Origin of the sequence: Mycobacterium sp. 852002-53434_SCH5985345 (assembly GCF_001667155.1) — a bacterium.
In the GTDB taxonomy this organism is placed as follows: Bacteria; Actinomycetota; Actinomycetes; order Mycobacteriales; family Mycobacteriaceae; genus Mycobacterium.
This window is the reverse complement of the sequence record NZ_LZIE01000066.1, coordinates 167,288-253,135: the sequence shown is the minus strand read 5'-3', so window position 1 is coordinate 253,135 and position 85,848 is coordinate 167,288. Positions and strand designations below refer to the sequence as shown.

The window sequence follows — 85,848 nt, the reverse complement described above, 5'->3', positions numbered from 1 at the left end:
CGTCGGTGCCCAAATGCGTTGGGCTGCCGTCGTAGAGCAGCGTGGTGGCGCGCAGGGGTGCCCAGATGTCGTCCATCAGCCGGCTGCCAGCGCCCGCAGCGGCGACGTCGCGAGGTCGACGGGCAGGATCCGGCCGTCGGCGTCGACCATGCCCAGGCCGGCCAACCATGCTTCGAATTCGGGTGCGGGCCGCAGCCCCAACGCTTTTCGCACGTACAGCACATCGTGGAAGGACAGGCTTTGGTAGCCGAGCATGATGTCGTCGGCGCCGGGAACCGTGATGACGAACGCGGTGCCCGCCGCGCCGAGCAGGGTCAGCAGCGTGTCCATGTCGTCCTGGTCGGCCTCGGCGTGGTTGGTGTAGCAGACGTCGACGCCCATCGGCAGGCCGAGCAGTTTGCCGCAGAAGTTGTCTTCGAGTCCGGCGCGGATGATCTGCTTGCCGTCGTAGAGGTACTCGGGTCCGATGAATCCGACGACGGTGTCGATCAACAGCGGCTGCAGCGCCCGGGCCACCGCGTAGGCCCGCGCCTCCAGCGTCTGCTGATCGACCGGCTGGTTCCCCACGCCCAGGTGGGCACCGGCCGACAGGGCCGCGCCCTGCCCGGTCTCCAGATACATGACGTTGTCGCCGACGGTGCCGCGGCGCAGCGACCGGGCGGCCTCGTTGGCCTCCATCAGCATGCCGATGGAGGTCCCGAACGAGGAGTTGGCGCCCTCGGTGCCCGCGATCGACTGGAAAACCAGGTCGACGGGCGCGCCCCGGTCGATCAGCTCCATCGTGGTCGTGACGTGGCACAGCACGCAGGATTGGACGGGGATCGCGAACCGCTGGCGAATGTCGTCGAGCAGGTGCAGCAGCTCAGACGCCGCGTGCGGCGAGTCGGTCGCCGGGTTGATGCCGATCACCGCGTCACCGCAGCCCATCAGCAGGCCGTCGAGCAGCGCCGCCGCGATGCCGCGGGGGTCGTCGGTGGGGTGGTTGGGCTGCAACCGGGTCGCGAGCGTGCCCGGCAAACCGATCGTGGTCCGGAAGGCCGCGGTGGCCGTCGTCGCGGCGGCCACCAGGATCAGGTCCTGGTTGCGCATGATCTTCGACACCGCGGCAACCATTTCCGGTGTCAGCCCGGGGGAGATCGCGGCGATCCGCGCCGCGCCGTCGTCGCGGGACGCCGCATCCAGCAGCCAGTCGCGGAAGCCGCCCACGGTCAAGTCCGCGATCGGTCCGAACGCCTCGGGGTCGTGGCCGTCGATGATGAGCCGGGTGACCTCGTCGGTCTCGTACGGCACGACCACATCGGTGAGGAACGTCGCCAGCGGTATGTCGGCCAGCACCCACGCGGCCGCCGCCCGTTCGGCGTCGGAGCCGGCGGCGCAGCCCGCGAGCTGGTCCCCGGAGCGCAACGGTGTCGCCTTAGCCATCACGTCGACCAGGCCGGAGAAGGTGTGCGTGGTCCCCGAAATGGTTTGCCGGTAGCGCATATTTCAGTATGAGGCAGGATCGGCGGTATGGATCAGCTATGGGCCAACCGGGCAGCCAGCTCCGAAGCCGCTGTCGCGCAACGACACCTGAAACGGCTGTGGGGGCTGCCCGGGACCCAGCTGGGCGTGGTGGCCTGGCCGCCGACCCGGCGCGACCGGATGTTCGGCACCTGGCACTACTGGTGGCAGGCGCACCTGCTGGATTGCCTGGTCGACGCGCAGCTGCGCGACCCGCAACCCGCACGGCACGCCAAGATCAACCGGCAGGTCCGCTCGCACCGGCTGCGCAACAACTTTCGCTGGACCAACAGCTACTACGACGACATGGCCTGGCTGGCGCTGGCGCTGGAACGCGCCGCCCGGATAGCCGGCGTCGAGCGCCACCGCGCCCTGCCCAAGCTGGCCGAGCAATTCCTCGACGCGTGGGTACCCGAGGACGGCGGCGGCATCCCATGGCGCAAGCAGGACCAGTTCTTCAACGCCCCGGCCAACGGCCCGGCGGGGATCTTTTTGGCCCGCTACTCCGACCGGCGGCGGCGCGCCCAGCAGATGGCCGACTGGATCGACGAGACCCTGATCGACCCGGAGACGCACCTGGTGTTCGACGGCATCAAGGCCGGCTCGCTGGTCCGCGCCCAGTACACCTATTGCCAGGGCGTGGTGCTCGGCCTGGAAACGGAACTCGCGGCCCGCACCCATGACGATCGGCACGCGCCCAGGGTGCACCGGCTGGTCGCGGCCGTCGCCGAACACATGGCGCCGACGGGTGTGCTGGCCGGCGCCGGCGGCGGGGACGGCGGCCTGTTCTCCGGCGTCACCGCGCGCTACCTCGCGCTGGTCGCCACCACCCTGCCGGGTGAGTCGGCCGACGACGCCGCGGCCCGCGACACCGCCCGGCGGATCGTGCTGGCCAGCGCGAAGTCGGCGTGGGACTACCGCCAAACGGTGGACGGGCTGCCGCTGTTCGGCCCGTTCTGGGACCGCGACGCGCAGCTGCCCAGCCAGGCCGCCGGGGAGGCGCAGTTCGTCGACGGCGCGGTGAGCAGTTCCGACGTGGCCGAACGGGACCTGTCGGTGCAGCTGTCGGGGTGGATGCTGATGGAGGCCGCCTGTAACGTCACCGCCGTGACCGCAGGGAGTGCGACGTGACCGAGCCCGGCAGCTGGATTCCCGACGAGGCCACGCTGGCCCAGGCAAACCTCACCCACTTCATGGCGTGGCTCGCCGAGACGGGCCGCGGCCACTACGGCGACTACCACGCGCTGCAGCGCAAGTCCGTCGAGGACATCGAGTGGTTCTGGGACGCCGTCTGGCATTACTTCGACATTCAGGCGGACAGCCCGCCCCGCGCGGTGCTGGGCAACCGTGCCATGCCCGGCGCCGAGTGGTTCCCCGGCGCCACGCTCAACTACGCCACCGAGATCTTCCGGCACGCCACCGACGAGCAGCCCGCCATGATCGTCGTCGGCGAGGACGGCGCGTGCGAGTGGTCGTGGGCGCGGCTGCGGCGTGAGACCGGCGCGTTTGCCGCCTACCTGCGCGGCCTCGGGGTGCGCCCCGGGGACGCCGTCGTCGGCTACCTGCCCAACGTCGCCGAGGCCGCCGTCGCCGCGCTGGCCGCCGCGGCCGTGGGCGCGAGCTGGGCGGTGTGCAACCAGGACGTGGCCGTCGACGGCGTGATAGCGCGCCTGGGCCAGGTCGAGCCGGCCGTGCTGGTGGCCACCGACGGATCGGTGTACGACGGCAAGCGCATCGACCGGCGCGCGGAGCTGGACACGATCCGGGCGGCGATGCCCAGCCTGCGGGCCACCGTGGTGGTGCCGCGGCTCGGGCTCGCGGCCGACGGCGACAGCGTCGCGTGGGCGACGGCGGTGGAATCGGATGCAGAGCTGCACATCACCCCCGTGCCGTTCGCGCACCCGCTGTGGGTGATGTTCTCGTCCGGCACCACCGGCAAGCCGAAGGGGATCGTGCACGGTCACGGCGGGGTGGTGCTTGAGCACCTGAAATACCTGAGCCTGCAACTGGAGCTGCACGCCGGCGAGCGCTTCCTGTGGTACTCCTCGACCAGCTGGATGATGTGGAACCTGCAGCTGTCCGGGCTGCTGGCCGACACCACCATCGTGCTCTACGACGGCAGCCCAACGCATTTGGGCACCGACGGGCTCTGGCGGGTCGCCGCCGAGGCGCAAGTCAACGTGCTCGGCGCCGGGGCGGGCTACCTGCTGGCCTGCGCCAAGAAGGACCTCAAGCCGGGAGCAACGTACCCGCTGGACGGGTTGCGCGCGGTGGGTTCCACCGGTTCACCGCTGCCCGCGTCCGGATTCCGTTGGGTCCAAGAGGGACTCGGCCGGTCGGTGCCGGTGATCTCGATGAGCGGCGGCACCGACGTCTGCACCGCCTTCATCGGCGGCTGCGCGATCCTGCCGGTGGTGGCCGGCGAGCTGTCGTGCATCTGCCTGGGCGCGGCCATCGAATCCTGGGTCGGGCCAAACCATCCGGTCATCGGTGAAGAGGGCGAGCTGGTGATCACCGAGCCGATGCCCTCGATGCCGGTGCTCTTCTGGAAGGACGATGACGGCAGCCGGTACCGGGCCGCCTACTTCGAGAAGTATCCGGGGGTGTGGTGTCACGGCGACTGGATCACCATCACCGATCGGGGATCCGTTGTGGTGCACGGTCGTTCGGACGCGACCCTGAACCGGCTGGGCGTGCGGATGGGTAGCGCGGAGATCTACACGGCGGTGGAGGGCATGCCCGAGGTGGGTGACTGCCTGGTGGTCGGGGTCGAGCAGGACGACGGCGGGTACTGGATGCCGCTGTTCGTGACCCTGGCCGACGGCGCCGAACTCGACGACGGGCTGCGGTCGCGGATCGTGGCGGCCATTCGTCAGCACGCCTCCCCGCGCCACGTGCCCGACGACATCCTGGCGGTTCCCGGCATACCGCGGACGCTGACCGGCAAACGGCTGGAGATCCCGATCAAGCGGATCCTGCTGGGCGCCGCGCCGGGCGAGGCCGTGCAGCAGAGTTCGATCGACCGACCGGAACTGCTAGACGCTTTCGTTGCGTACCGCAGGAGTCGGGTGTCCTGAGTCGGGCTCCCCGCCGGCCGCCCCCCGCCGGCGGGCCCGGTAGCTTCGCACGGCCGCAATGAACGCCGGCATCAGCGAGATCACCAGGATCGCCAGCAGGATCTTCTGCAGGTTGTGGTGCACGAACGGCACGTTGCCCAGGAAGTAGCCCGCCAGCGTCACGCCGCCGCCCCACAGGATGCCGCCGACGATGTCGAAGCCCAGGAACACCGGGTAGCGCATGTAGGACACGCCGGCGACCGGCGGGACGAACGTCCGAACGAACGGCGCGAACCGCGCGAGGATGATCGCCCACGGCCCGTATTTCTCGAAGAAGGCGTGCGACTCCGTCACGTAGTGCTTCTTGAAGAACCGGGAGTCTTCCTTCTTGAACAGCGCCGGGCCGATGCGGCGGCCGATGAAATAGCCGGTCTGATCGCCCAGGATCGCGACCAGGGCGACGGCCGGGGCCAGCACCCAGATGCTGGCCGGCGGGTTCGGGTGGGCGGCCAACAGCCCACCGGTGAACAACAGCGATTCGCCGGGCAGCAGCGGAAACAGCAGGCCGGTCTCGATGAAGACGATGACCAGGATGCCGGGCAGCACCGCGGATCCGAAGACTCCGTCGGCGCCCAGCCAGTACATCGGGTCGAAGATGTGCGGCAGGGCCGTCACGGTGGTGCTCACGATGCTTCAACATACCGGTGTTGCGATACTGGATGGGCCCAGTCGCCAGGAGGAGCCCATGCCCATCGCCACCCCCGAGGTCTACGCCGAGATGCTGGGACGTGCCAAGGAGAACTCGTACGCCTTCCCGGCCATCAACTGCACCTCCTCCGAGACGGTCAACGCCGCGATCAAGGGCTTCGCCGACGCCGGCAGTGACGGCATCATCCAGTTCTCCACCGGCGGTGCGGAATTCGCCTCCGGCCTGGGGGTCAAGGACATGGTGACCGGTGCGGTGGCGCTGGCCGAGTTCACCCGCGTCGTCGCGGCCAAGTACCCGATCAACGTGGCGCTGCACACCGACCACTGCCCCAAGGACAAGCTGGACAGCTACGTGCGGCCGCTGCTGGCGATCTCGGCCCGGCGGGTGGCCGCGGGTCAGGACCCGCTGTTTGGATCGCACATGTGGGACGGCTCGGCCGTGCCGATCGACGAGAACCTGGTCATCGCGCAGGAACTGCTCAAGCAGGCCGCGGCCGCCAAGATCATCCTGGAGATCGAGATCGGCGTGGTGGGCGGCGAGGAAGACGGCGTCGCCCACGAGATCAACGACAAGCTGTACACCACGCCGGAGGACTTCGAGAAGACCATCGACGCCCTGGGCCACGGCGAGCACGGCAAGTACCTGCTGGCCGCGACGTTCGGCAACGTGCACGGCGTCTACAAGCCGGGCAACGTCAAGCTGCGCCCCGATATTTTGGCCCAGGGGCAGCAGGTGGCCGCGGCCAAGCTCGGGTTGCCCGACCCTCCTGGTGGGCTGGCCAAGCCGTTCGACTTCGTCTTCCACGGCGGGTCGGGCTCGCTCAAGTCGGAGATCGAGGAGTCCCTGCGCTACGGCGTGGTGAAGATGAACGTCGACACCGACACCCAGTACGCGTTCACCCGCCCGATCGCCGGCCACATGTTCAGCAACTACGACGGCGTGCTGAAGGTCGACGGCGAGGTGGGCGCCAAGAAGGTCTACGACCCGCGCAGCTACCTGAAGAAGGGCGAGGCCGCGATGACCGAGCGCGTGGTGGAGGCCTGCGACGACCTGCACTGCGCCGGAAAGTCGGTGGACGGGTAGCGGCTTGCGGCTTCGCCGAGCGTGCACTCATGGCGAAATTCCGGCCCGAAATTCGCCGTGGTTAGACGTTCGGCGCTGACGGGTGACCTAGCCGCTGGGGGACTGGCAGATCTTCCACTGCTCGTCGCGGTACTGCAGGTCCAGGCTGCGGGTCGACCGCAGCGAGGGGTCGTACGCCATGAACGTGGTGACGTTGGCCTCGGCGTGCTGGCCGTTGACCACCACCTGGTCGATGCTGGCGATGACCGGATACTGCTTGGCCGCCGAGACCCGGCGGTAGGTCTCGTCCCACGAATGCTCGTTGTAGTCCGCGTACCCGTCGCGGGTGGTGCCGCAGGTGATGGTGCGCAGCGTGGTCAGGTCGCCCTTTTGAACCGCGGTGTCGAAGCTCTGGATCGTGGTCCGAACCCGGTCTTCCTGCGACACCTTCGTGTGTTTGCCGCGGGTGAGCAGCACCGTGCCCAGGATCGCGATCGCGGCCAGCGCCAGCACGATCAGGACCAGCGCCAGCACCCAGCCCCAGTTGAACTGCCGGGACGTGCGCAGCTTTCCCCCTAGCCGGGGTGGGATCGATTGCGGCACAGCCGGTTTGGCGGGCTGACCGAACTGTGCTGTCTGGCCTTCCGGAGGTGTCGAGAACACTTCGGTGGCGGGCTCCGGGGTGGTGGCGATCACCGCGGTCTCTCGCGCGTCGAATCCCGGCGCGGTGAAACGGCGTTCGCGCTGCTGGCCGTCCGCGTCCTGCTCGGGATCCTTCGGATCGCCGACGGAATCGGGTTTGATCACCACGGTCTCGGTCTCGGAGTCGCTCGGTAGCAGCGGGACGCTCTCGGTCGCGTCCTCGCCTGATTGCGCGGCCCATTCGTGCCCAGGCGGATTCGGCGCGCCGCCGCGGTCGGGCTCGGGTGGCTGGGGCATGAGTACGGCTGTCCTCCGCTATCGGGTGGGGTAGTTGGAGAGCTTAGCGACCCGCCCCCCTCGATGGGGCGATGGTCGAGGTCCGCCACCCCGGCGAAACGGGGCAGCTGCAGAATAGGAGCCATGACGCCGCCGCGAGACCTTCTGGGACCTGACCCGACCCTGCTGCCGGGCGATCCCGACGTCGAGGCGGAACTGCTCGCCGGCGAGAAACCCGGGATCGTCGCCGCCGCGCACCCGTCGGCGTCGGTGGCCTGGGCGGAACTGGCCGAGCAGGCGCTGGCCGACGACCAGGCCATCACCGCCTACGCGTACGCCCGGACCGGCTATCACCGCGGCCTGGACCAGCTGCGGCGCAACGGCTGGAAGGGTTTCGGCCCGGTGCCGTATGCGCACGAGCCGAACCGCGGGTTCCTGCGGTGCGTGGCCGCGCTGGCGCGGGCCGCCGACACGATCGGCGAGCCCGACGAGTACCTGCGCTGCCTGGATTTGCTCGACGATTGCGACCCCGAGGCGCGCCCGGCCCTGGGGCTCTAGAAGTTTTCCGAACAGCCCGCGTCGTTCGGGGTGTCGATCTGGACGGTGGCGTGCTGCAGCCCGCGGGCCGACAGCACCGCACGCGCGTCGTGGAGCACCCGGGTCGAGTCGCCGGTGCTCCGCAAATGCGCGGTGCACATGTCCTTGCCCGGCGACAGCGTCCAGACATGCAGGTCGTGCACCTCCGACACGCCGTCGACGGCGCCCAGCGCCGAGCGCAGCTCCTCCACGTCGATGTGGGTCGGCGACGATTCGGAGAGGATCCGCAACGCGTCGCGGGCCAGCGAGATCGCCCGCGGCAGCACCCACAGCGCGACTAGCACGGCGACCACCACGTCGGCATACGGCCAGCGCGTCGTCACGGTCACCACACCGGCGATCAACACGCCCAGGCTGCCGACGCTGTCGGCGACCACCTCCATGTAGGCGCCCTTGACCGCCAGGCTCTGTTCGGAGTGCGACCGCAGGAGCAACGCGACCACCAGGTTGGCGAGCAGCCCGGCCAATGCGACCACGATCATCGGTACCCCGGGCACCGACGGGGTTTCGCTGAGCCGCTGGATGGCTTCCCAGAGGATGAACAGCGCGACACCCATCAGCAGCCCCGCGTTGGCGACCGCCGTGAACACCTCGGCCCGGTGCCAGCCGTACGTCCGCGATGGTGACGCGCTGCCCCGCCGGGCCAGCGTCACGGCGGCCAGGCCCATGAAGACGGCGACGACGTCGGTCAGCATGTGGCCCGCGTCGGCCAGCAGCGCGATCGAGTTGATCAGCAACGAGGTGGTCAACTCGATGACGAAAAACGCCGCCAGAATTGCGGCGGCGGCGACCATGCGGGGAATCAGCCGGGACCCGTCGGTCGCGGCGGGACTGTGATTGTGACCGGCGCCCATGCCGTGCAATATATGCGGACCCACGCATATATGGCAAGTGTCAGAACCAGCGGCTCCAGAAGCGGGTCAGCGCGTTGCCCGCCGACACCAGCCACGTCGGCACGCCGGAGAACTCGAACAGCCAGAGCACCATCTGAAAGAACCAATGGCTGGCGGCCAGGAGCAGGAACAGCAGAATGAAAAAGCCGTACTGCTTGGCCGGCGCCACCGCGCGCTGCGTCTCCGGACTCAGGTGCGGCTCCAGGGCGTCGTAGCCGTCCAGGCCCGGGATGGGCAGCAGGTTGAGCACCACCGCGGTCAGCTGCAGAAAGCCCAGGAACGCCACCCCCGCCCACAGCACCTGGTGGAAGGGGTCGTAAAACAATCGCGTCAGCGCCAGCAGCAGCACCGCCAGCACCAGATTGGCGGCCGGCCCCGCGAGGCTGACCAGGCTGCGCCGGCTCGGCGGCATGAACCAGGTCCGCACGTACACCGCGGCGCCCGGCAGGCCGATCCCGCCCAGCGCGATGACCACCATCGGCAGCAGGAGCGACAGCGCGGGATGGCTGTAGCGCCGCGGATCCAGCGTCAGGTACCCGCGCACGGCGGCGTCGTGGTCGCCGAATCGCCAGGCGGTCACGGCGTGGCCGAATTCGTGCAGGCACAGCGACACCAACCAGCCGGCGATCACGAAGGTGAACACCCCGAAATACGCCAGCGGCCGCACAGTGCTGCCGGCCAGCCAGGCCAGCACGCCGCCGGCCGCCGTCAGGCCGACGAGGGCCAGGAAGATGGGGCTGGGTCGGACCGATTCGCGCCGGGCGGGCAGGCTCACCGGTCGAAACTAGCGGACCGCCAGCCGGCCGTTGCGTTCGGTGATCATCGCGCCCGCCCGGTTCGCGGCCAACAACGCGCCAGCCGCGGTCGCGACGCGAATCACGTTGAGCCGATACCACCTCCCGATGAGCGCGTCCCGTTCGGCCGGTGGAGGTTGCGTATCGGCGAACATCACCCGGAGATTCACCGTCCGGATCAGGTAGCCGCTGATGGCCATACCGGCAAGCGAGCAACTCGCCGTCAGCGCCAGCCAGCACCTGGCGCCTTCGATTTCCCAACCCGTGCTCACGGCCGCGGCAGTCGCTGCCAACGTGATGGGCGCGACGGGGGCGTAGTAACGCAGCGGGCTGCCGGGCGCGAGGACCGATGGTGAGCCCCGCCCGGAACCAGGGGCTGTGTCCCGCCGCTCGGCGGCGAGCCGCTCCGGGATCTTGACGACCGCTTCGTAGATGTTGCCGAACAGCCAGTGCGCGTTGCCGAGCTGGGCCAGATCCAGCAGCCGGGCAGTTCTTTTGAGCCGGCGGCTTGTTGTTGCCATCGGGTTCCCCTTCATTGACCAGAGATCTCACGATATTGACATCCCGCAGGCCCGAAACGTGACCGGGCGCCGAAAACTAGCGGACCGCCAGCCAGCCTTCGACGTTGCGGTAGAACGTCGACCGGCGCGCCGGGCGGGGCGCGAGCACGCCGTCGCGCACCACGGTGACGCCGGTGCTCCCCAGCTGGACGGCGCGGCCGGGGACCCAGCGGCGCCAGCCCGTCGCCACGCGGGCGCGCAGGCCCGGGACGGCCAGCGTCGGCTCGACGTCGACGGCGGGGGCGTCACCGTCGAACAACACGGTGTCGTCGACGACGGCCTCGCCGCGCAGGCGGCGACCCTCGGCCGGCAGCCAGCCGGCCCGCCCGACGATCACCGACCCGGTCTCGTCGCGGACCAGGGTCACGCGCCGCGCGGCCCCCCGCCGGGCGCGCCGCGCCGCGCGCCGCCCGACGGGCAGGCGGTAGATCCGGGTCGCGCGGGTGCGGCGGCGCGGCAGGTAGGCCACCTCGATGTCGAGCCGGCCGGCGCGCAGCAGCCCGGTCAGCACGGCGGCCAGGTCGGCGTCGGCGCCCACCACGACGACCCGCCGGTAGGGGCCGATCGCGGCATCGATGTCGGCCGAGTGAACCGGCACGCCGGTCAGCGGCCGCGGTACGCGCCGATCGCCGAACACCAACACCGCTACCGCAGGATCATCTCGCGTCACGGGCCGTCCAAGTGAGCAGTTCCAATATGCTTGTCGTTCAACGTCTCTCGTCCGATGGGCGCCCAGACCGTCTGTGCACGCAACGATCTCACCATAACGGCGCAGTCACAACATGGTTTCGGACTGCGAAAATCGTTGCGCCACCGCCTGGTAACAACCGGATACTTTACTCCTGCCACGGTGTCAGCCCACGGGTGGCTGGAGAACGGAGAGCTGCCATTCGCCGACTCATCGCCGTCTTCTCAACCGCGCGAACCGCGCTGCTCGTGTCGGTTACCGGCTCCGCGCGCCGACATTGCTGACGAATCAACTCCGCCGTGTCGGTGCCGTAGCGTTCTCGGCTGTCCTGCTGTGCGTCGGGCCGGCGACTGCCTCCGCCGACGAATCGATCGTGATCGACTTGGTGCGGCACGGCCAGTCGCAGGCCAATGCGGCGGGCGTGATCGACACGTCGGTGCCCGGAGCGGTACTCACTGCGCTCGGCCAGCAGCAGGCGCAGAACATCGCCACGGCGCTCGCCGCGAAGGGCTCGGTGGCCGGGATCTTCGCGTCGCAGTTGATCAGGACGCAGCAGACCGCGGCGCCGTTGGCGTCCATGCTGGGAATGAATGTTCAGACATTGCCCGGGCTCAACGAGATCGACGCCGGCGCTTTCAACGGCCTACCCCAGTTCAGCCTCGCGGGGCTGGTCTACCTGCTTGGCCCGGTGGCGTGGCTGCTGGGGCTGCGCATCGTGCCGATGCTGGCTCCGGGCTCCACCGACGCCAACGGGTTCGAATTCGACAAACGCTTCAACGGCGCGCTGCAAACGATGTACGGCAATGCGGTGACCGACGCGAGTCGCTTCAACGACTCCCTGCAATTGATGTACGGCAATGCCATGGCCAACCCGGTTCGATCCGTGGGCGGCAGGATCACCGAAGTGGCCGTCTCCAGCGAGTTTGCGATCGGCGTCGGGACGATGATGAGTGTCAAAAACCCCGATCCGCTGCTCTTGCTCTTCGATCCGCTGCCCAACGCCGGCGTGGTCGAGATCCAGGGCAATCCGCACGATGGCTGGACGCTGGTCAGTTGGAACGGAAAGCCGGTGTGGCCGGGTTGGGCGGCCAAGAGGCCCGGTCGTGACAGAAAGGGCTTGTGCCTGATGTTGGACGCACCGACCCAAGGCGGTGTATGTGCGGCCAAACCGCCCGAGGCGTCAAGTGCTCCGCCTGCCGCCGCACGGGGGGAGATGCCGCTCAGCGAGCGGCTGCCCGCGGCGCAGGGCGGATGAGCAGCGACCCTCCCCGACACGAGTCGGGATCAAATGGGACTTGGCACAAGTCCGTCGTTACCAGACGTTTAGGATCGCCACGTGAACGCGCCAAGCAACGACGCGTCCGGCTACGCGCACGGTCCCGTACGGGTTAACCGAGGCGCTGGTGCAGGTCGGCAGCTCGAGCGAACGGGCGATGCCGAAAACCGCGGCGGCGCTGCGAGATACGGCGCCTTGCCAGTAGAGCCACAGTAAGCAGGCGGGAGCAAGTCATGCCGGCAATCGTCCTCATCGGCGCCCAATGGGGTGACGAGGGCAAAGGTAAAGCCACTGACCTGCTCGGTGGACGCGTGCAGTGGGTGGTGCGCTATCAGGGGGGCAACAACGCCGGGCACACCGTCGTCTTGCCCAGCGGCGAGAACTTCGCGCTGCACCTGATCCCGTCGGGAGTGCTGACCCCCGGCGTCACCAACGTCATCGGCAACGGTGTGGTGGTCGACCCCGGCGTGCTGCTCGACGAGCTCAAAGGCCTCGAGGATCGCGGGGTGGACACCACCAAGCTGTTGATCTCGGCCGACGCGCACCTGCTGTTGCCCTACCACGTGGCCATCGACAAGGTCACCGAGCGCTACATGGGCAACAAGAAGATCGGCACCACGGGCCGCGGCATCGGGCCCTGCTACCAGGACAAGATCGCCCGCCAGGGGATCCGGGTCGCCGACGTGCTCGACCCCGACCAGCTGACCCACAAGATCGAGGCCGCGCTGGAACTGAAGAACCAGATCCTGGTCAAGATCTACAACCGCAAGGCCCTGGACCCGCACCAGGTCGTCGAGGCGCTGCTGGAACAGGCGGAGGGGTTCCGCCATCGCATCCGCGATACCCGCCGGCTGCTCAACGCCGCGCTCGAGACCGGCGAGACGGTCCTGCTGGAGGGCTCCCAGGGCACCCTGCTCGACGTCGACCACGGCACGTATCCCTATGTGACGTCGTCGAACCCGACCGCCGGCGGCGCCGCCGTCGGGTCCGGCATCGGGCCCACCCGCATCACCACCGTGCTGGGGATCCTCAAGGCCTACACCACCCGCGTGGGTTCCGGGCCGTTCCCCACCGAGCTGTTCGACGAGAACGGCGAATACCTGTCCAAGACCGGCGGCGAGTTCGGGGTGACCACCGGGCGGCGGCGGCGCTGCGGCTGGTTCGACGCCGTCATCGCCCGCTACGCCACGCGGGTCAACGGCATCACCGACTTCTTCCTGACCAAACTCGACGTGCTCTCCAGCCTGGAAACGGTGCCGATCTGCGTCGGGTATCGCATCAACGGCGAGCGCACCACCGACATGCCGATGACGCAGACCGACCTGGCCCGCGCCGAGCCGATCTACGAGGAGTTGCCGGGTTGGTGGGAGGACATCTCGGACGCCCGCGAATTCGACGACCTGCCCGCCAAGGCGCGTGACTACGTGCTGCGGCTGGAAGAGCTTGCCGGGGCCCATGTTTCGTGCATCGGCGTGGGTCCGGGCCGCGAACAGACGATCGTGCGCCGCGACGTCCTGGCGGCCCGCCCGTGACGGAGCCGGATCCCAAAGAACTCGATCCCGAATACGAACACCACGGCGGCTTTCCCGAATACGGCCCCGCCAGTCCCGGCCCGGGATTCGGCCGGTTCGTCGCGGCCATGCGCCAGCTGCAGGACCTGGCCGTGTCCGCCGATCCCGGCGATGCCCTGTGGGACGACGCGGCCGACCGCGCCGCGGCCCTGGTGCAGCTGCTGGGCCCGTTCCAGGCCGACGAGGGCAAGGCGCCGGCCGGGCGGACGCCAAACCTGCCCGGCATGGGCAGCCTGCTGCTGCCGCCCTGGACGTTGACGAAATACGCGCCGGACGGGGTCGAGATGACGGGCTACTTCAGCCGGTTTCACGTCGGCGGAAATCACGCCGTGCACGGCGGTGTGCTCCCGCTGCTGTTCGACCACATGTTCGGCATGGTGTCGCACGCCGCGGGGCGGCCGATCAGCCGGACGGCCTTCCTGCATGTCGACTACCGCAAGGTCACCCCAATCGACGCGCCGCTGGTCGTGCGCGGCCGCGTCACGAGCACCGAGGGCCGCAAGGCGTTCGTGGGCGCGGAACTGCTCGACGGCGACGGGGCGGTGCTGGCCGAGGCCAACGGGCTGATGGTGCGGTTGCTTCCCGGTCAGCCCTAGCCTGGCGACGATGCGGCGCGGCATGCGCCGTGGAGGAGCCGGGCAGTCAGCCCTAGCCCCCGCGCGACCGACCTATCCTTGAGCGGTGACTGACGGCCCCACCGAAGGACAAGACGACAGGACCACCGCGCTCGCCGTGCCCTCGCAAGCGCCGACCACGGAAGCCGACGCCAGGCCGCGCGTGGTGGTGCTGGGTTCGGGTGAGCTCAGCCGGGAATTGTCGATCGCGCTGGGGCGCCTCGGCGCGCGGGTGATCGTCGTCGGTGAGCGCGCGGACGGGGTGGCCGATGAGTCGCTGGTGGTCCCGATGGCCGACGCAGAGGAGCTGACGAAGGCGGTGCGGGGGCTGCACGCGGACGTCGTCGTGGCCGCCACCGACGCCGTTGCGCCCCTGGCGCTCGAGGGCCTCGAGGCCGGGGGCACCCAGCTGGTGCCCGGCGCGCGCGCGGTGCGGCTCGCCGCCGACCGGGAGGGCCTGCGCCGGCTGGCCGCCGACGAGCTGGGGCTGCCCACGGCGCCGTTCTGGTTCGTCGGCTCCGTCGGCGAACTCGAGGCGGTCGGGGCCCACGCCGGCTACCCGCTGCTGGTGAAGCCGGTGCTCGCGGCGGCCGGGCGGGGACAGTCGGTGGCGTCGGGTCCCGACGACCTCGCGGCGGCCTGGCAGCGCGCGACGGGAGGCGACGGGGACCAGCACCGCGTGCTGGCCGAGACCGTGGTGGAGGTCGAGTTTTACGTCACCTTGCTGGCCGTCCGCAGCGACGGGCCCGGGGGACCGGCGATCGAATTCTGCTCGCCCATCGGCCATCGCGGTGGCCACGCCGACGCGCTGGAATCGTGGCAACCGCAGCAGATGAGCGCGGCGGCGATGGATGCCGCCAAATCGGTCGCGGCGCGGATCGTCAAGGAGCTCGGCGGCCGCGGCGTCTTCGGGGTCGAGTTGATGATCAACGGCGACGAGGTGTACTTCGCCGACGTCACGCCCTTCCCCACCGCCAGCGCTTGGGCGACGGTGCCCAGCCAGCGGCTCTCGGCGTTCGAGCTGCAGGCCCGCACCGTCCTGGGCCTGCCGGTGGACACCATGATGATCTCGCCGGGCGCGGCCCACCGGGTCGAGCGCGCCGACGCGCCGGCCGCCGCGCTGGCCCGGGCGCTGAGCGTGCCGGAGAGCGACGTGCGCGTGGTCGGGCGCGGATACCAGGCGTTGGCGACGGCGCCGGAGGTGGCTGCGGCGCTCGACCGCGCCCGCGAGGTCGCCAGCCGACTGGCCGCGCGCGAGCCCGCGCACTGAGTTATCGGGCGGCAAGGTGACCTCGTTACGATTCGAGGTCATGAGCACAGAGCGCGCGGGCTACGCCGGAGACATCACCCCCCAGCAGGCATGGGAACTGCTCAGCGAGAATCCCGACGCTGTGCTGGTCGACGTGCGCACCGACGACGAATGGCGGTTCGTCGGGGTGCCCGACCTGTCCAGCCTGGGCCGCGAGGTGGTGTTCATCGAGTGGAACACCTCGGACGGCAGGTACAACGCCAACTTCGCCGACGAACTGCGCGACCGGGTGCCTGAAACCGACGCCGAACGTCCGGTCGTCTTCCTGTGTCGCTCGGGCAACCGCTCCATCGGTGCCGCCGAGGTCGCCACCCGGACCGGCATCACGCCGGCCTACAACGTGCTGGACGGCTTCGAGGGCCACCCGAACGCCCAGGGGCTGCGCGGCGAATCGGGCTGGCGCGCCATCGGATTGCCCTGGAAGCAGCTATGACCCACCCCCCGGGGGATTCCGTCCGCGCCCCCAAGGCGCTGCCCGACGGCGTCAGCCAGGCCACCATCGGCGTGCGGGGCGGGCTGCTGCGCTCGGGGTTCGACGAGACCGCCGAGGCGATGTTTTTGACGTCCGGCTATGTCTACTCCTCGGCGGCCGTCGCGGAGAAGTCATTCACCGGCGAGCTCGACCACTTCGTGTACTCGCGGTACGGGAACCCGACCGTGACGATGTTCGAGGAGCGGTTGCGCCTGATCGAGGGCGCCCCCGCGGCGTTCGCCACCGCGAGCGGAATGGCGGCGGTGTTCACCTCGCTGGGCGCGCTGCTGGGCGCCGGGGACCGGCTGGTCGCGGCGCGCAGCCTGTTCGGGTCGTGTTTCGTGGTGTGCAACGAGATCCTGCCGCGCTGGGGCGTCGAGACCGTCTTCGTGGACGGCGACGACCTCGCGCAGTGGGAGGAGGCGCTGTCCGTCCCCACCGCGGCGGTGTTCTTCGAGACGCCGTCAAACCCGATGCAGTCGTTGGTGGACATCGCCGCGGTCGTCGAGCTCGCCCACGCTGCGGGGGCAAAAGTGGTGTTGGACAATGTCTTTGCCACGCCGCTGCTGCAGCAGGGCATTCCCCTCGGGGTCGACGTGGTGGTGTACTCGGGCACCAAGCACATCGACGGTCAGGGGCGGGTGCTGGGTGGTGCCATCCTCGGCGACAAGGAGTACATCGACGGCCCCGTGCAGAAGCTGATGCGGCACACCGGTCCGGCGCTCAGCGCGTTCAATGCCTGGGTATTGGTGAAAGGCCTTGAGACGCTGGCGATCCGGGTCGAGCACAGCAACTCCTCGGCGCACCGGATCGCGGAATTCCTGGAGACCCATCCGGCGGTGAGCTGGGTTCGCTACCCGTATCTGCCGTCGCACCCGCAATACGACCTGGCCAAGCGCCAGATGTCGGGCGGCGGCACGGTGATCACCTTCGCGCTCGACTGCCCCGAAAGCGCCGCCAAGCAACGGGCCTTCGAGGTGCTGGACAAGCTGCGGCTGATCGACATCTCCAACAATCTGGGCGACGCCAAATCCCTTGTCACACATCCGGCCACCACCACCCACCGGGCGATGGGCCCGGAGGGCCGCGCCGCGATCGGCCTGGGCGACGGCGTGGTCCGGATCTCGGTCGGGCTGGAGGGCACCGACGACCTGATCGCCGACATTGACCAGGCTTTGAGCTAGTTGAAGAGCTAACCGGCTTGTTTCTCGGCGGCGTCGATGCGTTCGGCCGCCGCCAGCGTCCCCTCTTGCGCCTGCCGCTCCACCCAGTCCACCACCGGCCGGGCGTACATCATCTGGCTGGTGATGGCCATCTGGCCGCGGGTGCGGCCCAGGAAGGAGATCCCCCAGGAGAACATGGCGGCGATGCGGTTGCGGAAACCAACCAGGTACAAGAGGTGCAACAGCAGCCACGCCAGCCAGGCGATGAAGCCGCCGAACTCCAGCTTGCCCACCTTCGCGACGGCGCTGTACCGCGAGATCAGGGCCATGCTGCCCTTGTCGAAGTACTTGAACGGCTTGCGGTTGGCCGGATCGTCGTGGCCCTTCACCGCCTGCTTGATCAGATTGGTGACGTAGTGCGCGCCCTGGATCGCGCCCTGGGCCATCCCCGGTACGCCGGGGACGGACATCAGGTCGCCGACCACGAACACGTACGGATGCCCCTTGACGGTCAGGTCGGGCTCGACGATGACCCGTCCGGCGCGGTCGGTCTCGGTTCCGTCGGACTGCTCGGCGACCATTTTGCCCAGCGCGCTGGCCTGCACGCCCGCGGCCCACACCTTGCACGCGCATTCGATGCGGCGCTCGCTGCCGTCGGCGTCTTTGACGGTGATGCCCATGTAGTCCACCGCGGTCACCATCGCGTTGAGCTGGATCTCGACGTCCATCTTCTGCAGCCGGCGTTGCGCCTTGAGGCCCAGGTTCTCACCCATCGGCGGCAACACCGCGGGCGCCGCGTCGAGCAGGATGACCCGGCATTCGCTGGGCGTGATCGTCCGGAAAGCCCCGGCCAGGGTGCGCTCGGCGAGCTGGACGATCTCGCCGGCCAGCTCGACTCCGGTCGGCCCGGCGCCGACCACCACGAACGTCAGGCGGCGTTGCCGCTCGTCCGGGTCGGTGGCGACTTCCGCGGCCTCGAACGCGCCGAGGATGCGGGCCCGCAGCTCGAGGGCGTCGTCGATGCTCTTCATGCCGGGCGCGAAGGCGGCGTACTCGTCGTGGCCGAAATAGGACTGTTGCGCGCCGGCGGCCACGATGAGGCTGTCGAAGGGTGTCACCGTCTCCATGCCCATCAGGTGCGACGTCACGGTCTTCGCGGTCAGGTCGATGCCGCTGACCTCGCCCCACAGCACCCGGACGTTCTTCTGCCGACGCAGGATCAGCCGGGTGGTCGGCGCGATGTCGCCTTCGGACAGGATGCCGGTGGCCACCTGGTACAGCAGCGGCTGGAACAAATGGGTGGTCGTCCTCGAGATCAACGTGACATCCACATCCGCCCGTTTGAGGGCCTTGGCCGCGTTCAAACCGCCGAATCCGCTTCCGATGATGACGACGTGATGACGCGACATGCTCACCCCTTATTGGCCTCGTCGTTCTGGTCGCACGCTGCTTCCAGCGCATGTCCACCGTACGACTAGGACCCCTCGGACGTCACGGCAAGGCACAGATCGGCACGGGAGCCCGCAGATCCGGCTGTCGCACAGCACAATCCGGATGAACTCAGCGGTACGGCAAGGGATCGCCCGCCGCGGGGGTGGGCGATCCCTTGCCGAAGCCGCGGATAAGGCCTGCGGTTACTGGCAGGTCAGGCCCGGACCGCAGTCGATGGTTATCGGCGTCGTGCAAGCCGAAGCCGCGCAGACGGTGAATCCGAGCATCGCAGCGAGAATGATTTTGCCGGTCAATCGTGACATAACACCAACCCCGTTCATGGATGGACAATTCCTTTTGTTTGCCCGATTGCCCGATCACCCGATGGCGGAAGTCTACGGTGTCTTCGCCGTTGCGACAGTGGATTTCGAAAACCCGGCGCGCCGGCATTTTTGGTGGGAGTTCCCCGTTCGCGTGAAATGTATTGAATTCAAACGGCGGCAACTCATGGCGGGATTAATTGTGGCCGCGGGGATATTCGAAAATGGTAACCCTTGCCTTAGTCTGGGCTAGGGTCGGCTGGCCGAATTCCGAAACAGCCGTTCGCGCAACCTATTTCGTACCGCCGGCTAGAATGGCCACCCGTTGGAGTTGTCCTTGAATTTCCCGTTGACCGCGGTGCAGAAGTCGTCGGCGGTGCCGGCGAGCAGGATGTAGTAGGTCTCGCCGCGGCGGCTCTCGTAGGTGTTGGGGGTGCTCCAGCCGCTGTTGCAGAGCGAGCTCTGCGTGCCGGCCGTGGCCCTGCGCCAATTCGTCTTGGCGCAGCCCGCCAGGCCGTCCACGTTGGGCGTCGCGCTCTTGGCCGCGACCACCATCGCGCCTCCCCATTGCCCATCGCTGCGCCGGTAGGCGCGCGCCCCGAACCCGGCGTTGTTCGTCTGGCATGCCAGCGCCCGGCGCATCAGCGAGAAGGGGGCGGCCAGTTGAGGATTGGCGCTCCCGGCGGCGGCCGTGATGAATTGCGCCGCGTCCGAGCCGTCGACCTCCTGCACGTTGGGAGTGCCGAAGCTGAACAGCTGCTGCGCGATCCCGGCGTTGCTGCCGCCGCCGATGATCGGGCCGCCGCCGCTCGACGTCATCGGGGGCAGCGCGACGGTGGGGTCGGCGCCGGCCGTCGGCGCCACGACGACGGCGCCCAGCGCGAACGCGGCGGCCATCTTACGGAGCGCGGTGAGTCTCATGGCTTCATTCCAGCACGTGTGCGTAATCGGCGCGACGGTCGTCGCGCACCAATGCGTGGAGCAGGTGGCGGGTCTGCAGCCGGATGTACTCGTCGCGGGTGTAGGCGGGGCCGAAATGCCAGTGCTTTAGCGCCCAGCCGTGGGCGAGCAGCATGATGTCGAACACCGTGAGGTCGACGTCGACATCGCGGAAGACGCCCGCGGCGATACCGGTTTCGATGACCGCGCGCAGCGGTGCGGCGGTGGCGATTTCGAGTTCCTTGATCCTTGCCCGGTCGGCCGGCGCCAGTGTCCGGCTCTCCCGATAGGTCAACACCACGCCGTCGAGGTTCTCGTCCACGATCTGGATGTAGCGGCCGATGCCCGCGGCCAGCTGGTCCACGACGTCGTCGCCGGCGGCGGCCATCACGGGCGCCAGCTGGTCGCGGAACACGTCGAGGATCCGCACGATAGTGGCCAGCAGCAGGTCCTCCTTGCCGCCGAAATAGGTGTAGATGAGGCCGACGCTGACCTTGGCCTCGGCGGCCAGATCCTGCATGGACATCTGGTGGAAGCCGTGTGTTCCCATGACCTTGACCGCGGCGTCGAGCACCTGGCGGCGCCGCGCGCTGGCCCGGGCCGCACGGACGGCCTCCTCGACGGGCAGGGCGCCATAGTCGACCGCCATCAGATGCCCAGGTCCTTGGCGACGATCGTCTTCATGATCTCGTTGGTCCCGCCGTAGATCGTCTGGATGCGGGCGTCGACGAACGCGCGCGCCACGGCGTACTCGCGCATGTAGCCGTAGCCGCCGTGCAGCTGCAGGCAGCGGTCGGCCGTGCGCACCTGCAGGTCGGTGGTCCACCACTTCAGGCGGGCGGCCCGCGCGGCCGTCAGCTCGCCGTTGAGGTGCTGGGCCAGGCAGTCGTCGAGATAGGTTCGGGCGACGTCGATTTCGGTCGCCACCTCGGCGAGAACGAATTGGCTGTGCTGGAAGCCGGCGATCGGCGTGCCGAACGCCTTGCGTCCGCGCACGTACTCCAGCGTCTCGGCCAGGATGGCCTCGGCGGCGGCCACCGCCCCCACCCCCAGCGCAAGGCGCTCCTGCGGCAGGTTCTGCATCAGCTGGTAGAAGCCGGCGCCTTCTTCCCCGAGCAGATTGGCCGCCGGCACCCGCAGGTCGGTGAACGTCAGCTCGCTGGTGTCCTGGGCGTGCAGGCCGATCTTGTCCAGGTTGCGGCCCCGGGAGAAACCCGGGGTGTCGGCGTCGACCACCAGCAGCGACAGGCCTTTGTGCCGATCGGGGGACGTCCGCACGGCGACGACGAACAGGTCACCGCACTGGCCGTTGGAGATGAACGTCTTGGCGCCGTTGACGACGTAGTGGTCGCCGTCTCGGACCGCCGCGGTGCGGATCCCGGCCAGATCGCTGCCGGTGCCGGGTTCGGTCATGGCGATACCGAGCACCGTCTCGCCGGTCACCACGCCGGCCAGCCAGCGCCGTTGTTGCTCGGGCGTGGCCAGGTCGGTGAGATAGGGCAGCACCACGTCGTTCTGCAGCGTGAACGCGATGGCCTCTGCCGCCGCGCCGGCCCGCTGCAGTTCGTCGATGACGATCGCGTTGTAGCGAAAGTCGTTGACTCCCGGGCCGCCGAGCTGCTCGGGCACCGAAAAGCCGAGCAGCCCAAGCTTTCCCGCTTCGATGAACAGCGAACGGTCCCACTGTCCCCGCGTTTCGGCCCGCTCGTGTGCGGGGACCACCACCCGCTGCACGAACTCGCGGACGAGCGCTCGGAACTGCCGGTGCTCGTCGGTGTACTCCAGACGTGCGGCCATCTCTTCCCCTGTTACCGGAAGGCGTCGCTACCGGTGAACGCCTGGCCCAGGACGAGCTGATGCATCTCGGGGGTGCCTTCGTAGGTGAGCACCGACTCCAGGTTGACCATGTGTCGGATGACCGGGTACTCGAGCGATATGCCGTTGCCGCCCAGAATCGTTCGAGCGGTCCGGCAGATCTTGATGGCCTCCCGGGTGTTGTTCAGCTTGCCGAAGCTGACCTGCTCGGGACGCAGCCCGACGCTGTCCTTGAGGCGGCCCAGTTGCAGCGACAGCAGCTGACCCTTGTGCAACTCGACCGCCATGTCGACGAGCTTTGCCTGGGTCAACTGGAATCCTGCGATCGGCCGCCCGAATTGGGTGCGCTGGGTGGCGTAGTCGAGCGCGGCCTGCCAGGCCGACCGCGCCGCGCCCATGGCACCCCAGATGATTCCGTAGCGCGCCTCGGACAAACAGGACAGCGGACCCCGCAGGCCTTTCGCCTCGGGCAGCATCGCATCGGCGGGCACCCGCACGTCGTCGAGCACCAGCTCGCTGGTGATCGATGCTCGCAGCGACAGCTTGTGGTGGATGGTGTTGGCGGTGAATCCCGGTGTCCTGGCCGGCACCAGAAAGCCCCGGATTCCCTCGTCGGTGGCCGCCCACACGACCGCGACGTCGGCGAGCGAGCCGTTGGTGATCCACAGCTTTCGGCCATTGAGCACCCAATCCGAACCGTCGCGTCGCGCACGGGTTTTCATCGCGGCCGGATCGGATCCCACGTCGGGTTCGGTCAGCCCGAAACACCCCAGCAGTTCGCCGGTCGCCATACCGGGCAGCCACTCCTGCTTTTGTTCCTCGGACCCGAAGTTCCAGATCGCGAACATCGCCAGCGATCCCTGCACCGAGACCATCGACCGCAGGCCGGAGTCGGCGGCCTCCAGCTCCACGCACGCCAGGCCGTAGTGCACGGCGGAGGCGCCGCCGCAGCCGTACCCCTCCAGGTGCATGCCCAGCAAGCCGAGCTGTCCGAACCCTTTGGCGAGTTCGCGCACCGGCAGGTCGCCGATCTCGAACCACTCCGCGACGTAGGGAAGGACGTGCTCGGCGCAGAACTCTCTGACGGTGGCGCGCACCGCGAGCTCGTCGTCGGACAGCGAGGCATCCAGGCCCAGGGGGTCGTACCGGTCGAAGGCGGGAGGTTTGTGGGTGCTCATAGGTCTCAAGCCTGCCACTAACCGGCCTTTAACCAGCCATCGTCAGGCCGCCGCTGACGCTGATCACCTGTCCGGTGATGAACGACGCGGCGGGCGACGCGAAGAACAGCACGGCCGCGGCGACCTCCTCGGGTCGGGCCAGGCGGCGAAACGGGATGGCTTTGACCAGCGCTTCTTTCAGCTTCTCGGGCTGGGCGTGGAACAGCGGTGTGTCGGTCGGGCCCGGGCACACGCAGTTGACCGTGATCTGATGGCGGGCCATCTCCCGGGCCAGCGACTTGGTCAGCGCGATCACCCCGCCCTTGGCGCCTGCGTAGATGGATTCCCCGGCGCTGCCGACCCGGTCCGCGTCGCTGGCCACGTTGACGAGACGCCCGCCGGCGTGCGTCTCGATCATTCCCGGCAGGAACGCGGCGCAGACGTGCACCGGTCCCAGGTAGTTGATCGCCACCACCTTGGCCGCGAATTCCGGTGTGGCGTTGAGGAATTGATCGGTGCGATCCCATCCCGCGGCGTTGATGACGACGTCGGGCACGCCGGCTTCGCCGTGCGTCGCGTCCCGCAGGGCGTCGACGTGGGCCGGGTCGGCGACGTCCACCGGCAGCGCGGTGATCAGCCCGGGGTGCTCCTTGGCCGTGGCCGCGCCGGCGGCCTCGTCGAGGTCGGCGGCGATCACCCGGTCGCCCAGCGCGGCGAACGCCAGCGCGATCGCCTTGCCGATGCCCGAACCGGCGCCGGTCACCACGGCGAGACGCCCTTGTGAATGCGCATTCATTTCTGACGAATCTAGGTTCAGCATGGCGGCGGGGTCAAGGTCGGCGGCCTGCCCGGTACTCTCGCTGCATGCGACGGCTCCTGTGGCTGGCCATGGATGTCATCGGTGTGCTGGTGTTCTGCGCCGCCGGGCGTCGCAGCCACGACGAAGGACTCAACCTCGCCGGCGTCGCGACGACCGCCTGGCCGTTTCTCACCGGAACCGTCGTGGGCTGGCTGGCATCCCGCGCCTGGCGGCGCCCCACCGAGGTCGCGCCGACCGGGGTGGTCGTCTGGCTGTGCACCGTCGTCGTCGGCATGGTGTTGCGCAAGGCCAGTTCCGCCGGCGTTGCCGCGAGTTTCGTGGTGGTGGCGGCGTCGGTCACCGCGTTGTTGTTGCTCGGCTGGCGGGCGTTCGTCGGGCTGACCCTGCGGCGTCGGTCCGGCGTGTAGAGCCCATGACAGCGACGACGGGCGTGGCGGTGACCGCGGCATTCGGTGCCGCCGCGCGGGCCGTAGCCACCAACAAGGGGACGCTGGACGATCCGTTCGCCGAACCGCTGGTGCGGGCCGCCGGGGTCGATCACTTCGTGCGGGTGATCGAAGACGACCGGTTCGGCGCGGACGACGCCGACGGTCCGCGGTTCCTGGACGTCTGCGCGGCGCACACCCGGTTCGTCGACGAGTTCGTAGCCGATGCGGGGAGGGCGGGCCTTCGCCAGGTGGTGATCCTGGCGTCGGGTCTGGACACCCGGCCATACCGGCTGTGGTGGCCGCCGGGGACAACGGTTTACGAGATCGACCGGCCCGAGGCGCTCGACTTCAAATCCGAAGCGCTGCGCGCATTGGGCGCCGAACTGACGGCGAGCCGGCGCGCCGTGGGCGTCGCTCTGCGTCAGGATTGGCCGGCCGCCCTGCGGCGGGTCGGCTTCGACGCCACCGCGCCCGCGGTGTGGATCGCCGAGCAGCTGCTGATCGGGTATCTGACTCCCGCCGTGCAGGACCGCGTGCTGCAGGGCGTCACCGCGATGAGCGCAGCCGGCAGCCGGTTCGCCGCCGACCACATGCCCATTTGGACACCGCTACAGCTGGAGGCGGAGCGGTCGTTTGTCGATGGCTTGCGCCAGAACGGGGTGGACATCGACCTGGCCAGCCTCACCCACCCGGGGCAATACCATTACGTCCCGGAGTATTTGACCGCACACGGTTGGGAGACGATGCAGCGCAACGTCACCGAGCTGCTGGGGGCGGTGGGACGGCCGGTCAGGCGGCGCCACCGCCCCGGGGACACGGAGTTCGTCCCCGAATACCTCACCGCCACGCGGGCATAACCAGAGGTCGCCCGCTCTTTAAGTTCGTTAACGTTTAATTAACTTAAATTAGTCGGCCGAATTCTTGAACCCGATGCGCCCTAACGTCGTACCCGCTTTATGAGCCACGATGAAAGGGGCGTGAAACGTTGAGCTTGCGTGTTTCGAACCGTCCGCCTGGCGTACTTTCGCAACCGACGGGCCGCGCCCCGCAGCACGCCCCCTCGTTGTGGCCCGCGAGCGGCGCTCCGGGAGGCGAAGAGTGGCGCGCGGGCGTGCGCACCGCGGTGCTGGCCACCGTCGCGGAGTTTGTCTCGGCCCGCGCCACCGACCTCGCCGGCGCGGGCCTCGACGCGGTCGGCGACATGCTGGCGCAGTTCGTGTCTAACGGAAAATGTCTACGGTCCACCTTCATGTATCTCGGGTGGTTGTGTGGCGCCCCGCCGAGCGGAGCCGCGCTAACGGCTGCGGCGAGTCTGGAGTTACTGCACGCATTCGCGCTGATCCAGGACGATGTCATGGACCGTTCGGCGCAACGGCGGGGCCGTCCGGCGGCGCACGTGCAACTGGCCCTGTGGCACCGCGAGCGCGAACTAGCCTCGTGCGCCGAGAAATTCGGCGAGTCGGCGGCCGTTCTGCTAGGCGATCTTTGCCTCATTTGGGCGGAGCAGATGCTGCGCGAAAGCGGTATCCAAGCCCGCCGCCTGCAGCGGGTGTGGCCGCGCTACGACGCCATGCGGACCGAATTGGCGATAGGTCAATTCGCCGATCTCGCGGCCGATCTCCGCAGCTTCCCGCCGCTCGATGCGGTGCTCGACGTCGCGCGGCGTAAGTCGGGCAACTACACGGTGCGCCGTCCGCTGGAATTGGGCGCGGCCATGGCCGGCTGCGGCGACCGAACGCTGGCACGGCTTGGCCGCTACGGCGGCGTTGTCGGGGAGGCGTTTCAACTCCGCGACGACGTATTGGGGGTCTTCGGCTCGCCGGCGGCGACTGGAAAGCCAAGCGGGGGAGACCTGCTCGAGCGCAAAGCGACCAGCCTCGTCGTGGCCGCTTACCAGCTGGCCGACGCACCGACCCGCCGCCATCTCGTCGAGCTCATGGACCTCGACGAACTCGATGACGCCGCGCTGCAGCGTTGGAAGCGATTGATCGCCGCAACGGGGGCCGTGGAGATGATCGAACAGATGATCAGCCGACGGGTGGCATCCGCACTCAACGACGTGGATGGCATGGAGATCAACGAAGCCGTTTGCACCGCTTTGGCCGAGATGGCGGTCGCGTGCGTGCAGCGCTGCGAATAGCGGACCACGCCGGGGGCCAGAGGAGTTGACCCAGACCGATCGGGGGGATCGACAGCTAATCATCCCGGAGGACGCGTATGTTATCGCGACTGGCCCTGATCTCCATCGCTGCTCCGCGACGAGTGATCGCAAGCGCGATCTTCCTGGCGGCCCTCGCCGCCATCTTCGGTGTCCCGGCCGCAGCGACGCTGCCCGGCGGCGGATTTCTGGACCAGACGGCCGAATCCGCCCGTGCCACAGCGATTTTGGCCGATAAGTTTCATCAAGGCGACATGGAGATGACGCTGCTGGTGCACTCGCGGAGCGGCGTCACCCAAGGACCCGCTCGGATGGTGGGCGTGGACATCGTCCGGCAGCTGGCCCAGTCGCCGTTCGTCGCACAGGTGGCGTCGCCGTGGGATGCGCCCCAGCCGGGGTTGGTCAGCGGCGACGGCGAGTCCGCGCTGATCGTGGCCGCCCTCACCGGCGGGGAACGCAGCGCGCCCAAGCATGCCCGGGAGCTCGCGGACCGGCTGGTGCGCGATCGCGACGGCGTGACCGTGCAGGCCGCAGGCATGGCGATCATCTATGAAGAGCTCAACCGGCAGACCCAAAACGATTTGTTGCGAATGGAATCCGTCGCGATTCCGTTGAGTTTCGCCGCGCTGGTGTGGGTATTCGGCGGCTTGCTGGCCGCAGCACTGCCGATCCTCGTCGGCGGCTTCGCAATCCTGGGTTCCCTCGCGGTGTTGCGCGCGGTCGCGTTGGTCGCCGACGTGTCCATCTTCGCGGTGAACGTGGCCGTGGCATTGGCTCTGGCGCTGGGCATCGACTACACACTGCTGATCATCAGCCGTTATCGGGACGAACTGGCCGACGGGCTGCCCCCCGCCGAAGCCCTCCCGCGCACCATGGCCACGGCCGGACGCACCGTGCTGTTCTCCGCCCTGACGGTGGCCCTCGCACTGGCCGCGTTGGTGATCTTCCCGATGTACTTCCTGAGGTCATTCGCCTACGCCGGCGTCGCGGTGGTGGCTTTCGCGGCCCTGGCCGCGATGGTGGTCGCGCCCGCGGTGATCGTGCTACTGGGCGACCGGCTTGATGCGCTCAACGTTTGGGACTTGGGCCGCAAGGTCTTTCGGCGTTCCCAAGCCCCGCCGGCGACCATCGAGCACACCTTTTGGTACCGAACGGCCAAGCTGGCCATGCGGCAGGCGGTTCCGATCGGCTTGGCGATCATCGCGGTCCTGCTCGCTTTGGGCGCGCCGTTCCTCGGCATCAAATGGGGCTATCCCGACGATCGGGTGCTCCCGGCGTCATCGTCGGCGCGCGCCGTCAGCGACCGGATCCGGCTCGACTTCGGTGCCGATTCCGAGATAAGGGTCGTCATCCCCCGCACGGACGGCCTGACGACGCGAGACCTTGACGAGTACGCCGCACGGCTGTCGCGCGTACCCGACGTATCGGCGGTGTCGGCACCGACCGGAACCTTCATCGCCGGTGAGCGGAAAGGGCCACCGTCGGCACCCGCCGGAATGGCAGACGGCAGTGCCTATTTGACGGTGGCCAGCAGCGCACCGTTGTATTCGCCGGCGTCTGGCGCGCAGTTGGATCGCTTGCATGCGATCCCGTTGGCCGGTGCCCGCCACGTCGAGCTGGCCGGGATGGCCCAGATGAATCGCGACTCTGTCAACGCGATTACGTCGCGATTGCCCATGCTGTTCGGTTTCGTCGCTTGCGTCATGCTGGTGTTGCTCTTCCTGCTCACCGGCAGTGTGGTGCTGCCCGTCAAAGCGGTGCTGCTCAACATGCTGTCGTTGACGGCCGGATTCGGCGCTTTGGTGTGGATCTTCCAGGACGGGCATCTGGGTGCGTTGGGCACCACCCCGACCGGCACGCTGGTGGCCAACATCCCGGTGTTGATGTTCTGCATCGCATTTGGATTGTCCATGGACTACGAGGTTTTCCTGCTGTCCCGCATCCGCGAGTACTGGATGGCCTCGGACCGCACGCGTGTCGACAACGACGAGAGCATCGCGCTGGGCGTCGCGCGAACGGGCCGGATCATCACGGCGGCAGCCCTGTTGATGTCGATCTCGTTCGCAGCCCTCACCTCCGCGGAGGTTTCCTTCATGCGGATGTTCGGCGTCGGTCTGACTCTTGCCGTCTTGGTCGACGCAACCTTGGTGCGCATGCTGCTCGTCCCGGCCTTCATGCACGTGTTCGGCGGTCTGAACTGGTGGGCGCCCGCGCCGCTGGCGCGGCTCCGCCGGCGGGAGGATGCCCGAGTGGAATGTGTCGCGGTCAGAGGCGTTGGATGATCACGTGGTGCACGAATCAAGCCCGCCGGCCGGTCGTCACCAGTTGCGGTTCGTGTCGGCGACCCACGACGAACCGCTGGCGCGGCCCCTGCTGGCCGAGCTGGCCGACGAGTACGCGCAGCGTTACGGCGGCACGCCCAGCACGCACCTGTCCTGGTTGCCGGTGCCGAAGGCCGAGCTGGCCTCGCCGGACGGCGGATTGCTGATCGGGGTGCTCGACGGCGTGCCCGTCACCGGCGGGGCATTCCGGCGTTATGACGCCGAAACCGCCGAGCTGAAGCGGATCTGGACCGACCGCGCTCATCGGCGCCGCGGGTACGCGCGAGTGTTGTTGGCGGCGCTGGAGGCGGAGACCGCCGCGCGCGGGTACCGGCGGCTCTACCTGATCACCGGCAACCGCCAACCCGAGGCCGAGGCGCTGTACGAGGCGACCGGGTACACCCGGGTGCCCGCCGACCCGCTGCCGTCCTGGGGGCCGTTCGTCCCGATCGCATTCGAGAAGTGGCTGGTTCCCGACGGTCAGTGAGGCCGCAGAATATCTTTGCGTCTCGGCTGTTATTGGGCGCGCGCCTAATTGCAAGGACCGTATTCGGTCATTGGGTTCTCAGTCACATTTCCCCGCCCGATCGCGCGCCCGCGAATTTGCCGCTTGAGCGCCCCTGAACTGCGGGTATCGCTCAACTACATCGAATCCGGGCCGCCATAAAAGCGGGGCGTAGGTCCGTCCGATCAAGGCCCTTCGGCTCTACGCGACTTGCCTCGTCCCGGGCGACGCTTGGTGGGAAAGAAAAGGGAGGTCAAGCCGTGTGGGCTATTGGTGGCTTGCAAGAGCGGTTGCGCGCGCCGATGTTGATCACCGCCATACGGGACATGCAATGGCGGCAGCGACGCTTCATCATCGCGGCCGTCGGCACCGGAATGGTGTTCGCGATGACCCTCATCATCACGGGGCTGATGATCGGGACCCGGGTCGAGGCCCAGCGCCTGGCCGACTCGATAGGCATCGACCACTACCTCATCAAGGCGGGCGCGGTCGGACCTTTCATTGGTTCATCGAGGTTCCCGCAGGCCGAACTCGAGGACGTCGCCCAGCTTCCCGGCGTCGAATCGGCGATCCCGGTGGTCTACGGCAACACGATCCTGCAAGACCGGCGCCTACCGGAAAACCTGAACGTCTACGGCCTGCCCGAACAGGGGATGCCGCCGATCGTGGCGGGGCGGGCACCGTCGAATCCTGACGAGGTCGCCATGTCGACCACACTGAAGCGATCCATCGGGGACAAGGTCGAGGTGGGATCGCAGGTGCTGCGGATCGTCGGGCTGGTCAACAAGTCCACCACGCTCGCAGGTCAACCCAATGCGTTTGTGACCGTCGCGACGGCGCAGCGGTTGATGTTTTCCGCGCAGCACGTGATTTCGGCTATCGGCTTGCGCGGCGTACCCGCGCAAGTGCCCGCCGGCTATCGCGTCGTGGACCGCGCCGCCGCGGTCGATGACATGATTCGCCCGCTGCATATGGCTCGGCTGGCGATGTCGTACCTGGTGATCCTGCTGTGGGCGGTGGCCGCGTCGATCGTGGGATCGCTGATCTACCTGTCCGCATTGGAGCGCACCCGAGACTTCGCGGTGTTCAAAGCCCTCGGTGTCACCACCCAGTCGGTGCTCGCCGGGCTCATGCTGCAGGCGGTGCTCGTCGCGTTGGTTGCGGCGATGCTGGGCGGGCTGCTGGCCGTGCTCCTCGGCCCGCTGTTTCCGATGCTCGTGGTGGTGACCCCCTCGGCCTTCCTGTCGCTGGTGGGGACCGCGGTGGGGGTCGGCCTGTTGGCGAGTTTGGTGGGATTGCGGCGCGCGGTCGCGATCGACCCGGTAATGGCGTTTGGGGCCGGATAGTCATGGGTGATTTGCGCATCAAGGATCTCGTCGTCGAATACTCGAACGGCGGGGAGCCGAACCGCGTCATCGACGGTCTGAATCTGGAGGTTGCGTCGGGATCGCTGGTGATTCTGTTGGGCCCCAGCGGATGTGGGAAGACCACGCTGCTGTCGTGCATCGGCGGCATCCTCAGCCCGACCAGCGGACGCGTCCAGGTCGGTGACACCGACGTCACGACGCTGGACCGCCGCAGGCTGACCACGTACCGGCGCCGCACCGTGGGCATCGTCTTTCAGTCGTTCAACCTGGTGGCAAGCCTTTCCGCGGTGGAGAACGTCGCGGTGCCACTCTGGGCGGCGGGCTCGGTGCGGCGGGCGGCGCGCGAGCGCGCCAAGGAATTGCTGGCCCGCGCCGGGCTGCAGGACCGCATGACGCACCGGCCCGGTGACCTCAGCGGCGGCGAGCGCGAACGGGTGGCGGTGGCCCGCGCGATCGCGCTGGACCCACCGCTGATCCTGGCCGACGAACCCACGGCCCACCTGGACTATGCCCGCGCGGAAGGGGTCCTGCGGCTGCTGAGGGAGTTGGCGAGCGGCGAGCGCATTGTCGTGGTCGCCACCCATGACACCCGGATCCTGCCGTTCGCCGACCGCGTGGTCAGGCTGATGCCGGATGTGCAACTGACCGACTCCGAGCCCGAAACGCTGCATCTGGCAAGCGGTTCGGTGCTGTTCGAGCAGGGCAGCATGGGGGACCTGATCTACGTCGTCACCGACGGCGAACTGGAAGTCATGCGCGAATCGGGTGACGGGACCGGGGAACTGGTCAAGGTCGCCTCGCCCGGCGAGTACGTCGGCGAGCTCGGGCCGTTGTTCCGGATGGCCCGCTCGGCGACGGTACGCGCACGCACCGACGCGGTCGTCACCGGCTACACGGTGGAGCAATTCCGCGTACTACTCGAGACCTACACCGAGGGCACCCTTGCCCGATCGAAAATGGCTCCGGGCCAAGGAAATACCAACCACAACCACTCACTCCTTGATGGAGCGACGCAGATGTCACGGTTCGGCGAAGAAGTAGCAGCCCCGGGACCGACAGAGGGAACGAGATGAGCACCGCCGACAGGCAGCACGCCGAGCACGCAGACGACCACGCCGAATCAGCCTCGGAAACAGGGCATGACGCGTCGTCACTCATGGCGCCGACGCTGGTCGGACAGTTGCGGTACCGGGCCGAAAGCTATCGGGACAGGGTCGCGTTCACCTACTCTCGCGATGGCGAGGAGACCGAAGTCAGCCAGCTGACCTATGCCGAGCTGGATGCCAGGGCAAAGCGGATCGCAGCCAACCTGCAGCGCCACGGCGCCGCGGGCGAGCGCGTCCTGGTCCTGTGCCCCCCGGGTCTGGATTTCATCGCCGGCCTGTTCGGGTGCCTCTACGCGGGGGCGATCGCCGTACCGGTGCATCCGCCGGCGCGCGAGCACCTGGTTCCGCGCGTCGCCTCGATCGTCGCGGATGCCAAACCGCGCTTCGCTCTGTCGAACTCAGAGATGCAAGCGCGAATCAAGGCGACGGTGGACGGTCTGGTCAAGGGACGTCCGCTGCAGTGGTTCGTCACCGACACGGGGGGCGACGAGGCGCAGTGGGTTCCACCCGGGATCGACTCCAGCACAATCGCGATGATCCAGTACACCTCGGGCTCCACGGCCGCACCGAAAGGCGTTGTGCTGTCGCATGGCAACCTCGCCCACAATCTGGAGACCATCCGCCAGTCGTGGAAGTCGGGATTCGACCGGGAGGCAACCGGTGTGTTCTGGCTGCCGCCCTACCACGACATGGGCCTCATCGGCGGCGTCCTCGAGACCATTTATGTCGGCGGTACCTCCGTCCTCATGCCGCCGAACGCGTTCATCAAGCGCCCGATGCGGTGGTTGGAAGCGATATCCCGGCACCGCGCCAAGATCACCGCCGCCCCCAACTTCGCCTATGACCTGTGCATCGAACTCAGTACCCCTGAGGAGCGTGCCGCCCTCGACCTGTCCAACTGGTCGACGGCCATGTGCGGTGCCGAGCCGGTGCGTCCCTCGACCATGCAGGGCTTCGCGGAGGCGTTCGCCCCGGCGGGTTTTCGGCCCGAGGCGTTCGCGCCGGTCTATGGGCTGGCGGAGGCGACGCTGCTGGTGTCCGGCGGGTCGGACTCCCCGGTCCCGGTGGTTCTGCACATAGATCGCGCGGCGCTGGGTGAACGCCGGGTCGTCGAGATCGCGACGGAAGACCCGAGCGCGTTGACGTTGGTCGGTTGCGGCCGGCCGCCGGGCGGTCAGGAGGTCATCATCGTCGATCCCGAGACCCGGCGGCCCTGCGGGGCCGACGAGGTCGGCGAGATCTGGGTCGCCGGGCCGAGCGTGGCGCAGGGTTACTGGGGGAAGCCCGAAGTGACGGAAGAGGCGTTGCGCGCGCATCTTTCGGACAGCGGCCGGGGCCCGTTCCTTCGCACCGGGGACCTCGGGTTCTTCCGCTCCGGTGAGTTGTTCGTGACGGGTCGCGTCAAGGATCTCATCATCATTCGCGGCACCAACCACTATCCCGAGGACATCGAGCTCACCGTGCAGGCCTGTCACCCGGCACTGATGCGCGGCCGGGGCGCGGTCTTTTCGGTCGCGGCCGGACCGGACGCCCCCGAACGGGTTGTGGTCGTGCAGGAGGTGAGCGGCTATCATCTCGGCGACGCCGACCTCAACCAGATCGTCGACACCATCCGGACGGCGATCACCGAACACCATGAGATTCAGGCGGACGCCGTTGTTCTGGTGGACCCGTTGCGGATTCCCACCACGTCCAGCGGCAAGATCCAGCGGTCCGCATGCCGGCAGCAATTCCTCGACGGCCAGTTCGAGCCGGTCGCCGAATGGCGCGCACCGCTGCCCGACACCCACCCCGCGGCCGCCGCGCCGGAACACGCCGGGCGCACCGTCGCGGAGATCCAGGAATGGTTGATCGCCCAGCTCGCTCGTGAACTCGGCATTCCCGCGACGGATATCGACCCATCCCGGCCGTTCGCCTACTACGGCCTCGATTCGGTCCGTGCCATCAGGCTGACCGGCGCTCTGGAAACCTGGCTCGGATGCGAACTTTCGCCCACCATCGCCTACGAACACCCGACGATCGAGCTGCTCGCCCGCCATCTGGGCGGCAAGGGCACCGCGGTCGACCGCACCGCCGAAACCGTCGGTGAGACCAGCCCGCCCGCCGCGGACGAGCCGATCGCCATCATCGGCATCGGGTGCCGTTTTCCGGGCGCCGACGGGCCGGCGGCATTCTGGCGCGAGTTGTCGGAAGGCGTGGACGCGATCAGCGAGGTCCCGTCGGACCGCTGGGACGCCGATGCCTTCTACGACCCCGATCCGTCCGTGCCGGGCACCTCGGTCACTCGACGGGCCGGCTTCCTGCCCGAGGTCGACGAGTTCGACTTCGGATTCTTCGGCATCTCGCCTCGGGAATCGGCGCAGATGGATCCGCAGCAGCGGCTGATCCTCGAGGTGGCTTGGGAGGCATTGGAAGACGCCGGGCAGGTGCCGGAGCGGCTTGCCGGCAGTGACACCGGCGTGTTCGTCGGCATCGCGACCACCGACTACGCGAACCTCCGCGGCAACCAGATGCAGCTCGTCGACGCCTACACGGGCACCGGAAACGCGTTGAGCATCGCCGCCAACCGGCTCTCCTACTTCTACGACTTCCACGGGCCGAGCATGGCGATCGACACCGCCTGCTCGTCGTCGTTGGTCGCGGTCCACCTCGCGTGCCGCAGCCTGCGCGACGGCGAGTGCGGGGTGGCGCTGGCCGGAGGAGTGAACGTCATCCTGTCGCCGGCGCTGATGATCAACTTCAGCAAGGCCAAGGTGATGGCGCCCGACGGCCGCTGCAAGACCTTCGATGCCGGCGCGGACGGGTACGTACGGGGTGAAGGCGCCGGAATGGTCGTCCTGAAACCGCTCAGCCGGGCGCTGGCCGACAACGACCCGATCTATGCCGTGATCCGGGGCACCGCCATCAACCAGGACGGCCGGACCAACGGGCTGATCGCACCCAACCGGCGAGCGCAGGAAGCCGTGGTGGCCGCGGCCTACCGCCGCGCCGGCCTTTCTCCGGGCACCGCCCAGTACGTCGAGGCGCACGGCACCGGAACATTCCTGGGCGACGCGATGGAGGCGAACGCGCTGGGCACGGTACTGGCGGACGGCCGTCCGCCGGGCAGCCAGTGCCTGGTCGGCTCGGTCAAGACCAACATCGGGCACCTGGAGGCGGCGGCCGGAGTGGCCGGGCTGATCAAGGTGGCATTGGCCTTGCAGCACAAGGAGATTCCGCCGAGCCTGAACTTCGCCGAACCCAACCCGGAGATCCCCTTCGACAGCCTGCCGGTGCGGGTGGCGACAACGCTGACCCCGTGGCCGAAAAACGGTGGGCGGGCGGTCGCAAGTATCAGCTCGTTCGGCATGGGCGGCACCAACGCGCACGCCGTGCTGACCGAGGCCCCGCAGGCGCGGGCCGCCACGGCCGAGCGCGGCACGGCACCGGATCGAGCCGAGTTGCTGCCGATCTCCGCGCGGTCCCCCGAGGCCCTGGTCGCACTGGCCGAACGGTACGAGTCGGCGCTGGCGTCCGGGGTGGCGCTCGCCGACCTCTGCTATACGGCCGGCGTCCGTCGCGGCCACTACGAGCATCGGTTGTCCGTCGTCGCCGACTCGCCCGCCGCGATGTCGGAGGCGCTCGACGCCTACCGGCACGGGCAGTCACGGCAGGGGTTCGCCGTCGGACAGTGCCGTACCGGCCAGCGACCCAGGGTGGTCTTCGCCTTCCCCGGGCAGGGCTCACAGTGGCACGGCATGGGGCGGCGACTGCAGGCCGAGGAGCCCGTGTTCCGCGACGCCTTGGCGGCCTGCGACCGCGCGCTCATGCCCCACCTGGGACATTCCATCGTCGAGCTGCTGGCCAAGGACGAGGAAATCACCGACATCAGCCTGATCCAGCCCGCGATCTTCGCCATGCAGGTCGCGCTGGCCGCCCTATGGCGCTCCTGGGGGGTCGAGCCGACCGCGGTGGTCGGGCACAGCATGGGTGAGGTCGCGGCGGCGCACGTCGCCGGTGCGCTGAGCCTCGAAGACGCCGCACGGGTGATCCGCTTCCGCGCACTGATGCTCCGAACCGTGCGCGGCCGCGGGACCATGATGGCCGCGGAACTCAGCCCCGCCGAAGCGCAGGAGCTCATCGCCGGCCAGGAAAGCAAGGTCTCGATCGCCGCCAGCAACAGCTACCGATCGACGGTCTTGTCCGGGGATCAAAAGGTTTTGGCAAAGCTGATGGAGGTGCTGCAGCAGCGTGACCGGTTCTGCCGATGGGTCGACGTCGATGTGGCCGCCCACAGCCCGCAGATGGATCCGTTGGTTCCCGCTCTGCGCGGCGGGCTCGTCGGACTGCGGCCGACCGCGCCGGCGATACCCATCTACTCGACGGTGACCGGCGACCTGCTCACCGACCGCCTGGCCGACCCCGACTATTGGGCGGAGAACCTACGCTCGCCCGTGCATTTCTCCCCCGCACTGCGCCGGTTGCTGGAGGGCGGCCATGACGCGGTCGTCGAGATCAGCCCGCACCCGGTCCTGCTGAACTCCATCCGGGAGGACGCCCAGGACCTGGGGGTCAGTTGCGCCGCGTTGCCGTCGATGCGGCGTGACGACGGGGGACGGGCAACCGCGCTGACGTCGCTCGGCACCCTCTACACCCTCGGTCAGCCGGTCACCTGGGAGGCGATCTACCCCCCGGGCAGCCACTACGTGACGGCACCGACGTACCCGTGGCAGCGTGTGCATTCCTGGCTGGACGTCGGGGCGATCACCCCGAACGGCACCGGCCCGCTGCCGCAGGCCCCGGGCGCGACCGAGGCCGCGGGCTTGCGCGACCGGATGTATCGGCTGCGCTGGCAGCCCGCCTCCAGTCCGGCGGACCGGGACGGGTCGAGCCGGCCGGACGAGGCCGGCAGTTGGCTCATCCTGAGCGACGGCGCGAACACCGCGGACACCCTGCGGAAGCACCTCGAATCGCATGCTCAGCGGTGCGTGTTCGTCGAGCCGGCACCGAACGGCGACTTCGAGCGTCTCACCCCGGACAGTTACCGCCTTGACCCGACGCATCCCGATCACTTCAAACAGCTGCTGGAAGACGCCTTCACTGACGACCGGCCACCGTGCCGGGGGGTGGTGCACCTGTGGGACCTGCTCGCCGCACCGCCGGCCGAGACCTCACTCGAATCCCTGGATTCGGCAACAACTTTGGGCCCGGTGAGCGTCGTGCATCTGGTGCAGGCACTAGCGCGGGCCGGTTGGTCGCCGTCGCCACGGCTGTGGCTGGTGACGCGGGGAACGCAGGTGACCGATACCTCGGCGCCCGAAGCCGAGCCCGTGTCGATCGCGCAGGCTCCGGTGTGGGGGATGGCCCGCACGATCGACCACGAGCAACCGGAACTCCGTTGCACCTGTGTCGACCTGTCCGCCGGTGGCGGGGCGGAAGAGGCCCAACAAGAGGTCCAAGCCCTGTTCCGCGAGATGTGGGCCGACGACCGCGATGGCGACGTGGCACTGCGGGGCGACCGCCGCTATGTCGAACGACTGACCCGCTACGACGAGCCGGAACCCTCCGAGACCACGTCCTTCAAGCAAGACGCCACCTATCTCGTCACCGGCGGCCTCGGTGCGCTGGGACTCGTGGTGGCCAAGTGGATGGCCGAGCACGGCGCCCGGCACCTGGTCCTGATGGGACGTGGCGGCGCCTCGGAGGAGGCGCAGCAGACGCTGGACGCGCTGCGCGCGGCCGGCACCGAGGTGACCATCGCAAAGGGCGACGTCGCGAAAGCCGACGACGTCACGGCCATGCTGGAATCGATCGCCGAATCGATGCCGCCGCTGCGTGGGGTGGTGCATGCGGCCGGGATCGCCGACGACGCCATCCTGCTATGCCTCGACGAGGCGAAGCTGCGCAAGGTCATGGCGCCCAAGGTTCAGGGCGCCTGGAACCTGCACGCGCTGACCAAAGACGCCGACCTGGACCTCTTCGTGCTGTTCTCGTCGGCCTCGTCCCTGCTGGGTCCCCCCGGGGCGGCCAACTACGCGGCCGCGAACGCCTTCCTGGACGCGCTGGCGTGGCACCGACGTACCGAAGGCCGGCCGGCGTTGAGCGTGAACTGGGGGCCATGGGCCGGGCTCGGCTTCTTCACCCGGTCCGAGCTGCAAGACTACTTCGCCCAATACGGCGTGGCGGCCATGTCCGCGGCCGACAGCCTCCGGGCGCTGTCGTCGTTGCTGGAGCGGTCGGCCACGCAGGCCGTGGTTCTCGACATCGACTGGGCGGTTTGGCAACCCGACCTGCAGCCGCCGCTGCTCGCGGACCTTGGAATCGCGCCCTCGGCCGACAAGCCGGAGGCCGAGCCCGCAACCGGGCCGGGAGCCGGACTCTACGACGCACTGCAGGGCGCGACGCCGGAGGAGCGCCAACGGCTGCTGGAGACCTATCTGTCCGAGCTCGTCGCCGGCAAACTCGGTCTGGCACCGGCGAACCTGGACAAACAGACACCGCTGAACACCCTCGGCGTCGACTCGCTCATCACGCTGGAGCTGCGCATGCAGGTCGAACGCGACCTGGGCCTCGTGGTGCCGGTCACCCGACTGCTGGAGGGTCCCAGCGTGGCCAGCCTCGCCGAGTGGCTGCGCGAACATCTGCCGGAGCAAGCGGCCGGCGCACCCGCGACGCACGAGGTGGTGCCGCGGCTGGCCACTCCGGAGCCAACGGTCCACCGGCAAGCCGACGGCGCGCCGTCGGGCGGCATCGACCTGCTGACCCAGGTGCCGGAGCTTTCCGACGACGCCGTGGACGAACTGCTCCAAAAGGTCTTGGCCGAAAGAGGGGCCGAGCTTGCCGCGAAGGACGCCGGCGATGACTGACAAGCCCATCAACGTCGCCGGTCTGTCTCCGGAGAAAAAGCGGGCACTGCTCGCTCAGCTGCTGATGCAGAAGGCCGAGGAGTCGGCCTCGGTGCATCCGCAGTCGTACGGCCAGCGATCGATGTGGTTCATTCACAAACTCGCACCGGCCAGCGCCGCCTACAACGTGACGTACGCCGGCCGAATCAGGGGTGAGCTCGACGTCGCGGCGCTGGAACGCGCGGCCCAGGCGCTCGTAGACCGGCATCCGGCGCTACGGACCACGTACGCCGAGCGCGACGGACAACCGGTCCAGCTCGTGCATCCGCAATGGCCGGTGCGCATCGCCCGGCACCGCCTCGGCCCCGGTGAGCCCGACGTCGACGAGTGGATCCGGCGCGAGACCAACCGTCCTTTCGACCTGTACACCGGCCCGGTGCTGCGGCTGACGCTGCTCGAGCGCACACCCGACGAACATGTGTTGCTCTTGGGTTTGCACCACATCGCCGTCGACTTCTGGTCCATCGACATCATTCTCGACGAGCTGCGCTTGCTGTACGCCGCCGAGCACGGCGCGACCCCGCCTCCGCCACCCGCGGAAAGCTTCGTCGAATATGCCGACCAGCAGGCCCTGATGCTCGCGGGCGCCGAGGGCGAGGACCTCTGGGCCTACTGGCGTGACCAGTTGGCCGGCGAACTGCCGGTCCTGCAATTGCCCACCGACCGGCCGCGGCCCGCCGTCCAGACCTACCCGGGCACCGTGCGCCGGTTCACCGTCGACCCCGCGGTGACGGCCGGGATCATTCAACTGGGCCGCAAGGTGGGCGCGACGCCCTACATGACACTGCTGGCGGCCTACGCCGCGTTGCTGCACCGCTACAGCGGCCAGGGTCACCTGGTGATCGGCTCCCCGTTCGCCTGCCGTGACCGGGTCGCGCTTGAGGGCCTGGTCGGCTACCTCACTAACCCGGTCGCCCTGCGGGCCGACCTGCACGACGATCCGACGTTCATGACCCTGCTCGGCCGCGTCAAGGACACCGTGCAGGGTGCCCTCGAACACCAGGACTATCCCTTCGCGCTGCTCGTCGAGCGGCTTCGGCCGCCGCGCGACCCGAGCCGCACGCCGCTGTTCGGAGTCTCGTTCGCCTGGGAACAGACGCGCCGCTTCACCGACGACGCCGGCCCGGAACCCGGGGGGCTGCCGCTCGAGACCCTCCATGTCGGGCAGGGCGGCGCGCCGTTCGACCTGATGATGGAGGTCGGCGAACACGACGGAAAGCTTTCCGGCGTACTGCAATACAACACCGACCTCTTCGACGCCGCGACCATCGAGCGGCTGGCCGGGCACTTCGCCACCCTGCTCGGCGGCATCGTCGCCGACCCCGCCCGGCCGGTCTCGCAGCTGCCGCTGCTCACCGAGGCGGAGCGCCGCCAGCAGGCCGCCTGGAATCAGACCGAGGTCACCTACGACGGCCCGGCCTGCCTGCACGAGATGGTCGCCGCCACGGTCGTGCGCACCCCGGACGCCGTCGCGGTGACGTGTGAGGACCGCGACGTGACCTATGCGGAACTCGACCGCCGGGCCAACGGTCTCGCCCACCGGCTGCGCGAGCTCGGCGTGGGGCCCGAGACGGTCGTGCCCGTCCTGCTGGACCGCTCCGAGGATCTGGTGGTGGCCGTGCTGGGCGTCCTCAAGGCCGGCGGCGCCTTCATGCCGCTCGACTCCGCGCAGCCCGCACAGCGGATGGCCGCGATGCTGGACGACGTACCGGACGCGCCGGTCTGCGTCACCCACCGGAGCAAACTGGAGCACCTGCCGCCCGGCTTCACCGGTCACCGGCTCTGCCTGGACGATCCGTCGGCGCCGTCGGGCGAGGACGCCGCCCCGGTCTGCGAGACGACGTCGGCAAACCTCGCATACGTCATCCACACTTCCGGTTCCACGGGTAAGCCGAAGGGAACGCTCAACACCCACGCCGGGATTCGTAACCGGCTGCTGTGGATGCAGGACGCCTACCGGCTGACCGCCGACGACCGGGTGCTGCACAAGACGCCGGTGAGCTTCGACCCGTCCGTCTGGGAACTGTTCTGGCCCTTGATCGTCGGGGCCCGGGTGGTCATCGCCAAGCCCGAGGGGCATAAGGATGCCGCGTATCTGGTTCGGACCATCGTCGAACAGCGCGTCACCACAATGCATTTCGTGCCGTCGATGATGCGCCGCTTCCTCGCCGAGCCCGGGGTGGCCGCGTGCACCGCACTGCGCCGGGTGATCTGCAGTGGCGAGGCGCTGCCGTACGACCTGCGCGACCACTTCATGGCCACGCTGGACGCCGAGCTCTACAACCTCTATGGGCCCACCGAGGCGGCGATCGACGTCACCGCATTCCACTGCGAGCGAGGCGAATCCGGCACGCTGGTGCCGATCGGGCGACCGATCGCCAACATCCGCGCCTACATCCTGGACGCGCACCTGCAACCGGTGCCGATCGGTGTGCCCGGCGAACTGTACATCGGCGGGGTGGGGCTCGGCCGCGGCTACCTCAACCGGCCGGATCTGACGGGCGCCATCTTCGTGGCCGACCCGTTCGGCGGCGATACCGCACACCCCGGCCAGCGGCTCTACCGCACCGGCGACCTGACCAGGTATCTGCCGGACGGCAACATCGACTACCTGGGACGCATCGACTTTCAGGTGAAGATCCACGGCTTCCGGATCGAGCCCGGCGAGATAGAGGCCGCGCTGGCCCAACACCCCGCGGTGGCCGAGAACGCGGTGGTGATCAGAACCGACAGCCGCGGGAACCCCATCCTCGTCGCGCATGTCGTGCCGGCCGGCGGCGCGGCTCCGTCGACCGCGGAGTTGCGCCGGTTCCTGCTTGACCTGCTTCCCGCCGCCATGATGCCCGCGGTCTTCGAGGTGACAGACTCGCTGCCGCTCACGTCGAGCGGAAAGGTGGATCGCAAAGCCTTGATCGCGGCCGACAGGGCATCGGGGCCGCAGGAGCCGGCATTCGTCGCTCCGCGCACCCCCACCGAGAAGTTGCTGGCCGAAATCTGGTGCGCCGTACTGGATCTCGAGCGTGTCGGCGTCAACGACGACTTCTTCGCTCTCGGTGGTGCCTCGACCCAAAGCCTGGAGGTCGCGGTGCGGGCGAATGCGGCAGGCCTGCCGCTGCGGCCGGAGTCGATGTTCGTCTACGGCACCATCGCCGAGCTCGCCGCCGAATACGGTCCGCTCGCCGGCGATGCAACGGGTCACCCCGAAGCCCCCACCGAGGCCGTCGTCACGGCGCCGGCACCGGAGCAATCGGTGCAGGCCACACCCGAGGAGAAGCGAAACACGGTGATCGAAAGCATCGGCGTGTACCTTCCCGCGCGGACCGTGTCGACGAAGACGGTTATGGCCGAGTGCACCAACGAGATTCGCATACCGCTGGAACGTCTGACCGGCATCAAGAACCGGCGGGTGGTCGGCGAGGACGAGTTCTCGATCGACCTCGCCAGGAAGGCGGCCGAAGATTGCCTGTCGCGGTCCAGCTATCGGCGCGAGGAGATCGACCTAATCATCGCCTGCAACATCTCCCGGCGTGACGGACTCGGGCACCGGTTCAGCTTCGAGCCCAGCACCGCCACGCGGCTCCGCGACCAATGCGGCCTTGGCAATGCGCTGGCCTTCGACATCAGCAACGCGTGCGCCGGAATGTTCACCGGCATTACCGTCGCCGACGCATTCCTGCAGACCGGGCTGATTCGGAACGCCCTGGTGGTCAGCGGCGAATACATCAGTCACCTGTGCGAGACCGCCCAGAAGGAAATCGAGGGGCCGATGGATCCGCGGATCGCGTGCCTGACCCTCGGCGACGCCGGTGCGGCGGTGGTCCTCGAGCGCGGGCCGAACAACAAGGTCGGCTTCCACGACATCGATATGGCCACCCTGAGTCGCTACAGCAAGCTGTGCATCGCGAAGGTGACCGACGGCCCGCACGGCGGTGCCATCATGTTCACCGACTCCGTTACTCAGACCGCGATCGCGGTCAAGCACGCGGTGCCCTACGTCGCCGGGGTAATGCAGCGACACGGCTGGCGGCCGGAGACCACCGACCACCTGGTGATGCACCAGACGTCCGAGGCCTCGCTCAACGACGCGGTCGTCGCCATCAACCAGATGTTCGGGGACGGCGCGGCCAACCGGGGCAACACCATCTACAACATCGCCGAGCGCGGGAACACCGCCACCACGACCCACATCGTCGCCCTGAACGACTACATCCTGAGCAATCGGATCAATTCCGGTGACAATGTGGTCTTTTCGATCACCGGCTCCGGACAGACCGTCGGCGCAGCGCTGTACACCTTCGACGACCTGCCCGACCGGATGCGCCGGGGTGCCGGCGGCGGCCACGCCCCCGGCATGGCGACCGACGGCAACCACAAAGCCGCTCCGGCGATGCCCCGCGTGCGCATCGACGGCGTCGGCCTCGCTCCGGCCGAGCAACCGGCTTCCCCCAGCTCGATCCAGCTCGCGGTCCAGGCCGCAGAGGCGTGCCTCGAACGCAGCGGCCTGGATCGGAGCTCGCTGGGGCTGATCATCAATTCCGGCATCTACCGCGACGAGTTCCTCAGCGAGCCGGCAGTCGCCGCGCTCGTCGCCGGCGAACTGGACATCAACGGGGAGGTGGACTCCCCGGACGGGCCCAAGACCTTCGCCTTCGACGTCCTCAACGGCGCCGTCGGCTTCCTCAACGCCTGCCAGGTCGCCGCGGGGATGATCGGGGCGGGAAAGGTGGAGCACGCAATGGTGATGGCCTCGGAGATCGAAAACAACGGCCCCGACAGCGGCTATCCGCAACGCGGCATCAGCCAGACGGGCTCGGCGGTCCTGCTGCGCAGGAGCGACGGCCCGGAAGGCTTCGGCCGCTTCGTGTTCCAGCACCACCCGGAGTACAGCGGGGCCCTGGCCACCTACACCCAGCAGCGCGACGGGCGGGCCGGGTTACAGATCGAGCGTGACCCCAACCTCGCCGCGATCTACCTGAGTTGTATTCCCGCCGCTGCCAAGGAACTTCTGGCCCTCGGGGGACTCAACCCCACCGACATCGCGGCGGTGCTCCCGCCGTATCTGTCCCCGGAGGCGCTCGACGAACTGGCCGCCCAGATCGGCATCCGGAGATCGAGGTTCGTCGAGCTCGCCGCGGACAGCGACCCGTTCACGTCGTCCGTGCCGTACGGGCTGGAGCAAGCCCGGCGGCAGGGGCTGGCGCGACCGGGCGACGTCGCGTTGATACTCACCGTCGGCTCGGGCGTCGAGGTCGGCTGCACGACCTACCGTTTCTGATCCCATGCGCGCATTCGTCACCGGAGGGACCGGGTTCGTGGGGTCGAACCTGGTGGCCGCCTTGGTCAAACGAGGGATCGATGTCCGCGTGCTGCGGCGGTCGACGTCGTCGCTGGCTGCATTGGCCGGCCTGGACTGCGAGACGTGCGTCGGCGACGTGCTGGACGAGATGGACACCCTCACCGCCGCGATGGCCGGCTGCGACTGGGTGTTCCACACCGCCGCGATCTCCGACTACTGGCGCTACCGCGGGCAAAATCTCCTCTACCGCACCAACATTGGCGGTACCCGCAACATGTTGGGCGCCGCCCTGCGCTCGGGTGTAAAACGGTTCGTCCTCACCAGTTCCCTCGCCGCGCTCGGGGTGCCGGAGCCCGGACACCTGCTCACCGAGTCCGACCGCTTCAACCTGCGTCCGCGCCAGTTTCCATACGGCTACAGCAAGCACCTCGCCGAATCCGAGCTGCGCCTCGCCGTCGCCGCCGGCCTTGCGGCCGTGGCGGTCAATCCGTCGGTCGTCATCGGGCCGGGCGACCTCAACGGCACGGAGAGTGCGATGTTCGTCCAGGCCGCACGGGGACGGCTGCGGGTCGCCGCACCCGGGGGCACCAACTTTGTGGCGGTCGGCGACGTGGTGGCGGGCCACATCGCCGCCGCAGAGCGGGGACGCGCCGGTGAGCACTACATCCTGGCCGGCGAAAACCTCAGCTTCCGTGAGGCTTTCGCGACCGTCAACGACATAGCCGGCCGGCCCGGGCCGCGGGTCGTGCTCCCCGCGTGGACCATACCGGTGGCCGCGGCCGCCGTGGGCGCGGCCCGCTTCGTGGTCGGCCCACGACTGCCCGTCGGGGGCAAGCAGATGCGGCTGTCGTCCGTTGGCATCTACGCCGACGGCAGCAAGTCCCGCACCGAATTGGGCGTCCCCTATACGCCGTTTCGGACGGCCGCCCAGAGTGCCTACGACTGGTACCTGGAAAACCACTACCTGCCGGAACAACCCGCGGATTCCCGGGCACGCATACGGAGATGACACGCGCGATCGACGCGATACCGGGCTTCACCGGCCACATAGTCCACCCCGGCAGCGACGACTACGACTCGGCGCGGCAGGTTTTCAACGCCCTCGTCGACAAGCGGCCCGCCGTCGTGCTGCGCTGCCGCTCCCGCGCGGACATCGTCGCCGCCGTCCGCTACGCCGTCGGCTCCGGAGCCGAGATCGCGGTGCGGTGCAGCGGGCACAGCGTCGCCGGACACTCCTCGACCGACGGCGGCATCCTCATCGACCTCTCCCTCATGCGCGGCGTCGTCGTCGACGCCGAGCACCGGATCGCGGTCGTCCAGCCCGGCGCAACCTGGCGCGACATCGACCGGGTCACCGGCCGCCACGGTCTGGCCTGCCCCGGCGGGGTGGTGTCCACGACGGGTGTGGGCGGCTTCACGCTCGGCGGCGGGGTCGGCTGGTTGGCCCGCGCATACGGCCTGACCTGTGACAATCTGACCGCAGCGGAGCTCGTGCTGGCCAACGGGGAGGTGCTGTACGTCAGCGGGGCACAGAACGCGGAGGTCCTGTGGGGACTGCGGGGCGGCGGCGGCAACTTCGGGGTGGTCGCACACTTCGTGCTCGATCTGCACCCGGTCGATCAGGTCATCGGGGGCATGCGAGCCTACGACGACACCGACGCCGAGGCCGTGCTGAAACACTTTCGCGCCCAGATGAACAACGCCGACGACCACCTCGCGTCCCTCGTCGACTTCGGCACCGATGAGGGCTCGGGGCGCCGGCTGGTCACGATACTGAGCTGCTCGACGAGACCCGACGAGATCGGTCGGGCCGCCGTCGGCGCGCTCGCGCAGGTCGCCGGGGCGGCCACCGAACCGGTGATGGCGCTGCAACGCGAAGTCGCCTATCCCACTTGGCAACAGGCCCTCGACCACACGGCCCCGTTCGGGCGGCTGAACTATTGGAAGTCGACTTTTCTCACGGAGCTATCCGACGACGCGATCCGGCGGATCGCGATGCTCGGGCGGACGCGCCCCGCGCCGCAGACGCACGTGCACCTGATCCGGCTCGGCGGCGTTGCGAGCCGCGTTCCGCCGCAGGCGACCGCCTTTTCGACCCGCAACTATCCCTACATCGTGCACCTGATCACCACGTGGACGGACCCCGCCGACACCGAACGGTGCAAACTGTGGACGGATGAAGCGTACGAAACGCTGCGCCCCCTCGGTCCGACCGGCGTGTACCTCAATTTCGTGGGCGACGAAGGGCCGCTGCGCATCCGGGCGAGCTTCGGTGAAGCAACCTACCGCCGACTCGCCAAGCTGAAGGCTCGCCTCGATCCGGACAACCGCTTCGCGCTGAACCAGAACGTCGAGCCCGCAGCGGACAGCTAGTAGTTGCCGCAGGAGTTGGCCAACGGCACGACAATGCCGTGGAACGGGGCGGCGTCGGGGTTGTTTCCCATGTCCTGCAGCAACTGCCGGCGCTTGGGCCGCGGCGCAGCGACGAGATCGTGCAACCAGGCCTGGGCCTCCGGGGAAGCGTTGAATTGCGCCGCGGGACCCGGGAACTCCGCATTCAGCGCCGCCACCACCTGCTGGTAGTTGCACGGGCTGTTGACGGCCGGAGTGATGTCGGGGTCGGCGGATGCGACTCCGATTCCATTGGTGAACGGCAATGCCAGTCCACAAAGTACGACGGCCAATTTGGCCAACGACGGAGTGATCATTGTTTACCCCCCTTTACTGAGGCGTCGATGCCGGTCTCGGCGACATCTGAAGGAGCTCGCCTCTTTCGGTCAGTAGTTGATTCGTTACAACTACAGCCTCACCCCGCGCACGCCGTTCGACAACCCGCCAATCGGCCCAAATTCCGAGGCCCTTCGGCCCTTGGTCCAACCTGGCCCGGGCCGGCCAATGCGCCTGGTGCGGCCCGGGCCCGGGTGCTCAGTACTTGTTGCAGATTTTCGCGACGTTCTTCATCGTTTGGAGGTACGGCTGCGCGTCGGGCATGCCCTGGATCTGCGCAGCCAATTGCCGGCGCTGATCGGGCGGCGAATCGACGAACTGATGCAAGAAGCCCTGCGCAATCGGTGATCCGTTGAATTTCGCGGCATCGTCCGGATATTGCGTGTTGAGCGCCGCCGTCGCCTGATCGTACGTACAGGTCGAGTTGATGACCCGTTCCAGATCGGGATCGGGAGCGGGAGCGGGATCCGCGGACGCGATGCCGGCTCCAGTGGCGAGGGATAACGCCAGACCACCAGTCGCGACTGCCAATCTGGTCCACGAAGACGTGACCATGTGAATAACCTTTCAACGGGAAGCACCGCGATAAATGCGGCGATGATTATGTCAGCCTAGCGCCTGTTTCGGGGTACGGGTCCCTTCCGGGCTCTGGAGTATCTAAGAATTCATTAGCGGCGAAATAAGACGTCTTTCGTCATGCAATTCCACGCATTGTCCGCCGGTCAAATCGCATGCAGCGCAACATAAATAAGGCCCGCGCAGCCCACCGACGCACGATCTTTGGGGAGCCAACCCTAAGCCGGTGTGCGATACCGCGCAGCCGGTGGGCGGTGCTGTGCCCACGGGCGCACCGACTCCAGTTGCGCGGCAAGCGAAATGAGCGTCAACCCATCGTTGGGCCGCCCCACCAGATGGACCGCTTCGGGCAGCCCGTTCGGCGAGATTCCGACCGGGACCGACATGGCCGGTTGCCCGGTGTAGTTCTGCGTCGGGGTGAATGGCATGAACCCCAACACCCGCGCCATCGCGCGAGTCGGTCCCAGCCCCTCGAGGTGCCCGACGGGCACCGGCGGCTTACCCAATACCGGCGTCAAGAGCACGTCGAAATCGGCGACGGGCCGCAGCCCGCGCTCGCTCATTCGGTCGCGGGCGGCCAGCGCGCGGCGCGCCAGCCAGTCGGGGATCAGCCGGGCGGTACGTCCCTCGGCCTGAATCCGCCGCTCCAACAGCTCGGGTGTGGGCAGCCGCTCGATTTCATCGGCGAGGCCGTGCATCATCAGCGCGAACACCGAAAGGACGGCGGCCGGCGGATAGACCGGATCGCGCTCGACGACTTCGTGGCCGAGCGAGCGCAGCAGCTCGGCGGTCTCCAATACCGGTCGGCGCACTTCGTCGCTGACCGGCACCGGGATGACCGGTTTGAAGGACATGGCGATCCGCAGGCGCCGTGGCTCGCGCGACACCGCCTCGATGAGTGTCGGCGGCGGTGTCGCAGAGACGATTTCGTCGTTGGGCTCCAGGCCTGCCATCGCGTCGTGCAGCAGCGCCGCGTCGGCCACACTGCGGGCCAGTGCACCGATGTGATGCAGCCCGTGGAATCGGTAGGCCCGCTCCGGCGATTGCTTGGTGCTGATCCACCCGCGCTGACCCTTCAGGCCCACCACTCCGCAGCACGCGGCCGGGATGCGAACCGACCCGCCGCCGTCGGTGCCCAGCGCGCCGGGCACCATGCCGGCCGCCACTGCCGCCGCCGAACCGCCGCTGGAACCTCCGGTTGTCCGTTCCAGGTGCCAAGGATTGCGGGTAACACCCCAGGTGGGGGACTCGCACATCGGGACGGCGCCGAACTCGGGCAGATTCGTCTTGCCGATGATCACCGCCCCGGCTTCCCGAAGGCGCCGCACGGCGGCGCTGTCGCGGCTCACCGGGCCGGTGTCGATCGCGGTGCCGCACATCGACGACACTCCCGCCACATCGGTGTCGTCTTTGACCGCGATCGGCACGCCCGCCAGCGGCAGCACCTCGCCTGCGGCCAGCCGGCGTTCGACCTGCGCCGCTTCTGCCAGCGCCTGCTCGGCGAGCACGACCCGAAACGCATTTAAAATCGGATCGAGTTGAGCGATCCGCTCCAAGTGGAACTCCACCAGCTCTCGCGGCGAAACCTCGCGATCGCGCACCAGCTGCGCCAGCCGCGCCACCCCGGCAAAGCCCAGGCCCTGATCATCAACGGCGGTCATGCACGCCCTTTCGCGCCAACCCCCCGTCGGACTAAATACCCCGCCGAGTGTACGCACACCTTGACCGATGCCGCCGAGAACGAATTCATGCAGGCCAGCGAGGACTTGTCTCCTGCGGCAATAGGACTTTCGGCTCTCGTCCGCGATACCCGGAGGGTCAAAGAATGACTAGAAGCAGCGGTGGGAGGGGAGTCACTGCCTGCCAGGGAGGACATTTTCAATGGAAAAGTCCATGTCGTCCGCCGCGTTTGGCACGTGGCGCTTGATCGTCATGGCCAGTTGGGGGCCGGGGGCAAAGCGATGACCACCGACGTCGGCCTGGACCGCGACAGCCTCGAAATGATGCTGGCCTCACTCGATGATTTTCTCGCCGAGGCCCTGCCGGACGCTCGCCGGTTGGACCTCGACCACGACGACGTCTGCCCGGAGGAAACCGTTCGCGCGATGTGCGGTGAAGACCTCGGCGTGCAGCTGGTCTTCATCCCGGAGGAGTACGGCGGATTCGGCGGCGGGGCGTTCGACTCCTACCGTGTCTGCGAACGACTCGCCCGGTTCGACATCGGCGTAGCCACCGCCGTGCTGGCCACGTTCCTCGGCAGCGACCCGATCGTCGTCGGCGCGACCGCGCAGCAGCGCAAGGAGTGGCTGGGGCGCATCGCCGAACGGGGCATTCTATTCGCTTACGCCGCAACGGAACCCGAGGCGGGAAGCGACCTGGCCGCGATGAACACCACCGCCACACCGGTGGAAACCGACGGTCAGGTGACCGGCTACCGGCTCAACGGGCGCAAACAGTGGATCAGCAACGGCTCCATCGCGGATGCCTACTCCGTCCTGGCCCTGGCGCCGGGCGGACCGTCCTGGTTCGTCGTGGAGAAGGGCACCCCCGGCTTCTCGTCGGCGCCCCCGGAGGACAAGCACGGCATCCGGTTGTCCGACACCGCAGCGCTATTCCTCGATGACGTGCTGGTCCCGGCGGAGCACTTGGTGGGCCGGGAGGAGGGCCACGGACTTGCCCAGGCCCAACAGGTTTTCGGCTACACGCGGGTGATGGTCGCCGCATTCGGGCTCGGTGGCGGCTGGTCGGCCCTGGACCGGGCGATCACCTACTCCACCGAGCGGGTGCAGGGCGGCGCGCCGCTCTCGAACAAGCAAGGCTTTACCCACAAGCTGATCGTGCCGCATGCGGTGCGGCTGGAGGCGGCACGCGCGTTCATCGAGGAAACCGCGACCCGGATCGACAGCGGCGAGGGCGCCGGCGGCGCGCTCAACACCGAGGGCGCGATCGCCAAATACCTGGCCACCGAGGCCGGTAACGCGGCCGCCGAGGCCGCGATCCAGGCACACGGCGGATACGGCTACACCCGTCCGTACCTGGTGGAGAAGATCAAGCGCGACGTCCGGATCACCACGATCTACGAGGGCACCTCGGAGATCATGGAGATGACGATCGCGCGCGGCCGCTGGCAGCAGCACCTCAAGACGTCCGGCGCCTATTACCGCGACGCGGCTCGCGCACTTGACGATGTCCCCGGTGAATGTGGCGGGCCCACGGCGGCGCTGGCGCTGGAATGCCTTGCCGCCGTGCTGGAATCGTGCCGCGTCGGCCGGCTAACGCGCAGCCAGCACGTGTTGTTGCGGCTGGGCGAACTGATCAGCTACGCCGAGTGCGCGGGCGCACTGGCCCGCCGCGCCGCCGCGGCGGCAACCGGTGCGTTGCCGGAGAAATCGGACACCCGCTTCGACGCGGCCGCGCTGGCCGCCATCAGCCGGGTTTTCGCGCGCGACGCGGCGCTGAAGGTCGCCGAGGAGGGCTCACGGTGGGTGACCGGCGCCGGGACCGGGTCCGACCTCGCCGTCGCGCTGCCGCTCGACCGGGTGCGGGCCGCCCAGGCCGGCCTGCTGGATGACATGGACCGGGTGGGGGACGCGCTGTATCGAAGAGAGGCCGGATCATCATGACGACCACGCAACAGGAGCCGATCGCAGTGGTCGGCGTCAGCGCGATCATGCCCGACGCGCCCGACGCCGCCACCTTCTGGGCCAACATCAAGGCCGGCCGCTACAGCATCAGCGACGTGCCGCCCGAGCGCTGGGATCCGGAGCTTTACTACGACCCCGACCCCCACGCGCCCGACAAGACCTACTCCCGAATCGGTGGGTGGGTCCGCGACTTCACGTGGGAGCCGCTGGCGTGGCGGCTACCCATCCCACCGGCGGTCAGCGCGCAGATGGACGACGGTCAGAAGTGGGTGGTGGCGGCCGCCCGTTCCGCCCTGCTCGAAGCCGGGTGGCCCGACTGGACGGTGGACCCCGAACGAGTGGCGGTCATCATCGGCAGCGCCATCGGCGGCGACAAGCAGCACCGGACCAACCTGCGGATCCAGTTTCCGGCGATGATTCAAAAGTTATGCACCGCACCGTCATTCGCGGCGCTGCCGGAACCGGTGCGCGACGCCGTGCTCGCCGAGACCCGGGCCTCGTTCCTGGGTGGAATCTCCGAAATCACCGAGGACACCATGCCCGGCGAGCTCGCGAACGTGGCAGCGGGCCGGGTGGCGAACCTGTTCAACTTCCGCGGCCCCAACTTCACCACCGACGCGGCTTGCGCCTCGGGACTGGCCGCCATGTCGGCCGCCGTGCGGGGATTGCAGGCCGGCGACTTCGATGCCGCCGTGACCGGCGGCCTCGACCGCAACATGGACCCGGCGGGGTTCGTGAAGTTCTGCAAGATCGGTGCGCTGTCGGCGACCGGCACCCGCCCATTCGACGCGGGCGCCGACGGCTTCGTAATGGGTGAGGGCGCAGCGCTGTTCGTCCTCAAGCGGTTGTCCGACGCGGAACGCGACGGCGACCGGATCTACGCGGTGCTGCTCGGCATCGCCGGCTCCAGTGACGGTCGTGGCAAGGGCATCACCGCGCCCAATCCGGTGGGCCAGCGGCTCGCGGTGGAGCGCGCCTGGGCGGTGTCCGGCCTCGATCCGGCGGCGGCAACCTGCGTCGAGGCACACGGGACGTCCACCCGGGTGGGTGACGCCACCGAACTGGCCAGCCTCGCAGACGTTTTCGGTAAGGCCGGCGCGCAGCCCGGTTCGATCGCGCTGGGCTCGGTCAAGTCCAACATCGGCCACCTCAAGGGCGCGGCCGGTGCCGCCGGCCTGTTCAAGACGGTGCTCAGCCTGCACGACAAGGTGCTGGTGCCCAGCCTGCATTTCGAGCAGCCGAACCCCAACGTGGACTGGAATGACATCCCGTTCCGGGTCAACACCGAACTGAGCGAATGGCCGGCACCGGACAACGGGGTGCGGTGCGCCGGGGTCAGCTCTTTCGGGTTCGGCGGCACCAATTTCCATGCCGTGCTCGAGGAGTATGTGCCCGGTCGGCATCGCCCGCCGGGGGAGGCCCGCTCCTACCCGGGCGCGACCATCGAGCAGCGCTCCGCGCCGGCGACGGACGCACCCGTCGCGGCGAAGGCCCCGCTGCGGGGCGCGGCGGTGGTCGGCGGCGCGGATGACTCCGACGTCGCCGCACAGCTGGACCGGCTTGCCGCACGGGCGTCGGCCGGCCAGGCCCCCGCGGTGGCCCCACCGGACCCCACCCTGGCGAGCGCGCCCGTTCGGGTTGCCATCGACTATGCCGACGCGGCCGACCTCGCCACCAAGGCGACGAAGGCAGCCGGCGCGCTGCGGCACGGTGACCCGGCCGTGTGGCGGATGCTGCGGGTGCAGGGCGTCTTCGTCGGCCGCGGCGCACCGGGCAAGGTCGCGTTCCTCTATACCGGTCAGGGCTCGCAATACGTCAACATGCTTTCCGACCTGCGCGCCCGGGAGCCGATCGTCCAAGCGATGTTCGACGAAGCCGACCGCGTCACCAGACATCTGCTGGACAAGCCGCTCACCGACTACATCTTCACCGACAGCACCGATGAGGCTGTTGCGCAACGGCTCTCGCAGCAACTCATGCAAACCGAGATCACCCAGCCGGCCGTCCTGGCCACGGATCTCGCCCTGGCCCGGCTGCTCGATGCCTACGGCGTGCGGCCGGACATGGTGATCGGCCACAGCCTGGGCGAATACGGCGCCTTGATGGCCGCCGACGCGCTGTCGCTGGACGCCGCCCTGGAAGCCGCCAGCGTCCGCGGCCGGGCGATGGCCGACCTGCCCGGTCCCGACAACGGTGCGATGGCGGCCGTGACCGGTCCGCTGTCCGAGATCGAGCGGATCGTCGGGGCCACCGACGGCTACGTCGTCGTCGCCAACATCAACAGCACCAATCAGGCTGTCATCGGCGGCGCCACCGACGCCGTCGAGCGTGCCGTCGCCGCACTGCAGGCCGCCGGCATGAGCGCCTCCCGCCTCCCGGTCAGCCACGCGTTCCACACCGCGATCGTCGCGCCGGTCAGCGAACCACTGAAGACCGCCCTGCGCCGGCTCGGCATGAGCGCGCCCCGGCTGCCGGTGGTGTCCAACGTGACCGGTGACTTCTATCCGGCGGACGCCGACCTCGACACCGTGCTGGACCTGCTCTCCCGTCAGGTGGCCTCGCCGGTGCGGTTCGTCGACGGACTGCGCACGTTGTACGACGCGGGCGCCCGCGTCTTCGTCGAGGTTGGCCCGAAGAAGGCGCTGCACGGCTTCGTCGAAGACGTGCTCGGTGACGATGTGTTGGCGCTCTTCACCAATCACCCGAAAACCGGCGATGTCGCCTCGTTCAACCGGGCGCTGTGCGGGCTGTATGCCGCCGGGCTGGGATTCGGCTCGCCTGCCGCGGCGGGTACGGCCACCGCCGCCGTGGCGAGCGCCCCGCAAGCCGCAATGCCGGATGGGAGATCCGCGATGATCAGCGAAGCACCGGTGGTGATCACCGGTGCGGCGCTTGGGCTGCCCGGTGTCGAGCGCGTTTTCGACGACGAAAACGTCGCCCGGATCCTCGACGGTCAACAGTTCATCGACACCATCCCGCACCGGCTCCGCCGGTCGATGCTCGACCGGCACATCACCCGCCTGGTCAAGCGGGAATCGGGCGACCCCACGTTCGAGACGATCGACAACGAGGCCGACGTCATCAAACTGGCCGGGCGCAGCGCACCGCTGGACGTGGTCGCCGAGTTCGCGGTCGACACCGCCCGCGATGCCGCGCTGGACTCGACCACCAAGCTGGCGATCGGGGCGGGCTTCGACGCGCTGCGCGACGCCGGAATCCCGCTGGTCATGCACTACAAGACCACGACGCTGGGCACCCAGCTGCCCGACCGGTGGGGGCTGCCCGACTCGATGCGCGACGACACCGGCGTCATCTTCGCCTCCGCGTTCCCGGGTTACGACAACTTCGCCCGCGACCTCGAGCACTACTACGTCGACCGGAGCAACCGGGAGCATCTCCTCGCACTGGAGGCGGTGCGCGCCCGGATGAGCGGCGACGAACCGGCCGTGACGGAGGTCGACCGGCGCATCCACGAGCTGCGTCACGCGTGCGAGTCCAACCCGTACCGGTTCGACCGCCGGTTCATCTTCCGCTGCCTGGCGATGGGCCATTCACAATTCGCCGAGATCATCGGCGCGCGCGGGCCCAACACGCAGGTCAATGCCGCATGCGCGAGCACCACGCAGGCGACCTCGCTCGCCGAGGACTGGATCCGGGTCGGCCGCTGCCGCCGGGTGATCGTCGTCTCCGCCGACGACGCCAGCTCCGACGCCCTGCTGCCCTGGCTGGGGTCCGGCTTCCTGGCGTCCGGCGCCGCCGCCACCGACGACATCGTCGAGGAGGCCGCCACTCCGTTCGACCGGCGGCGGCACGGCATGATTCTCGGCATGGGCGCGGCCGCCTTCGTGGTGGAGTCCGCCGAGTCCGCCGCCGAACGCGGGCTGCAACCCATCTGCGAGGTCCTCGGCACCGTCACCGCCAACAGCGCCTTCCATGGCACCAGGCTCGACGTCGAGCACATCGGCGGCGTCATGGAACACCTGGTTGCCCAGGCCGAAGCTCGCGGCGTGGACCGCCACGCCATCGCGCCGAACACCGTGTTCGTCTCACACGAGACATACACGCCGGCCCGCGGGGGCAGCGCCGCGGCCGAAATCAATGCCCTGCGAAGGGTTTTCGGGTCTGACGCAGACGCCGTGGTCATCACCAACACCAAGGGCTTCACCGGGCACGCGATGGGCGCCGGCATCGAGGACATCGTGGCGATCAAGTCGCTGGAGACCGGGCTGGTTCCCCCCGTCCCGAACTTCAAGGAACCCGACCCGGAGCTGGGCCGGCTGAACCTGTCGGTGGGCGGAAGCTATCCGGTGCAATACGCGCTCCGGTTGGGCGCCGGGTTCGGTTCACAGATCGCGATGACGCTACTGCGCTGGACCCCGGTTCCCGACGGCCGTCACCGGCCCCCGGACGAACTCGGTTACGAGTACCGGATCATCGACCGCACCGCCTGGCGGCGCTGGCTCGCGCAGGTGTCGGGCAGGCCCGATGCCGACCTGGAGATCGTGCAGCACCGGCTGCGGATCGTGGACACCGGAGCGCCGGTGCCCGCTCCGCGGGCCCCGGTGGCCGCCGCGGTGCCCGCCCCGGCGCAGGAACCGGCGGTGCTGTCGGCGCCGGAACCGGCGGCAGTGGCGGCCGCGGACGAGGTCATCGATGTGGTGGTGGGCACGGTGGCCGAGTTGACCGGCTATCCGCGTGAATTGTTGGATCTGGACTTGGATTTGGAGGCCGATCTTGGGGTGGACACGGTCAAGCAGGCCGAGATTTTCGCTGCGATTCGGGAGCACTACGGGGTGGCTCGTGATGAGAACCTCAAGCTTCGTGATTTTCCGACGCTGAACCATGTGATCGCCTGGATCCGCGACAAGGCCGGTGTGGCGGGGCCTGCCGCCGAGGTGCCTGCGCCCGCGCCGGTCCCGGCGGCGGCCGCCCCGGCGGTGCCGGCTGGGGACGAGGTCATCGATGTGGTGGTGGGCACGGTGGCCGAGTTGACCGGCTATCCGCGTGAATTGTTGGATCTGGACTTGGATTTGGAGGCCGATCTTGGGGTGGACACGGTCAAGCAGGCCGAGATTTTCGCTGCGATTCGGGAGCACTACGGGGTGGCTCGTGATGAGAACCTCAAGCTTCGTGATTTTCCGACGCTGAACCATGTGATCGCCTGGATCCGCGACAAGGCGGAGGCGCAGGCCCACCCAAAAGCGCCCACTGAGGCAGCGCAGGCGGCGCAAAGCGCCGTCGCGGTGCCGCCGACCATCGAGGGCGACATTGCCGCCACCGACCGGATCACCCGACGGGTGCCCGTACCCGCGCTGCGACCAGAGCTCGCGGCCTGCGTGCCCACCGGAGTCACGCTCGGCAAGGGCACGCGCGTCGCCGTCATGGGCGACGAAGGCGGCGTCGCGGATGCGTTGACGGCGCGGCTGACCCGGCTCGGCGTCGACGTGGTCGCGCTGCGGCCCGACGACGACGTCAGCGCCGTCCTGAGCGACGAGGTCGACGGCGTCTACTGGCTGGCGGCCCTCGACGACGAGGGCCCGCTGGAGCGCTTGGACCTCGCCGGCTGGCGAGAAGCGTTGCGGCGCCGGGTGCGCAACCTCTACACCACCATGCGGCACCTGTACGAGCGCAGCCCGTTCCTGGTCGTGGCCACCCGGCTGGGCGGATACCACGGCTACGACGCGACCGGGGCGACCTGCCCCCTGGGTGGCGCGGTCACCGGGTTCGCCAAGGCGTACCGGCGCGAGCGCCCCGAGGCGCTGGTGAAGGCCGTCGACTTCCCGGTCAACCGCAAGACCGCGGCGCTGGCCGACGCGCTGATCGATGAGACCCTGCGCGACCCCGGTTGCGTCGAGGTCGGTCACGCCGATGGCCGCCGCTGGGGCGTCGGGCTCGCGGAGCGACCGTTCTCCGCCGAGGCGAGCGAGCCTCTCGGCCCCGACCCGGTGTTCCTCGTCACCGGGGCCGCCGGCAGCATCGTGTCGGCGATCACCGCCGATCTCGCCGCGGCCTGGCGGGGCACCTTCCACCTGCTGGACCTCACTCCGGAACCCGACCCGGCCGACCCCGACCTGCGCCGGTACACCGAAGACCGCGACGGGTTAAAGGTCGAACTGGCGGATCGGATGCGCGCGCGGGGCGAGCGCCCGACACCGGTCCTGATCGAGCGGGAACTGGCCCGCCTGGAGCGCCTGCAGGCCGCGCTGGCCGCAATTCGTGCCGTCGAGGCCGCCGGTGGTTCGGCGCGCTACCACAGCGTCGACCTCACCGACGCGGCCGCGGTGGACGAAGTGATGGCGCAGGTGCGGGAGGCCAGCGGCCGCGTCGACGTCCTGCTGCACGCCGCCGGGGTCGAGGTCAGCCACGGGCTCCCCGACAAGGAGCCCGCCGAGTTCGACCTGGTGCTCGGGGTCAAGGGTGACGGGTTGTTCAACGTGCTGCATGCCGACCTTCCGCTGGGCGCCGTCGTGGCGTTCAGCTCGGTCGCCGGCCGGTTCGGCAACATGGGCCAGACCGACTACAGCGCCGCCAACGACCTGCAGTGCAAGATCCTGAGCAATTTGCGCCGCACCCGTCCGGAGGTAAGGACGCTGGCGATCGACTGGACCGCCTGGGGCGGCATCGGCATGGCCACCCGCGGACCGATCCCGAAGATCATGGCGGCCGCCGGGGTCGAGATGCTGCCGCCCGAGGCGGGGGTGGCGTGGATCAGGCGCGAACTGGGCGCCGGCCTGACCGACGGCGAGGTCGTCGTCGCCGGGGCGCTCGGTGGGCTCACCGCCGAACCGCACGACACCGGCGGCGTCAACCCGGCCTCGCTGACGCCGGACGGTCCGATGATCGGCGAGGTCGTCCGCGCCAGTGTGCACGACGGGCTGGTGCTGCACACCACCCTCGACCCGGCCACCCGGCCGTTCCTGGATCACCACCGCATCGAGGGCACACCGGTGCTGCCCGGCGTGATGGGCATGGAGACCTTCGCCGAAGCCGCGCGGCTGCTGGCGCCCGACCTGCACGTCGCCGCCATCGAGAACGTCGACTTCCGGGCCCCGCTCAAGTTCTATCGGGACGAGCCGCGCACCCTGACGGTGACGGCCCTGGTACGCCCCGACGGGGACGACCTCGTCGCCGAATGCCGGCTGTCGGCCGAACGCACACTGCCCGGCAGCGACCAGCCGCAGCGCACCGTGCACTTCACCGGCTCGGTGCGGCTGACGGCCGAGCCGGCGACCCTCGCCGACGGCGGCGCTGCTGGCGGCGGCGAAGTGCCCGCCCTGAGCCCGGAGCAGGTCTACCGGCTCTACTTCCACGGCCCGGCCTATCGGGTGGTCGGTTCGGCGTGGAGGTGCGACGACGGCGCGGCCGCCCGATTCGTCGCCGAGCTGCCACCGCAAACCGGCGAGCCGGTGCTGATCGGGCCGCGACTCGTCGAGCTGTGCTTCCAGACCGTGGGGCTGTTCGAGGCCGGCACCGAGGGTGTCCTGGCCCTGCCGCTGCATGTCGATGCGCTGCACCTGAACGGGACCCCGACCGAAGGGGCCGGGCTCGTAGCGACCGCGCGGCCGGACGGGCGCGGCGGTTTCGTCTGCACCGTCCGCGACGACGAAGGCAGGCCGGTGCTGCGGCTCGACGGATACCGCACCGTGCCGTTGCCGCAGCCACCGCCCGCGGACGTCGTCGCCCCGATCCGCGCTGTCATGCGCGGCTGAGGGAAGTTCGCTATGGACAACGAGATTCGCCGGCTGGCGATCGTCAACCGCGGTGAACCCGCGGTTCGCGCGCTGACCGCGGTGGCCGAACTCAATCAGGCCGGGGACCAACCGCCCATCCGGACCATCGTGTTCTATACGGACGCCGACGCCGACGCCTGGTATGTGCGCCAGGCCGACGAGGCCGTGCTGCTGGGAACCGCGACCTTCGCCGACCCGGCCGACGGCACCCGCCGGTCGCGCTACCTCGACCAGCCGGCGGTGATGGCGGCGCTGCGCGAGAGTGCGGCCGACGCCGTGTGGGTCGGGTGGGGATTCCTCGCCGAGCACGCGTCTTTCGCGCAGGCGTGCGAGGAGGCCGGCATCGTCTTCGTCGGGCCGGGCAGCGCCACCATCCGGCGGCTCGGGGACAAGGTGGCCGCCAAACGGCTCGCCGAGCAGGTGGACGTCCCGGTGGTGTGCTGGAGCGGCGGGCCGGTCGACGACGTGGCCCACGCCAGCGCACTCGCGACCACGCTCGGCTATCCGCTTCTGGTCAAGGCGGCCGCCGGCGGAGGCGGCCGCGGGATCCGAACGGTTTACAGCCCCGCCGAACTCTCCGCGGCACTGCCCTCGGCGCGGGCCGAGGCGCAGCTGGCGTTCGGTGACCCGACGGTGTTTTTGGAGAAGCTCGTGCCGGCCGCCCGTCACGTCGAAGTACAGGTGATCGCCGACCACTACGGCACCGTGTGGGCGGCAGGGGTCCGCGACTGCACCTTGCAGCGCCGCAGGCAGAAGGTGCTGGAGGAGTCGGCGTCAACGGTGCTCGACGCCGCCGGGGAACGGGCAATCCGCGAAGCGGCGGTGCGCCTGGCCGCCGCGGCGGGCTACCGCAACGCCGGCACGGTCGAGTTCCTGGTCGACCCGGGCACCGGGGACTTCCTGTTCATGGAGGTCAACACCCGGCTGCAGGTCGAGCACCCGGTGACCGAGGTGACCACCGGGCTGGACCTGGTGAAGCTGCAGCTCCACGTGGCTCGGGGCGGGCGGCTGGTCGGCTCGCCGCCGCAGGTGTCGGGGCATGCGATCGAGGCCCGGGTATGCGCCGAGGATCCCGAGGAGGCGTTCACCCCCGCGCCGGGCCGGTTGACCTGCCTGCGCCTGCCGACCGGCAACGGCATCCGCGTCGACGCGGGCGTGCGCGAAGGTGACCGGATCCCGCCCGATTTCGACTCGATGATCGCCAAGGTCGTCGCCTGGGGAAGTGACCGCACCGAGGCCCTCGCCCGGCTGCGTCGCGCACTGCTGGACACCACGATCGTGGTGGAAGGCGGCACCACCAACCGCTCGTTCCTGCTGAGCCTGCTGAATCGACCGGAGGTGCGCGACGGGCGTTTCGACAATCACTGGCTGGACCGGCTGACCGCGGAGGCGGCGCACCTGCCCGCCCCGGACCCGGTCGCCCTGCTGGTCGCCGCCGTCGAGTCGTACGACCATGACGAGGTCACCGAGCGGGCCGCGTTCCACGCCCGCGCCGCCCGCGGCGGTGCCGAAACCTCGGCAGAGGTGGGACACCGATGCCGCCTGCGTTACCGGGGCCAGCGATACATCGTGGACGTTTACCGCACCGGTGCCCGTACCTACCGCGTCACCGGCGCCGGCACCGCGGACGTCACGGTCTCCGACCGCGACGGCTACGAGCGGCGGGTGGTGGTCGGCGGCGTGGCGCACCGGGTGCTGTCGGTGGTGGAAGGTGCCACCCTGCGCGTCGAGATCGACGGCGTCGCGCACACCGTGTCGCGCGACGACGGGGGCCTGGTGCGCAGCCCCGGGCCCGCGTTCGTGGTCTCGGTCCTCGTCGAGCCCGGTGACCAGGTCGTCGAGGGCGACCGGCTCGCCGTGCTGGAGAGCATGAAGATGGAAACCACTCTCACAGCGCCGTTCGCCGGCACCGTCGCCTCGGTCGAAGCCGGCGCGAACGTGCAGGTGGAAGCGGGAGCGCCGGTGGTCCGCATCGCGACGTCCGACGCCCGTCAGCGCGTCGGCGCGGCCGCTGTCGACTTCACCGGCCTGCGCGTCGCGGAGCCACCCGGAACGCCGGCGTGCGAGCGCGTGTACGGCGCGCTGCGCTCCTACCTGCTCGGCTACGACCTGGATCCCACCTCGGTTCAGGCCATGCTGAGCCGGCAGCGCCGGCTGGGCGAGATCGCGACGCCCACCGACACCGACCTGTTGCGTTGCGAGGACAGCTTGCTGGACCTGTTCATCGACGTCGGGTCGCTGTACCGGCCGCGCGGCGAGGTCGAGCCCGAGGAGGCGCTCGTCGACGGCAGTACTCGGGAGTACCTGCTGTCGTTCCTGCAGTGGCTGGACGCGGACCGGGCCGGGCTGCCGGACTCGTATCGGCGCCGGCTGGAGCACGCGCTATCGCGGTACGGGGTGCGTGGGCTGGAACGCACGCCCGAGCTCGAGGAAGCCGTTGTCTGGATGTTCCGCTCATTTCGCCGGGTCGGCGAGCTGGCCGGGGCGGTGACCGCCATCCTCGAGCGCCGACTCCGCCACCGTGCCGAGCTGGCGAAGGTGGCCGACCCCGAGATGCGATCCCGGCTTGACCGGCTGGCGGCCATGCAGGGTCGCCAGCGCAACGTCGCGGACCTGGCTCGCGATGTGCGGTTCCACTACTTCGACGAGCCGCTGCTGGCGGCGACCGTCACCCACGAGTACTCCCGTGTGCAGCGCGATCTCGATGCGCTGCGGGACGAACCCGACGGCGCCGGCCGGTCCCGCCGGATCGACCGCCTCGTCGCATGCCCGCAGCCGCTGCGTGCCGAGCTGCTGCGGCGATGGCGTTCCAGCCGCGACCCGGGGCTGCACCGGGTATTGGCGGAGGTGTACATCCGCCGGTTCTACCGGATCCGGCGACTGCGCAACGTGGCCGTCGGTGAACATGACGGATGGATGTTGGGCAGTGCGGACTACAACTTCGAGAGCAAGCACGTTCACCTGGTCACGGCGTACGCGCCCTGGGCAGAACTGCCCGAGCTATCCGCGGCGATCGCCGGGCAGTTGCGGACCGCCGACCCCGATCGGCAGGTCGTGGTGGATTTGGAGCTGTGGCGGCACGGCGAGGCGGCGGATATCGACACCGTCATCGCGGAAGCCGAAAAGCTGCTCGCCGGATGCCATTTCGGGCGCCTGTTGTGGCGCCTGGATCTGACCGTGACAACCCTCGACGGGGCCGCGCCGGAGCGCTTCCGCACCCACCACGTGACCTACCGGCAGCGGGACGGTCAATTCGTCGAGGACGCGCTTTATCGCAATCTGCATCCGATGTTGGCCAAGCGGCTCGAGTTGTGGCGGCTGGCGAACTTCGAACTGCGGCGGCTGCGCTCGGCCGAAGACGTGTACGTGTTCCACGCGGTGGCCCACGACAATCCCACCGATCACCGGCTTTTCGCGCTCGCAGAAGTGCGTGACCTGACGCCGGTGCGGGCCGCGGGCGGCGCGGTGCGATACCCGCGCCTGGAGCTGATGGGTCTGCTGGCTCTATCGGCGATGCAGGAAGCGCTGACCACGTTCGAGGCGCGCAACCGGCCGGCCACCAACCGGATGGTGCTCTACGTGCGGCCCCCGTGGGAGGTTTCCCGCGCGGCGTGGGACGAACTGGCCGGATCGTTGGCACCGCTGGCGGTCGGCGCCGGGCTGGAGAAGGTGGTGCTGCGTGTGCGCTACCCCGACGGTCGCGATGCCGTGCTCGACCTGGAGGGCTTAGACGGGGGCATGACGATACGCGAACGCCCGCCGGACAAGCAGCCCGTCCGCCCGTTGACGGCGTATCAGCAGAAGCTATTGCGCGCCAATCGCTTTGGTGCCCCCTATCCGTACGAGATCGTGCGGATGCTCACGCCTCCGCCCGGGGCCGTATCCCGGTTTCCCGCCGGGCGGTTCGTCGAGCACGACCTGGACGAGCAGGGCAGCCTGGCACCGGTGTCGCGGCCGTACGGGAACAACAGCGCCAACATCGTCGTCGGCCTGCTCGGCAACGACACCGAGAAAATCCCGGAGGGCATGACCCGGGTGGCGCTGTTCGGCGATCCGACCCGCGGACTGGGCAACCTGGCCGAGCCGGAATGCCGGCGCATCATCGCTGCGCTGGATCTGGCCGAGCGGATGCGGGTGCCGGTCGAGTGGTTCGCGCTGTCTTCCGGGGCGAAGATCGCGATGGACAGCGGCACGGAGAACATGGACTGGATCGCCGCCGTCCTGCGCCGTCTCATCGAGTTCACCCAGTCCGGCGGGGAGGTGAACATCGTTGTCACCGGGGTGAACGTGGGCGCGCAGCCGTACTGGAACGGCGAGTCGACGATGCTGATGCACACGCGGGGCATCCTGGTGATGACGCCGGCCAGCGCGATGGTGCTGACCGGTAAACAGGCACTGGACTTTTCCGGCGGGGTGTCCGCCGAAGACAACTTCGGTATCGGCGGTTTCGACCGCATCATGGGACCCAACGGACAGGGCCAGTATTGGGCTCCCACGCTGGCCGACGCCTGCGACATCCTGCTGCGCCATTACGAGTACACCTACGTGCCGCCCGGCGAGCGGTGGCCGCGCCGGCGCACCACCACCGACCCGGTGGACCGTGACGTGCGATCCGCGCCGCACTCCGGGTGCGACATGGCAACGGTTGGCGAAATCTTCTCCGCCGAACACAATCCCGAGCGGAAGAAACCGTTCGACATGCGCTCGGTGATGCGGGCCGCGGCCGACGCCGACTCCGCGCCGCTGGAACGCTGGAGTCATTGGCGCGGCGCGGAGACCGCGATCGTGTGGGACGCCCACATCGGCGGAATCCCGGTGTGCCTGCTCGGAATCGAGTCGCACACCGTGCCCCGGCGCGGATTCGTGCCCGCGGGCGGCCCCACCTCGTGGTCGTCGGGAACGCTGTTTCCCCAGTCGTCCCGCAAGCTCGCCCGCGCGATCAACGCGGCCAGCGGCAACCGCCCGGTCGTCGTGCTGGCTAACCTGTCCGGTTTCGACGGCTCGCCGGAATCCATGCGGCGCTGGCAACTGGAATACGGGGCCGAAATCGGCCGCGCGGTGACGAATTTCCGCGGGCCGATCGTCTTCGTCGTGGTGTCCCGCTACCACGGCGGCGCGTTCGTGGTCTTTTCGACGAAACTCAACGACCGGCTGGAGATCGCCGCCGTCGAGGGCTCATTCGCCTCCGTGATCGGCGGTGCACCGGCGGCCGCGACCGTCTTCGTCCGGGACGTCGAGGCGCGCACCGATTCCGATCCGCGAGTCCGCGAGGCCACCGAAACAGCCCGCGACGCAATGGGTTCCGATGCCGCGAGCGCGCGGGCCCACCTCGCCGAGCTCACGGCGGCGGTCCACGCCGAGAAGCTCAGCGAAGTGGCCGACGAGTTCGATCGCGTGCACACGGTCGAGCGCGCGCTGGCGGTCGGCTCGGTCAACCACATCATCACCGCCCGCGGGCTGCGGCCCTACCTCGTCGACGCGCTAGACCGGGGAATGTCAACCCTGTAGCGGCCGGTCGAGCCAAGAATGCCGCGGTTGGGCCGCCGCCAGCACGCCGGGATCGCCAAGGGCGGCAGGCGGTTCGGCCGCCGCCGCGATCACCTCAGTGGCCACCGTGAGCACGAAACGACCGTCTCGCCGCCACCAGCCCGGAAATACCGTCCCCTCCGCGGCGCGCACCGTCAGCTCGCCCCAGCCGTCACCGCGCGGGGCCGCCAGCGCCACCTCCAGGGAGCGGGTGTCCCGGCGCAGTCCGGTGCGCAACACCTTGAGCGCGCTTTCTTTCGCAGACCAGATCAGGTTCGCCGCCATGTCTCGCTCTTCGCCGGCGGCGCGCGAGGCAACGAGTTCCTGCTCGGTCGCGGTGAGGAAGTCGAGAACGAAGCCCGGTGTGCGTGGCTCCACCAGCTCCAGGTCGCAGCCGACCGGCGACTCCGCGCCCTCGCCCGCCGCCGGGCGCGCCACGCAGACCGCCCAACCCGCGCGGTCGGTGATCGACACCTCCAACTCGAGCGTGGTTCCCTCGACGCACACGTATGGGGCGCCGCTGGGCGCGTTGCGGATCTCGATGCCGGCGAGGGCCGCCGGGTCGGTGGGCCGGCCGCTCACCGCGGCGACGGCGTGCTTGGCGACCAGCCGCCGGAGCAGATATTCGCTGCGCCGCTTGGTAAACCGCAGCGCGGCCAGGCTGGCCGCCTCCGCCGGCGTCAGCCATTGTTCACCGGCGGGCAGGTCGTCCTCGCCCATAGCGAGCCAGCGGACTTCCACCTCATCCCCCGCGGGCAAGCGCGGTCGCCCGATCGGTGGCTTCGCGGATCGGACCGCGCCACAAGTCGCCGTGGCCGGGCGCCAGCGTCTCTGTCTCCAGGAGGGCCAGCGCGGCCAGGCTGCGGACGCAATCGTCCTGGCTGTGGCTGAACACCGCCGGCAGCAGCTGCGGCCCACGGCGACGCAGCAACGGATGGCCGGTGATCAGCGCGTCGCCACTGGCCAGCACACCGTCGACTAGATACGAGCAGTGCCCGCCGGTGTGTCCCGGGGTGGGAATTGCCATCGGGCGGCCCGGCAGACCGGCGGCCACCTCGGCGGTCAGCGGCTGGGTGGACGGGATGCCGTCTCGGATCAGGCCGCCGCTGCGCACCACGTGCAGGCCCCACACCGCCCATCGGGGGCGCCAAATGCGAAGTGCGACGTCGAAAATCGAGACCTGCTCCAGGTACTCGCGCTTCGCGTGCCCTACTTCGTCCGCGTGGCAGTACACCTTCGTGCCGTAGGTGTTGGCGAACCAGATCGCCGAGCCCAGGTGGTCGATGTGTGCGTGCGTCAGCAGGATGGCGCGCACGTCGCCGGCGTCGTAGCCCAGTTCCCGCAGCGAAGCGAGCACGTCGTCGCGGTCCCCGGGATAGCCGGCGTCGATCAGCATCACGCCGGTGTCGTCGGCGACCACCGTCCAGTTCACGGCGTGGCCCTGAGCGAGGTACACCGTGTCGGTGACTTGAACGAGAGTCGGCGCCGGTCCCATGCCCGCGAGTTTAGGAGCGATCGCCACGAGGAGTAGAAATGACCCGTGGCTGAACTGAAACTTGGATACAAAGCGTCCGCCGAACAATTCGCACCTCGTGAGCTCGTCGAACTGGCCGTCGCCGCCGAAGGCCACGGCATGGACAGCGCGACCGTCAGCGACCATTTCCAGCCGTGGCGGCACGAGGGCGGGCACGCGCCGTTCTCGCTGGCCTGGATGACGGCGGTCGGGGAGCGTACCGAACGGATCGTGCTGGGCACGTCGGTGCTCACCCCGACGTTCCGATACAACCCCGCGGTGATCGCGCAGGCGTTCGCCACCATGGCCTGCCTGTACCCGAACCGGATCTTCCTGGGCGTCGGCACCGGAGAGGCGTTGAACGAGATCGCCACCGGCTACGAGGGCGACTGGCCGGAGTTCAAGGAGCGCTTCGCGCGGCTGCGCGAATCGGTGCGGTTGATGCGGGAGTTGTGGCGCGGTGACCGCGTCGACTTCGACGGCGAGTACTACCGCCTCAAGGGCGCCTCGATCTACGACGTGCCGGAGGGTGGCGTGCCCATCTACATCGCCGCCGGCGGCCCGGCGGTGGCCAAATACGCGGGTCGCGCCGGCGACGGCTTCATCTGCACGTCCGGCAAGGGCGAAGAGCTGTACAAGGACAAGCTCATCCCCGCCGTCAAGGAAGGCGCCGCCGCCGCGGAACGCAACGTCGACGACGTCGACAAGATGATAGAGATCAAGATCTCCTACGACCCGGATCCCGAGCTGGCGCTGGAGAACACGCGGTTCTGGGCGCCGCTGTCGTTGACCGCCGAGCAGAAACACAGCATCGACGACCCGATCGAGATGGAGAAGGCGGCCGACGCGCTGCCGATCGAGCAGGTCGCCAAGCGCTGGATCGTGGCGTCGGACCCCGACGAGGCCGTCGAGAAGGTGGCCCAGTACGTGGGATGGGGCCTGAACCACTTGGTGTTCCACGCGCCCGGCCACGACCAGCGTCGCTTCCTGGAGCTGTTCGAGAAGGACCTCGCGCCCAGGCTGCGCAGGCTGGCCTCATAGGGCGGGCATTCAGCGTGCCCGAGGCCTCCCGGCGGCCGGATTCCCAACCCTCCGCGATCTACATCGCGGCGCCCGAGGGGGACACCGGTAAGTCGACGATCGCGCTGGGAATCATGCACCATCTCGCCGCGACCGTGGCCAGGGTCGGGGTGTTCCGGCCGATCACCCGGTTCGGTGAAGACCGCGACTACATCCTCGAGCTGCTGCTGGCGCACAGCACCGCGGGCCTGCCCTACGAGCGGTGCGTGGGCGTGACCTATCAGGAGTTGCACGCCGACCGCGACGCCGCGCTCACCGACATCGTCGACCGGTACCACGCGATGGCCGAAGCGTGCGACGCGGTGGTGATCGTCGGCAGCGACTACACCGACGTCGCTAGCCCCGCCGAGCTTTCCGTCAACGCGCGCATCGCGGTCAATCTCGGCGCACCGGTGCTGCTGGTGGTGCGGGCCAAGGGGCGCACCGCCGAGGACGTCGTGCATGTCGTGCAGGCGTGTCTGGACGAGTTGGCCGCCCAGCACGCCCACACCGCGGCGGTGGTGGCCAACCGCTGCGAGCCGTCGCAGGTGAGCGCCGTCGCGGAGGCGCTGCACGCGGTCATCCCGCAGAGTTACGTGCTGCCGAACGAGCCGCTGCTGCCCGCTCCCGCGGTCTCAGACCTGCAGAAGGCGGTGAACGGAACCCTGGTCAGTGGTGACACCGCGCTGATGGGACGTGAAGTGCTGGGCGTGATGGTCGCGGGTATGACCGCCGATCACGTGCTGGAACGGCTGGCCGACGGGGTGGCTGTCATCACCCCCGGCGACCGCTCGGACGTGGTGCTGGCGGTCGCCAGCGCCCATGCGGCCGAAGGCTTTCCGTCGCTGTCATGCATGGTGCTCAACGGCGGGTTCGAGCTGCATCCGTCGATCAGCGCGCTGGTGGCCGGACTGCGGCTCCGGCTGCCCATCATCACCACCACGCTGGGCACCTACGATACGGCCAGCGCCGCGGCCTCGGCCCGCGGCCGCGTGACGGCCACCTCGCAGCGCAAGATCGACACGGCGCTGGAGCTGATGGACCGCTACGTCGATATCGGGGATATGTTGGCGCAGCTCGCCATTCCGATTCCGACCGTGACCACCCCGCAGATGTTCACCCACCGGCTGCACCTGCTGGCGCGCGCGGATCGCAAGCGGATCGTGCTGCCCGAAGGCGACGACGACCGTATCCTCAAGTCGGCCGGCCGCCTGCTGCAGCGCCAGATCGCCGACCTGACGATCTTGGGCGATGAAGCCGGAATCCGTTTGCGTTCAGCGGAACTCGGCGTGGAACTCGGCGACACGAAGGTGATCGATCCCCGCACCAGCGAATTGCGCTATCAGTTCGCCGACCAGTACGCCGAGTTGCGCAAGGCCAAGGGGATCACGGTCGAGCACGCTCGCGAGATCATGTGCGACGCCACGTATTTCGGCACCATGATGGTGCACAACGGCATGGTCGACGGGATGGTGTCCGGCGCCGCCCACACCACCGCGCACACCGTCCGGCCGGCCTTCGAAATCATCAAGACCATCCCCGACGTCTCCACCGTCTCCAGCGTTTTCTTCATGTGCCTGCCCGACCGGGTGCTGGCTTACGGTGACTGTGCGATCGTCCCCAACCCGACGCCGGAACAGCTGGCCGACATCGCCATCTCTTCGTCGCGTACCGCCGCGCAATTCGGCATCGAGCCGCGGGTGGCCATGCTGTCCTATTCCACCGGCGACTCCGGTGCCGGAGCCGATGTGGACAAGGTAAGGGCAGCAACGGAATTGGTGCGCTCCCGGGCTCCCGACCTGCCCGTCGAGGGTCCGATCCAGTACGACGCCGCGATCGAGCCATCGGTCGCGGCCGCCAAGCTGCGCGACTCGCCGGTGGCCGGCCGCGCCACCGTGCTGATCTTTCCCGACCTCAACACCGGCAACAACACCTACAAGGCGGTGCAGCGCAGCGCGGGGGCGATCGCGATAGGGCCGGTGCTGCAAGGCTTACGCAAGCCGGTGAACGACCTGTCCCGGGGTGCGTTGGTCGAAGACATCGTGAACACGGTTGCCATCACCGCGATTCAGGCGCAGGGTGCCCGTGGTTAACGCCGACCGGACTGTGCTGGTTATCAACTCCGGCTCGTCCTCGCTGAAGTACCAATTGGTCGAACCCGACTCCGGCAAGGCCCGGGCGACGGGCAACGTGGAACGGATCGGGGAGGAGTCGTCCCCGGTGCGCGACCACGACGCGGCGCTGCGGCAAGCGTTCGACGCGCTATCCGAGCAGGGCGTCGACCTACGCGATTGCGATTTGGTGGCGGTGGGCCACCGGGTCGTGCACGGTGGCCAGACGTTCTATAAGCCCACACCGGTGGACGACGCGGTGCTCGCCAAGCTGGACGAACTGTCGGAACTGGCGCCGCTGCACAATCCCCCCGCGGTCAAAGGGATCGAGGTGGCGCGCAAGCTGCTTCCGGACGTTCCGCACATCGCGGTCTTCGACACGGCGTTCTTCCATGACATGCCGCCCGCGGCCGCGACCTATGCGATCGACCGCGGCCTGGCCGAACGCTGGCGGATCCGCCGCTATGGGTTTCACGGCACGTCGCACCGGTATGTCAGCGAGCAGGCCGCCGCCTTCTTGGGCCGGCCCCTGCGCGGCCTGAAACAGATTGTGCTGCATCTGGGTAACGGTTGCTCCGCCTCGGCGATCGCCGGCACCCGGCCCCTCGACACGTCGATGGGCCTGACGCCGCTGGAGGGCCTGGTGATGGGCACCCGCAGCGGTGACATCGACCCCAGCATCGTCAGTTATCTCTGCCACACGGCGAAGATGGGCGTCGACGAGGTCGAATCCATGCTCAACCAGCGGTCGGGGATGCTGGGCCTGTCCGGCGAGCGCGACTTCCGTCGGCTGCGCACCATGATCGAATCGGGCGACGGCGCAGCCCAATTGGCCTACAGCGTGTTCACTCACCGGCTGCGCAAGTACATCGGCGCCTACCTCGCGGTGCTCGGACACACCGATGCCATCACCTTCACCGCCGGCATCGGGGAAAACGACGCGGCGGTGCGCCGCGACGCGCTGGCCGGGCTGGAGGAGTTGGGCATCGTGCTCGACGAGCGCCGCAACCTCGGCGGCGGGAAGGGCCCCCGGCAGATCTCAGCCGAGGCGTCGCCGATCGCCGTGCTGGTGATACCCACCAACGAAGAACTCGCCATCGCCCGCGAGTGCGTTGGCGCACTAAGCGGTTAGGAAGCCGAGGCTCTTGCGTCCGGCGCCGACGGATGGCGTGGGATCGGTCCCGACAGTTCGCGCGAGCAGCTCGTGGTACACGTCGCGAAAGTCGGTGCGGTACTTCAGGTCCCCGTTGTCGAGGTCGGTCAGGCTGGGTTCTTCGCCGTAGAACCCGCCCCGCACGGGAGCGCCCGCGACGAAGACGGGGCCGGCGGTGCCGTGATCCGTGCCTTGCGAGGCGTTGGCGCGCACCCGGCGCCCGAACTCCGAATAGGCCATCACGACGACGTTCGAGCCGGCCACCTGCCGCAGGAAAGAGGTGACCGCCTCGTCGAACGTCCCGAGCAGGCGCTGCTGCGTGTCGCGCTCGCCCGCGTGGGTGTCGAAGCCGCCCAGTTGCACCGTGTACACCCGGGTCGGCACACGGGCCCGCACTGCCCCGGCCACCATGCTCAGCTGCGTGGACAGCGAATTGCGCTGGTGTCCATCAGCTTTCACGGACGCGAAGGTCTTGCTGGTGGTGCGTGTGGCGCGGTACGACTTGCACACGGCGGCCATTGCAGGCGTGTCGTCAGGGTCGTCGATTCCGAGCGCGCCCAGCAGCGCGTCGAGCCCCTGTCTGCCGGGCGCCGGGGTGGTGGAAAGCGCGGCAGCAGTGAACTTTTCACCGACAGCCAGCGGGGGCAGGACGGGCCCGATGTTGACCGCGCGCAGCGGGTCGTCACCGGTAGCGTCCAGCCAGCGGCCGATCCAGCCCGTCGCCACGGGCTCGGCCGGTGACGCCGTCTGCCAGATGTCCATGGACCGGAAGTGGCTGTGGTCGGGCCGCGGATAGCCCACACCCCGCACGATCGCCAGTTGCCGCCGGTCCCACAGCTGGGCCAGGCCCTTCAGCGCGGGGTTGAGTCCCAGCGCATCGTCGAGGTGCAGGACGTCACCCGGGGCGTAGGCCAGCTCCGGCCGGGCATCGTGGTACGCGTTGTCCGCGTAGGGGATCAACGTGTTGATCCCGTCGTTGCCCCCGTAGAGCGTGACCAGCACCAGCACGCCCGCGCCGTCGGGCAGCGGCCGGTCCTGGGCCGCGCGCATCAGGTCGGGCCAACTGACGGCCACCGCCGTCGACAACAGGCCGGCCGCGCCGACGCCGGCGCTGGCAGCCAGGAATCTGCGGCGGTTCATCTCGGGCATCGTCGGATCTCGCTAGGAAGTCAGGTATTCGGGTGTGTTGACGGCGGCCGCCACCAATTGCGGTGGGGTGCGCACCAGGGGCCGCAGCGCATCGGCGGTGCGATCCGACCAGTCTCCGACACCGATCAAGTAGCCGACCGCGTCGATGCGGTCACGGGGTGCGGCGCTTTCGATGCCGGACAGGTCGCCGGCGTGCGCGAGCCGGCCAGCGGCCCGCAGCCGGGCCTCGACGCTGGCGGTGGACAGCCATACTTGGCCCTGGGGCCAGCCGCCGACGCTCGGCGGATAGAACGGCCGCTGCCCGAGCGCCCGCAATGTCGCGTCGGCGGTCTTGCGGATGGCCGGGTCGATGGGTACCCGCAGCGCGCGCATCACGCCGACGAGCCATTCGACCGGGCTGTTGACGACGGTTCCGCGGCCGCCGATGAATTCGTCGTCGGTGAGAATTGCCCGGGTCAGCGCTCGCAGGTCCCGGCCGGGGCCGTAGGCGGAGACCAGCCTGTCCAACGCGCGGCGTAACGGCGGATCGTCGGAGGCCAATTGCCGCCACAGCCGTCCCGCGACGTACTCCGCCGATTTCGGCTGCGCCAGCACGGCGTCGCAGAATCCGGCGGCGTCGAAGTCGCTTGTCTGCCCGAACAACGTCTTGGCCGTGCCGTCGTGGCGTCTGGATGCCATCGAGGTCCGGCCGTCGGCATCGATCACCCACCCCGTCAGCGCGCGGGCGCCGTTGCGCACGTCGTCCTCCGTGTAGCCGTTGCCGTGGCCCAAGGCGAACAGCTCCATGAATTCCCGCGCAAGGTTCTCATTGGGGGCCTTCGCGGTGCTGCTCTGCCCGTCCAGCCAGCGCAGCATCGCGGCGTCGGTGAGCATCGCGTAAGCCAGGGTCCGGAAGTCGCCCAGCGACAGGGTGCGCAGCTTCTGGTTCTGCGCGGCCATGTACCGGGCGACTCGAACCTTCTGCGCCGAGGTGGCAAAGTGGTTGTGCCACAGCAGGGTCAGCTTTTCGTGAAACGGCTGCCGCACGCTGACCATGCGGCGCAGCCACCAGTCGGACAGCGCGGCCTGCTGTTCGGACAGCTGCTGGTTGTACTGCTTGCGGGCCGCCGGCGCGGCGCCCTTCCCGGGCGGCGCGGGCGGCTGCAAAGCGGGCATCGGGGTGGCGACCGCACCCTGGTCCGCGTCGGGATTCGCCGCCAGCACGGCGTCGACGTAGCCCGGCCAGTCTGTGCTGAGCGCGGCGTCTACCTCGGGTCCGGTCGTCCCGAACCCGGCCCGCCGCAGCCCGCGGGCCGCGGTGATCCATGCGGTGGACTGCCCTGGCATGAGTCAACTTTGCGGTATGTACCTATGTTTTCCCTGTGTAGGGCTGCACACGACGTGAAAGGGAGAGCCGCCGATCTAGAACGTGCTCGTGGGCCGGACTTTGTTCGCCATGTCCACCAGCGCGTAGCGGTGGCGCTGGGTGGGCGCAACCCGGGCCAGGTTACGCAGCGCGGCCTCGACGCCCAGCCGCAGCCCGTGCTCGGTGAACGGGAAGCCGAGGATGTGGTTGGTGCTGGCCTTGTTGTCCTCCAGCCAGTCCATCGCGCAGCCCAGCACCAGCGCGCGGATCTGCAGCACGCGCGGTTCCGTCGGCGGCAGGGCCTCCACGCGCCGGGCGGCGTCGCGGATGTCCTCCTCGCTGATCTCGCTCTTCGTCCGCCCGGACAGCAGGGTGACCGCGCTGGTGAGGCGCGCGGTGGTGAAATGCCTTGAGGTGGGCGGCACCTCGTCCAGGGTGCGCACCGCGGCGGCTCGATCACCCTCGGTGGAAAGCCATCGGGCCAACCCGAAAGCCGCCGAGATCACCCCGTCGTTGGTCTTCCACACCGTTTGGTAGTACTTCTGCACGTCGACGTCGCCCGCCAGTTCGGCCGTCGCGGCCAACGCCAGCTTGGGCGCCAGCTCGCCGGGGAAGGTGTCCAGCACCTCGGTGAAATGCCTTGTGGCGGAGTCATAGTCACCGGTGAGGAGCTCGGCGACGGCCTTGTACCAGACCAATCGCCATTGCCAACCCACCCGCTCGGCGAGGTCGTCCAGCTTCCTGGTGGCCTTGGCCACGTCGCCCAGGTCCAGCAGCGCGCGGACTTCCATCAGCGGCAATTCGGTCGATTCGGAGACCTCGACGCCGTCGGCGTCCAGCGTTCCGTGCCGCGCCGCGCGCAACGAGTCCAGGGTCTGCACCGGCTGGGAGAGCACCGTCGCCTGCAGGACGGGAGCGGCGACGTCGGCCGGATCGACCAGCGGCACCTGCAGCGCGGTCACGATCTCGCGGGCCGTCAGCCGCTCCGAATGGACCTGGCCGTCCAGGTAGACGTCGGTGTGCGCGACGAGCAGGTCCACCCCGAACGTCGAGCGGCTCGGGGAAAAGACCGTCGACAGGCCGGGCCGCGGTATCCCGGTGTCCTGGGCGACCACCTCGCGCAGCACGCCCATCAGCTGGGCGGACATCTCCTCGGTGCTGCCGAACCGGCGCCGCGGGTCGGGATCGGTGGCCCGGCGCAGCAATCGGCGGAACGAGTCGTAGGTGGTGAGCACGGGGTCGTCCTCGGGCAGGCCGTCGACGTAGCGGCCGTTGCGGGTCGGCAGGTTCACCGTCAGCGCGGCGAGGGTGCGCCCCACCGTGTAGATGTCGGTCGCGATCGTCGGGCCGGTCCGCACGATCTCGGGCGCCTGGAAGCCCGGCGTGCCGTAGAGGTAGCCGAACGAATTGACCCGCGACACCGCGCCCAGGTCGATCAGCTTGAGTTGCTCCTCGGTGAGCATGATGTTCTCCGGCTTGAGGTCGTTGTAGACCAAGCCGATGGAGTGCAGATAGGTCAGCGCCGGCAGGATCTCCAGCAGGTAGGCGATGGCCTCGGCGACGGGGAGCTTCTTGTCCTTGCTGTGCTTGAGCGGCTGCCCGCCGATGTACTCCATGACGATGTAGCCGACCGGATTGCCGCTGCGGTCTTTGTGCTCGACGAAGTTGAAGATCTGCACGATCTGCGGGTGCACCACCTCGGCGAGGAATTGCCGTTCGGCCATCGCGATCGCCTGCGCCTCGGCGTCACCCGAGTGCACCAGGCCCTTGAGGACCACCGGGCGGTCGTTGACGTTGTGGTCGACCGCGAGATACACCCACCCCAGGCCGCCGTGCGCGATGCAACCCTTCACCTCGTACTGGTGTGCGACGATGTCTCCCGGATTCAGTTGTGGCAGAAAAGAATACGCACTGCCGCAGGCGGGGCACCAGCCTTCCGACGTCCCCTTGCTCTTTTTGCCGGAGCGGCCGACGGGCTTTCCACAGTTCCAGCAGAACCGCTTGGCCTCCGGCACCACCGGGCTGGTCATCAGGGCCTCGAGCGGGTCGATGTCGCGAACCCGGGGGATCTCGACCAGTCCGCCGCCGAGGTGTCTGACCGGCGGCAGCACCCGAGTCCCGATCGTCAGCCGGTCGTGCGCGTCACTGTCCAGGGTGCCCAGCGAGATGTGCGGAAAGTCATCGTCATCGTCATCGAAATCGGGACGGAACAACGCCTGGGTGGCCTGGATGCGCCCCGTCGTCGGGCCGCCGCCCTGCGTGTCCGGCGGTTGGGTGCCCGGGCTCACGTCTTCGGACCCGGATTCCGGCTGTTCGGTGTTCTCTGACTCGGTCATCAGTCCAAGTACCTCGGCGTGGGTGGGGCGGGTGCCGGCCCCAGCACGGTTAACCACTTGCGGTACAACGTGTTCCACGTACCGTCCCGGCGGATCCGCTCCAGCGTGCCGTTGACGAACCGCACCAGTGGGATGTTGGTGAGGTTGACCCCGATGCCGTAGGGCTGGGTCGCCATGTTCGGGCCGACGATGTGCAGGTAGGGGTCCTCTTCGACCAGCCCGGCCAGGATCGAGTCGTCGGTGCTGACGGCGTCGATCTCGCGCTGCTGCATCGCCACCAGGCAGTCGGCCCAGTTGACCACCGACACGACGATCGGGGGCGGGTCGATCTGGCGGATCCGGTGCAGCGAGGTCGTGCCCTTCGCCACGCAGACCCGTTTGCCGGACAGGTCGCCCACCTTGGTGATGGGGGAATCGCGCGGGGCCAGGATGCGCTGGTTGGCGTCGAGGTAGACGGTCGAGAAGTTCACCTGCTTGCGCCGGTCGCAGGTGATCGTCATGGTTTTGACCACCACGTCGACCTCGGAGTTCTGCAGCGCGGTGACGCGTTCGTCGGACGACAGGATGCGGTATTCGACGTGCGACGGGGCGCCGAAGATGTCGCGCGCGATCTCACCGGCGATGTCGACGTCGAAACCGGTGATCTCGCCCGTGATCGGGTCGCGGAAGCTGAACAGGTTGCTGCCGATGTCGAGCCCGACGATCAGCCGGCCGCGGGCCCGGATGTCGGCGACCGCGGCGTCGGCCTGGGCCTTGGTGGGGAAGGGCCGCAGGCTCGCCGTCAGGTCGCAGCCCTGGGCCGGGTCGTCCGCCGGCAGCGGCGGCTCCGGCGGCAGTTGTTGCATGCCGACCGGGGTGGGCGGCGGCAGCGTCGGCACGTTGGCCACCGTCAGCGATTCGGTGTGCCCGCATCCGGCCAGCACGACCGCCGTCGCGAGGACGGCGCCCGCCCGGGCCAGCCGCGTCCTCATCGGTACTCTCTCAGCCGCGGCCACAGGCCGAGCGCCACCGCGATGGCGGCCCCGAGGCTGAGCACCACGCCGCCGACCTGGGCGCCGGACAGCCCGCTGCGCGCGTTGAGGACGTCGTTGCGCAGGTGGGTGCGGCTCTGGTCGATGGCCTTCACCAGCTGGTCCTCGAGCTTGTCGAACGCCGGGGTGGAGTCGTCCTCGCTGCTGCCCAGGGCCACCTGGGTGGCCGCCCGGTAGTTGCCCACCGAGATATAGGAGCTGATCCGGTCGTTCGCCTGCCGCCAGCGCAACAGCAGCTGGTTGGCGCCTTCCAGGTCGGGTTTGTCGACGGCGTCGCTGCGGGCCATGTACTGGTCGAGCTGTTGGTGCATGGAGTCGATCCGCTGATAGAACGACTGCTTGCGCTTCTCCTCGTCCCCGCGGCGGATCAGCGATAGCGTCTCGTCGGCCCGTGCCTGCTGGGCGGTGATCGCGACGTTGGTCACGATCCGCAGCGAGTCGGCGGCCGTGTTCTTGGCGCTACGGCTGGCGGCCGTGGAGATGGTCAGCGCTGTTCCGACCCATACCACCATGACGAGGATAGCGAGGCCGCCCACGACCAGGCCGGGGTTGATTCGGCGCCGGGTGCGCCTGGCCAGCCATCGGTGCGCGAAGGCGCCGAAGACCGCGGTGGCGCTGACCACCAGGATGACCGGGGCCGGGATCTGAGTGGAAGCGGTGGTTTCCGCGTCCACCCGTTCGGACGTGGCCTGATACAGCTGGGCCGCGTCCGGCAGGATCGTCGACTGCATCAGGCCCGAGGCCTCCGACAGATACGACGACCCGACGGGGTTGCCCTCGCGATTGTTGGTGCGCGCGATTTCGATCAGGCCGGTGTAGACGGCCAGTTCGGCGTTGATCCGGCCCAGCAGCTGCACCAGCGGTTCGTCGGTGAGCCCACTCGACGCGCGAGTCACCGCGACCGACGCGTCGGTGATGGCCTGCTCGTAGCGCTGCCGGACCGGCGGCGGCTCGGCTTCGGCGATGAAGGCGGTGGCCGCCGCAGCGTCGGCCACCGACAGGGTGGTGTACAGCCGCCCGGCGGCGAACGACAGCGGCTCGGTGTGGTTGAGCACCGTGGTCAGCACCTGCTGCCGGTGGTTGATGGTGGTCGAGGTGGCGAACGCGCAGATACCGCCGAGCACCGCCAGGACGATCCCGATGCTCAGGATGCGGCCGGGCGTGGTGGAGATGAACCACCAGCGCGGATGGGCTGGTTCGGCCGGCGACCGCGACCCCTGCGGCTCTGTCGACGGGTGCGCCAGCTCGACCGTCACGTGTTATCAGCCCTCAACTTTCGCGGCCACTGGAACGCTGCACCAACCTCTATAAGCGAATTCTAAGAGAATCTTGCGGCGGATGGGTGGAGGCAGACCAATTGACCAGGCGATCACGTGCATATCCTGAACTCGTGCAGGGCGACGGTGACGGTTGGGTGGTCTCCCACAGCGGCGCCCATTACTGGGGTCGCTTCGGCGCGGCCGGTCTGCTGCTGCGGGCCCCGCGGCCGGACGGGACCCCCGCGGTGCTGCTGCAGCACCGCGCGGTGTGGAGCCATCAGGGCGGAACCTGGGGCCTGCCGGGCGGTGCCCGCGACAGCCACGAGACCCCGGAGGAGACCGCGGTCCGCGAGGCGCACGAGGAGGCCGGCCTGCACGGCGAGCTGCTGACCGTGCGGTCGACGGTGGTCACGGCCGAGGTCGGCGGGCTCGGCGGCGCGCGTTGGACCTACACCACCGTGGTCGCCGACGCGACCGAGTTGCTGCACACCGTGCCCAACGGGGAAAGCGCCGAGATGCGCTGGGTCGCTGAGGACGAGGTGGCCGAGCTGCCGCTGCATCCGGGCTTCGCCGCGAGTTGGCACCGGCTGCGCACGGCCACGGCCCTGGTGCCCCTGGGTCACGCCGACGAACGACGGCGGCACCTGCCCCGCACCATCGAGATCGAGGACGGCGTCTTCGTCTGGTGCATGCCGGGGGACGCCGACGAGGAGCCGTCGCACCTCAGTCGGCGGATCAGCTCGCTGCTGCAAGCGCCGAACTGAGCCGCTGCGCCGCGGCCAGGGGGTCGGCGGTCGCCGTGATCGCGCGCACCACCACGATCCGACGCGCGCCGGCGCCGAGCACCTCGGGCAGTCGCCGCTCGTCGATGCCACCGATCGCGAACCATGGCTTCTCGCCGCCGAGATCGGCGGCCGCCCGCACCAGCCCCAGGCCCGGCGCCTCGCGGCCCGGTTTGGTCGGGGTGGGCCAGCACGGGCCGACGCAGAAATAGTCCGCCGCGCCCTCGGCGGCCGCGGCGGCCTGGCCGGAGTCATGGCTGGACAGCCCGAGCAACATGTCGGGCCCGACGATTTCCCGGGCGGTCTCCAGCGGCAGGTCGCCCTGCCCCAGGTGCAGCACGTCGGCGCCCGCCGCGCGGGCGATGTCCGCCCGGTCGTTGACCGCGAACAGGGCGCCGTGCTGGCGGGCCGCCTCGGCCAGGATCTCGCACGCCGCCAGCTCGTCGCGCGCCTCGAGGGCCCCGAACCGCTGCTCACCGGGCGACCCCTTGTCGCGCAGCTGGATGATGTCGACCCCGCCGGCCAGCGCGGCGTCGGCGAACTCGGCCAAATCGCCGCGCTCCCGGCGCGCGTCGGTGCACAGATATAACCGCGCGGATGCCAGGCGGATAACTCGCTGATGCACACCGCGACGCTAGCGCGCTAGCGTGGGAGCCGAAGAACATACAGACACGGGAGTCCCGGGAACGGGGTCTGAGAGTGGGCGCGCCTGCCCTTACCGTCACACCTGATCCGGGTCATGCCGGCGAAGGGAGGCCCCAGGATGGACAGGATGCCATCAGACCCCGGGTCGCTGGCAGTCATCGGCGGCGGCGTCATCGGGCTGGCGGTCGCGCGCCGCGCCGCCCAGGCCGGCTGGTCGGTCCGGGTGCACCGCACTTCCGACAAGGGCGCGTCGTGGGTCGCCGGCGGCATGCTGGCCCCGCACAGCGAGGGCTGGCCCGGTGAGGAGCGGCTGCTGCAGCTGGGGCTGGAGTCGCTGCGGCTCTGGCGCGAGGGCGGTTTCCTGGACGGGCTCCCGGCGCAGGTGGTCACCGCCCGCGAGTCGCTGGTGGTCGCCGTCGACCGGGCAGACGTCGCCGACCTGCGCACCGTCGCCGACTGGCTGTCCGCGCAGGGGCATCCGGTGGTCTGGGAGTCGGCCGCCCGGGATCTGGAACCACTGCTGGCGCAAGGCATCCGGCACGGCTTTCGGGCCCCCACCGAGCTGGCGGTGGACAACCGCGCGGTGCTGGACGCCCTATCCGCGGAATGCGAGCGCCTGGGGGTGCGGTGGGCGCCGCCGGCGCACGACCTAACGGTCGACGGCGACGCGGTCGTGATCGCCAACGGCATCGACGCCCCCGCGTTGTGGCCTGGCCTGCCGGTGCGCCCGGTCAAGGGCGAGGTGTTGCGCCTGCGCTGGCGACGGGGGTGTATGCCCGTGCCGCAGCGCGTCATTCGGGCCCGCGTGCACGGGCGGCAGGTGTACCTGGTTCCACGTGCGGACGGGGTGGTCGTCGGCGCCACCCAGTACGAACACGGGCGCGACACCGCCCCGGTGGTCTCCGGAGTGCGGGACCTGCTCGACGACGCTTGTGCGGTGTTGCCCGCGCTCGGCGAATACGAGCTGGCCGAGTGCGCCGCCGGGCTGCGCCCGATGACACCGGACAACCTGCCCCTGGTGCAACGCCTGGACGAGCGAACCCTGGTGGCCGGCGGCCACGGCCGATCCGGATTCCTGCTTGCGCCGTGGACCGCGGAACAGATCGTCTCTCAACTGGCCCCGGTCGGAGCCCCGTCATGATCGTGGTGGTCAATGAGCAGCAGGTCGACGTCGACGAGCAGACCACGGTGGCCGCGCTGCTGCAGTCGCTGGGCTACCCGGACCGGGGCGTCGCGGTGGCGATGGGCGACGCCGTGCTACCGCGATCCAACTGGACGACAACGCTTTTCGACGGCGCGCGGCTCGAAGTGGTGACGGCGGTGCAGGGTGGCTGAATCGAAGCTCACGATCGGCGACCGCAGCTTCGCCTCGCGGCTCATCATGGGGACCGGGGGAGCGGCCAGCCTGGCCGCGCTGGAGGAGGCGCTGGTCGCGTCGGGCACCGAGTTGACCACCGTCGCGATGCGGCGGGTCGACGCGGAGGGCGGGACGGGCCTGCTGGACCTGCTCAACCGGCTCGGTATCACGCCGCTGCCAAATACCGCGGGGTGCCGCAGCGCGGCCGAGGCGGTGCTCACCGCCCAGCTGGCCCGTGAGGCGCTGAACACCAACTGGGTCAAGCTGGAGGTGATCGCCGACGAACGCACCCTGCTGCCCGACGCGGTCGAATTGATCCGGGCCGCAGAGCAATTGGTCGACGACGGGTTCGTCGTACTGCCCTACACCAATGACGACCCGGTGTTGGCGCGTCGGCTCGAAGACGCCGGATGCGCGGCGGTGATGCCGCTGGGTTCGCCGATCGGCACCGGGCTTGGCATCACCAACCCGCACAACATCGAGATGATCGTCGCCCGGGCCGGCGTTCCGGTGGTGCTCGACGCCGGCATCGGCACCGCCAGCGACGCCGCGCTGGCGATGGAGTTGGGTTGCGATGCCGTGCTTTTGGCCACCGCGGTGACCCGCGCCGCCGATCCGGCGACGATGGCGGCCGCGATGGCCGCCGCCGTCACCGCCGGCTATCTGGCCCGGCGGGCGGGCCGAATTCCCAAGCGCTTCTGGGCCCAGGCGTCCAGCCCCGAACGATGAAACGCTATGTCGCGCTGGGCAGTTCGATGGCCGCCGGCCCCGGCATCGGGCCCCGTGCCGCGGATGCCCCCTGGGGCTCCGGCCGCTCGGCGCGCAACTATGCGCACCTGGTCGCGCAGCGATGCGACCTCGATCTGGTAGACGTCACCTTTTCCGGCGCGACCACCGCCCACGTGCTTGCCGACCACCAGCGCGGCGCGCCGCCCCAGATCACCGCGCTGAACGGCTCGGAAGGCCTGGTGACCATCACGATCGGCGGCAACGACGTCGGCTACATCCCGCTGCTGATGGCCGCCTCCTTGCCGCGAGCCGTCCGGCGCCTGCCGTTGCTCGGTCGGCGCCTTTCCCTGCTGCTGGACCGGGACGCGCGGAATCAGGCCCTGGACGCGGTGTTCGAGTCGTTGTGCGCGGTCGGTCTCGGGGGGGGGGGGGGGGGCCCCCGGGGGCCCGGGGGGGGGGGGGGCGCCCTCAGGTCAGGGCGCGGTCGTTTCCGCGACACATAACCTATGCAGATGACACGCGGCAAACCGTCGCACTCGGTTATGCCTCGTGACGTCGACGGGGCTCAGCGCGCGAAATCCCACTGGCCGAAGTCGGGCGCCAGGACCTCGTCGATGTCCACGTTGATCCCGCCGAGCAGCGGGCTGGGGTTGCTCGGGCTGTTGACCACGGACTGGTAGAGCACAGCCGCGGGTTCGCGCTGTCCATGCGACCACGACTTCGTCTGCCACGCCCACCGGTGCCCGGGCGTGGTCGAGTTTCCTATGACGCCGTCGCGGATCGCCCAGCCGCACGCGCCGGCATGGCCGTAGATGCCGGTGCGACCCACGCCCAGGACCGAGTTGATTCCGCGAAACCATTGGACGGCAACGCTATTCCAGGTGTTGACGTCGATGTCGTCGTCGATGCTGAAAAAGATCGGGGCCGAGCCCGGGCCCCCGGCCGCGGCGTGCAGCCGCGATGCGGTCTGCGCATCGGCCACGCCGCCGTCGTAGCCGCGCGTGCAGTCCGAAGGGTCGGGCCACCCGGGTTTGCCGTACTGGAAGTTACTGACGATCTGGAGACCCGCCGCGCGCAGCGCGTCCGCGTACTCGCGCGTGATGGGCTTTGCCTCGAAATTGGCCCCCGGCCGTGACTCCGACACATAATTCACCACCCCGCCATAACCCGCGGATTTGATCTCGTCCGGGGCAATCCTGCGCTCGGCGAAATCGATCAGCCGCATGTCGGCGGCGAATGCCTTTGGCCCCGCGGTGTTGGTGGCCAGCGTTGCGAGGCCGAGTAAAGCCGGCGCGGCGGCAAATTTCAGGGCGTCGCGCCTCGACACCCATCGCGGCGCGCCGCGTTCGCCTGCTGCAGCCGAATCCTGCACCGCGCGATGGTAACAAATAGCGCCCGACCTGGGCGAACTGCGGCGCGGGCACACCGGCTGGCCCCGGGCACGTCGACGAAGCCATCGGCCGCCGACCCGAGCGCCCCGCTCGCCCCGCCATGGCGTCGGAGCTGTGCTCCCGCCGGCGCCCACCGGCTCATCACCTGCGGCTGGGTATAGCGTCGAATACCTCGTGCCGCGCGGGGGCCCGGCCGAACGGTTCAATCCCGTTCGGGGCCGAATGGCATGATCTTTGGGTGCCGGATTTCCGTCAGACCGTTTACCCGGGAGCCGGTGACGCCCGAGCTCGTTGCGCTCGATTAGGTGATCGAACTATAGTCTGGACACATGTCCAGTTTGCTGTCGCGGGGTTCGGGAGCCCGTTGACCGCGATGGATTCGGCGCCATTCCGCGGCCATTCACCAGCAAAGAAGAGTTGAGTATGCGAATTGCCCTGCTGTCCTACCGTAGTAAAACCCATTGCGGCGGACAGGGCGTCTACGTGCGCCATCTCAGCCACGGTCTGGTGGAACTGGGTCATGACGTCGAGGTGTTCTCCGGCCAGCCCTACCCCGACCTGCTCGACCCGCGGGTGCGGCTGACCAAGGTGCCGAGCCTCGACCTTTACCGCGAACCCGACCCCTTCCGCGTGCCAAGGCCCAGCGAGATTCGCGACTCGATCGACCTGTTGGAACTGCTCACCACGTGGACGGCTGGTTTTCCGGAACCCCGGACGTTCACCATGCGCGCCGCGCGGTTGCTGGCGGCCCGGATGGCCGACTTCGACGTCGTCCACGACAACCAGAGCCTGGGCACCGGGCTGCTCACCATCGCGGGTGCGGGACTGCCTGTGGTGGCCACCGTGCATCATCCCATCACCCGTGACCGGGTGCTCGACCTGGCGGCCGCGCGATGGTGGCGAAAGCCGTTGGTGCAGCGCTGGTATGGATTCCTGGCGATGCAGCAGCAGGTGGCGCGCCAGATCCCGGACCTGCTGACGGTCTCGTCGTCGTCGGCCGCCGACATCGTGAGCGACTTCGGGGTCTCGCCGGACCAGCTGCATGTGGTGCCGCTAGGCGTGAACACCGACTTGTTCAAGCCGGGATCCCTTCCCCGGCAACCTGGGCGGGTCATCGCGATTGCCAGTGCCGATACGCCGCTGAAGGGTGTGCGCACCTTGCTGCATGCGGTCGCTCGGCTGCGTACGAGCAGGGATCTCGAGCTGCGGCTGGTCGCCAAGGTGGAACCCAACGGGCCCACCCACAAACTCATCGCCGAGCTCGGAATCTCCGACATGGTCCACATCACCAGCGGGCTTTCCGACGCCGAGCTGGCCGCGTTGTTCGCCTCGGCCGAAGTCGCCTGCATTCCCTCACTCTACGAAGGGTTTTCGCTACCGGCGGTGGAGGCGATGGCCAGCGGAACGCCGATCGTCGCGAGTCGGGTCGGTGCGCTCCCGGAAGTCCTCGGCACCGACGGCGCGTGCGCCGAACTGGTACCGCCCGCCGACGTCGACGCGCTCACCCGTGCCCTCGGAGACCTGCTGGACTCGCCGGAGAAGCGACGGAGCCTGGGCAAAGCGGGACGAACCCGCGCGGTCAACGTGTTCAGCTGGGAAGCCGTGGCCGCCCAAACCGTGCGGGTGTATGAGCGGGCGATCGCACGCAACGCCGCCTCGGCCACTCCCGAAGGGGAAACGCAATGCTGACAGTCGATTTCGACCGGCTACGGGTGGGGCCGGCGACGAAGGTCATCGACGTCGGCTGCGGAGCAGGCCGGCATGCCTTCGAAGCGTACCGGCGCGGTGCCGACGTGGTCGCGTTCGACCGCGATGAGGCCGAATTGCGTTCGGTGGATACCATTTTGCGCGCGATGGCCGAAACCGGTGAGGCGCCTGCCGGTGCGTCGGCGAAGGTGGTGGTCGGTGACGCCCTGAAGTTGCCGTACGCCGACGAGACGTTCGACTGCGTGATCGCGTCCGAAATCTTGGAGCACATACCGCACGACGACGCCGCGATCGCCGAATTGATCAGGGTGCTCAAGGCCGGCGGCACTCTGGCGGTCAGCGTGCCACGCTGGCTTCCGGAGCGGGTGTGCTGGCTATTGTCCGACGAATACCACAGCAACGAGGGCGGCCACGTACGCATCTACCGGGCCAGCGATCTGCGCGCCAAGATCTCGGATGGCGGAATGGAATTGACGCATTCCCACCACGCGCACGCACTGCACTCCCCCTTCTGGTGGTTGAAATGCGCTGTGGGCGTGTCGAACACCGATCACCGAGCCGTGTCGGCGTATCACCAACTCCTGGTATGGGACCTGACGCAACGGCCGAAGATCACGCAGCTGGCGGAATCGCTGCTCAATCCGCTGGTCGGCAAGAGCGTGGCGATGTATTTCGTCAAACAACCGCCGGCCGAAAGCCAGGCGACGGTGGGATATTCAGTTGCGTCGGTCTAACCCACCATCGGTCCCGGGCGTCCTGAGTCCCGAGCAATGCCGTCGCACCGCGCTGTCGATCGCGGCCATGCAGGAGCCCACCGGGGCCATCCCCTGGTCTGAGGGGGGCCACACCGACCCGTGGGATCACGTGGAGTGCGCGATGGCGCTCACCGCCGCCGGGCTGCTGGAATCGGCGCGCGCCGCGTTCGAATGGAGCCGTCGCACGCAGCGGCCGGACGGCTCCTGGCCCATCCAGCTCCGCGCGGGCGTCGTCGAAGATGCCAACAGCGACAGCAACTTCTGCGCCTACATCGCCACCGGCGTCTGGCATCACGTGCTCGTCACCGGCGACCGGCGCTTCGCCGCTCAAATGTGGCCGGTCGTGCACAAGGCGATCGACTTCGTCATCGACTTACAGGTCGGCTATGGCGAAATCTGTTGGGCCCGTGGTGAAGCCGGCCCTTTGAACGAAGCGCTGCTGACCGGTTGCGCAAGCGTCTTTCACAGCATGCGGTGCGCCTTGGCGCTCGCGGCCCTGGTCGGCGAGCCTCAGCCGGAGTGGGAACTGGCGCTGGGCCGACTGGGACACGCGTTAGCCGCGCACCCCGAGGCGTTCACCGAGAAGGACCGCTACTCGATGGACTGGTACTACCCCATTCTCGGTAGCGCGCTGCGGGGGCCCGCGGCGGCCGCGCGCATCGAACAGCGCTGGGACGACTTCGTGGTCGGCGGACTGGGCATCCGCTGTGTGGTGGACCGACCCTGGGTAACCGGCGCCGAGACCTGCGAGCTGGTGATGGCGCTGGACGCCATCGGTCAGCGGTCCGCCGCCCATCGCCAGTTCGGCGCCATGCAGCATCTCCGCGAGGAGGACGGCTCTTACTGGACGGGTTTGGTGTTCGCGGACGGGAAACGCTGGCCCGAGGAGCGCACCACTTGGACGGGAGCGGCGATGATCCTCGCCGCGGACGCGCTGTCGAACACCACTGCGGGCGCCGGGATTTTCCGCGCCGAGGGATTGCCGATGGGTCTGCAGACCGACTTCGACTGCGAATGCGTCTCCACAGGTCCCGGCTGGTGACGTGAGTCCGGCTAGGTCTGCTCGCCCGGCTGACCGCTGACACGTTCCAGGACCCTTAGCGATCCGGTGGCCGAAACCTCCCGGAACTGTCCGGAATCGATAGCGCGACAGTAGATGTAGTAAGGGGGCCGTCCGCCGTCCCTGGGGTCCGGGAAGACGTCGTGAATAGCCAGCGCGCCGCCGACGGCCACCCACTTCGCCCATCCGTCGAAGTCCTGGTTCGCCGCGGCCTCACTGTGGCCGCCGTCGATGAACAAGAATCGCAGCGGTGACCGCCACCCGGAGGCGACGATCGGCGACTTGCCCACGACGGCGACGACGTGGTCGTCCAGCCCCGCCGCATCGAGCGTGCGCCGGAAGGTCGGCAGGGTGTCGAACAGCCCCGTGACCTCGTCGACCAACGCGGCATCGTGGTATTCCCAGCCGGCCTGGTGCTCCTCGGAGCCGTGGTGGTGGTCGATCGTGTAGAGCACGCCCGCGGTTTGTTGGGCCGCGGCGCCGAGCAACAGGGTGGATTTGCCGCAATACGTGCCGATTTCGACGGCGACTCCG

At 69.0% G+C, this 85,848-nt stretch carries 61 protein-coding genes, 1 pseudogene and 1 riboswitch (1 of these 63 running past the window's edge); of the genes and pseudogenes, 36 read left to right on the top strand and 26 right to left on the bottom strand.

Annotation, left to right across the window (positions count from 1 at the left end; all coding sequences use genetic code 11):
* Positions 1 to 75 precede the first annotated feature (75 nt).
* Positions 76 to 1,482 carry an ethanolamine ammonia-lyase subunit EutB gene (locus A5756_RS17030; protein WP_066954678.1) on the bottom strand — a complete coding sequence of 469 codons (1,407 nt, stop codon included), beginning with the start codon at positions 1,480 to 1,482 and terminating at the stop codon, positions 76 to 78.
* 27 nt (positions 1,483 to 1,509) lie between these two features.
* Here A5756_RS17030 and A5756_RS17025 point away from each other — a divergent pair, with 27 nt between their 5' ends.
* Positions 1,510 to 2,631 (top strand): glycoside hydrolase family 76 protein, encoded by a 1,122-nt coding sequence (locus A5756_RS17025; protein ID WP_066954674.1) that lies wholly within the window; start codon positions 1,510 to 1,512, stop codon positions 2,629 to 2,631.
* The gene (locus tag A5756_RS17020) at positions 2,628 to 4,577 is read left to right on the top strand and encodes an acetoacetate--CoA ligase (protein WP_066954671.1); all 1,950 of its coding nucleotides are present in this window, start codon (positions 2,628 to 2,630) and stop codon (positions 4,575 to 4,577) included. The genes A5756_RS17025 and A5756_RS17020 overlap by 4 nt, the downstream gene beginning before the upstream one ends.
* On the opposite strand, the gene A5756_RS17015 is transcribed toward A5756_RS17020, so the two are convergent.
* The gene (locus A5756_RS17015) at positions 4,536 to 5,243 is read right to left on the bottom strand and encodes a DedA family protein (RefSeq protein ID WP_066954668.1); all 708 of its coding nucleotides are present in this window, start codon (positions 5,241 to 5,243) and stop codon (positions 4,536 to 4,538) included. The two genes, A5756_RS17020 and A5756_RS17015, sit on opposite strands and share 42 nt — an antisense overlap.
* A gap of 58 nt (positions 5,244 to 5,301) precedes the next feature.
* On the opposite strand from A5756_RS17015, the gene fbaA reads away from it, so the two are divergent.
* The gene (fbaA, locus tag A5756_RS17010; RefSeq protein WP_066954665.1) at positions 5,302 to 6,348 is read left to right on the top strand and encodes a class II fructose-bisphosphate aldolase; all 1,047 of its coding nucleotides are present in this window, start codon (positions 5,302 to 5,304) and stop codon (positions 6,346 to 6,348) included.
* An 87-nt stretch (positions 6,349 to 6,435) separates the two neighbouring features.
* Here fbaA and A5756_RS17005 read toward each other — a convergent pair whose 3' ends face one another.
* Positions 6,436 to 7,266, bottom strand: coding sequence for a hypothetical protein (locus A5756_RS17005; protein WP_066954662.1), 831 nt, complete (start codon positions 7,264 to 7,266; stop codon positions 6,436 to 6,438).
* A gap of 123 nt (positions 7,267 to 7,389) precedes the next feature.
* Between A5756_RS17005 and A5756_RS17000 the strand changes: the two genes are divergently transcribed.
* Entirely contained in the window at positions 7,390 to 7,803 is a 414-nt protein-coding gene (locus tag A5756_RS17000; protein ID WP_066954659.1) for a DUF3151 domain-containing protein, read from the top strand.
* On the opposite strand, the gene A5756_RS16995 is transcribed toward A5756_RS17000, so the two are convergent.
* The 4 genes from A5756_RS16995 to A5756_RS16980 form a co-directional block, all read right to left on the bottom strand.
* On the bottom strand, positions 7,800 to 8,696 hold the full coding sequence (locus tag A5756_RS16995) for a cation diffusion facilitator family transporter (RefSeq protein ID WP_066954656.1): 897 nt from the start codon (positions 8,694 to 8,696) through the stop codon (positions 7,800 to 7,802). The two genes, A5756_RS17000 and A5756_RS16995, sit on opposite strands and share 4 nt — an antisense overlap.
* Before the next feature lie 40 nt (positions 8,697 to 8,736).
* Complete coding sequence (locus A5756_RS16990) at positions 8,737 to 9,510, bottom strand: site-2 protease family protein (protein WP_066954653.1); 774 nt, start codon at positions 9,508 to 9,510, stop codon at positions 8,737 to 8,739.
* Between the two features lie 9 nt (positions 9,511 to 9,519).
* Complete coding sequence (locus A5756_RS16985; protein WP_066954651.1) at positions 9,520 to 10,050, bottom strand: DUF1772 domain-containing protein; 531 nt, start codon at positions 10,048 to 10,050, stop codon at positions 9,520 to 9,522.
* A gap of 76 nt (positions 10,051 to 10,126) precedes the next feature.
* Positions 10,127 to 10,759, bottom strand: coding sequence for a peptidase M50 (locus tag A5756_RS16980; RefSeq protein WP_066954648.1), 633 nt, complete (start codon positions 10,757 to 10,759; stop codon positions 10,127 to 10,129).
* A gap of 295 nt (positions 10,760 to 11,054) precedes the next feature.
* Here A5756_RS16980 and A5756_RS16975 point away from each other — a divergent pair, with 295 nt between their 5' ends.
* The 6 genes from A5756_RS16975 to A5756_RS16950 all read left to right on the top strand — a co-directional run bounded on the left by A5756_RS16975 (position 11,055) and on the right by A5756_RS16950 (position 17,203).
* A complete protein-coding gene (locus A5756_RS16975) occupies positions 11,055 to 12,032 on the top strand; it encodes a histidine phosphatase family protein (RefSeq protein ID WP_066954645.1) in 978 nt (325 codons plus the stop codon).
* Positions 12,033 to 12,286: 254 nt separating this feature from the next.
* Entirely contained in the window at positions 12,287 to 13,585 is a 1,299-nt protein-coding gene (locus tag A5756_RS16970; RefSeq protein WP_066954642.1) for an adenylosuccinate synthase, read from the top strand.
* Complete coding sequence (locus tag A5756_RS16965) at positions 13,582 to 14,220, top strand: PaaI family thioesterase (protein WP_066954639.1); 639 nt, start codon at positions 13,582 to 13,584, stop codon at positions 14,218 to 14,220. The genes A5756_RS16970 and A5756_RS16965 overlap by 4 nt, the downstream gene beginning before the upstream one ends.
* An 85-nt stretch (positions 14,221 to 14,305) precedes the next feature.
* Positions 14,306 to 15,508 (top strand): formate-dependent phosphoribosylglycinamide formyltransferase, encoded by a 1,203-nt coding sequence (gene purT / locus A5756_RS16960; protein ID WP_066954636.1) that lies wholly within the window; start codon positions 14,306 to 14,308, stop codon positions 15,506 to 15,508.
* A 40-nt stretch (positions 15,509 to 15,548) separates the two neighbouring features.
* A complete protein-coding gene (locus A5756_RS16955) occupies positions 15,549 to 15,980 on the top strand; it encodes a rhodanese-like domain-containing protein (protein ID WP_066954634.1) in 432 nt (143 codons plus the stop codon).
* Positions 15,977 to 17,203 carry an O-succinylhomoserine sulfhydrylase gene (locus A5756_RS16950; protein ID WP_066954631.1) on the top strand — a complete coding sequence of 409 codons (1,227 nt, stop codon included), beginning with the start codon at positions 15,977 to 15,979 and terminating at the stop codon, positions 17,201 to 17,203. The genes A5756_RS16955 and A5756_RS16950 overlap by 4 nt, the downstream gene beginning before the upstream one ends.
* Before the next feature lie 8 nt (positions 17,204 to 17,211).
* Here the strand turns inward: A5756_RS16950 and A5756_RS16945 are convergent, their stop codons facing one another.
* Complete coding sequence (locus tag A5756_RS16945; protein WP_066954629.1) at positions 17,212 to 18,591, bottom strand: NAD(P)/FAD-dependent oxidoreductase; 1,380 nt, start codon at positions 18,589 to 18,591, stop codon at positions 17,212 to 17,214.
* A 145-nt stretch (positions 18,592 to 18,736) separates the two neighbouring features.
* Between A5756_RS16945 and A5756_RS25950 the strand changes: the two genes are divergently transcribed.
* Complete coding sequence (locus A5756_RS25950; RefSeq protein WP_156659581.1) at positions 18,737 to 19,186, top strand: hypothetical protein; 450 nt, start codon at positions 18,737 to 18,739, stop codon at positions 19,184 to 19,186.
* A gap of 56 nt (positions 19,187 to 19,242) precedes the next feature.
* Here A5756_RS25950 and A5756_RS16940 read toward each other — a convergent pair whose 3' ends face one another.
* Genes A5756_RS16940 through A5756_RS16920 form a run of 5 tightly spaced genes read right to left on the bottom strand, consistent with a single transcriptional unit; the run spans position 19,243 to position 23,640 of the window.
* The gene (locus A5756_RS16940; protein WP_066954626.1) at positions 19,243 to 19,854 is read right to left on the bottom strand and encodes a hypothetical protein; all 612 of its coding nucleotides are present in this window, start codon (positions 19,852 to 19,854) and stop codon (positions 19,243 to 19,245) included.
* A 4-nt stretch (positions 19,855 to 19,858) separates the two neighbouring features.
* The gene (locus A5756_RS16935; protein WP_066954623.1) at positions 19,859 to 20,521 is read right to left on the bottom strand and encodes a TetR/AcrR family transcriptional regulator; all 663 of its coding nucleotides are present in this window, start codon (positions 20,519 to 20,521) and stop codon (positions 19,859 to 19,861) included.
* Complete coding sequence (locus A5756_RS16930; protein WP_066954620.1) at positions 20,521 to 21,669, bottom strand: acyl-CoA dehydrogenase family protein; 1,149 nt, start codon at positions 21,667 to 21,669, stop codon at positions 20,521 to 20,523. The genes A5756_RS16935 and A5756_RS16930 overlap by 1 nt, the downstream gene beginning before the upstream one ends.
* Before the next feature lie 11 nt (positions 21,670 to 21,680).
* A complete protein-coding gene (locus A5756_RS16925; protein WP_066954617.1) occupies positions 21,681 to 22,865 on the bottom strand; it encodes an acyl-CoA dehydrogenase in 1,185 nt (394 codons plus the stop codon).
* A gap of 28 nt (positions 22,866 to 22,893) precedes the next feature.
* On the bottom strand, positions 22,894 to 23,640 hold the full coding sequence (locus tag A5756_RS16920; protein WP_066954614.1) for an SDR family NAD(P)-dependent oxidoreductase: 747 nt from the start codon (positions 23,638 to 23,640) through the stop codon (positions 22,894 to 22,896).
* Positions 23,641 to 23,732: 92 nt separating this feature from the next.
* On the opposite strand from A5756_RS16920, the gene A5756_RS16915 reads away from it, so the two are divergent.
* The 11 genes from A5756_RS16915 (at position 23,733) to A5756_RS16865 (ending at position 46,102) form a co-directional block, all read left to right on the top strand.
* Entirely contained in the window at positions 23,733 to 24,071 is a 339-nt protein-coding gene (locus A5756_RS16915) for a DUF3054 domain-containing protein (protein WP_066954735.1), read from the top strand.
* Between the two features lie 5 nt (positions 24,072 to 24,076).
* Positions 24,077 to 24,949: an SAM-dependent methyltransferase gene (locus A5756_RS16910; RefSeq protein ID WP_066954611.1), complete on the top strand. Its 873-nt coding sequence runs from the start codon at positions 24,077 to 24,079 to the stop codon at positions 24,947 to 24,949.
* A gap of 206 nt (positions 24,950 to 25,155) precedes the next feature.
* Positions 25,156 to 26,232, top strand: coding sequence for a polyprenyl synthetase family protein (locus A5756_RS16905; protein WP_066954608.1), 1,077 nt, complete (start codon positions 25,156 to 25,158; stop codon positions 26,230 to 26,232).
* A gap of 77 nt (positions 26,233 to 26,309) precedes the next feature.
* On the top strand, positions 26,310 to 28,532 hold the full coding sequence (locus tag A5756_RS16900) for an MMPL family transporter (protein WP_066954605.1): 2,223 nt from the start codon (positions 26,310 to 26,312) through the stop codon (positions 28,530 to 28,532).
* Between the two features lie 4 nt (positions 28,533 to 28,536).
* Positions 28,537 to 29,058: a GNAT family N-acetyltransferase gene (locus tag A5756_RS16895; RefSeq protein WP_156659579.1), complete on the top strand. Its 522-nt coding sequence runs from the start codon at positions 28,537 to 28,539 to the stop codon at positions 29,056 to 29,058.
* A 320-nt stretch (positions 29,059 to 29,378) separates the two neighbouring features.
* Positions 29,379 to 30,422: an FtsX-like permease family protein gene (locus tag A5756_RS16890; protein WP_066954599.1), complete on the top strand. Its 1,044-nt coding sequence runs from the start codon at positions 29,379 to 29,381 to the stop codon at positions 30,420 to 30,422.
* 2 nt (positions 30,423 to 30,424) lie between these two features.
* Positions 30,425 to 31,516, top strand: a complete 1,092-nt coding sequence (locus A5756_RS16885; protein ID WP_066954597.1) for an ATP-binding cassette domain-containing protein — start codon at positions 30,425 to 30,427, stop codon at positions 31,514 to 31,516.
* Positions 31,513 to 38,394: a type I polyketide synthase gene (locus A5756_RS16880; protein ID WP_231989207.1), complete on the top strand. Its 6,882-nt coding sequence runs from the start codon at positions 31,513 to 31,515 to the stop codon at positions 38,392 to 38,394. Before A5756_RS16885 ends, A5756_RS16880 begins: the two co-directional genes overlap by 4 nt.
* Positions 38,387 to 43,708 (top strand): non-ribosomal peptide synthetase, encoded by a 5,322-nt coding sequence (locus tag A5756_RS16875; protein WP_066954594.1) that lies wholly within the window; start codon positions 38,387 to 38,389, stop codon positions 43,706 to 43,708. Before A5756_RS16880 ends, A5756_RS16875 begins: the two co-directional genes overlap by 8 nt.
* 4 nt (positions 43,709 to 43,712) lie before the next feature.
* Positions 43,713 to 44,738: an NAD-dependent epimerase/dehydratase family protein gene (locus A5756_RS16870; protein ID WP_066954592.1), complete on the top strand. Its 1,026-nt coding sequence runs from the start codon at positions 43,713 to 43,715 to the stop codon at positions 44,736 to 44,738.
* Positions 44,735 to 46,102 (top strand): FAD-binding oxidoreductase, encoded by a 1,368-nt coding sequence (locus A5756_RS16865; RefSeq protein WP_066954589.1) that lies wholly within the window; start codon positions 44,735 to 44,737, stop codon positions 46,100 to 46,102. Before A5756_RS16870 ends, A5756_RS16865 begins: the two co-directional genes overlap by 4 nt.
* Here the strand turns inward: A5756_RS16865 and A5756_RS16860 are convergent.
* The 3 genes from A5756_RS16860 to A5756_RS16850 form a co-directional block, all read right to left on the bottom strand.
* Positions 46,099 to 46,437 carry a hemophore-related protein gene (locus A5756_RS16860; protein WP_066954586.1) on the bottom strand — a complete coding sequence of 113 codons (339 nt, stop codon included), beginning with the start codon at positions 46,435 to 46,437 and terminating at the stop codon, positions 46,099 to 46,101. The genes A5756_RS16865 and A5756_RS16860 overlap by 4 nt on opposite strands.
* A 217-nt stretch (positions 46,438 to 46,654) precedes the next feature.
* Positions 46,655 to 47,011, bottom strand: coding sequence for a hemophore-related protein (locus tag A5756_RS16855; RefSeq protein ID WP_066954583.1), 357 nt, complete (start codon positions 47,009 to 47,011; stop codon positions 46,655 to 46,657).
* A 239-nt stretch (positions 47,012 to 47,250) separates the two neighbouring features.
* Positions 47,251 to 48,693, bottom strand: a complete 1,443-nt coding sequence (locus tag A5756_RS16850; protein ID WP_066954580.1) for an amidase family protein — start codon at positions 48,691 to 48,693, stop codon at positions 47,251 to 47,253.
* 300 nt (positions 48,694 to 48,993) lie between these two features.
* Between A5756_RS16850 and A5756_RS16845 the strand changes: the two genes are divergently transcribed.
* Genes A5756_RS16845 through A5756_RS16835 form a run of 3 tightly spaced genes read left to right on the top strand, consistent with a single transcriptional unit; the run spans position 48,994 to position 63,914 of the window.
* Positions 48,994 to 50,655: an acyl-CoA dehydrogenase family protein gene (locus tag A5756_RS16845; protein ID WP_066954577.1), complete on the top strand. Its 1,662-nt coding sequence runs from the start codon at positions 48,994 to 48,996 to the stop codon at positions 50,653 to 50,655.
* Positions 50,652 to 58,385, top strand: coding sequence for a type I polyketide synthase (locus A5756_RS16840; RefSeq protein WP_066954574.1), 7,734 nt, complete (start codon positions 50,652 to 50,654; stop codon positions 58,383 to 58,385). Before A5756_RS16845 ends, A5756_RS16840 begins: the two co-directional genes overlap by 4 nt.
* 12 nt (positions 58,386 to 58,397) lie before the next feature.
* Entirely contained in the window at positions 58,398 to 63,914 is a 5,517-nt protein-coding gene (locus tag A5756_RS16835; protein WP_066954571.1) for a biotin carboxylase N-terminal domain-containing protein, read from the top strand.
* Here the strand turns inward: A5756_RS16835 and A5756_RS16830 are convergent.
* A complete protein-coding gene (locus A5756_RS16830; RefSeq protein ID WP_156659577.1) occupies positions 63,903 to 64,652 on the bottom strand; it encodes a 4'-phosphopantetheinyl transferase superfamily protein in 750 nt (249 codons plus the stop codon). The two genes, A5756_RS16835 and A5756_RS16830, sit on opposite strands and share 12 nt — an antisense overlap.
* A gap of 22 nt (positions 64,653 to 64,674) precedes the next feature.
* On the bottom strand, positions 64,675 to 65,427 hold the full coding sequence (locus A5756_RS16825) for an MBL fold metallo-hydrolase (RefSeq protein WP_066954565.1): 753 nt from the start codon (positions 65,425 to 65,427) through the stop codon (positions 64,675 to 64,677).
* Between the two features lie 45 nt (positions 65,428 to 65,472).
* Here A5756_RS16825 and fgd point away from each other — a divergent pair, with 45 nt between their 5' ends.
* The 3 genes from fgd to A5756_RS16810 are packed head-to-tail and all read left to right on the top strand — an operon-like array spanning position 65,473 to position 69,747.
* Positions 65,473 to 66,486, top strand: coding sequence for a glucose-6-phosphate dehydrogenase (coenzyme-F420) (gene fgd / locus A5756_RS16820; RefSeq protein ID WP_066954562.1), 1,014 nt, complete (start codon positions 65,473 to 65,475; stop codon positions 66,484 to 66,486).
* 14 nt (positions 66,487 to 66,500) lie between these two features.
* Positions 66,501 to 68,597 carry a phosphate acetyltransferase gene (gene pta, locus A5756_RS16815; RefSeq protein ID WP_066954559.1) on the top strand — a complete coding sequence of 699 codons (2,097 nt, stop codon included), beginning with the start codon at positions 66,501 to 66,503 and terminating at the stop codon, positions 68,595 to 68,597.
* Entirely contained in the window at positions 68,590 to 69,747 is a 1,158-nt protein-coding gene (locus A5756_RS16810) for an acetate kinase (protein WP_156659575.1), read from the top strand. The genes pta and A5756_RS16810 overlap by 8 nt, the downstream gene beginning before the upstream one ends.
* On the opposite strand, the gene A5756_RS16805 is transcribed toward A5756_RS16810, so the two are convergent.
* The 5 genes from A5756_RS16805 to glnX form a co-directional block, all read right to left on the bottom strand.
* Complete coding sequence (locus A5756_RS16805; protein ID WP_066954556.1) at positions 69,736 to 70,917, bottom strand: DUF1501 domain-containing protein; 1,182 nt, start codon at positions 70,915 to 70,917, stop codon at positions 69,736 to 69,738. The two genes, A5756_RS16810 and A5756_RS16805, sit on opposite strands and share 12 nt — an antisense overlap.
* Before the next feature lie 12 nt (positions 70,918 to 70,929).
* Entirely contained in the window at positions 70,930 to 72,243 is a 1,314-nt protein-coding gene (locus tag A5756_RS16800; protein WP_066954553.1) for a DUF1800 domain-containing protein, read from the bottom strand.
* 75 nt (positions 72,244 to 72,318) lie between these two features.
* Positions 72,319 to 74,598, bottom strand: a complete 2,280-nt coding sequence (locus tag A5756_RS16795) for a serine/threonine-protein kinase PknG (RefSeq protein WP_066954551.1) — start codon at positions 74,596 to 74,598, stop codon at positions 72,319 to 72,321.
* The gene (locus A5756_RS16790) at positions 74,598 to 75,569 is read right to left on the bottom strand and encodes a glutamate ABC transporter substrate-binding protein (RefSeq protein WP_066954548.1); all 972 of its coding nucleotides are present in this window, start codon (positions 75,567 to 75,569) and stop codon (positions 74,598 to 74,600) included. Before A5756_RS16790 ends, A5756_RS16795 begins: the two co-directional genes overlap by 1 nt.
* Positions 75,566 to 76,885 (bottom strand): protein kinase G-activating protein GlnX, encoded by a 1,320-nt coding sequence (glnX, locus tag A5756_RS16785; protein ID WP_066954545.1) that lies wholly within the window; start codon positions 76,883 to 76,885, stop codon positions 75,566 to 75,568. Before glnX ends, A5756_RS16790 begins: the two co-directional genes overlap by 4 nt.
* Before the next feature lie 134 nt (positions 76,886 to 77,019).
* Here glnX and A5756_RS16780 point away from each other — a divergent pair, with 134 nt between their 5' ends.
* Positions 77,020 to 77,652: an NUDIX hydrolase gene (locus tag A5756_RS16780; protein ID WP_066954542.1), complete on the top strand. Its 633-nt coding sequence runs from the start codon at positions 77,020 to 77,022 to the stop codon at positions 77,650 to 77,652.
* Here A5756_RS16780 and thiE read toward each other — a convergent pair.
* The gene (gene thiE / locus A5756_RS16775) at positions 77,624 to 78,295 is read right to left on the bottom strand and encodes a thiamine phosphate synthase (RefSeq protein WP_066954539.1); all 672 of its coding nucleotides are present in this window, start codon (positions 78,293 to 78,295) and stop codon (positions 77,624 to 77,626) included. The genes A5756_RS16780 and thiE overlap by 29 nt on opposite strands.
* Positions 78,296 to 78,331: 36 nt before the next feature.
* A riboswitch (TPP riboswitch) is annotated at positions 78,332 to 78,441 on the top strand.
* Between the two features lies 1 nt (position 78,442).
* On the opposite strand from thiE, the gene thiO reads away from it, so the two are divergent.
* From thiO to A5756_RS16755, 4 genes and pseudogenes are all read left to right on the top strand, one after another.
* Positions 78,443 to 79,456, top strand: a complete 1,014-nt coding sequence (thiO, locus tag A5756_RS16770; protein WP_066954728.1) for a glycine oxidase ThiO — start codon at positions 78,443 to 78,445, stop codon at positions 79,454 to 79,456.
* Entirely contained in the window at positions 79,453 to 79,650 is a 198-nt protein-coding gene (thiS, locus tag A5756_RS16765) for a sulfur carrier protein ThiS (protein ID WP_066954536.1), read from the top strand. The genes thiO and thiS overlap by 4 nt, the downstream gene beginning before the upstream one ends.
* The gene (locus tag A5756_RS16760) at positions 79,643 to 80,401 is read left to right on the top strand and encodes a thiazole synthase (protein WP_066954533.1); all 759 of its coding nucleotides are present in this window, start codon (positions 79,643 to 79,645) and stop codon (positions 80,399 to 80,401) included. The genes thiS and A5756_RS16760 overlap by 8 nt, the downstream gene beginning before the upstream one ends.
* Positions 80,398 to 80,817, top strand: a pseudogene (locus A5756_RS16755) (GDSL-type esterase/lipase family protein); the annotation flags it as partial. The gene A5756_RS16760 and the pseudogene A5756_RS16755, both read left to right, overlap by 4 nt.
* A 149-nt stretch (positions 80,818 to 80,966) precedes the next feature.
* Here the strand turns inward: A5756_RS16755 and A5756_RS16750 are convergent.
* A complete protein-coding gene (locus A5756_RS16750; protein WP_066954530.1) occupies positions 80,967 to 81,773 on the bottom strand; it encodes a DUF1906 domain-containing protein in 807 nt (268 codons plus the stop codon).
* Positions 81,774 to 82,215: 442 nt separating this feature from the next.
* Here A5756_RS16750 and A5756_RS16745 point away from each other — a divergent pair, with 442 nt between their 5' ends.
* From A5756_RS16745 to A5756_RS16735, 3 genes are read left to right on the top strand one after another with little or no spacing between them, the layout of a single operon-like run.
* Complete coding sequence (locus A5756_RS16745) at positions 82,216 to 83,481, top strand: glycosyltransferase family 4 protein (RefSeq protein WP_066954527.1); 1,266 nt, start codon at positions 82,216 to 82,218, stop codon at positions 83,479 to 83,481.
* Positions 83,475 to 84,233 (top strand): class I SAM-dependent methyltransferase, encoded by a 759-nt coding sequence (locus A5756_RS16740; protein ID WP_066954524.1) that lies wholly within the window; start codon positions 83,475 to 83,477, stop codon positions 84,231 to 84,233. The genes A5756_RS16745 and A5756_RS16740 overlap by 7 nt, the downstream gene beginning before the upstream one ends.
* The gene (locus A5756_RS16735; protein WP_066954521.1) at positions 84,220 to 85,296 is read left to right on the top strand and encodes a prenyltransferase; all 1,077 of its coding nucleotides are present in this window, start codon (positions 84,220 to 84,222) and stop codon (positions 85,294 to 85,296) included. The genes A5756_RS16740 and A5756_RS16735 overlap by 14 nt, the downstream gene beginning before the upstream one ends.
* Positions 85,297 to 85,307: 11 nt before the next feature.
* Here A5756_RS16735 and A5756_RS16730 read toward each other — a convergent pair whose 3' ends face one another.
* Positions 85,308 to 85,848, bottom strand: the 3' portion of a protein-coding gene (locus A5756_RS16730; RefSeq protein WP_066954518.1) for a class I SAM-dependent methyltransferase. The gene runs 122 nt beyond the window's last position; 541 of the gene's 663 nt are visible here — the last part of the coding sequence; its start codon lies beyond the right edge, outside the window; its stop codon occupies positions 85,308 to 85,310.

Bases quoted from the DNA above. Each gene is read 5' to 3' on its own strand.
- A5756_RS17030 (WP_066954678.1), bottom strand. From the start codon at position 1,482: ATGCGCTACCGGCAAACCATTTCGGGGACCACGCACACCTTCTCCGGC.
- A5756_RS17025 (WP_066954674.1), top strand. From the start codon at position 1,510: ATGGATCAGCTATGGGCCAACCGGGCAGCCAGCTCCGAAGCCGCTGTC.
- fbaA (WP_066954665.1), top strand. From the start codon at position 5,302: ATGCCCATCGCCACCCCCGAGGTCTACGCCGAGATGCTGGGACGTGCC.
- A5756_RS17005 (WP_066954662.1), bottom strand. From the start codon at position 7,266: ATGCCCCAGCCACCCGAGCCCGACCGCGGCGGCGCGCCGAATCCGCCT.
- A5756_RS17000 (WP_066954659.1), top strand. From the start codon at position 7,390: ATGACGCCGCCGCGAGACCTTCTGGGACCTGACCCGACCCTGCTGCCG.
- A5756_RS16995 (WP_066954656.1), bottom strand. From the start codon at position 8,696: ATGGGCGCCGGTCACAATCACAGTCCCGCCGCGACCGACGGGTCCCGG.
- A5756_RS16985 (WP_066954651.1), bottom strand. From the start codon at position 10,050: ATGGCAACAACAAGCCGCCGGCTCAAAAGAACTGCCCGGCTGCTGGAT.
- A5756_RS16970 (WP_066954642.1), top strand. From the start codon at position 12,287: ATGCCGGCAATCGTCCTCATCGGCGCCCAATGGGGTGACGAGGGCAAA.
- A5756_RS16955 (WP_066954634.1), top strand. From the start codon at position 15,549: ATGAGCACAGAGCGCGCGGGCTACGCCGGAGACATCACCCCCCAGCAG.
- A5756_RS16950 (WP_066954631.1), top strand. From the start codon at position 15,977: ATGACCCACCCCCCGGGGGATTCCGTCCGCGCCCCCAAGGCGCTGCCC.
- A5756_RS16945 (WP_066954629.1), bottom strand. From the start codon at position 18,591: ATGTCGCGTCATCACGTCGTCATCATCGGAAGCGGATTCGGCGGTTTG.
- A5756_RS25950 (WP_156659581.1), top strand. From the start codon at position 18,737: ATGAACTCAGCGGTACGGCAAGGGATCGCCCGCCGCGGGGGTGGGCGA.
- A5756_RS16940 (WP_066954626.1), bottom strand. From the start codon at position 19,854: ATGAGACTCACCGCGCTCCGTAAGATGGCCGCCGCGTTCGCGCTGGGC.
- A5756_RS16935 (WP_066954623.1), bottom strand. From the start codon at position 20,521: ATGGCGGTCGACTATGGCGCCCTGCCCGTCGAGGAGGCCGTCCGTGCG.
- A5756_RS16930 (WP_066954620.1), bottom strand. From the start codon at position 21,669: ATGGCCGCACGTCTGGAGTACACCGACGAGCACCGGCAGTTCCGAGCG.
- A5756_RS16925 (WP_066954617.1), bottom strand. From the start codon at position 22,865: ATGAGCACCCACAAACCTCCCGCCTTCGACCGGTACGACCCCCTGGGC.
- A5756_RS16920 (WP_066954614.1), bottom strand. From the start codon at position 23,640: ATGAATGCGCATTCACAAGGGCGTCTCGCCGTGGTGACCGGCGCCGGT.
- A5756_RS16915 (WP_066954735.1), top strand. From the start codon at position 23,733: ATGGATGTCATCGGTGTGCTGGTGTTCTGCGCCGCCGGGCGTCGCAGC.
- A5756_RS16910 (WP_066954611.1), top strand. From the start codon at position 24,077: ATGACAGCGACGACGGGCGTGGCGGTGACCGCGGCATTCGGTGCCGCC.
- A5756_RS16900 (WP_066954605.1), top strand. From the start codon at position 26,310: ATGTTATCGCGACTGGCCCTGATCTCCATCGCTGCTCCGCGACGAGTG.
- A5756_RS16890 (WP_066954599.1), top strand. From the start codon at position 29,379: ATGTTGATCACCGCCATACGGGACATGCAATGGCGGCAGCGACGCTTC.
- A5756_RS16885 (WP_066954597.1), top strand. From the start codon at position 30,425: ATGGGTGATTTGCGCATCAAGGATCTCGTCGTCGAATACTCGAACGGC.
- A5756_RS16880 (WP_231989207.1), top strand. From the start codon at position 31,513: ATGAGCACCGCCGACAGGCAGCACGCCGAGCACGCAGACGACCACGCC.
- A5756_RS16875 (WP_066954594.1), top strand. From the start codon at position 38,387: ATGACTGACAAGCCCATCAACGTCGCCGGTCTGTCTCCGGAGAAAAAG.
- A5756_RS16870 (WP_066954592.1), top strand. From the start codon at position 43,713: ATGCGCGCATTCGTCACCGGAGGGACCGGGTTCGTGGGGTCGAACCTG.
- A5756_RS16865 (WP_066954589.1), top strand. From the start codon at position 44,735: ATGACACGCGCGATCGACGCGATACCGGGCTTCACCGGCCACATAGTC.
- A5756_RS16860 (WP_066954586.1), bottom strand. From the start codon at position 46,437: ATGATCACTCCGTCGTTGGCCAAATTGGCCGTCGTACTTTGTGGACTG.
- A5756_RS16855 (WP_066954583.1), bottom strand. From the start codon at position 47,011: ATGGTCACGTCTTCGTGGACCAGATTGGCAGTCGCGACTGGTGGTCTG.
- A5756_RS16850 (WP_066954580.1), bottom strand. From the start codon at position 48,693: ATGACCGCCGTTGATGATCAGGGCCTGGGCTTTGCCGGGGTGGCGCGG.
- A5756_RS16845 (WP_066954577.1), top strand. From the start codon at position 48,994: ATGACCACCGACGTCGGCCTGGACCGCGACAGCCTCGAAATGATGCTG.
- A5756_RS16840 (WP_066954574.1), top strand. From the start codon at position 50,652: ATGACGACCACGCAACAGGAGCCGATCGCAGTGGTCGGCGTCAGCGCG.
- A5756_RS16835 (WP_066954571.1), top strand. From the start codon at position 58,398: ATGGACAACGAGATTCGCCGGCTGGCGATCGTCAACCGCGGTGAACCC.
- A5756_RS16830 (WP_156659577.1), bottom strand. From the start codon at position 64,652: ATGGGCGAGGACGACCTGCCCGCCGGTGAACAATGGCTGACGCCGGCG.
- A5756_RS16825 (WP_066954565.1), bottom strand. From the start codon at position 65,427: ATGGGACCGGCGCCGACTCTCGTTCAAGTCACCGACACGGTGTACCTC.
- A5756_RS16805 (WP_066954556.1), bottom strand. From the start codon at position 70,917: ATGCCCGAGATGAACCGCCGCAGATTCCTGGCTGCCAGCGCCGGCGTC.
- A5756_RS16800 (WP_066954553.1), bottom strand. From the start codon at position 72,243: ATGCCAGGGCAGTCCACCGCATGGATCACCGCGGCCCGCGGGCTGCGG.
- A5756_RS16795 (WP_066954551.1), bottom strand. From the start codon at position 74,598: ATGACCGAGTCAGAGAACACCGAACAGCCGGAATCCGGGTCCGAAGAC.
- A5756_RS16790 (WP_066954548.1), bottom strand. From the start codon at position 75,569: ATGAGGACGCGGCTGGCCCGGGCGGGCGCCGTCCTCGCGACGGCGGTC.
- thiO (WP_066954728.1), top strand. From the start codon at position 78,443: ATGCCATCAGACCCCGGGTCGCTGGCAGTCATCGGCGGCGGCGTCATC.
- thiS (WP_066954536.1), top strand. From the start codon at position 79,453: ATGATCGTGGTGGTCAATGAGCAGCAGGTCGACGTCGACGAGCAGACC.
- A5756_RS16745 (WP_066954527.1), top strand. From the start codon at position 82,216: ATGCGAATTGCCCTGCTGTCCTACCGTAGTAAAACCCATTGCGGCGGA.
- A5756_RS16740 (WP_066954524.1), top strand. From the start codon at position 83,475: ATGCTGACAGTCGATTTCGACCGGCTACGGGTGGGGCCGGCGACGAAG.